The sequence below is a fragment of the Clostridium felsineum DSM 794 genome, from assembly GCF_002006355.2.
In the GTDB taxonomy this organism is placed as follows: Bacteria; Bacillota; Clostridia; order Clostridiales; family Clostridiaceae; genus Clostridium_S; species Clostridium_S felsineum.
The window spans coordinates 3,056,589-3,171,931 of the sequence record NZ_CP096980.1; the positions used below are offsets into that span (position 1 = coordinate 3,056,589).

General features: G+C 33.7%; 135 protein-coding genes, 5 tRNA genes and 3 other annotated features (2 of these 143 cut by a window edge). Of the genes, 19 read left to right on the forward strand and 121 right to left on the reverse strand.

The window, feature by feature from the left end:
- The 24 genes from CLFE_RS14425 to terL all read right to left on the reverse strand — a co-directional run.
- Nucleotides 1–1,268, reverse strand: partial view of a recombinase family protein gene (locus CLFE_RS14425; protein WP_077892890.1) — the 5' portion only. 331 nt of this gene lie to the left of the window's left edge; 1,268 of the gene's 1,599 nt are visible here — the first part of the coding sequence; its start codon is at nucleotides 1,266–1,268; its stop codon lies off the left edge, out of view.
- Complete coding sequence (locus CLFE_RS14430) at nucleotides 1,249–1,419, reverse strand: hypothetical protein (RefSeq protein ID WP_169850908.1); 171 nt, start codon at nucleotides 1,417–1,419, stop codon at nucleotides 1,249–1,251. Before CLFE_RS14430 ends, CLFE_RS14425 begins: the two co-directional genes overlap by 20 nt.
- Before the next feature lie 103 nt (nucleotides 1,420–1,522).
- Nucleotides 1,523–2,293 carry a peptidoglycan recognition protein family protein gene (locus CLFE_RS14435; protein ID WP_077892889.1) on the reverse strand — a complete coding sequence of 257 codons (771 nt, stop codon included), beginning with the start codon at nucleotides 2,291–2,293 and terminating at the stop codon, nucleotides 1,523–1,525.
- An 86-nt stretch (nucleotides 2,294–2,379) separates the two neighbouring features.
- Complete coding sequence (locus tag CLFE_RS14440; protein ID WP_139356109.1) at nucleotides 2,380–3,414, reverse strand: hypothetical protein; 1,035 nt, start codon at nucleotides 3,412–3,414, stop codon at nucleotides 2,380–2,382.
- Between the two features lie 836 nt (nucleotides 3,415–4,250).
- A complete protein-coding gene (locus tag CLFE_RS14445; RefSeq protein WP_077892887.1) occupies nucleotides 4,251–5,144 on the reverse strand; it encodes a BppU family phage baseplate upper protein in 894 nt (297 codons plus the stop codon).
- A 14-nt stretch (nucleotides 5,145–5,158) separates the two neighbouring features.
- Nucleotides 5,159–5,371 carry a hypothetical protein gene (locus CLFE_RS14450; protein ID WP_139356107.1) on the reverse strand — a complete coding sequence of 71 codons (213 nt, stop codon included), beginning with the start codon at nucleotides 5,369–5,371 and terminating at the stop codon, nucleotides 5,159–5,161.
- A complete protein-coding gene (locus CLFE_RS14455) occupies nucleotides 5,340–5,630 on the reverse strand; it encodes a hypothetical protein (protein WP_077892885.1) in 291 nt (96 codons plus the stop codon). Before CLFE_RS14455 ends, CLFE_RS14450 begins: the two co-directional genes overlap by 32 nt.
- Nucleotides 5,631–5,673: 43 nt before the next feature.
- Nucleotides 5,674–5,904: a hypothetical protein gene (locus tag CLFE_RS14460; RefSeq protein WP_077892884.1), complete on the reverse strand. Its 231-nt coding sequence runs from the start codon at nucleotides 5,902–5,904 to the stop codon at nucleotides 5,674–5,676.
- Nucleotides 5,905–5,918: 14 nt separating this feature from the next.
- A complete protein-coding gene (locus CLFE_RS14465) occupies nucleotides 5,919–7,604 on the reverse strand; it encodes a phage tail protein (protein WP_077892883.1) in 1,686 nt (561 codons plus the stop codon).
- Nucleotides 7,605–7,622: 18 nt separating this feature from the next.
- A complete protein-coding gene (locus CLFE_RS14470; protein WP_077892882.1) occupies nucleotides 7,623–8,381 on the reverse strand; it encodes a distal tail protein Dit in 759 nt (252 codons plus the stop codon).
- On the reverse strand, nucleotides 8,381–9,940 hold the full coding sequence (locus CLFE_RS14475) for a phage tail tape measure protein (protein WP_139356106.1): 1,560 nt from the start codon (nucleotides 9,938–9,940) through the stop codon (nucleotides 8,381–8,383). The genes CLFE_RS14470 and CLFE_RS14475 overlap by 1 nt, the downstream gene beginning before the upstream one ends.
- Nucleotides 9,941–10,346: 406 nt before the next feature.
- Nucleotides 10,347–10,520: a hypothetical protein gene (locus tag CLFE_RS14480; protein ID WP_250944636.1), complete on the reverse strand. Its 174-nt coding sequence runs from the start codon at nucleotides 10,518–10,520 to the stop codon at nucleotides 10,347–10,349.
- A gap of 149 nt (nucleotides 10,521–10,669) precedes the next feature.
- Entirely contained in the window at nucleotides 10,670–10,954 is a 285-nt protein-coding gene (locus tag CLFE_RS14485) for a hypothetical protein (RefSeq protein WP_077892879.1), read from the reverse strand.
- A 30-nt stretch (nucleotides 10,955–10,984) separates the two neighbouring features.
- A complete protein-coding gene (locus CLFE_RS14490; protein ID WP_077892878.1) occupies nucleotides 10,985–11,410 on the reverse strand; it encodes a phage major tail protein, TP901-1 family in 426 nt (141 codons plus the stop codon).
- Between the two features lie 13 nt (nucleotides 11,411–11,423).
- Nucleotides 11,424–11,786, reverse strand: a complete 363-nt coding sequence (locus tag CLFE_RS14495; protein WP_077892877.1) for a phage tail terminator protein — start codon at nucleotides 11,784–11,786, stop codon at nucleotides 11,424–11,426.
- Nucleotides 11,787–11,803: 17 nt separating this feature from the next.
- Nucleotides 11,804–12,163, reverse strand: a complete 360-nt coding sequence (locus tag CLFE_RS14500; protein WP_139356102.1) for a hypothetical protein — start codon at nucleotides 12,161–12,163, stop codon at nucleotides 11,804–11,806.
- Nucleotides 12,164–12,233: 70 nt separating this feature from the next.
- Entirely contained in the window at nucleotides 12,234–12,584 is a 351-nt protein-coding gene (locus CLFE_RS14505) for a hypothetical protein (RefSeq protein ID WP_077892875.1), read from the reverse strand.
- Nucleotides 12,585–12,586: 2 nt separating this feature from the next.
- Entirely contained in the window at nucleotides 12,587–12,988 is a 402-nt protein-coding gene (locus tag CLFE_RS14510; RefSeq protein ID WP_077892874.1) for a hypothetical protein, read from the reverse strand.
- On the reverse strand, nucleotides 12,988–13,176 hold the full coding sequence (locus CLFE_RS14515) for a hypothetical protein (RefSeq protein ID WP_077892873.1): 189 nt from the start codon (nucleotides 13,174–13,176) through the stop codon (nucleotides 12,988–12,990). The genes CLFE_RS14510 and CLFE_RS14515 overlap by 1 nt, the downstream gene beginning before the upstream one ends.
- 94 nt (nucleotides 13,177–13,270) lie before the next feature.
- On the reverse strand, nucleotides 13,271–14,146 hold the full coding sequence (locus CLFE_RS14520; RefSeq protein ID WP_077892872.1) for a major capsid protein: 876 nt from the start codon (nucleotides 14,144–14,146) through the stop codon (nucleotides 13,271–13,273).
- Between the two features lie 24 nt (nucleotides 14,147–14,170).
- Nucleotides 14,171–14,755 (reverse strand): hypothetical protein, encoded by a 585-nt coding sequence (locus CLFE_RS14525; RefSeq protein ID WP_077892871.1) that lies wholly within the window; start codon nucleotides 14,753–14,755, stop codon nucleotides 14,171–14,173.
- Nucleotides 14,756–14,953: 198 nt separating this feature from the next.
- Nucleotides 14,954–15,835: a phage minor capsid protein gene (locus tag CLFE_RS14530; protein ID WP_077892870.1), complete on the reverse strand. Its 882-nt coding sequence runs from the start codon at nucleotides 15,833–15,835 to the stop codon at nucleotides 14,954–14,956.
- Between the two features lie 41 nt (nucleotides 15,836–15,876).
- Nucleotides 15,877–17,502 carry a phage portal protein gene (locus CLFE_RS14535; RefSeq protein WP_207651363.1) on the reverse strand — a complete coding sequence of 542 codons (1,626 nt, stop codon included), beginning with the start codon at nucleotides 17,500–17,502 and terminating at the stop codon, nucleotides 15,877–15,879.
- 20 nt (nucleotides 17,503–17,522) lie between these two features.
- A complete protein-coding gene (terL, locus tag CLFE_RS14540; protein ID WP_077892869.1) occupies nucleotides 17,523–19,223 on the reverse strand; it encodes a phage terminase large subunit in 1,701 nt (566 codons plus the stop codon).
- Nucleotides 19,224–19,376: 153 nt separating this feature from the next.
- Between terL and CLFE_RS14545 the strand changes: the two genes are divergently transcribed.
- A complete protein-coding gene (locus tag CLFE_RS14545) occupies nucleotides 19,377–19,940 on the forward strand; it encodes a recombinase family protein (protein ID WP_077892868.1) in 564 nt (187 codons plus the stop codon).
- Nucleotides 19,941–20,017: 77 nt separating this feature from the next.
- Here the strand turns inward: CLFE_RS14545 and CLFE_RS14550 are convergent, their stop codons facing one another.
- Both CLFE_RS14550 and CLFE_RS14555 read right to left on the reverse strand, forming a co-directional pair.
- On the reverse strand, nucleotides 20,018–20,419 hold the full coding sequence (locus CLFE_RS14550; RefSeq protein WP_250944638.1) for a hypothetical protein: 402 nt from the start codon (nucleotides 20,417–20,419) through the stop codon (nucleotides 20,018–20,020).
- A 140-nt stretch (nucleotides 20,420–20,559) separates the two neighbouring features.
- Nucleotides 20,560–21,114: a hypothetical protein gene (locus CLFE_RS14555; protein ID WP_077892866.1), complete on the reverse strand. Its 555-nt coding sequence runs from the start codon at nucleotides 21,112–21,114 to the stop codon at nucleotides 20,560–20,562.
- 79 nt (nucleotides 21,115–21,193) lie between these two features.
- On the opposite strand from CLFE_RS14555, the gene CLFE_RS14560 reads away from it, so the two are divergent.
- Both CLFE_RS14560 and CLFE_RS24280 read left to right on the forward strand, forming a co-directional pair.
- Nucleotides 21,194–22,522, forward strand: coding sequence for a helix-turn-helix domain-containing protein (locus CLFE_RS14560; RefSeq protein WP_077892865.1), 1,329 nt, complete (start codon nucleotides 21,194–21,196; stop codon nucleotides 22,520–22,522).
- Nucleotides 22,501–22,632, forward strand: coding sequence for a hypothetical protein (locus CLFE_RS24280; RefSeq protein WP_284738938.1), 132 nt, complete (start codon nucleotides 22,501–22,503; stop codon nucleotides 22,630–22,632). The genes CLFE_RS14560 and CLFE_RS24280 overlap by 22 nt, the downstream gene beginning before the upstream one ends.
- 747 nt (nucleotides 22,633–23,379) lie before the next feature.
- Here the strand turns inward: CLFE_RS24280 and CLFE_RS14565 are convergent.
- The 7 genes from CLFE_RS14565 to CLFE_RS14595 all read right to left on the reverse strand — a co-directional run bounded on the left by CLFE_RS14565 (nucleotide 23,380) and on the right by CLFE_RS14595 (nucleotide 27,750).
- On the reverse strand, nucleotides 23,380–23,844 hold the full coding sequence (locus tag CLFE_RS14565) for a phBC6A51 family helix-turn-helix protein (protein WP_077892864.1): 465 nt from the start codon (nucleotides 23,842–23,844) through the stop codon (nucleotides 23,380–23,382).
- A 442-nt stretch (nucleotides 23,845–24,286) separates the two neighbouring features.
- The gene (locus CLFE_RS14570) at nucleotides 24,287–25,108 is read right to left on the reverse strand and encodes a hypothetical protein (protein WP_077892863.1); all 822 of its coding nucleotides are present in this window, start codon (nucleotides 25,106–25,108) and stop codon (nucleotides 24,287–24,289) included.
- Nucleotides 25,109–25,269: 161 nt separating this feature from the next.
- Nucleotides 25,270–25,728, reverse strand: a complete 459-nt coding sequence (locus CLFE_RS14575; protein WP_139356099.1) for a hypothetical protein — start codon at nucleotides 25,726–25,728, stop codon at nucleotides 25,270–25,272.
- A 246-nt stretch (nucleotides 25,729–25,974) separates the two neighbouring features.
- Nucleotides 25,975–26,247 carry a hypothetical protein gene (locus tag CLFE_RS14580; RefSeq protein WP_077892861.1) on the reverse strand — a complete coding sequence of 91 codons (273 nt, stop codon included), beginning with the start codon at nucleotides 26,245–26,247 and terminating at the stop codon, nucleotides 25,975–25,977.
- Between the two features lie 168 nt (nucleotides 26,248–26,415).
- Entirely contained in the window at nucleotides 26,416–26,772 is a 357-nt protein-coding gene (locus tag CLFE_RS14585) for a hypothetical protein (RefSeq protein ID WP_139356098.1), read from the reverse strand.
- A 47-nt stretch (nucleotides 26,773–26,819) separates the two neighbouring features.
- The gene (locus CLFE_RS14590; RefSeq protein ID WP_077892859.1) at nucleotides 26,820–27,176 is read right to left on the reverse strand and encodes a hypothetical protein; all 357 of its coding nucleotides are present in this window, start codon (nucleotides 27,174–27,176) and stop codon (nucleotides 26,820–26,822) included.
- The gene (locus CLFE_RS14595) at nucleotides 27,163–27,750 is read right to left on the reverse strand and encodes a deoxynucleotide monophosphate kinase family protein (protein WP_077892858.1); all 588 of its coding nucleotides are present in this window, start codon (nucleotides 27,748–27,750) and stop codon (nucleotides 27,163–27,165) included. Before CLFE_RS14595 ends, CLFE_RS14590 begins: the two co-directional genes overlap by 14 nt.
- 163 nt (nucleotides 27,751–27,913) lie before the next feature.
- Between CLFE_RS14595 and CLFE_RS14600 the strand changes: the two genes are divergently transcribed.
- Nucleotides 27,914–28,315 carry a helix-turn-helix domain-containing protein gene (locus tag CLFE_RS14600; RefSeq protein ID WP_077892857.1) on the forward strand — a complete coding sequence of 134 codons (402 nt, stop codon included), beginning with the start codon at nucleotides 27,914–27,916 and terminating at the stop codon, nucleotides 28,313–28,315.
- 66 nt (nucleotides 28,316–28,381) lie between these two features.
- On the opposite strand, the gene CLFE_RS14605 is transcribed toward CLFE_RS14600, so the two are convergent.
- The 58 genes from CLFE_RS14605 to ytxC form a co-directional block, all read right to left on the reverse strand.
- A complete protein-coding gene (locus tag CLFE_RS14605; protein WP_077892856.1) occupies nucleotides 28,382–28,906 on the reverse strand; it encodes a hypothetical protein in 525 nt (174 codons plus the stop codon).
- Between the two features lie 27 nt (nucleotides 28,907–28,933).
- Nucleotides 28,934–29,353, reverse strand: a complete 420-nt coding sequence (locus tag CLFE_RS14610) for a hypothetical protein (RefSeq protein WP_077892855.1) — start codon at nucleotides 29,351–29,353, stop codon at nucleotides 28,934–28,936.
- A 31-nt stretch (nucleotides 29,354–29,384) separates the two neighbouring features.
- Nucleotides 29,385–29,537: a hypothetical protein gene (locus CLFE_RS14615; RefSeq protein ID WP_169850903.1), complete on the reverse strand. Its 153-nt coding sequence runs from the start codon at nucleotides 29,535–29,537 to the stop codon at nucleotides 29,385–29,387.
- A gap of 2 nt (nucleotides 29,538–29,539) precedes the next feature.
- Nucleotides 29,540–29,713, reverse strand: a complete 174-nt coding sequence (locus CLFE_RS14620; RefSeq protein ID WP_169850902.1) for a hypothetical protein — start codon at nucleotides 29,711–29,713, stop codon at nucleotides 29,540–29,542.
- A 22-nt stretch (nucleotides 29,714–29,735) separates the two neighbouring features.
- The gene (locus tag CLFE_RS14625; protein WP_077892854.1) at nucleotides 29,736–30,629 is read right to left on the reverse strand and encodes an alpha-amylase family protein; all 894 of its coding nucleotides are present in this window, start codon (nucleotides 30,627–30,629) and stop codon (nucleotides 29,736–29,738) included.
- A 147-nt stretch (nucleotides 30,630–30,776) separates the two neighbouring features.
- On the reverse strand, nucleotides 30,777–31,001 hold the full coding sequence (locus CLFE_RS14630) for a hypothetical protein (RefSeq protein WP_077892853.1): 225 nt from the start codon (nucleotides 30,999–31,001) through the stop codon (nucleotides 30,777–30,779).
- Nucleotides 31,002–31,003: 2 nt separating this feature from the next.
- Nucleotides 31,004–31,303 (reverse strand): hypothetical protein, encoded by a 300-nt coding sequence (locus CLFE_RS14635; RefSeq protein WP_207651362.1) that lies wholly within the window; start codon nucleotides 31,301–31,303, stop codon nucleotides 31,004–31,006.
- 2 nt (nucleotides 31,304–31,305) lie between these two features.
- Nucleotides 31,306–31,485: a hypothetical protein gene (locus tag CLFE_RS14640; protein WP_077892852.1), complete on the reverse strand. Its 180-nt coding sequence runs from the start codon at nucleotides 31,483–31,485 to the stop codon at nucleotides 31,306–31,308.
- Nucleotides 31,478–31,666, reverse strand: a complete 189-nt coding sequence (locus CLFE_RS14645) for a hypothetical protein (RefSeq protein ID WP_077892851.1) — start codon at nucleotides 31,664–31,666, stop codon at nucleotides 31,478–31,480. The genes CLFE_RS14640 and CLFE_RS14645 overlap by 8 nt, the downstream gene beginning before the upstream one ends.
- Complete coding sequence (locus CLFE_RS14650; protein ID WP_169850901.1) at nucleotides 31,666–31,842, reverse strand: hypothetical protein; 177 nt, start codon at nucleotides 31,840–31,842, stop codon at nucleotides 31,666–31,668. Before CLFE_RS14650 ends, CLFE_RS14645 begins: the two co-directional genes overlap by 1 nt.
- 145 nt (nucleotides 31,843–31,987) lie before the next feature.
- Nucleotides 31,988–34,366 carry a DNA polymerase gene (locus CLFE_RS14655; RefSeq protein ID WP_169850900.1) on the reverse strand — a complete coding sequence of 793 codons (2,379 nt, stop codon included), beginning with the start codon at nucleotides 34,364–34,366 and terminating at the stop codon, nucleotides 31,988–31,990.
- Between the two features lie 102 nt (nucleotides 34,367–34,468).
- On the reverse strand, nucleotides 34,469–35,242 hold the full coding sequence (locus CLFE_RS14660; RefSeq protein WP_077892849.1) for a hypothetical protein: 774 nt from the start codon (nucleotides 35,240–35,242) through the stop codon (nucleotides 34,469–34,471).
- Between the two features lies 1 nt (nucleotide 35,243).
- On the reverse strand, nucleotides 35,244–35,489 hold the full coding sequence (locus tag CLFE_RS14665) for a hypothetical protein (protein ID WP_077892848.1): 246 nt from the start codon (nucleotides 35,487–35,489) through the stop codon (nucleotides 35,244–35,246).
- 101 nt (nucleotides 35,490–35,590) lie between these two features.
- Entirely contained in the window at nucleotides 35,591–35,809 is a 219-nt protein-coding gene (locus CLFE_RS14670) for a hypothetical protein (RefSeq protein ID WP_077892847.1), read from the reverse strand.
- A 278-nt stretch (nucleotides 35,810–36,087) separates the two neighbouring features.
- Complete coding sequence (locus tag CLFE_RS14675; protein WP_139356096.1) at nucleotides 36,088–36,549, reverse strand: thymidylate synthase ThyX; 462 nt, start codon at nucleotides 36,547–36,549, stop codon at nucleotides 36,088–36,090.
- Between the two features lie 453 nt (nucleotides 36,550–37,002).
- Complete coding sequence (locus CLFE_RS24285; RefSeq protein WP_284738939.1) at nucleotides 37,003–37,131, reverse strand: hypothetical protein; 129 nt, start codon at nucleotides 37,129–37,131, stop codon at nucleotides 37,003–37,005.
- 18 nt (nucleotides 37,132–37,149) lie between these two features.
- Nucleotides 37,150–37,272, reverse strand: a complete 123-nt coding sequence (locus CLFE_RS24290; RefSeq protein ID WP_284738940.1) for a hypothetical protein — start codon at nucleotides 37,270–37,272, stop codon at nucleotides 37,150–37,152.
- Between the two features lie 24 nt (nucleotides 37,273–37,296).
- On the reverse strand, nucleotides 37,297–37,425 hold the full coding sequence (locus tag CLFE_RS24295) for a hypothetical protein (RefSeq protein WP_284738941.1): 129 nt from the start codon (nucleotides 37,423–37,425) through the stop codon (nucleotides 37,297–37,299).
- A 177-nt stretch (nucleotides 37,426–37,602) separates the two neighbouring features.
- Nucleotides 37,603–38,277, reverse strand: coding sequence for a dCTP deaminase/dUTPase family protein (locus CLFE_RS14680; RefSeq protein ID WP_242951576.1), 675 nt, complete (start codon nucleotides 38,275–38,277; stop codon nucleotides 37,603–37,605).
- A 178-nt stretch (nucleotides 38,278–38,455) separates the two neighbouring features.
- Complete coding sequence (gene nrdJ, locus CLFE_RS14685) at nucleotides 38,456–40,513, reverse strand: ribonucleoside-triphosphate reductase, adenosylcobalamin-dependent (RefSeq protein ID WP_077892845.1); 2,058 nt, start codon at nucleotides 40,511–40,513, stop codon at nucleotides 38,456–38,458.
- A 15-nt stretch (nucleotides 40,514–40,528) separates the two neighbouring features.
- Entirely contained in the window at nucleotides 40,529–40,774 is a 246-nt protein-coding gene (locus CLFE_RS14690; protein WP_077892844.1) for a hypothetical protein, read from the reverse strand.
- Nucleotides 40,775–40,939: a hypothetical protein gene (locus CLFE_RS14695; protein ID WP_169850899.1), complete on the reverse strand. Its 165-nt coding sequence runs from the start codon at nucleotides 40,937–40,939 to the stop codon at nucleotides 40,775–40,777.
- A 236-nt stretch (nucleotides 40,940–41,175) separates the two neighbouring features.
- Nucleotides 41,176–41,511, reverse strand: a complete 336-nt coding sequence (locus tag CLFE_RS14700) for a hypothetical protein (protein WP_077892842.1) — start codon at nucleotides 41,509–41,511, stop codon at nucleotides 41,176–41,178.
- Between the two features lie 13 nt (nucleotides 41,512–41,524).
- Nucleotides 41,525–42,259: a Mom family adenine methylcarbamoylation protein gene (locus tag CLFE_RS14705; protein WP_077892841.1), complete on the reverse strand. Its 735-nt coding sequence runs from the start codon at nucleotides 42,257–42,259 to the stop codon at nucleotides 41,525–41,527.
- A 56-nt stretch (nucleotides 42,260–42,315) separates the two neighbouring features.
- Nucleotides 42,316–42,870, reverse strand: a complete 555-nt coding sequence (locus CLFE_RS14710) for a hypothetical protein (protein ID WP_077892840.1) — start codon at nucleotides 42,868–42,870, stop codon at nucleotides 42,316–42,318.
- 134 nt (nucleotides 42,871–43,004) lie between these two features.
- On the reverse strand, nucleotides 43,005–43,541 hold the full coding sequence (locus CLFE_RS14715) for a crossover junction endodeoxyribonuclease RuvC (RefSeq protein ID WP_077892839.1): 537 nt from the start codon (nucleotides 43,539–43,541) through the stop codon (nucleotides 43,005–43,007).
- 1 nt (nucleotide 43,542) lies between these two features.
- Nucleotides 43,543–43,728: a hypothetical protein gene (locus CLFE_RS14720; protein WP_077892838.1), complete on the reverse strand. Its 186-nt coding sequence runs from the start codon at nucleotides 43,726–43,728 to the stop codon at nucleotides 43,543–43,545.
- 2 nt (nucleotides 43,729–43,730) lie between these two features.
- Nucleotides 43,731–44,222 (reverse strand): PD-(D/E)XK nuclease family protein, encoded by a 492-nt coding sequence (locus CLFE_RS14725; protein ID WP_250944639.1) that lies wholly within the window; start codon nucleotides 44,220–44,222, stop codon nucleotides 43,731–43,733.
- A 473-nt stretch (nucleotides 44,223–44,695) separates the two neighbouring features.
- Nucleotides 44,696–45,376 (reverse strand): hypothetical protein, encoded by a 681-nt coding sequence (locus tag CLFE_RS14730; protein WP_077892836.1) that lies wholly within the window; start codon nucleotides 45,374–45,376, stop codon nucleotides 44,696–44,698.
- Between the two features lie 31 nt (nucleotides 45,377–45,407).
- A complete protein-coding gene (locus CLFE_RS14735) occupies nucleotides 45,408–45,731 on the reverse strand; it encodes a hypothetical protein (protein WP_077892835.1) in 324 nt (107 codons plus the stop codon).
- A gap of 83 nt (nucleotides 45,732–45,814) precedes the next feature.
- Nucleotides 45,815–46,453: a hypothetical protein gene (locus CLFE_RS14740; RefSeq protein ID WP_077892834.1), complete on the reverse strand. Its 639-nt coding sequence runs from the start codon at nucleotides 46,451–46,453 to the stop codon at nucleotides 45,815–45,817.
- A gap of 169 nt (nucleotides 46,454–46,622) precedes the next feature.
- Nucleotides 46,623–47,576 carry a toprim domain-containing protein gene (locus CLFE_RS14745; RefSeq protein ID WP_077892833.1) on the reverse strand — a complete coding sequence of 318 codons (954 nt, stop codon included), beginning with the start codon at nucleotides 47,574–47,576 and terminating at the stop codon, nucleotides 46,623–46,625.
- A 12-nt stretch (nucleotides 47,577–47,588) separates the two neighbouring features.
- Nucleotides 47,589–48,860: a DnaB-like helicase C-terminal domain-containing protein gene (locus CLFE_RS14750; protein WP_077892832.1), complete on the reverse strand. Its 1,272-nt coding sequence runs from the start codon at nucleotides 48,858–48,860 to the stop codon at nucleotides 47,589–47,591.
- Nucleotides 48,861–48,880: 20 nt separating this feature from the next.
- Nucleotides 48,881–49,645, reverse strand: a complete 765-nt coding sequence (locus CLFE_RS14755; RefSeq protein ID WP_077892831.1) for a P-loop NTPase family protein — start codon at nucleotides 49,643–49,645, stop codon at nucleotides 48,881–48,883.
- A 113-nt stretch (nucleotides 49,646–49,758) separates the two neighbouring features.
- Entirely contained in the window at nucleotides 49,759–50,439 is a 681-nt protein-coding gene (locus tag CLFE_RS14760; protein WP_077892830.1) for a hypothetical protein, read from the reverse strand.
- A 17-nt stretch (nucleotides 50,440–50,456) separates the two neighbouring features.
- Nucleotides 50,457–51,017 carry a hypothetical protein gene (locus CLFE_RS14765; protein WP_077892829.1) on the reverse strand — a complete coding sequence of 187 codons (561 nt, stop codon included), beginning with the start codon at nucleotides 51,015–51,017 and terminating at the stop codon, nucleotides 50,457–50,459.
- A gap of 16 nt (nucleotides 51,018–51,033) precedes the next feature.
- Nucleotides 51,034–51,711 (reverse strand): Rha family transcriptional regulator, encoded by a 678-nt coding sequence (locus CLFE_RS14770; protein WP_077892828.1) that lies wholly within the window; start codon nucleotides 51,709–51,711, stop codon nucleotides 51,034–51,036.
- Nucleotides 51,712–51,831: 120 nt separating this feature from the next.
- Nucleotides 51,832–52,578: an NUMOD3 domain-containing DNA-binding protein gene (locus CLFE_RS14775; RefSeq protein WP_077892827.1), complete on the reverse strand. Its 747-nt coding sequence runs from the start codon at nucleotides 52,576–52,578 to the stop codon at nucleotides 51,832–51,834.
- Nucleotides 52,579–53,895: 1,317 nt separating this feature from the next.
- Complete coding sequence (locus tag CLFE_RS14780) at nucleotides 53,896–54,501, reverse strand: hypothetical protein (RefSeq protein WP_242951575.1); 606 nt, start codon at nucleotides 54,499–54,501, stop codon at nucleotides 53,896–53,898.
- A 103-nt stretch (nucleotides 54,502–54,604) separates the two neighbouring features.
- Nucleotides 54,605–55,144 (reverse strand): acyltransferase, encoded by a 540-nt coding sequence (locus CLFE_RS14785; protein WP_077833903.1) that lies wholly within the window; start codon nucleotides 55,142–55,144, stop codon nucleotides 54,605–54,607.
- Nucleotides 55,145–55,195: 51 nt separating this feature from the next.
- Nucleotides 55,196–56,083 (reverse strand): glycosyltransferase family 2 protein, encoded by an 888-nt coding sequence (locus CLFE_RS14790; protein WP_250944641.1) that lies wholly within the window; start codon nucleotides 56,081–56,083, stop codon nucleotides 55,196–55,198.
- Nucleotides 56,055–56,774 carry a glycosyltransferase family 2 protein gene (locus tag CLFE_RS14795; RefSeq protein ID WP_077892824.1) on the reverse strand — a complete coding sequence of 240 codons (720 nt, stop codon included), beginning with the start codon at nucleotides 56,772–56,774 and terminating at the stop codon, nucleotides 56,055–56,057. The genes CLFE_RS14790 and CLFE_RS14795 overlap by 29 nt, the downstream gene beginning before the upstream one ends.
- 54 nt (nucleotides 56,775–56,828) lie before the next feature.
- On the reverse strand, nucleotides 56,829–57,629 hold the full coding sequence (locus tag CLFE_RS14800; protein ID WP_077892823.1) for a glycosyltransferase family 2 protein: 801 nt from the start codon (nucleotides 57,627–57,629) through the stop codon (nucleotides 56,829–56,831).
- Between the two features lie 5 nt (nucleotides 57,630–57,634).
- Nucleotides 57,635–58,714, reverse strand: coding sequence for a DegT/DnrJ/EryC1/StrS family aminotransferase (locus tag CLFE_RS14805; RefSeq protein WP_077892822.1), 1,080 nt, complete (start codon nucleotides 58,712–58,714; stop codon nucleotides 57,635–57,637).
- Nucleotides 58,715–58,738: 24 nt separating this feature from the next.
- Nucleotides 58,739–59,497 carry a glycosyltransferase family 2 protein gene (locus tag CLFE_RS14810; RefSeq protein ID WP_077892821.1) on the reverse strand — a complete coding sequence of 253 codons (759 nt, stop codon included), beginning with the start codon at nucleotides 59,495–59,497 and terminating at the stop codon, nucleotides 58,739–58,741.
- Between the two features lie 119 nt (nucleotides 59,498–59,616).
- Entirely contained in the window at nucleotides 59,617–59,895 is a 279-nt protein-coding gene (locus tag CLFE_RS14815) for a putative Se/S carrier protein (protein ID WP_077833909.1), read from the reverse strand.
- A gap of 16 nt (nucleotides 59,896–59,911) precedes the next feature.
- Nucleotides 59,912–60,925, reverse strand: a complete 1,014-nt coding sequence (locus tag CLFE_RS14820) for a hypothetical protein (protein ID WP_077892820.1) — start codon at nucleotides 60,923–60,925, stop codon at nucleotides 59,912–59,914.
- 22 nt (nucleotides 60,926–60,947) lie between these two features.
- Nucleotides 60,948–62,087 carry a cysteine desulfurase family protein gene (locus CLFE_RS14825; RefSeq protein ID WP_077833911.1) on the reverse strand — a complete coding sequence of 380 codons (1,140 nt, stop codon included), beginning with the start codon at nucleotides 62,085–62,087 and terminating at the stop codon, nucleotides 60,948–60,950.
- Nucleotides 62,088–62,186: 99 nt separating this feature from the next.
- Entirely contained in the window at nucleotides 62,187–62,810 is a 624-nt protein-coding gene (locus CLFE_RS14830; protein ID WP_077835831.1) for a cell division protein ZapA, read from the reverse strand.
- A 210-nt stretch (nucleotides 62,811–63,020) separates the two neighbouring features.
- Nucleotides 63,021–65,399 carry a phenylalanine--tRNA ligase subunit beta gene (pheT, locus tag CLFE_RS14835; RefSeq protein ID WP_077892819.1) on the reverse strand — a complete coding sequence of 793 codons (2,379 nt, stop codon included), beginning with the start codon at nucleotides 65,397–65,399 and terminating at the stop codon, nucleotides 63,021–63,023.
- A gap of 21 nt (nucleotides 65,400–65,420) precedes the next feature.
- On the reverse strand, nucleotides 65,421–66,440 hold the full coding sequence (gene pheS / locus CLFE_RS14840) for a phenylalanine--tRNA ligase subunit alpha (RefSeq protein WP_077835829.1): 1,020 nt from the start codon (nucleotides 66,438–66,440) through the stop codon (nucleotides 65,421–65,423).
- Nucleotides 66,441–66,489: 49 nt separating this feature from the next.
- Nucleotides 66,490–66,708, reverse strand: a binding site (T-box leader).
- A 64-nt stretch (nucleotides 66,709–66,772) separates the two neighbouring features.
- Complete coding sequence (locus CLFE_RS14845) at nucleotides 66,773–68,566, reverse strand: glycosyltransferase family protein (RefSeq protein ID WP_077892818.1); 1,794 nt, start codon at nucleotides 68,564–68,566, stop codon at nucleotides 66,773–66,775.
- Between the two features lie 18 nt (nucleotides 68,567–68,584).
- Nucleotides 68,585–69,382 (reverse strand): TrmH family RNA methyltransferase, encoded by a 798-nt coding sequence (locus CLFE_RS14850; RefSeq protein ID WP_176091665.1) that lies wholly within the window; start codon nucleotides 69,380–69,382, stop codon nucleotides 68,585–68,587.
- A gap of 121 nt (nucleotides 69,383–69,503) precedes the next feature.
- On the reverse strand, nucleotides 69,504–69,863 hold the full coding sequence (rplT, locus tag CLFE_RS14855) for a 50S ribosomal protein L20 (RefSeq protein WP_077835827.1): 360 nt from the start codon (nucleotides 69,861–69,863) through the stop codon (nucleotides 69,504–69,506).
- Between the two features lie 29 nt (nucleotides 69,864–69,892).
- Nucleotides 69,893–70,090 (reverse strand): 50S ribosomal protein L35, encoded by a 198-nt coding sequence (rpmI, locus tag CLFE_RS14860; RefSeq protein ID WP_077835826.1) that lies wholly within the window; start codon nucleotides 70,088–70,090, stop codon nucleotides 69,893–69,895.
- A gap of 17 nt (nucleotides 70,091–70,107) precedes the next feature.
- Nucleotides 70,108–70,638 carry a translation initiation factor IF-3 gene (gene infC, locus CLFE_RS14865; RefSeq protein WP_077835825.1) on the reverse strand — a complete coding sequence of 177 codons (531 nt, stop codon included), beginning with the start codon at nucleotides 70,636–70,638 and terminating at the stop codon, nucleotides 70,108–70,110.
- A gap of 30 nt (nucleotides 70,639–70,668) precedes the next feature.
- Nucleotides 70,669–70,789 (reverse strand) — a sequence feature (ribosomal protein L20 leader region).
- A gap of 40 nt (nucleotides 70,790–70,829) precedes the next feature.
- Nucleotides 70,830–72,743 (reverse strand): threonine--tRNA ligase, encoded by a 1,914-nt coding sequence (gene thrS, locus CLFE_RS14870; protein WP_077835824.1) that lies wholly within the window; start codon nucleotides 72,741–72,743, stop codon nucleotides 70,830–70,832.
- Nucleotides 72,744–72,795: 52 nt separating this feature from the next.
- Nucleotides 72,796–73,013 (reverse strand) — a binding site (T-box leader).
- Nucleotides 73,014–73,078: 65 nt separating this feature from the next.
- Nucleotides 73,079–73,954, reverse strand: coding sequence for a putative sporulation protein YtxC (gene ytxC / locus CLFE_RS14875; RefSeq protein WP_077892817.1), 876 nt, complete (start codon nucleotides 73,952–73,954; stop codon nucleotides 73,079–73,081).
- Between the two features lie 223 nt (nucleotides 73,955–74,177).
- Here ytxC and CLFE_RS14880 point away from each other — a divergent pair, with 223 nt between their 5' ends.
- The gene (locus tag CLFE_RS14880; protein ID WP_077892816.1) at nucleotides 74,178–74,876 is read left to right on the forward strand and encodes a DUF6873 family GME fold protein; all 699 of its coding nucleotides are present in this window, start codon (nucleotides 74,178–74,180) and stop codon (nucleotides 74,874–74,876) included.
- Nucleotides 74,877–74,945: 69 nt separating this feature from the next.
- On the opposite strand, the gene CLFE_RS14885 is transcribed toward CLFE_RS14880, so the two are convergent.
- Nucleotides 74,946–75,143, reverse strand: coding sequence for an alpha/beta-type small acid-soluble spore protein (locus CLFE_RS14885; protein ID WP_077836194.1), 198 nt, complete (start codon nucleotides 75,141–75,143; stop codon nucleotides 74,946–74,948).
- Nucleotides 75,144–75,378: 235 nt separating this feature from the next.
- Here CLFE_RS14885 and CLFE_RS14890 point away from each other — a divergent pair, with 235 nt between their 5' ends.
- Together CLFE_RS14890 and CLFE_RS14895 are read left to right on the forward strand one after the other, a co-directional pair.
- A complete protein-coding gene (locus CLFE_RS14890) occupies nucleotides 75,379–75,801 on the forward strand; it encodes a hypothetical protein (protein ID WP_077836195.1) in 423 nt (140 codons plus the stop codon).
- A 233-nt stretch (nucleotides 75,802–76,034) separates the two neighbouring features.
- Nucleotides 76,035–78,299 carry an Ig-like domain-containing protein gene (locus tag CLFE_RS14895; protein ID WP_242951574.1) on the forward strand — a complete coding sequence of 755 codons (2,265 nt, stop codon included), beginning with the start codon at nucleotides 76,035–76,037 and terminating at the stop codon, nucleotides 78,297–78,299.
- Nucleotides 78,300–78,407: 108 nt separating this feature from the next.
- Here the strand turns inward: CLFE_RS14895 and CLFE_RS14900 are convergent.
- From CLFE_RS14900 to CLFE_RS14950, 11 genes are all read right to left on the reverse strand, one after another.
- Nucleotides 78,408–78,481: transfer RNA gene (locus CLFE_RS14900), tRNA-Cys, on the reverse strand.
- Nucleotides 78,482–78,484: 3 nt separating this feature from the next.
- Nucleotides 78,485–78,559 (reverse strand) — tRNA-Gly (locus CLFE_RS14905).
- Nucleotides 78,560–78,572: 13 nt separating this feature from the next.
- Nucleotides 78,573–78,648, reverse strand: a tRNA-Phe gene (locus CLFE_RS14910).
- 4 nt (nucleotides 78,649–78,652) lie between these two features.
- A tRNA-Asp gene (locus CLFE_RS14915) sits at nucleotides 78,653–78,729 on the reverse strand.
- Nucleotides 78,730–78,752: 23 nt separating this feature from the next.
- Nucleotides 78,753–78,828, reverse strand: a tRNA-Val gene (locus tag CLFE_RS14920).
- Nucleotides 78,829–78,890: 62 nt separating this feature from the next.
- Nucleotides 78,891–79,784 carry an Hsp33 family molecular chaperone HslO gene (gene hslO, locus CLFE_RS14925; protein WP_077834736.1) on the reverse strand — a complete coding sequence of 298 codons (894 nt, stop codon included), beginning with the start codon at nucleotides 79,782–79,784 and terminating at the stop codon, nucleotides 78,891–78,893.
- Between the two features lie 6 nt (nucleotides 79,785–79,790).
- Nucleotides 79,791–80,531, reverse strand: a complete 741-nt coding sequence (locus CLFE_RS14930; protein ID WP_077892815.1) for a class I SAM-dependent DNA methyltransferase — start codon at nucleotides 80,529–80,531, stop codon at nucleotides 79,791–79,793.
- Nucleotides 80,532–80,544: 13 nt separating this feature from the next.
- Nucleotides 80,545–80,808 carry an alpha/beta-type small acid-soluble spore protein gene (locus tag CLFE_RS14935; RefSeq protein ID WP_077834734.1) on the reverse strand — a complete coding sequence of 88 codons (264 nt, stop codon included), beginning with the start codon at nucleotides 80,806–80,808 and terminating at the stop codon, nucleotides 80,545–80,547.
- A gap of 116 nt (nucleotides 80,809–80,924) precedes the next feature.
- A complete protein-coding gene (locus CLFE_RS14940; RefSeq protein WP_169850895.1) occupies nucleotides 80,925–81,086 on the reverse strand; it encodes a hypothetical protein in 162 nt (53 codons plus the stop codon).
- 119 nt (nucleotides 81,087–81,205) lie between these two features.
- Nucleotides 81,206–82,159: an ABC transporter permease gene (locus tag CLFE_RS14945; protein ID WP_077892814.1), complete on the reverse strand. Its 954-nt coding sequence runs from the start codon at nucleotides 82,157–82,159 to the stop codon at nucleotides 81,206–81,208.
- Between the two features lie 55 nt (nucleotides 82,160–82,214).
- The gene (locus CLFE_RS14950; protein ID WP_242951573.1) at nucleotides 82,215–83,912 is read right to left on the reverse strand and encodes an ABC transporter substrate-binding protein; all 1,698 of its coding nucleotides are present in this window, start codon (nucleotides 83,910–83,912) and stop codon (nucleotides 82,215–82,217) included.
- Between the two features lie 519 nt (nucleotides 83,913–84,431).
- Between CLFE_RS14950 and dapA the strand changes: the two genes are divergently transcribed.
- The gene (dapA, locus tag CLFE_RS14955) at nucleotides 84,432–85,313 is read left to right on the forward strand and encodes a 4-hydroxy-tetrahydrodipicolinate synthase (protein WP_077892813.1); all 882 of its coding nucleotides are present in this window, start codon (nucleotides 84,432–84,434) and stop codon (nucleotides 85,311–85,313) included.
- A 13-nt stretch (nucleotides 85,314–85,326) separates the two neighbouring features.
- Nucleotides 85,327–86,079 (forward strand): 4-hydroxy-tetrahydrodipicolinate reductase, encoded by a 753-nt coding sequence (dapB, locus tag CLFE_RS14960; RefSeq protein ID WP_077834731.1) that lies wholly within the window; start codon nucleotides 85,327–85,329, stop codon nucleotides 86,077–86,079.
- A 65-nt stretch (nucleotides 86,080–86,144) separates the two neighbouring features.
- Here the strand turns inward: dapB and CLFE_RS14965 are convergent, their stop codons facing one another.
- Nucleotides 86,145–87,302, reverse strand: coding sequence for a pyridoxal phosphate-dependent aminotransferase (locus CLFE_RS14965; protein WP_077851048.1), 1,158 nt, complete (start codon nucleotides 87,300–87,302; stop codon nucleotides 86,145–86,147).
- 203 nt (nucleotides 87,303–87,505) lie between these two features.
- On the opposite strand from CLFE_RS14965, the gene dapD reads away from it, so the two are divergent.
- The gene (gene dapD / locus CLFE_RS14970) at nucleotides 87,506–88,216 is read left to right on the forward strand and encodes a 2,3,4,5-tetrahydropyridine-2,6-dicarboxylate N-acetyltransferase (RefSeq protein WP_077834729.1); all 711 of its coding nucleotides are present in this window, start codon (nucleotides 87,506–87,508) and stop codon (nucleotides 88,214–88,216) included.
- A gap of 42 nt (nucleotides 88,217–88,258) precedes the next feature.
- On the opposite strand, the gene CLFE_RS14975 is transcribed toward dapD, so the two are convergent.
- Both CLFE_RS14975 and pdaB read right to left on the reverse strand, forming a co-directional pair.
- A complete protein-coding gene (locus CLFE_RS14975) occupies nucleotides 88,259–88,948 on the reverse strand; it encodes a single-stranded DNA-binding protein (protein WP_077834728.1) in 690 nt (229 codons plus the stop codon).
- Between the two features lie 112 nt (nucleotides 88,949–89,060).
- Entirely contained in the window at nucleotides 89,061–89,828 is a 768-nt protein-coding gene (pdaB, locus tag CLFE_RS14980) for a polysaccharide deacetylase family sporulation protein PdaB (protein WP_077892812.1), read from the reverse strand.
- A 150-nt stretch (nucleotides 89,829–89,978) separates the two neighbouring features.
- Between pdaB and CLFE_RS14985 the strand changes: the two genes are divergently transcribed.
- On the forward strand, nucleotides 89,979–90,176 hold the full coding sequence (locus CLFE_RS14985; RefSeq protein WP_077834726.1) for a hypothetical protein: 198 nt from the start codon (nucleotides 89,979–89,981) through the stop codon (nucleotides 90,174–90,176).
- Between the two features lie 222 nt (nucleotides 90,177–90,398).
- Nucleotides 90,399–90,926 (forward strand): DUF4364 family protein, encoded by a 528-nt coding sequence (locus CLFE_RS14990; protein ID WP_077834725.1) that lies wholly within the window; start codon nucleotides 90,399–90,401, stop codon nucleotides 90,924–90,926.
- On the opposite strand, the gene CLFE_RS14995 is transcribed toward CLFE_RS14990, so the two are convergent.
- On the reverse strand, nucleotides 90,923–91,804 hold the full coding sequence (locus CLFE_RS14995) for a YncE family protein (RefSeq protein ID WP_077892811.1): 882 nt from the start codon (nucleotides 91,802–91,804) through the stop codon (nucleotides 90,923–90,925). The two genes, CLFE_RS14990 and CLFE_RS14995, sit on opposite strands and share 4 nt — an antisense overlap.
- A 136-nt stretch (nucleotides 91,805–91,940) precedes the next feature.
- On the opposite strand from CLFE_RS14995, the gene CLFE_RS15000 reads away from it, so the two are divergent.
- On the forward strand, nucleotides 91,941–92,189 hold the full coding sequence (locus tag CLFE_RS15000; protein ID WP_077834723.1) for a TIGR03905 family TSCPD domain-containing protein: 249 nt from the start codon (nucleotides 91,941–91,943) through the stop codon (nucleotides 92,187–92,189).
- 58 nt (nucleotides 92,190–92,247) lie between these two features.
- Here CLFE_RS15000 and CLFE_RS15005 read toward each other — a convergent pair whose 3' ends face one another.
- Together CLFE_RS15005 and argB are read right to left on the reverse strand one after the other, a co-directional pair.
- Nucleotides 92,248–93,408 (reverse strand): aspartate aminotransferase family protein, encoded by a 1,161-nt coding sequence (locus CLFE_RS15005; RefSeq protein WP_077892810.1) that lies wholly within the window; start codon nucleotides 93,406–93,408, stop codon nucleotides 92,248–92,250.
- Nucleotides 93,390–94,307: an acetylglutamate kinase gene (gene argB, locus CLFE_RS15010; protein ID WP_307875816.1), complete on the reverse strand. Its 918-nt coding sequence runs from the start codon at nucleotides 94,305–94,307 to the stop codon at nucleotides 93,390–93,392. Before argB ends, CLFE_RS15005 begins: the two co-directional genes overlap by 19 nt.
- Nucleotides 94,308–94,422: 115 nt before the next feature.
- Here argB and argC point away from each other — a divergent pair, with 115 nt between their 5' ends.
- Nucleotides 94,423–95,460: an N-acetyl-gamma-glutamyl-phosphate reductase gene (gene argC / locus CLFE_RS15015; protein WP_077851041.1), complete on the forward strand. Its 1,038-nt coding sequence runs from the start codon at nucleotides 94,423–94,425 to the stop codon at nucleotides 95,458–95,460.
- Between the two features lie 24 nt (nucleotides 95,461–95,484).
- The gene (gene argJ, locus CLFE_RS15020) at nucleotides 95,485–96,708 is read left to right on the forward strand and encodes a bifunctional glutamate N-acetyltransferase/amino-acid acetyltransferase ArgJ (RefSeq protein ID WP_077892809.1); all 1,224 of its coding nucleotides are present in this window, start codon (nucleotides 95,485–95,487) and stop codon (nucleotides 96,706–96,708) included.
- A gap of 81 nt (nucleotides 96,709–96,789) precedes the next feature.
- Here the strand turns inward: argJ and CLFE_RS15025 are convergent, their stop codons facing one another.
- The 8 genes from CLFE_RS15025 to CLFE_RS15060 form a co-directional block, all read right to left on the reverse strand.
- Nucleotides 96,790–97,215, reverse strand: a complete 426-nt coding sequence (locus tag CLFE_RS15025; RefSeq protein WP_077892808.1) for a hypothetical protein — start codon at nucleotides 97,213–97,215, stop codon at nucleotides 96,790–96,792.
- Entirely contained in the window at nucleotides 97,202–98,074 is an 873-nt protein-coding gene (locus CLFE_RS15030) for a CPBP family intramembrane glutamic endopeptidase (protein WP_077892807.1), read from the reverse strand. The genes CLFE_RS15025 and CLFE_RS15030 overlap by 14 nt, the downstream gene beginning before the upstream one ends.
- A gap of 11 nt (nucleotides 98,075–98,085) precedes the next feature.
- Nucleotides 98,086–98,748, reverse strand: a complete 663-nt coding sequence (locus tag CLFE_RS15035; RefSeq protein WP_077834715.1) for an ABC transporter permease — start codon at nucleotides 98,746–98,748, stop codon at nucleotides 98,086–98,088.
- A complete protein-coding gene (locus CLFE_RS15040; protein ID WP_077892806.1) occupies nucleotides 98,741–99,664 on the reverse strand; it encodes an ABC transporter ATP-binding protein in 924 nt (307 codons plus the stop codon). The genes CLFE_RS15035 and CLFE_RS15040 overlap by 8 nt, the downstream gene beginning before the upstream one ends.
- A gap of 86 nt (nucleotides 99,665–99,750) precedes the next feature.
- Entirely contained in the window at nucleotides 99,751–100,644 is an 894-nt protein-coding gene (locus tag CLFE_RS15045) for a sensor histidine kinase (protein ID WP_077892976.1), read from the reverse strand.
- A 26-nt stretch (nucleotides 100,645–100,670) separates the two neighbouring features.
- On the reverse strand, nucleotides 100,671–101,369 hold the full coding sequence (locus CLFE_RS15050; protein ID WP_077892805.1) for a response regulator transcription factor: 699 nt from the start codon (nucleotides 101,367–101,369) through the stop codon (nucleotides 100,671–100,673).
- Nucleotides 101,370–101,459: 90 nt separating this feature from the next.
- Nucleotides 101,460–103,202 (reverse strand): ABC transporter ATP-binding protein, encoded by a 1,743-nt coding sequence (locus CLFE_RS15055; protein ID WP_077834712.1) that lies wholly within the window; start codon nucleotides 103,200–103,202, stop codon nucleotides 101,460–101,462.
- Nucleotides 103,203–104,933 carry an ABC transporter ATP-binding protein gene (locus tag CLFE_RS15060; protein ID WP_077892804.1) on the reverse strand — a complete coding sequence of 577 codons (1,731 nt, stop codon included), beginning with the start codon at nucleotides 104,931–104,933 and terminating at the stop codon, nucleotides 103,203–103,205.
- Between the two features lie 146 nt (nucleotides 104,934–105,079).
- On the opposite strand from CLFE_RS15060, the gene CLFE_RS15065 reads away from it, so the two are divergent.
- The 4 genes from CLFE_RS15065 to CLFE_RS15080 all read left to right on the forward strand — a co-directional run bounded on the left by CLFE_RS15065 (nucleotide 105,080) and on the right by CLFE_RS15080 (nucleotide 109,728).
- Nucleotides 105,080–105,940: a LysR family transcriptional regulator gene (locus CLFE_RS15065; RefSeq protein WP_077892803.1), complete on the forward strand. Its 861-nt coding sequence runs from the start codon at nucleotides 105,080–105,082 to the stop codon at nucleotides 105,938–105,940.
- 202 nt (nucleotides 105,941–106,142) lie between these two features.
- Nucleotides 106,143–108,044, forward strand: a complete 1,902-nt coding sequence (locus tag CLFE_RS15070; protein WP_077892802.1) for an LTA synthase family protein — start codon at nucleotides 106,143–106,145, stop codon at nucleotides 108,042–108,044.
- A 4-nt stretch (nucleotides 108,045–108,048) separates the two neighbouring features.
- Nucleotides 108,049–109,155 (forward strand): YibE/F family protein, encoded by a 1,107-nt coding sequence (locus CLFE_RS15075; RefSeq protein ID WP_139356094.1) that lies wholly within the window; start codon nucleotides 108,049–108,051, stop codon nucleotides 109,153–109,155.
- Nucleotides 109,156–109,203: 48 nt separating this feature from the next.
- A complete protein-coding gene (locus CLFE_RS15080; protein ID WP_077892801.1) occupies nucleotides 109,204–109,728 on the forward strand; it encodes a phosphatase PAP2 family protein in 525 nt (174 codons plus the stop codon).
- A gap of 43 nt (nucleotides 109,729–109,771) precedes the next feature.
- On the opposite strand, the gene CLFE_RS15085 is transcribed toward CLFE_RS15080, so the two are convergent.
- From CLFE_RS15085 to CLFE_RS15100, 4 genes are all read right to left on the reverse strand, one after another.
- Entirely contained in the window at nucleotides 109,772–110,614 is an 843-nt protein-coding gene (locus tag CLFE_RS15085) for a polysaccharide deacetylase family protein (protein ID WP_077836115.1), read from the reverse strand.
- A 118-nt stretch (nucleotides 110,615–110,732) separates the two neighbouring features.
- Nucleotides 110,733–111,443, reverse strand: a complete 711-nt coding sequence (locus CLFE_RS15090; RefSeq protein ID WP_077836114.1) for a S1 domain-containing protein — start codon at nucleotides 111,441–111,443, stop codon at nucleotides 110,733–110,735.
- Nucleotides 111,444–111,484: 41 nt separating this feature from the next.
- Nucleotides 111,485–112,786 (reverse strand): bifunctional folylpolyglutamate synthase/dihydrofolate synthase, encoded by a 1,302-nt coding sequence (locus CLFE_RS15095; RefSeq protein ID WP_077892800.1) that lies wholly within the window; start codon nucleotides 112,784–112,786, stop codon nucleotides 111,485–111,487.
- 83 nt (nucleotides 112,787–112,869) lie between these two features.
- On the reverse strand, nucleotides 112,870–115,343 hold the 3' portion of the coding sequence (locus tag CLFE_RS15100) for a valine--tRNA ligase (protein WP_077851242.1). Its footprint extends 172 nt past the window's final position; only the last 2,474 of its 2,646 coding nucleotides appear in the window; its start codon lies beyond the right edge, outside the window; the stop codon is at nucleotides 112,870–112,872.

Sequence of the window (115,343 nt, forward strand, 5' to 3'; positions counted from 1 at the left end):
CCCTCACTGTAGGAAGTTAGAAGGGTGTTAGATAGGCGTAATAGGCTGTCTATTTTCGCTTGTATTGCCTTTAATTCTTCTTTTGGTGTCATGGCATGGCTATCTATTGAACGTGCCTTTATCGCGTCCATAATAGCCTTAAAATTGGTTTCGATAAGTACCCCTATTTCCTGCCTTAAAATCTGGACTAAATCCCCCTCATAAACAGCCACCCTACCGTGACCACATTTTGCTTTTCCGAATTGCTCATAGTTTAGACAGATGTAGTAGGGTTCATATTCCCTTTTAGACTTTTTCCTTTTAACAGTAAAACTTGCCCCGCAATCTGCACACACCACTAGATTAGAAAACAGGGACTTACTGGAATGACGGGTAGGTCTGCCATTTGCTTTTATTGCAGTTTGCCTTTTCGCCACTTCTTCCTGTACACGTTGGAATACGCTATCTCTTATTATAGGCGGGAACACCCCCTTATGAACTGCCCAATCACTTCTAGGTATCTTCCTCCTTTTGTTCATGGTAACGTCAATAGTTTCTGTTTGGTGCTGTACTAAATAGCCAATATACGCCCTATTCTGTAACATCCTTCCTATCATACTAGCGTGCCAACCATTAGTTCCCCCTTGCGTGAGTACCCCCTCTTCTTTTAGTAAATTAGAAATGTTACGGAAACCCATACCGCTTAAATATAGTTCAAATACCCTGTTTACTACTTTCGCCTGTTCTGCCACAATCTTTATCCCCTTTTTACCTTTTACATATTGGTAACCATAGGGCATATTCGGTATATACATTTGACCCCGCTTTTCCATTCCGCGCCATGTTTCTTTTATACGCTTTGACGTTGTCTGTGATTCCTGTTCAGCTAACCAAGCAAAAAGTCCGAACCTCATTGTGTCCACTGCACTATCTAGCCCATCTTCACGAAATATTACACGTATCCCTACAGCGCGTAAATCTGCTATTGCTTGCAGGGCTTCACGTTGATTACGGGCGAATCTGCTTAACGACTTGGCTAACAGTATATTGTACTTGCCATTTTTACCATCTTCCAGTAACTGTTGGAACGCTAACCTTTTTACTGACTTTGTGCCGGAAATCCCTTCATCTGTGTATACCTTGTAGATTTCCCACCCTTTTTCTTCTATTAGGCGGGTATAACTGTCGTGTTGGTTGTGAATCGAGGTTTCCTGTTCATCTGTAGAAACACGGGTATATAGTGCTACTTTTGGTGCGTCTGCTATTTCTTTATTTAATCTGTTTTCCATCTTTTGTATTTCCCTCCGCTTCTTTTGGCTTACTCTGCTCTTGTAGACCCTTCTGTGAGGTATTATACAGTATAGCCAATTTTTTAGCAATGGTTTGAGGTAACCCTTGTCCGTAAATTATTTCTACTTTATACATTTCCTTTTTACCCATATTCCCCACCCCCAAATTATAATATGATTATTGCCTATATAAATATGTAGGAAAAAAATTAAGCCTGTGACATTTACGCCACAAGCTTTAGTGTTTTATCTATTTACTTTCTTTGTTCCAATGCAGTTATTCTTTGCTCTATTTCTGCTAGTCTTTGTTCAATTGTTTTTTGGGGTACATTATTAACTTGTTGTGCTTGCTGTGCCTTCTGTGCGTATAATTGGTTCATTTTATTAGCTGATTGTGCGCCCCACACGCCGTCCACAGATAGTCCATATTTAGCTTGAAAGTTCTTTATAGCCTGTAATGTTCCCGCGCCCATTATGCCATCTTCCGCTAACCTAGCACCTTCCATAGCGTTAAGCTGTCTTTGTATAGTTAATACTGTATTATCCATTTGAACCCCTCCATAATTTACTGAAATATTCGCACCATTTACCCTGTTTTTAATTTCTGCCAAAGGGTATTTATCCCCCGGACATGATGTTGAATAGTATTGTTTGTGACCGCCTATTTCTAGTTTTCCATACTTTTGACACATCTCTTGGCATAACGCAACAATTGCTTGCTTCTGTACTTCTGGCATTGTTTCCCCCATATATTCACCCTCTGCACATATACCAATACTGTCTGAATTTCTGCTAGGACAGTGCGCTCCGATAGCATTTTCGGGTCTTCCACGATAAACAGTTCCGTCCTTTCTGACTAAAAAATGGTAGCCACAGCCTGCCCATCCATTTTGTAAATGCCAACTGTGAATATCTTGTATAGAACAATGACTAGCCTCTGCGTGATGAAGCACACAAAATTTAGGGGTGTTACCATAAGATAACGGTTTGAACTTTAAACCAACGTCAATAATGTTTAATCCCATCTTTTTAAATACCTCCTTCTTCTAACTAGAAAGAAAATCCCCTCTAGCCTTCACTTATATGTGTAGCCAAAGGGGTAATTGTGACACTATAAGGTTAAGTCTTTTACTGTTGCACTAACAGCTGTACCATACGTAAATGTTTGTGAGTTTATTACCCTATTGCTTCCTGCGGTAGGTAACGCACCTAACACCGCTCCACTATCGGGATTGACGGTTAGCGTGCCCCCATTTTGGATATACCAGTAAGGAACTGAATATAAGAATTGAGCGTAGTCTTTACATTCTGCCCACAGCTCCACACACACACCACCGGATACAGCAATTGGAATGGCTGAAAATATAGTATTACCACTAGCGCTGTCTATTTCAACAAAATATCTAGTCTTGCCCGAAGCGTCTACCGCTGTTGCTGACGTATTGTTAGTATACTTCATGACTACGTAACCCGCTGTAGGGTAAGAACCTGTTGTATGGATATTTAGCTTAACAACGGAATGGGTGTACTGCTGTGGTAAATAGATACGACAAACACATAAAAACTTTGAGCCTGTACCTGTGTTATTGTACAATGAGTGACCTTTAGTTCTGGACATTCCTCTAGTTTCAAAGTCAGCTGTTACTGCTGTTGAACCTGAAAGTGTGTTAGTTCCTGCCAATGTAACAGCACCATTAAGTGTTACCGCGTCACTTTGGTTATTAGCCAGTACTTTATTTGTGTTTAAGTAAACTGTCCCGTCTGGTTTAAAGATTATAGCCTTTGTAGTGTCCCATGTTTCGCCGTTATTTCCGCCACTTCCCGGTGTATAATAGTCTGACGAAGGTATAAATGCTAACTCTGGGGCTAAATGGGAGGATGATGTAGAAGTGCTTAATCTTCCTATCTTCCAAGAATAGTTATTCTCCTGTTTTGAATAGAACATATTTGGTGTTATAAGTCTAGTCAAGCCCTCTAGTGTACCGTTTTGTAGTGGTAAATACTGCCCTATATGGTTGTGTAATTTCTGCGCTTTTCCACGTAAATCTGTAAGACCTTTCGGTAATGTTTCCGGATAGACTAAACAGTCATTTAACGTCCAATTCACAGAATCCACGAAATCCAAATCAACCGCAGTAGTAGCCAAAGATAGGGAAGTACCGTGTCTATTTCTGTCGGAGCTGTATTGACACATTAAATAAGTTGTATACCCGCCAAAAGTAGTAAAGTTGTATGCAGGGTAAGCAGTCGCAGGAACACCGTTGTAATCTTCGTCCGGCATATTTACAGCTAACCATAATTTAGGAACTTGGTTTGCTATTGGGTCACCACCGCTTGATTGGATTGTGTGTGTAGTAGTAGATTCGTCTACAAAGTAATAAGCAGTATACAGAATTATTCCGCCCCTACTTGCTAACTGTGGGAAACGTACAACCATTCTATCCTTAAACGCCTTTATCCACGTATAGGCTTGATGTGCTGTCATTGTATAAGGTGTGTCCCATCTGTTATCTTCATAGTCTAGTACGGGTAGTAAGTCACCGCATTGTCCAGTACCAAAAACAGATTCTAGTATATCAGCGTAATTGTTTGCTTCTTTTGTTGCTTCCGCCTGCAAGTTTGCGTCAGTATACCCACCCGGATAAGTGCTTGATAAGGTTAACACGTTAAAAGGTCTAGCGTAGAAGTAAGTTCCAACCTTTAGTCCCCTTTTTCTATACGCTAGTACGTTTCCCGCTGTGAATCTTGAATCTGTAGTCTTGCTTTCGTCTGCGGTGTTTTGCTGTCCCGCCTTTAGTATCACGAAGTCACAACCCATATTTTTCGGTGCGTCAAAACCAAGTGTGCTATCCCCAAGTGGGTATTGGTAGGAACTATAGTCAACACCCCTAACTAGATTCAGTCTTTCAGCAAAGTTATAATACGGAAAATATCCCGCTGTTTGTTGGCTCATTTATTAGTCCTCCTTATATACCTATTTACTTATTTCATATTCCTATAACATCTAACTAGCACTTCATCATTATATTGCAGTGTATAGCCAGTAAAAGTTATGTTGCCCGAAGCGTCTACGGTATAATGCGTGCCTAGCAGAAAAGCAACACCGTTTACAGAAACCACCAACAGGTCTAATGTGCTATCATACCCAGTAATACCCGAAGCTATTGTTGCGGTATTTGGTGTTGTATTTGTGATTAGGTTATGCGTTACAAGATTAGGTCTTGCAAAAGCCAAAGAGCCGTCCGCTTTTTTAGTTAGGTATTGGTTTGTAGTAGCTGTAGCCTTGTCCGGAATTGCGTCTAATGTGCTTTTATTTGTGTGAGTGTGGGTATTAGTATAAAGAGTGCCGTCCCAAGATATACTGCCATCTGCATTGGTTTTCAAAGTGTTATTAGCACCTATTGCGGTGTTATCTGGAATATCGTCTAGTACGGGTTTATTATCGTGCCAATGTGAATGTGCGACTAATTCTGTCATTGCCGGAAATTCACCGCTTGACTCTATGGCATTAGTCGGGTCAATGTTGGCTTTTATAAGGAAACTGAATTCGAAAAACGTTAAACGATTCCCGCTATTATCATATACAGAAACTTCCGCATTTGCTGTTCCGCTTACTGCCAAAGTTTGTGCAGTTAATACAACCTTTATTTGACCAGTTGTAGCGTCAGTTACTGTAGGTGTCTGAAATATTATATTGCCGTCTGGTTTCTTTACTGTAAACTTAAGAATAAGCCCCGTAAGGTTTACAGGGCTATAGTCTTTGATTAACTGTATGTTAAAAATGTTTGAACCGCTATCACTTTGCTTAACAAGGAAAGGCGGTTGTAGGAATTCAGTAGTAGCATTTAGCATAAAAGTATATTCTCTAGTTATCACTATTTAACGCCCCCTTACTGCCCATTTGACTTGCTTTGGTCTAAAGTTGCCTTGTTAGCAAAGTAGTATGTGATAACCATTGTAACGATAGTCTTCAAGAATTCCCCGTCTAATCTTCCCAAAAATGCTAGTACAAGTACAACAACAGTCATAGCAATAGCAATCAAACTTCTAACCTCTAAAAGTTCCTCTAATTTATTTAACATTTCGCTTCTCCTCCAATTCATATATTTTAGCCTTTAACCCAAGTATTTCAGCCACTAGCTTTTTATTTTCTTCGGTTAACTCATGAACTTCAGCACGTAAAGCTGAAATTTCTTGTTTATACCCCTCTAAAATGTTTTGTAAATGTTGGTCGATAAGTTCCTCACGTTTTATTGATAGTTCCACTTGGTTTTTACTTCTAGTTGTTACATATGTTATAACACCAGTCAGTACAGAAGTTAGCAACCCAACGATAGCAGTATTTGACAGAAAATCGAACACCTTTTTCACCCCCTAATATAAACCCATATTCCTTGCTTATAAGCTACAATTTTATACGTAAAACTGGGGGTGACACTGTTGTATCTACATAGTACTTTTTATAGTTTAGATAGAACTCAAAGCCTACGGAAACAAGTATACTTCCTAGGGTGTCGCGAAATTCCTGTGTACTTTCTGCAAAGTAACTTTCTATCGGCTGAATACCTGTGCAAAATGCTATAATCTCCCCTGTTTCATTTGTATAGAATACTGTTGTAATATCTGCCCAATTCAAAAATAACCCCTCCTTTATGCTGTAACCGTCCACGAATACTGAAAGTCAATATCCATTCTGTTAGTTGGGTCGGATACTTGAAAAACATTAACATATCCCTGTACTTGGAACTTGGCATTTGCATAATCATAAGCGACAACGAAAACATTAAAGGTCTGCAAACCGTAACCACTTGTCAAATTCTGTATAGAACCCATTGCTACACTAGCTGTAAAAGGTTTGTTTTGGTATTCGGAGGGTAACTGAACCCATTGTGAAGCTGAACCGGCAGTTAATAGCCCAACACCAGTTAAAGATAGGTAATGGTATGGTCTGGTAGTAGCCCCGCTAATGTGCAAAAGTCCGCTAGCAGAAAGGGTTGTTTTATCGCCATTACTGGTATTTACGGTTATTCCATCTACAGACATTACTATAGCGTTGGAAATTTCGTTAAACCCTATTTTTATATCGGTCGGTGACTGTTGGATAATGGTTTTTACGTCCCCTTCTTCCACCTTAAGTTGTAGCTGTCCATCTAAATTGGTAATAGAGGCTTTAGCATTGTTTAAGTCCCTTTCAAGATTAACGGTTTTGTCTGCTTGGTTGTTCTGTACGTCTGTTAAAGTTTCCCTTACATCACCCAATTTAATGGTGCTTTCTGTTGGTGCTAAAAGGTTTATTGTCTGCTCATTTACCACAGCCTTAAGTGTTAATGGTGGGTTAAATTCGTGGTCTATTACTGCCACTAAATCACCAAGCTGTATCTTTTCATGGGTAAACGTGCTGTCCCCTGTAAGCCTGTACAAGTCGACAACATCTAATTCATAAGTAACTTTAGGGCTAGTATACTTTTGTAGTTCTATATAGGCGTTATTAATCAGCTCCGTTGCGTCCTTCGCCCCTGTATCCTTATACTTTAAGTAACGTGGTCTTTTTCCTGTAGTGCCTTTATACCCGTAAATACTTGTTGCTGTTGGGTCTTCCAAGTACTTCTGTCCTGCCGGTTTATTCAATGGGTTTGTTGGCGTTGTCCATGTAATAGTCCCGATATCAAAAGGCTCTTCATCACTACCACCTACAGGAATTACAGCAGTCTTTATGCCGGTTGTGTCTACGGTTCTTTGGACAGAATTTATGTCTTTGCTATATTCAAACCTTTTCCCTGTGTCGCGACTACTAACTGCTTTCATATCAACATATCTGTGCGCTCCATCTAAACGGAATATAACAGCCAGTCCGTAGTCGTCTGCCAAGTTGTATACAGCTTCAAGAACAGTTTTGTCTAGTGATACACCAGTACATGGGTGGGTTGTCACTGTATCTACTTCCCCTACTTCCCACCTAGTACCTGCCAGTATCTGCCCTAACATAACAGAAGGTTGAAGGGTTATTCCGTAAATGCTATATAGGCAAACCTCGTCCAATAATTCCTGCCTTCCATGCTCACACTCAATTGAAATTATATGGTCGCTGCTATGTTTTCCTACCACCTTTTTAATGGTATATAACTGTGGTTGCTGTTCTAGGTCTAAAAAATAAATGTAGTTTTCCTCTATAAGATATTCAGCTCCTACGCAATCCCCGAACAATTCCATCTTTAAAGTGGAAAGGTCGTTCAATTTACTGTTTATTTCAGCTTTTAATACTGAATAATCAATCACGTTTTCGCTGTCAAAGGCTGTGACTGCTTCTTCATCCCTATTTAATACATAAAAAATCACTGGAATAACACCCCCAACTTAAAACCAATTTTCGGTATAAGACAATGTGTATAACCCCGCATGGGAAACGGTGACGCTATAATTATCTGCCTTGGGAAACTTTAGCCATTCGCTAGTTAAGGGAACTTTTGAAAGACCAGAATTACCGGCAATAGTCACATTTCTTTTACCCATATCAACAACTACTTTTTCCCCCGCATTAAACGCACTGTATAAAGTGAATATTATGTCTGTACCTACACGGAAAAACACTGTAGTTAGTGCAATATTACTGCTTGGTGTCCATTCAATAATAGGGTAAGACGGAGCTGTTCCTTGGTAGTCTATTAGCATTGACGCTCCCGCAGATAAATTGACCGTGCCAGTAACAGTTTTTCCTACACCGAAACCACTAGGAACTATAAAACGTATAACCCCTTGCCCCGCGACAATTAGGTCGGATACCTTAACCGCACTGTCAACAAAGGCGTTGTACCTAACTTCCATATCTTCGCTTATTAACAGTTCCCCACCGCGGAAACTATCACCAGACAGCCAACCTGCTAAATCCCTAATCGTTTCTGAAAGTGTCTTATCTGTTGGTGGTATAATTGTTACAGCCATTTCAATAGTCTTTTCACCAATCTCAATACCAGTTCTTACAGCACCATACGCCCCCGGAACCGTAGTTAGCTTATTAGAAATAGAAGGAAGGGCGGTAGTTTCTACTGTCTGAACTACAACATAGCTAGGAATTTCCTTACCATTAAACCATACTCTAAATTGTGTGCTTGCCATCAGTTTTTACCCCTTCCTCTTTTTTCTTTGTCTGCTAATTCTTTTAACTTTTCCGCTATCTTTTCAATATCTGTGTTGTCACGAACCGCCATATTTTGAACCATTATATATATAGGGCTTTCTGTATTACCACTAGTTTCTGTACTTATGTTGTTATTATCCGGCATATACCTTGCAATATTAGCACCTAATAGGGACATAGTACTTTTATTAGTTAAAGGGACAACAGCTTCCTGTCCTCTTTCTCCTACACCAATTACGGAAGGCTCATTGAATAGACCGCCTTTTGCATACCAATTTACACCTATAGAAGGAAATTTACCTTCCAATGGGCTAAAGCTACCTGTTATCGAAAAGTGTGGTAATGGTATACGTGGAATTTTAAAATTGAACATGTTTTCGAAAAAGTGTTTTATACCGTCTGTCTTATCTTTTATCCAAGACCATACACCGCCTACTATACGGAAAATTGTGTCTTTCATCTCGTTTAAACGTCCACTAGTAGCAACGTTAACCGCTGTCCACGCCACATTGAAAAGGTTACCAAGCATAGATAACCAGATACGCAAGTTGTTAAGAATTCCGGACAATATACTCATTAATACTTGACCAAGTGAAGACCAGAACGTACTCCAGTCACCTTTTAAAAGTGCAGTGAACGCGTTGAATAACCCCTTTATAATTCCTAATACAGTACTTATTATGTTCATGATGTATTCAAAGGCAAGACGTACTACATTCGTTATATTATCACCGAATAAAGCCCATATGACACGTGCGTATTCTGCAAAGGTGTTAAATATGTCTTGAAGGTCAATTATTATAACAGAGATAAAGTCTTTGATTCCCTGCCATAAAGTTATTACCGTATCATGGAAGGCTTGGTTAGTTGTGAATAGTTTTTGAAATGCTACCACCAGAACAGTTATAGTCGCTATTATTCCAGCAACCGCCAAAACCACAGGAGCACTTATTCCGGCAAATACAGTCCCTATCGTACCTATTGCGGTTATTAACGCCCCTATAACAATCAATATAGGCGGAATTATGATAGCCAAACCCCCAATTATCAGAATAGCATTTTGAACTGGTTGCGGTAGATTTCCGAACTTTTCAGCTAATTCAGCTATTTTACTCATAATACTAGCTACCGAAGGAAGTAAAACTGCAAATACCTTGGCTGTCGCGTCTGTTATACTTGCCCATGCTATACGTGAACTATTTGCCATTCCTGTACTGGTTCGTGCAAAGTCACCTTGTGCCTGTCCTGTCTTCGCTAATACATACTGATAACGTAGTTGTACCTGTTCAGCCTGTGACATTTGGTCAATAGTCTTTGAAATACCTTGTTGTCTGGCGAATTCTTGAAGGTTTGTTTGTGTCATAACTATTCCGAATTGCTTAAGACTTTCTGTTTCCCCTGTAAATACAGAAGATAGTGCTAGGCTAGTTACATCACTTCCAACGTTATAGAAAGAGCTCATATCTGCGGATAGTTGCGTAAGTGTCTTACTCATTTCATACGACTGGGCGTTAGACGAACCCATACCCTGCGCCATTGAACCGAAAGTAGCTGTCATGTCTAACGCGCTTTGCTTTGACATTCCTAACGCTTTGGCTGATGTATTGGCGAATTCTTGCATACTTCCCGACAATTCCTTGAATACTACTTGATTTTTACTTAAACTTTCGTTTAGGTCACTAGCGTTTTTTATTCCTTTTACTGCAAAACCCGCTAAAGGTACAGAAACAAAGGCTGTTAGTTTTTCACCCACACCCCTCATTGTTTCACCTATACTGGTAAAAGATTTTGTTAAACCCGCAAAACCGCTTGAGCCTGTTTTATCCAACCCACCAAGTGCCTTATCTACTTTCTTTATCTCATTCTGGGCTTGGGAGGTATCCGCGCTTACGGTGATTTTTACATTTTCAGACAAATTATCTCACTTCCTTTTTGCCTATAAGTTATAAGTTAAATGTTTCTCTTAATTCCTTTCTTAACTGCTCTATGTCTGGTTGCTTTTTCTTTGTAGTAGTTTCTGATAACTTCGGTTTGTATAGGTCTTCGGGTTTAATTTGTGTTTTATAGTTTCCTGTAGCGTTCATAAGTAGCGAAGTTTGCCACGCTATCAACTGCATTGACTTGTCTAATTCGTTATTTTGACGGTCAGCCTCCGCTCTTAATATCAGACCTAAAACGTTTATATCCATTGAATACATTTCGTCCACATCAAGAGCGCAATAAGCCAAACCATACATATTAATCTGTTCCCAAGTTAAACCCGTAATTACTTTAAACCTTCAACCGCCTGCATTAAACAGTTAGCCACGTAGTCAAGGTTATCCATGTCCACCAATTCACCCACAGCGTCCATAGTCAACTCTTTGTCTTCATGCATAAGACCAACGTATAATAATTGTGTGATAAGTTCTGCACTCATTTCTTGCATAAGTTCAGACATTTGTGTAATTTTATAACCTGTCAACGCTTCTAACTTTCTAAAAGAATTAAGATTGAACTTTAAGTGTCTTTCCTTATCTAGGTTTATAACAGTTGCTTTTGTAATTGCCATTTATAAAACCCCTTCCCTTATCTTATTGTTTTAGCTAACTACGCCTACAGTTCTAACTAATGGACTTGCTCCTTCTAATGTAAGCTTGTATGTTACAGCGTCATCTTGTGAATATTCCTCTGGAAATTCTGTTAATACCGCAGTACCTGTGTAAGTGTAACCCGCAGTATCTGCATTAGCCCCAATTCTAATTTCAACTTCTATAGCTGTTCTGCTGTCAAATGCTGTGTGTAAAGCAGTCAAGGCAGTATCCCCCAACATTACAAAACCATCACACTCGATAGACCAACTTTTAACGCCCGGAATACTTTTAGCCCAAGCATTACTGTTTTTATCAGTTACATCAATTGTCTTTGCTGACCTTTTAAGTGAAGCGCCCTTTTGTCCCCCTACTGCTGTCATTGTTCCGGATACATCAACTTTTAGTATAACGTCCACACCTGCTACATTTGCCATGTTAAAAATCCCCCTATTTTCTTATTTTTATTGTGTAATCAACTGTGTAAATATAATAGGCGTCTATATCTTGCCCATTAAAAAAAGCCACCGGGTCGGAGCATTGTACAAGTATAATCTCTATCCCGTTGACACTTTTCTGTGTTAAATTGTGTAGTTTGTCCATGTCTAAATTAGCTCTTTCCTCTGCTGTTGATGGGTGGTTGCTCCTATACATTATCTGGAAGTTTACGGTTTGGATAGAGCTAGTGAAAGACCCGTTCTTCATATCCACTACTACAGCAGTTTCGTCCGTTATGTCCGTTGGAAATTGTAACGGATAAACAGGTGTATTAAGTTCAGCTTTCAAGAATTCAACAAGGTCAATTAATTTCACAGCATACCAACCCCCTTTTAACCTTTTAATTTAGTTACCATACTTTTTCTTAAGTTTGTCCTAATGAAGTTACCCCAATTTATCTCTGCACTTTCAGCCACGTTATAAAGATAGTTGTTACCCACGTATAGTCCTTCTGCAAATCTGCTTTTTGGGGGTTGTTTTTGTCTGGATATTCTGCCCAATCTATAAGTCTTAAAGTGTGTCCAATCTGCATAATCGAAACCCTTATTTAGTGCTGAAAACCTAACAGAAAATTGACACTGTTTAAGGTCTATATTGTTTTGGGTCACAAAGTAAGAGCGCTCTAGTTTTCCAGTACGTCTCGGTGCTGAACCACTAGCGGATTTTACAGTATCTTTACGAATCTTATCCATACTATCCTTTACCGATTCGTACATTACCTTATCCATATCCTTAAAGCAGTTAGCGCCTTTTACCTTAACCCTAAATGAGTTTCCCACTATCAGCCACCACCTTTGTACCTATTATGTTTCCGCCTAAATCTCGTATAACCTTATAGTCCTTAACGCGGTGTTGTTTGGTCGTGCCCAATTCATCCTTAAACTTTAAAAAGTCCCCTGTCCTAACATCAACTAACCCATTCATAAACACATTTATGTTTTCTGCTGTAATATACCCATCTTCACCAAGTACTTTTTCCAACTGATTAGTATAGGTTACACGGCATTTTACAGTAGCATAATCGTATAGGACAGGTTTACCCCAATTGTCAATACCGGATTTCTTTAGGATTGTTACACTGTCATTAAGGGGTATAAACCCCATCATAACCATAATTAGTCTTCCTCCCTGTAAATACTGTAAGGTGTTCCTATTTCACGTGAAGTATAGCGTCCAACTCTGCGTCTTGGTTTTCCTAGCAAATCATACACATATGGAGCAATCGTATTATTTTGTTGGTTAATATTGATTCCTACACCGTCAATCTGAATGTAAGTTACACCTAGTTCAGAGCGCATAATAGAATCGTCAACACGTAAGAACCACAGTATTTGTGTGGCTAGGATATTTACAGGCACGTCATTAGCTGAACTATACAAGTCGGGAAATGTAGTAGTCAGTATATTTAAACAGTTATTAACCACCTTATTTCTTTTAGTCAGGTCAAGTGATTCCCATAACTCGCTGTGAAATATATTTTGTTCAATGTAGGAATTAACGTCATTAACTGTAGCCATTATTCCACCTTCTTTTTACGTGTAGAAGGTTTCTTTTTTGGCTCTGGTTCTATAACTTCATATTGCAGATAATACATATTGGCGAATCGTACTCCCTCTTCTTTGTCTTCAAATTCAGCGTATCCGTCATAAAACATTACCCCACCTAGAAAGGCGTTCATTGTTTGTCCGTAATAAACCTTTACCATTTCCGCACCTCCCACATAATAAATACACATAATAAAAAAGGGAACAGAATGTCCACCCTGTCCCCCTTTAAATACTGTCTATTTCTTTACTTCCTTATTTCTTTATTCCTTTAAGTCTAGCTGTAGATTTTGTGTTCATAACTGCAAGACCTGCGTACCATTCAATTCTAGTTCTGAAAACTGGTTTTGTTTCTAATTCGCCAAGATCTCTAACGGATATTCCACCGTTTTGTATTCCGCAAACGTCAGTACCAACACCGAACTTAACCGCGAATATCTCACCCGCTCCCGATTGGTCTGGAAGTACAGTATCTTCACATACTCTTATTGGAATTCCTGCATACATTGGTACAGGTTTACCAAATGCGTCAACACCGTTCTCTATATAGTGTGTAGAAGCTTGGAGAAGGTTCATAACTACTCTTCTTGTTTTTCTGTTCATGAAAAGAGCGTCTGCACCACCCGGAACAGCGTCAATAAGTATGTTTAAGTCCGGAAGTGTTAAAGCACCATTTGTAGTATCTATTACAGATATATCTTGTCCACTTGCTAAAAGTTTAGCTATACCGTCAAATGCCTTCGCGTTTGTAGCAGTATCCCCATAGAAGAACATATTTGTAAATGTTTCTGCCATAGCTTTAGCTTTTAAAGTAGTTTGAATTTGTCTTTGGTCGTTTATGTTTCCTTTTGTCTGAATTATGAAGTTGTCCACGTCAGCGTCTCCGCCTAAAATCTTTAATGTTGCTGTCTTTTGTACAAAGCTTGCTGTACCTTCTGTGTAAGCTTCGTTTACGTTTCTGAATTCTACAGTAGGTAAAGTAGTTACTTGGTTGTACATGTAGCTGTTACCTTGTACCTCCATAAATGGAATCATTTCTAAAACTGCCGAAGTTTCAACAACTGTAAGAATAACGCCCTTTTGTAACATGTCTGTGGACAGTTTGGCAGCCTCTGTAAGTGTTATAGCCATAATAAAATCCCCCTAATTAATATTTTATTTTTTTGTATTTGAATATCCCATTGCTATTATGGTTGACGCAGACAAGCCGTTTACTTCCTTGCCCTGTGTACCGGTAGCTGGGTTTAGTGCTTTACCAATTTGAATGTTTGGGTTAGGTTCTGTTTGTGTACCTTTGAATAGCCCTAATTCATGCGCCTTGTTTATCCAGTCAATTTTTTCAGAAGGCGTCATATTTTCTGGAATCAATGCCCTCATATTTTCTGGAATATCTTTTACTTGCGCTTCCAACATCTTATTCATAACAGCCTCATACTCTTTAACACTGTTATTACTGTTAGTTTTCAAGGCTTCTAGGTCTTTTTGTAAATTGCCAATAGTTTGTTCAAGATTGGACTTTTCCGCTTCAATCTGTTTTAGTCTTTCGATTTCAGCCTTTAGAGCTTCTAGGTCATTATTATTTGTGGTGTCTGGTTTAGTTGGTTCTGTAGGTTCAACAGTAGGCTCTTTTACAGGCTCTACTTTCCCCGGTTCAGCTTTAGGCGTTACTACCGGTTCAGTTACTGGCGGTGTTGCTGTTGGTTCATTAGTTGCAACTGGCTCATTTATTGGTTCTGGCATATACAAATCCTCCCTTAAATTAGCGGTATAGACCGCTTTATATTTGTGGAACGCATACCCTTACAGAAAAGTTAGCAAGGGGGTGTTAGCCCCAAGCAAAAGTAAGGGAAGGAAAAAGGGACAATTAAGCCCCTTTAGAAAACATCTCATACTACAACCCTAATTCTTTTTACAAATGCAACAATAAATGTAATTTAATTAATTATTTTTCCTTATATGTTCCGGTATATCTTCGTAGGTGTAATATGGAATAGGTGCATGTCTACAGCGCGGGTGAAAAATCAACCCACTTGCCTTTAACTCTGCATAGGTAGGATAGTTAGGAGTTGCTCCTGTCATACTTATTATCTTTCCTTGAAAACCCTTACAAGTATCTACAGTTAACGGGTTTGTCGGAATAACTGCTAGGTCGCCTTTTCCGTTATTCTGAATTACAAACTGCTTTACGCCTTCAACATGTGCTTCAAGTATTTTTGTGTTTATTGCCATATCAACATATACACGGGTGTTCCAACGTCTGCCCGCCTTGTCAACTATTGCGATAGTGTCCTTATATATTAGTTGCTTTAGTTTGTTGCCTTTTAATTCCTTCATTATCATATTGGCAAGTTCATCTCTACTTTTGGAATTAAGGTTTGATACTGTTAAGTGCTTGTTAAATGCTTTTTGAATAAGTTTTTTAGTTGTATACCTAGTGTTCTTCGTAGCTTGTAGAAGGTCTTTAGTTGACGCCATATAGTACTTATAGGTGTCCCCATCATTTAAGGATTCTTGTGCAAAAAGTAACGCTCTTTTTAACGTAAATAGCTTCTTATTTCTTTTTTGATTCTGCCACATGGAAACTACAGCATAAGCAAAAGCCAGTTCCAAAACTTGGCGTATAAGTTCCGGGAATATAGCTGTTATTTCTGCGTCTAACTGGTCAAGGGTACTATCAATAAAAGCGTAAAGTTCAGCAACTGTCACAACCGTAAAAGTGGGGTTTTTTTCATAGTCCAAACTTTCGTATAACTTGTAAAAGATAGCTTTATATGCACGGTCAAATGCCTGTTGTATTAGTCGCTCTTCCTTTATATTCAAATTCCTTCCCTCCTATAAAAAAGGAATAGTAGGTTTTCCCACTATTCCAAATTTGTATTATCTGTATTATTTGCATATCCTGTTTTTGTTGGGTCATTGTTCACATTGTCTGTTACTGTATTTCCCTCTGCATTGGCTGTTGTATCTGTCGCATTAAAATAGTTTAGGTCGGTAATTGGTTCTTGTCCCACCGCCTGTTGCTCTTCTTCCTTAATCTGTTCAATCTCGCGCTCCGCCTGTTCAGCAGTCATTCCCTCCATACGCATAATAGCGGTTTTCTGACTGATTGTTTTAGCTCCACCAGTTCTGATATTCATTACGGTAGCTTCTTCCGCGTCATCTTTCGGCAATCCATCTTGGAAGGTTAAAAGCGGTAGTGTCAATGCATAGTCAGCTTTTCCAACTGCAAGTTCTAATAATTGTGCTATAGTAAAGACTTGCTTCAATCCCCTAGTGTAATACTGTCTTTTTCTGTTTATCTTCGCCAACAATGAATTCATACGCCACTTTATAGCTAAACCAGAAGTTCCCGAAGTTCCGCCACCGTCATTCATACCTAAAGCCACGCCCGGAATTTCTGCCATAGTTAAAAGTAAGTTTATTAGTTTTTCTAGTTCAGTAAATGCTTGCTGTAATTGACCGTCCCATGTGATATATTCTGGCTTAACATCATTCTTACTTTGTGCTTCAAAAACCTTATCTCGAGCAACAACAAAATACGGATTTCCTTCTATATCTGTCCCCAAAGTGCCGGCGGGAACAACCATAGCGGGGTCAGCGTGTTTATCTAGTATGTCCGCAATTTGTGTAAGACGGTTGTTTATTTCGTCTATAATAGGAAGGTGCTCGGTTATATCGTCTAATCCTTGCCAAGTATCGTCAGTCCCAAAGTTGGGAACATGAACAATTAAGGGCATTGGTACACCAGTTAGTACAATTTGTTGTGCTTCTTGAATTTCGTTGTCTATTTTCCAAGTTTTGATCTCGTATTCTATGCCGTTGGCTTCTGCTTCTACGGGTGACATATTAAATACCCTATACTCAATTCTGCCCGCGTAATGACTTTCAATAAATAGTTGCCAACCTTCTACACCATCAATTACAACCTCAACCGGTACTGCTATGTGGTATGCTACTATCTTATTTTTGTTGTATAGTGACGCTTCTGGAAAAACATATTCTGGTGTTTGCGATTCAATGATTACGCGTGGCTTGTCAAATACTTCCGGAACTTCCCCGCCCATTTCCTGTCCATATCTTACTTTGAAAAAACTGTCACCCCTGTATGCGTTGGCTAAAGCTGACTCATAGTTAAGTATGTTTAGGTCATTCTCTTGTACAAAACGGTCAAAGGCTTGTTGTTCTATTGATTCGTCACCATTACCCGCTTTAACTTGTACACTTTCACCAAAAAGAAAATCAGCGGATTTCTTACATATAATACCTGCTATGTTAACGGATATATACAGTAAATCCCTGTATCGTTTGCTACCGTTGTATTCCTTGAAAACCTCGAAATGTTCACCTTTAAAGACCTTTTTATTTTTCTTGTAGCGGTCTATTCTTTCCCTATGAGCTGTCGGCGGATAATAAGCCCCTTCCCTAAAATAAGGAATATCCGTCATTTGTACCTCTATTTGTTCAGTTTGGTTGTTATTGTTCTCCACTATTAAACCCCCTTCTATTCTTAAAACCCTTTTGGCTTACGTGCATGTGTTCGCATGTTATAACTTCCCGCTAAATTAACAACTGACGCCAACGCGTCTACACCGTCATCATTATCATGATTAGGAAACTGTAAGACCTGTTCAAGTAATCTTCTTTGTGAGCGCTTAAATCTAATTATTCCCGCTTCTATAAGTGGCTCAAGTGACTCGATTCTTTCCTCTTTTTTTGTGCGTGGGTTAACTGCAATTACTTTGGTACGGTAAACACCTTCCTTAAAAAGCCTACTTTGTAACTGCCTGTACATTTCATATTGGGCTTGTATGGTTTCCACACCAAAAGACTTATAAGGAATTTCCTTTATTTTTAAGATAGCCATTTCAAGGGCTTTATGCATTGGTACCTTTTCAATCCAAGCGTCTAATACGTAAAGAACACCTGTCCTCCTATCCCTTCCAACGGTCAGTATCGCGTTATAATCTGCCCTACTATTCTTTCCTATTGAGATATCCCAAAAACCAAATATATCAAGTACTATTCTTTTTCCATCACTATTGAAAAGGTCTTTATCGTCATAGTACTGTATATAACTTTCTTTAAATATGGCGCTGTCTTCATCTGTTGGTATGTTAAGGTACTCACTTCCAAAAGCCCTAGAGCCAACGTCCACCTTTATTTTAATAAGTTCAAAGTAAGAGAAACGGTCATTCCATAGGGTTTTAACGCCTTTGTCCATTTCTTCCTGGTGTGTATAATAAAAAGTTTCTGCTTCTTCTGCCCTATTCGGGTTGTCTTGGTCACGAAGAATAGACTCAAGTTGCTCCCAAAGTTGTAAGTTATCTGGCTCTTTTACAATTGCCGAATATATCTTCCCTTTGAAGTCTGAACGGGATAATACAGAAGGCAGAAGACCGTTTCCATGTACTAATGTTCCCATGTATATATAGGCTGTTCTTGTAATATCACCAATCGGCATAACAACGGAATTGAACCAATGTAAATTCTTTTCGCGCAACTCTTTCGTGTTGGTGTTCTTTGAACTTTCCAAATCATCAAGTATAACAAGGTCTGGTCTGAAAGCCCCGTGTCTAGCACCTCTCAACTGCTTACCGATACCGGCAGACTGTACCTTTACGTTGGTGCTAGTGATAAATTCTTCTGTATTGTCCCTAATATTAGACATTTTATTGTCCTGTAGAAGTTCCCCGTAATCTTCACGTAGCTTGCTATTAAATTTTAATTGGTTAGCTATCCACTCAACAAACTTTTGCGCCATATCATTAGTTTCTGAAATGATTAAGATGTAGTGACGCTTTTTAAATACTATTTGGTGTGTCGGAAATATGTTTGAAAGGTAGGCAGATTTCGCATGTCCACGGGGTACTGACCAACATATACGCTGTCTTACATTATCCCCGAAGCTATCCAGTAACCCGCACAATTCATGGTGGAAGTCCGGAGCCATTGCATAGGTGGTACTTGCCGGTATTAAATTATCCTTGTTATCTGGGTTCGCATAGTCCCCAAAGTACTCATAAGCAAAGTAAAGAACGTCATACTCGCTTCGTAATATGCGGTATTTCTGCTTAAGTTCATCTATATATGAAATGTACATGTCTAGTTCTGATGGTGTTTTAGCGACTTTCGCTTTTTCAACTAGCTTCTTAATACTGCCCTTTATCTTTAGTAGGTTAAGTTCAACTTCTTGTGGCAGTTTTCCCATTTATTACCCCTCCCTTAAATCTAACAGCCTAATATTCACCCATATTCAACAAGGTTTTGCAACATGGCACAAATTACCACTTGACTCCTTAATCGGTATACCCTAAAATATAAATATAAAGATTATTAGAGCGGAATAGAAAGGGGAATAATTATGGCGATATACGGTTATGCGAGAGTATCAACTAAAGAGCAGAATTTAGACAGGCAAATAACAGCACTTGAAGAAGCCGGGTGTGTTCATATATATCAAGAAAAAATTACAGGAAAAACTATGGAACGCGCACAGCTAAAAAGATTACTAGCTGACCTAAAGCCGGGAGATGTTGTAATTGTAAAGGAATTAACTAGAATTAGCCGAAGCACTGTTGACCTACTTGGCTTGGTGCAACAAATATCGGAAAAAGGGGCATTTATTAAAAGTATTGCTGAAAAATGGTTAGATACGTCTAGTCCTTCCGGAAAACTTATGCTTACTGTAATGGCGGGAATTAGTGAGTTTGAAACTGCCTTAAGGGCTGAACGTTGTAAAGAAGGGATAGTACAAGCCCATAAAAGAGGTGTAAAGTTTGGCAGACCTAAAAGTGATGATGAACAACTTAAATTTGCGATTGAGCTTTATGGTCAACGCGAAATGTCAGTTAAACAGATATGCGAAAAGACAGGTGTTTCTAAAAGCACGTTAATGCGTAGAGTGCGTGAACTACACGCGGTGTAAAAGGGTTAAATACGAGCAATAAGAGCCTATACTGGTAAGTTCCGGTACAGGCTCTTTTGTTTACTTGTTTATTTAGTTTATCCTACTATTTCTATAACATTCAAGAGCCAGTTTGCCCATACGACACTCGTAGCTGATACATTTGTAAGCTTGAACACATAATCTGTATTAGGTTTCAGTACAAATTCCTGCTCGTCTATTCTGTGAAAAGTTCCCAATCTTGTCGAAGTTCCCGAACCATAAACCTTATTTAATATTGTGGTTCCACCCGTTACGCCGGTAGTTCCAGTATATAACAAGGATAAAGGTGTGGCACTGCTAACTCTGTTTGCATTTACTAAAGGTACAGCAGTTCCCGCGGTGGTTATTGTTGGTGCTTCAATTAACTGCGTATCCACTGTTTGGTCAGTATCTAATAATAACGGTCTAATCATTGTTGTAACAGTACTTCCGCCAGTTCTTAACAGGATATACAGCACTGCACTAGCATTGATAGCAGCCAAAGACTGTGAAGCTACAAAGGAAACCCCGTCAAGTCTGAATTTTCTGTCCTCCTGCATAGCTACCTTATGTTGTGTTAGGAAATCTATGTCACCTCTTACTATTTTACCCATTTATACTAACCCCTTTCTATTTCAAATATTTGTCCGTTAACACATAGTACGTTTGTGGCTTGACTGCCAACATTAGTTAGCTTTAATACATAAATAGTAGCGCTTTTTAACTGCCACCCCAAGTCGTTATAATCACCAGAAAGTCCAACAGGTTTGGCATTTGTACCAGTTCCCTCGAATCTAGTACGTAACAGTGTTCCCCCGCTTATGTTGGTTGGGTTACTGTATATAGCAGTTTGTGCGGTTTGTGTGCTAAATCTGTTTTGGTTTACTATTGGTACTGATGTGGTTCCGTTTGTAACTGTTGGCGCTTCAAAGAACTCCACTTTTACCAACTGGTCAGAAGCTACTTGAACAGGTTTCAACGCTACCTCCTTATTTCCTAGTGTAAAATTAGGTAATATAAACTGTAAGTAGACAGACCCGTTTACAGCTAGGGCACTACCATATGCATAACTAAATACAAAAGAGCCTCCTAACTGTCTAATGTGGTGCTCTGGGGTCATTGCGATAAGATACTGACTTTCATAGTCTATATATGGGAATGTTAATTTTGGCATAAGGGCACTCTCCTTTACAATATATTGAAAAACTGATATACTATAGAAAACAATTATTAATACGGTGGTGATACAGCTTATGACAAACATTTTAACTATTGGCGAAAAAGTAAAGAAATTAAGAAGTAGATATAATTTGAATCAAGATGATATTGTAGGTACTGCACTAACACGTAATTTAATATCCCAAATTGAACACGGTAAGGCGAACCTAACCAGAAGTACCGCGGAACTAATAATAAGAAATACAAAAAGTAAACTAGAAAAAAGGGGGATTCCCCTTGATACTGAAATTAACGTGGAGTACCTACTTGAAGACGAAACAGCACAGGCAAAGAAGCTTATTGAAAAACATATAGATGACCTTAAAGACGCAAGTTTTTTTAAAGATAACAGATTTACTACCCTGCTAAAGTCCGTTGAGGATATGGTGATTCAATGGGACTTCCCCGAACTTAAGATTAAAATATGTGAAGTTGCCGGGGAATACTATACGAATAATAACGAATTTTACAGAGCTTCTATATACTATGAGAATATACGCTACTTGGTAAACAGCAAAGAAACCCTACCGAAATTAATCCCCGCATTACGTAAATTATCCCTTGTGTACTACTATATGGGCAGATTTAATGAAGGAATATACGTGTGTAAATATGCCTTGGATAGATTTCCGAATATGGAAGAAAAATATAAACAGATATTTACCTTTAATATGGCTTTGTATTATAATGAGTTAGGGCAGTATACAGAGGCTTTGGCTGTCTTGGATACGATAAAGGTAACTGACAAACAAAAACAGGACGAAGTACAACTACTAAAAGCTTCATGCTTACACGCTACTGGACGTTACGCAATGGCTGTTGATATTAATAGGCAGTTATTAAGGACAGTACGTGCAGATGATATAAGCAATAAGTGCCTATATTACGGTAACTTGGCAGAAGGTTATATTATGCTTGGTCAAAAGGGCATGGCGGTTGACTGTATAGAACAGATAAAGCAGTTAATAGCCAAAGTTTCTAGCGACTGCGTTTTCTTACCTTCAATTTACTTTGAATTAGGCGTACTATGCAGACTGTTAGGCGAGGATCCGGTCAATATTATACACTACCTGCTAAAGGCACTGGAAACAGCCAAAACGTTCAAGTATCCGAATACAGTCAGTGACACATTGGTGGAATTTACAAAGGTTAAGGTGGAAGATAAGGGACTACCCGTTAACTTAAGAGATGAGTTGTTTCTGTTAAGCTACTGTTTGGGTAAAGTACCACAGACGGTCACAACTGCTATTATCGGGTGGTACGCTAGTCGTCACCAAGACAGCATTATACTAGAAATATGTCAGTTTATTAGTACAGGGGCGTCAGACAAGGGGGTGGAACAATGCATAAACACAGTAGGTTAAAGAAAGTATTATTTGCGGGGTTAGCAGTTATGGCGGTTATTTGTGTAGTAATTAGTGTCAAAAGTGGTCACTACACTACATTGGCTTTTTATCCCGGCAGACCTTGGTAGGTTAACTAACGCTAGTACAAAAGGAGTACTGACAGTAAAACTGTTGGTGCTCTTTTGTTTTTGTCAATTTACGTTTTTAACTACCCCGTAAATGCAAGAGTAAACCCTGTGTACTGTTAGAGGGTCTGTTGGCTTCGTGTAAAATATGTTAGTTACTGTAAAATATTGTATACCCCACTTTATTACAATTTGCTGTTTACTTACCTTTTTAACAGTAATATAATAGGCTATGTCAAGTGTGTGGTACCGCTAACCCTCCGCAAACTGTCCCTAGCTGACCTTGTCCTCGGAAAACTTGTCCTTTGGAAAACTTTTTTGGTGACGGAAATATTAGGGGCATAAGTCGGCAGGTATTTACACCCCCTTCCACCGTTGGTAGGGTCTGACAATTTATATACTTTTTTTCTGTTCAGTTAAAAACCAATTTAACTGTTAACAAAAGTGTGTTGTTTCTGTAATACTTTTGACACTGACTTTTGGCACAGTCTTAACCGGCTTGTATTGGTAGGACAAACAGTGGTTCAATAGTACTACTTTATGACACACTTAACCAACACTTTTATACACAATCTACCCCACGTACAACGCCCTTAAGGTCTGCTATATCCACAGTAGCAGTTGTTAGGTCTACGAAGTTGGTTACTGCCGTATAGCGTAAGTGCGGTAAGTACCTAGTACATTTAGCAAGGGGCGCGTACATTTAACAGAAAAGGGACGGGCATTTATTTAGCCCCTCCCCTATTTTTTTTACAGGTCGTCCACTTCTTTTAAAATGTCTTCCAAGCTCTTTTTACTGCTAACGTTTATATTCTGGTCTACGCTATCTTTGAATAACCCTAACTGCCTTGATAACAGTTCTATAGCCTTTAGTATAGTCTTTTCATTTTCACTGGTTAAACACTTATCTAACGCCCTAAATATGTCTAATTGTTTAGACTTCTGTATTTCTAGTGCAACGGTATTTATTTCTGCATTGAACTGTGGTAGTCCTTTCCAACGCCAAACAGTAGTTCTTGCGATATTATATTCGTCTGCAATCTGCCCTTCGGTCTTTCCTGTAAACTGTGCATACGCCAATTCATATGCAACCATCTTTTGTAAATTTGTTAGCTGTTTGACCTTGAGTTCCTTGCTTCGTTCATCTATCTCCTTTTCACCGAATCTACCGTTAAAGTCCGTTCCTTCTAGCCTTTGCGTTCCTCTTTTAGGCACATTTAACGCCCCCTTTCTGTGTGTTTTCCCTACCCAAGTTGACAGTGTAAGAACTGCTTACTGTCTGCCCTTCCCTACTTACTGCCACTAACTACCCTTTTTTACGCCCAATTTGCAACAAGGAACTTTTCAGTTAGCAACATAGCACCCGTAATTAGGTTTAGAACTGCGTTAGCAACCAACTACTTTTAGGCACATTGGCAGGCAACTACTGCCCCCAAACTCTATCCCCCTATTACTCCTATTCTCTACTATTCTACCCTCTTTACTCTGCACTTTACTCTAACAGTATGAGCCGTATGGGCAGGTAACAGTGATACCGTCTATTTCTCTATTCACTTCCTTCGTTGTTCATATATAGTACGAGTTTTTTTTGGGGTAATCGACATGTTAAAAGCAACTTTTTTAACTTTTTTGAGTTAGCCTTTAGTACTGCGTTAGCCTATAGCACCCCATATTCTTCTAGCAATCCACCCATTTTCTGCAAGTAACGTCTTAACCTTTTATTAACTGTATTGTAAGAGCCTTCCCACCCTTTTATATCGGGAATATCCTTACAAGTTATCTGACCTTTCGCCAATCCTGCAAGCACCGCATAGTCTACCGGACTTATTACGCCCTTAACCAATAATTGCTCTAATGCTACAAATAACTCTACTGCTATATAGGGGTGTTGGCTTTTTTCATCTGCCACCCTTATTAGCTTACGCATTTCAATTAAAGTCCTATCGTACTTACGCTTATCCCTAGCATAATAACGGTATTTGTCTATAGCCTTACTTCTACAGTGTATATATAGGTTGTCTACCAGTAATCGACCTTTTGCCATTGCCTTGTCCGCCAAGTTAGGTTTCTCCAATACATAAAACAGGTACAAAGTGAAGTCGCTGTACAATTCCTCATAATCTAGGTTGTACTGCTTGGCAAACTTTACCGCCCACCTGCTTAAAACCGGTAACATTAGCGGGTAAATCTGGTCTGCAATTCCCCTATCATAGAAGGTCTGAATCTGGCTTTTCATGTTCTTTAACTGTCTTGCATATGCTACAGCCACCTCGGTATAATCAGTAATATCTAGTGTCTTATAGTTGCCTATGTTGTTGTATACTTTCAGAAATTCCTTTGTACTATCGAATATAAACACAGTAGTTCCACTTTTTCCCTTAACCTGTCTTATGGGTACTATTTCGGGTACAAACCCTTTTGACATAAGCAGTCCGGCTTTTCTGTAATCAGTTATAGCGGTATTACCTAGCTTTTCCATTGCGTGCCACCTCCTTCCCTTCCCTTCCTTCTATATACTCACTTACAATGTGTTAAAAGGAGCAACAGTGTGACCATCCCAAAGAGCGACAAAAAGCGGATAGACAAGCACCATTTGCAAGCCTAACCGCCTTATTTTTCTGTTCCCCCTATTTACTATCCCTATTTTGTGCTGCTGTTGCCACTTTTTACTGCGTCAGCCATTTCTGCCAATCTTCCTAATTGCTGTTGTGAAACTGTGCCTTTTTGGATTGCCTTCGCTATTGCCTGTACTTCGTAATTATCTGCTGATACTTCCGCTCTTTGAGATTCACTGACTTTAAGGTCTACCAATTCCCATTTCAACGCGTCACAGTGTTCAAGTATATTTTGTATAGTTCCCTGTCCGCTTGTCACATAGTTATAAAGGTTAATAGTATTCTGTCCTACCCTTGCCTTTATACCGCTTAATTTAGCCAGTTCAGCCGTGTTATCTGTGCTATTTGTGCTATTTGTGTCCCCTGCCTTCTGGGGTACTGCTGTCGGTTGGGATATCTGTTGTGTCTGCTGTACTTCTGCTTTAGGTGGTGTCTTATCTGTATCAGCAAAGAAGCTCCAAACCAGAAACACTATAAATAGCACTAACAACCCGCCAACTACCTTTAACCCTAACTTGCATATCTTGCCTATTTTCTTTATCCCTCTTTTTCCCATATTAACCCCTCCATTATTTACTTTTTTGTAGTTACGTCCACTTTTACACTTCTACACTACTTTTAACATATTTTCCGTCATTAACCTCTATTGTCTTACCGTAATTATCGTGTATATAAACCGCGTCCTCAATTGTTAAAATATGTGCTATTTCCATTCTTTTTCCCTCCTAAACTATACCGCTTGCTTACTAACAAATTCCCAAAGTCCAGTCGGAAAATCATATAAGTAGTGAATAACCATGCCTTCCTCTTCTACCATTATTAACCTACTAACTGCTGTGTTATCTTCTGTAGTGAATTCGATAGTCGCCTTGTATAACCCTTCTGTCATTCTGCAAGTCACCTTATTTACCTTTTCGCCTACTACTTTACTGATATACTTTTTAGTTTCTTTAACATCACTGTGTGCTACTTTATTTACTACTGTTATATATTTGTTTTCCATATTTAACCTCTCCTTTAGTTTTAGTTTTTGGTGTTTATTCTCTGTTCCCTATGAGAAGAGTATACTAAAATTAACGTATAAGAGCAACCCTCATTTGCTAATTTCTTTTTGGTAATTTAGACCGCTTTTACCATGCAGAAAAGCGGGGGATTTCACGTCCCCCGCTATCTATTCTTCAAAGTCAGCCCTCTTTTTACGGTTCAAGCTGTCCATATGCAAGTTGTATTTTAGGTTTAAGAATTCTAGGTTGTTGTCTTTGACAGAGATTTCCTTTGACCTACGATAGTCTAGTTGTTTTTGCGTCAAATAACTGTATTCTACCCCCTTATTTTTGTTTTTTTCCTTTTTCTTTTCCTGTTCATATAGTAACCATGCTGTTAATATTCCCAAAAAGTATGGTGGTAAGGTTTGTCCGGTCTTTTCCAAATAATCGTCATTAAGTAGGTCTATAGTCTGTTTTCTTTCTTCAATAGTTGGTACTGGTCTTTTGCCTGTAATTTCCTTTATACGCCCCTCAAACGCCATAAGTACCTCATTACTATTATTGTTGTTATTGTTGAAAAATTGCCCCATTAATTACACGCTCCTTTTGGGTTATTCCCCTTTTTATTTTGGTGTTTTGCTAATACTCTTTCAATTTCCGCTTCTATATTAAATACCTTTCGTTCTATAGCTTGTCTAGTCACTTTTAGCATTGAAGCCACTTGCTTACGTGTATATCCTTGTACAAACAGCTTCTCCAATATAAAAAGTTCTGTATCAGTAAAGTTACAAGCACTTATAATATTTTCCATATCCAAAACTAGGTCAAACATATTAGTGTCGCCCCATCTTTCATAATAGGTTACAAGTTCGTCCTTCCTTTTTAATATGTCCAATATCTCTTTAGCCCTATATCCATTGTATGATACACCCCTATTCTTCCCCATATCCATTACGCCCCCTTGTCTCCGCCCCTAAAATATGGGACATCAAATCGGATACCTTTCTGTCCAAATCCGACAAAGTTCCGTCATTTACTATAATGTAATCACTTGGTAGGTGAGCTACTGCTGTTTCTGTTTCATGGTTCAACTGTTCTTCAATAACTACCCCGCCACCCGCTATTATTCTTTGCCTTTGGATTTCTGGACTAGTCACTATCTTTACCACTTCAAACCCGTTTTCTTCTAGATACTTATACTCATTAGCTTGTCTACAATCTGTTATTATAATGTTAGTGGTTGGACTAATCGCCTTTACCCTTCTATCCGCATATTTAACCCATACATTAGGGTCAAGTAAACGGAATTGTTGCCCTATAAACTGTAAGTGGTGTCGTGGCTTCTTCCCGTCCTTCATAGCTTCTGGGAAGTACTCCCTAACTATTTGCTTAAGACCATCAGCAAAAGCAATCTCTTTGGTGTCCCCATACCCATACTCAAGTAAGTACTGTTCCATTAGGTTTGCAACTGTATTTTTTCCACTTCTTAATTGACCCACTAAACCTATTTTTATTCCCATAAAGCACCTCTCCTTCTTTATATTTTCATTACTTCTTAACCACTCATATTACATGTGTTAGCGGTGGTTAGCTTGTGACATTCGACAAAAAATTTCATTGACTTTATACCGTAGCTAATGTAGAATTAAATTAATAAAATTAACGAATAAGGAGGAACTCTAATTGGTTAGAAATGGGTCAGAAACCATTATGTACGAAAGAGTTAATACACAGGTGCAGGGCGTTATTGAAACTGAAAAAGAGGTTCGGTTAGTATCCAAGTTAGACCAGTTAATAAAGGAACGTGGACTAACGCAAAACAAACTTTCGCTTATTACAGGCATTAAACCGTCAATAATAACCAGACTAGCCCACGGGCGTACTACTTCAATAAATAAAGCTCACGTCTTATCAATAATGATAGCGTTGAGAATTACAGATATACGCGAATTATTTGACATTGAATTTACAGAAGAAACTAAAATACAATATGAAAAAGAGCGCACTGAATGGATAGAAACAAAGAAGCTACCGTTATCTATAAAAGCTATTTTCGCCAAGCTTGCAGGTTCTAGATTAGATTAAGGTATGTTGTTTTGCTATATACATAAAGAGCAGTAAAGGGCGGGAAAGTAAATTCCCACCCTCTTTTTATTGTTGTTGTTTATACCTTTCCTCAAATACCAATACCCCGTCATGGAAATATTGCCTTAAGTAGTCGTTGCTTTCTGCTATTTTAAATACTGATACCTTTAGTTCCTTTTCAGTATCGGACATTTGGTCTACTAGTGTCAATTGGTCTTCCACGTAATCACTTTCTATAGCTGTGTATTTGTGTTCAACGCCTGCCATTAGTTCAAGTTCTGTAAGACTGTGGAAACTATCTTCTTCATTATTCACACTGTCTTTTATGTCGCCATTTTCGTCTAATTCTGCCCTAATACACAGCACCTCATAACACTGTTTACCCTCTATCTCCCTAGGTACGCTTATATATTGGGGATTTCCACCGTCCTCACTAAAAACCACATTAAACTGTACATTTTCTAAAGCAAACGTACCTTCTGTAAAGGCGCCGTCTAAATCTGCATTGTCAAGCACCCCATATATAACCTGTTCAATTGCCTTAATTAACTTCTCACCATTCGGAAACATTCCTTTAAATTCTATACGCATACTATAAACCCTCCCTTATTTTTTTCACTATAAACTTATTCCGTATTGTGCTAATGTCTTTGAGATCTCATCAAAATCTTTCTTTAAAGATAGCTTTATTAATAGGCGCTCTTTATCCTTCTTTAATACCGCTATTTCCGTGTCCCTTATATCCATAAGTTCCTGTGTTTCTGGTGGTTCTAACCCGTCAAAAACCTGCGTCATTTCTGCATAATCTTTAATAAAATACTTATTATAATAGCTGTATTGTAAGCCATATTCCTCCCTAAAAATATCTAGCATTGTTAGCGCTATAGAAAGTTCTTTAAACGGGTACTCTTTCTTAAGCCCTTCTATATAACGTGAATTAGCTTGTTGCAACTTCTCGCTATATTCGGCTCTTACAGCCTTAATTTTAAGGTCATATTCCTTTTCAATAAACTGTTTCAATTCTTTTGATACTGCCATATTAACCCCTCCATTATTAGTTTTATTTACTTTATTTTTGTATTTGGGCGAATAACCTTTCAATTTCAGCGTCAGTCATTTTCGCAAGTTCTACAGCCAATGTATAACGTTCCATTTCTGTATATTGCTTCTTTACCACATAGTAGGTCAGAATCCTATCTGCCATAATCTTTCTATTACCCATAGCTAATTGCCCCCTTTGTTTTCTTTAATTTCTGCTATATACTTTATTAGTTCTTCCAAATCCATACAGTACGCCTTATCCAGAATACCTTCCCTTGTAATAGCGTCTACACCTTGTACTACTAAATACATTGCCAATCCTTCTATTAAAAGTTGCTTTTCTACAGAATTACCCATATTTATTACCCCCTAGTTATATTTAGTATTTAGTGTTTATATTTTTTATTGTTTCAGATTCCCACAGTTTCTCAAATGGTTTCGGGAAGTACAGTAAGTTGTTGTTAGGGAAATCACGGCATAAACGTTCCCAATTGTGGATACGTTCCCCGTCAGACATATTTACAGAGCAACGCCACGTGTGGTGCATATCGTGACTATCAAAGTATAAAACCCTGTCTTCCTGTCTTTTCACATTAGCTGACCAAGACAGTATTTTACAGCTTTCTGTAATTTCGTCTAGCACTTTTGAGTCAGTGTCTAAAGTTTCCCCATATGAAAGTTCTGGGTCAAATCGGTTAAATAATTTAAGAAAGAAGCCCCCACCACCTTCTGACGGTAATAGGAAATGTTTTGCCATATCGAGTCTTATAGCGTCTACCTCTATACAATACAGCGAATACAGGAACGCACGTATCTTTACTTGAATATACGGGTGAAGATAGTCCAACATTGGCGTACCCGTTCTATATGTTGTTAGCTGTAGTCTGCTGTTTTCGTCTGTAAGTTCCGGGGAATTGATGTAATACTCTGGATTTTGTAAATCTTTAGCTACTTTACTATGTGGTATTGTGGTGTCACTATCTGCACTAGCTACGTGTCGCAGTACTACATCTTGTACTACTTTTAATCCTACAGCATGGCAAGCTTTTATAGCTGTTTTATACTCTTTTAAGTTACCTAGCTGTGTGGACGGAACAAATCCGATATCAAGAGGTTGGTAAAGTTTCCAGAACTCATAACCACCATCTTTAACGCCTTGACAAGGACTGAATTGCACCGCGTCAAATCCCTGTTCTTTTATTTTCTGTGCATTTTCTGCAATAGCGTTAAATGACCATTGAAAAGCGTGCAGTATCTTATACCTTTTACCCATAGTTTGTCCCCCTTATCGGCTTTTGCCGTCTTTCTTATTTTGGTTGCTAATAACTATAAAGATACCTTTAACTTTTCTTTTCTTAACTTTATATTCTGGCTGTATGAAAATACCTTTCTCCCCTCTTCTCAAGGGCATTAACCCCCTTTACCCAACCTTATAGTGTAGTTTTGTAGTGACTACTGGATTTCCTTTACTATCTTCATGTATAGCAATATCAACACCGCTAATAGTTTGGTCAAAGTTTGATAGTAACTGAATTGTGTCGTTTATTAAGTGTACCAACCCCTCATGTAAATCGACCGCCTGTTTTTCAACTGCCTTTTCTGGTGTTAGCTCCTCATTAAGGTATCCAATTGTTGTTTTAGCCATAGTTATTCTTCCCCCTCTTCTTCTACATTCACGACTACGTACTTTTTAACAGTAACCTCTACCTCTTTCATCTCAACAACTTCAACTAACTCCCCCTCATCATCAAAAGGGTGTTCGTCTTGAAGTTCTGTTGCTCCCACGCTATACTGAACAGCATACGTTTTTCCATCATAAGCAAATATCATCTCATGAAAAATACTCCATCTGCTTGTGCCTGTAACTTCATCTGATATATAATCATCGTCCCAAAAAATATCTAACAAGTCTTCTTTTGGTATCAGTCTAGTTTTACATTTTCCCATGCCTATTCCCCCTTTTCTTCTTTTCCATATTTTTCGTTAATATACGCCTCTATGATTTCTGCTTCTTCCATTTCGTGCAGGTCAATTAGTGTATAACCACAATATCTGTTCAAGTAAGTAAACGCCCCCAATGTAGTTGTCTGGTAAACATACGCTTTCTTCTCCTTCTTACTTTTACTCATTTCCACATTCCTCCCCCTCCTTAAAATAATCAGCCGAATCTGCTCCTACACCGAAATATTCTGATAACAAATGAGTACAGCATATACAAGGATACTGCCCAGACGGTATTCCTAAATACTCACAATTACGGCATACCTTTTCTCTTCTTTCTTTACTATTACTGCTACTATCCCCTTCCACTATATCAACTCCTCTAATATTTTCTTTAACCTAGCAACTTCTTGTGGGAAATTACTGTCATTTGTATAAGCTAGTACCGTTGTAACTCTAACTAAAACATCTAAACCAAGGTCATTTTCTACTATCAAATGTCCCAATATCTCAACACCGCGCACCCTATCTACTGTCTTACCCACATTCTTGACCCCTTTCTTTATCTGTATTTTTGTTGTTGTGTTTGCCTTACAATAGAGATGTGTATAGCTAAAAGGAGTTGTGACAGTTAAAAAGGGAAAAAGAGCAGAAGAGCAAGAAAAAAGAGCAGTTAGTTACACCGCTCTTTTAAAGTCCCCTTTTCTTATTATAGTTGTCCCTATCTGCAAGCCAGTTTTCAAGTGGGATATCCTCATACCACCTATACATAACAACCTTATCTGTTTTCATAGGGAATTTAAACCATTCAACGCTAGTCATTATTCTGTCTATTTCTTGGAAAACTTCCACAGGTGTATTATCTGGTAATTCAAATATAAGTTCGTCATATATGGTTAAGAGAAGTTTGTAGTCCTCCCCTAGGGTGTTTAAGTACTGGTAAAGGTTACGCATAATTGTTTTTGTATAGTCCGCGGAACTTCCTTGTACTACCGCATTAACTGCCTGCCTAGCAACTCTATTGTACTTCGAGGCTACTTCCCAAAACTGTTTGTTAACGGTACGATACTTATTTAGCAAGGGTTTTGGTATACGCTTATCCTTCCACCATTCTTTAGGAAATTCACCGTCACATATTTCTGTTATTTCTTCGCGCAGCTCCTTATAACTTGGGGCTACTTTGTGGTACTGCTTGGCTACTTCTGTATGACCTAAAAACCTTCTTTTCCTTCCGCACATAGTTTCAACATAACCTAAAGTATCTGCCTGTTTAACTAGACCGTCCATAAAGGTTTTTGCTACAGGGTAAGCACGGTCAAAATCACTCATAAACTGCAAAGCTTCTTCTACAGTAATACCCAATTGTTGGGACATTGAATAAGGAGAAACCCCGTAAAGCTTCGCCAACAATCCTACTTTCGCCATTTTACGGTACTTACTTCCGTCCCCACATTCCTCTACGGGTTTATGGAAGATACGTGAAGCCAAGTTGGAATACAAATCCACGCCATTTAAATAAGGTGCTTGGAAGTCTGTGTCCCCGGAAAGTAACGCCAAACAACGGGGCTCTTGCTGTGAGAGGTCTGCGCCATACAGTATCTTTCCTTCTGGTGCTATAAACATTGGTCTGGCTTTTGGTGGAATATTAGCCATATTCGGCTCATTACTGGAATATCTCCCTGTATGCGTTCCTAGCTGATTAAATTTTCCGTGTAACCTTTTATCACTTTGCCATATTTTACTTGGCAGTGGTTTAAAGTATGTGGATAATAATTTTTTTAAGTCCCTGTAGGTAAGTAGTTCTTTTAGTATTGGGTATTTGCTAGACAGGGATTTTAATGTGTCAGCGTCAACGGACTGGTTACCTTTTTTATCTTCCGCACCCCAAGCCCCATATATTACGTTAGCTAATTGTCTAGGACTGTCTATCTTTTCAACACCTATTTCCTGTTGTAACCTTTCCCCCATTTTAGTCACTTCTTTATCTAATTCAATTGCATATTTACCCGCAAAATCCAAGTCAACTAAAATACCGTTATGCTCCATGCTAAAAGAGATTTCTGTATTAGGCAGTTCCACTTCATAATATAGTTGTTTTAGTTTAGGAAGACGGTCAAACTGCACCCCAAGCCACTTACTAAACTTATAGCATAAATGGGTATCCTTACAAGCGTAAACAGTGGCTATATCAAGTGGTGTAGCTTCAAATCCACCCTTACCGAACAATTCCTCGTATGTCATAGACTTATCTTCAAACCCAAAGTATTTACCATATTTAGTGGCTAGGTTTTTCAAGGCATAAGATGGCTCATTTTCGTTCAGCACTTTCATAGCGTGCAAGGTGTCCATTTTCAGACCCCTAATACTTACACCCTCCCTTTTAACCATGTGGGCGTCAAACAGAAAGTTGTGTAGTATTTTACCTTTTGTCGGGTCTTCCAGATAATTACGGATTCCCTTGAATACAAATGCGGGTGATAACTGCCCTTGTACATGTTGCCTTGTTTCCGCGTCTACGTGTCTAATCGGTATATAGTAATGTTTATCCACTGTAGGTAATGTAAAGGACATTCCAACTATATGGTCTTTATCGTAATCTAGTCCAGTAGTTTCTGTATCAAACCCGATCTCTGTTTCCTTGTACAAAAGGCTAATAAATTCCGTGTACAGTTCCGTATCCTTTTCCATAAGTAAATAGTAATTTTCCGGTTTATTTGCGACCATATCGGCTATTATTTGTGTCTTTCGTTGTTCCAACAGAAGCTTATATAGCCCCAACGCATGGGACTTACTGAATTTATTAAGGGATTCCACACCAGTGCCTATCTCGCCAATTTCTACAGCATTTTTCACATCTAATAGTCGCTTCTTATCTAGTTCAGATATTTTAGTTTGTAGTATGCCTTTTTTACTACCATATCCAGTAACCCAAACCTCCTCCCAAGTTGGTATATATCGTGCTTTAACTTTCTTTTCTGTGACCTGCTTTGCCCTTGCTTCTGCTTCTTCCGTGCCTTTTCCTTCCCCTAACTTTAAACTGCTTAAATTTAACTGCAAATCTTCTCCCATAGCCCTACCACCTTTCCAAATTAGATAAATGGGTAAACTGTGTAGCCTAGGTAAACAGACAAATAGCCCATGTAAATATAGCAACACGGGCATACTGTGGTACTATTTACTTAAGGTTAAGAATATAAGGAAATGTTCGATAACGCCTTCTTCCTCCCCATCTTCCTCAATTTCAATCTGCATAAGGTTTAGGGAAATATCTGTAATCCTATCAAGTATTAGTGTGTCTAAAGCTTTTATGTGGTCAACAATAGTATCTGCGTCAAAGTCTTCGTATACTGTGGCAAATTCCTCAATGGTAAGACCTTTACTTGTGTGTGCGGTAAATTCGGTTATTGTGTACCTTTCTGTAAAATCTGCTTTTATTTCTTTAGCTGTCTGCTCTAGTGCGTAAAGTACCCTTTCTTTCGCGAATTCTGCCGGAAAACTGCCTAAAGGTCTTACCTCTATTTCTTCCCCAACGAATACATCAAGGTAAATTATTTCAACTTCTTTTTCAGCGGGTGTTGGGGGTGTTACTGGGCTATCGCTAGTCCCTATTAGGTCTGTGGGATTTTCTGTCTTTTTCTGCTCTGTATTTTGGAACGTTATTGCGATTGGGAAGTTATCCACCTCTATAACAAGTTCTAGTAATTCAGTTAACAGCTCCATAGCTTCAATACTAACGGGTTCAAGTCTGTAATCTACTAGTAAAATATCCTCTATTTCTTCCCTGTTAACAGCCCCCGCCCTAAAGGTAAACCCATCATTAACCATAACAGCATATATGTCGTTGCTAACTGCCAAGAACTCGTTTACTAGGTTTATATCATAGCCACCACTTAAGTCAAACAACTGCTCATATTGGCTAAAAAGTTTTCCCATTTTCTTCTCCATTCTAAACGCCCTCCCCTATTGTATTTTTCCCGCTTACTTTAACGAAATATTTCGGATTTAAACCAGTGAACCTATCACCTATACGGTGCCTTGATGTTGTGTGGTTCAGTACCTCTATGTCTATTTCGCCGGTCTGACTAACGTATATCACTTCCCCAACTACCATATCTGGTGTAGTGTAACGGTATATAGCGTAAGCACTAGGTAATCCTGTAACTAAATCCCCAACTTTAAATTCATCTCCCATAACTATTCCCTCCCGGTATTCTTTTAGTTTTTGTTTGCTCAATTTAAATGTGTTATTCCAGATACCGTTGTGACACTGTTTTTACCCTTTTTGTTTCTGCCTTATTTTTTCCACGTTCCCACCTTTTGGTCATTGAAGTGCCTGTTCCTTTTTTTCGCTTTATTCTGTGCCTTTAGTCGCTCATACATTTTTACATCAATATTCAAATCCTTTAGCATATCCGAAATGCCTTTTAATCTGTATAATACATAAAGGGAAACGGCACATAAAAGCACCGTTACCCCACAAAGTATCCCTAACAGTATTAGCCAATTTTCCATATCTTTAACCCCTCCTAATTCCTGTATTCCTGTATTTTGGCTTGTCCTTTGGTATCTTAAGTGAGCGGAATTCCTCTTCGGTACATATCCTTTTCATACTGACTACAAAATAACTATTCCTAGGCATAAGCTTTTCATGGAAGAACTTCATAATTAGAAAACAACCATCTTTCCGCCTAGTATGGGAGTGGAAACTGTGTGGAAAACCTTTCCTAACAAGTATATAATCTTTACAGTGCAGTATCTTAAACTCATGGTCTTCGTATACAACTTCCCCCTTACTCATGTCCGTTATGCCCGTTATATCCGTTTATACCATTACGGTAGGCTGTTAGTTCCTTCTGAAATTGTGGCGTCTTATGGTAGTTACAGCTTATAAATTCCGGACAAAATCCCCTGTAAGTACACTCTTTAACCATACAACTTGCTAATTCCGGCTCAACCTTCTGTACTTCCTTCTTTACAGCTTCCCAAGCTAAACGGGTTTCTGGGCTAGCCAAATAGCACAGTCTTTTCCTACTAATATTTATCATGGCTTGAGCGTTGGCTTCTGCTTCATGAACTACGGGTGCGTCCTGCTCTTTACTGTTTCTTTCTTCTCCTGTTCTGTCAGTTCTCTGTGTGCCTACAAAATGTACTATACCTAACCAGTGCCTTACAAAGTGGGTGCTTACCCAATAATACAAGTCTTCCCACTTCCACTCAACGGTTAACTTTCTGATTGGGCTGTGCTCTGCCATCAACATTCTACGTTTCCATTCGCTAGTAGGCTCTTTTCCCATGCCTTCCATATTCACGGTATTTCGTGCAGCCCTTTTAACTTTTCCCCACGCCTTATTGCTGTTTAAGAATTGTATTTTCACTTTTTACCCCACCTTTCCCAAAAGATAGACTAATCCAACACCCACCATAAAAATAAAAATAACAGGTAGTACCATAACAAGAAAAAACTCTATAACGATACACATACAGTCAAAGGATAAACATAAGCTATTCCAAACAAACCTTAATATCCCCATTACACACTCCACCCTTCTTTTAACTACTGAATCCCACAATACAAACGTAGGTTATAGCGGAAGTCAATATCTCAAGAATCAGTATCCCGTAACCCACGTCTTCACCCTCTGTCTTAAATATTAAGTAGTTCACTATCCCCATAAGTAAAACCAACGCTATACATAACATTCTAATTAACATTTTTGCTTGTCCTCCTTTTCTTTTTCTTCATTCTTTACACTTTCACACATTTTTTCCACACCATGCACTACCCTAGCCACCATCAACCACGTAAACAGAACCAATAAAACTGCTTTAAACATTGGATTCTCCACCTTTCCCTAATGAATAAAGAATAAAGCACATACAGGAGCACCTATCATTGCTACAACGTATACTATGTCACACAGTAATCTCTCCCCCTTACTAGAAGCCCTTTCCCCGGCGAAATGCGCCACCCACATAACTTAATCCCCCTCGTTAGATAATCACTTCTTGAATAAATAAGTAACTGCTTTTATAGCCAGTGTGAAAAAAAAGGTAATTCCCATAGCAACCACCATTAAGGAAATAGCAGTAAAAGCAAGTGTTAATAAGAAGCATATAAAAGCCCCCATTAGTAAACCTCCCCTCGGTAAATAAATGTTGGTTTAACGTCCCCAAGTTGTATTAACATCTTGAAGTTCTCTTCTGAAACATAGACCAATTTGTTAATTTTGCGGTCGTACAAGTAGTAAACCATTTCCCGACTATTATGCAACCTTCGTATCAGCTTAAACCTGTACTTATACCCTTTATTTCCCACTACTTCCTATACCCCCTGTTCTTTCCGTATTGCTACTTATTCCGTCAGCTTCAAGATACTTAACAAATATTCCCTGTGCTATTCTGTCCCCCTTTTTTAGGACTACCGCATTTTCTTCCTTTAGGTTTTTTAATAACGGCATTGCATACCTGTATCCGTGAATGTCCAAAACTGTTGTTTCGCCGACCACTTCAATTGCGGGTCTGTAGTTAAATAGTCCTATACCAATGTTCCCATCATTTTCAGCGTTACCGTAGAAATCACTATCTATTACGCCGGTACCATTAAGTAACATTAGGTTATGTTTAAAGCCTGTAGAACTTCTTGGGACAATAAGCAGTACCTCATCTTTTTGCATATATGCCTTTACGTCAGTTTTAAAGATAGCCTTCTGTTGTGGGTAGATTATCAAGTCCTCGGCAACAAAGAAGTCATAACCGGCGGAGGTTTTAGTCCCCCTTAAAGGTACTTGCGAAATGTCTGTCGGGTATGCCTTCATATCTGCCTTGACTGGCTCAAATCCCCTGTTCCTTTCCCTCTTAAAACATTCGCCACCCCTATTGCAAGCTAAACATAATCCCCCGGGGTTATTATCCTTATACCTGTAAAAACAGTCCTTACATACTTTCCATACTCCCGTGCCTCTAGCTAGTTCCCTTTCCATACATAAGCCCTCCTTTAATTTTGGTTGGTTGTTGCTGTTACCTTACACTTATATGTGTTAACTGCTACGGAGCTGTGACAACTTCGTAGAAAAGCGTCAGCCTAAAAAGTATAGAAAAGTGCAAAAAAATAGAGCGGGTTTTATGTAGCTTATCCCGCTCTTTGTGAGTTTTATCTATTTATCTGATTGGGCATAAACCGCCTTCACACCCTTCATTACCAATATCGAAATCGGCGCCATTTTCAAAGTACTTTAACAATTCACTGTCTATAGGCAACATATCTTTCGCTCTTTTTTCGTATTCTTCCTTTGTTATGGCTTCGTATGGCAGTAGTTGGTAGTAGCTGTCGTCCAATGAAAGGAAACTGATACCCACACAACTATCCCAATTATCATAAACCCACTGTTCCACTTCTGCCCATTCATTTTCCCTAACAGAAACAGTTATACTTGCGTTGTGGTCAACATAGTTTTCCATGAATAGCTTATATGTTTCTAGTTGTTCAATAGCTGACACATTAAATTTAGTTCTGCCTTGCGGTGCTTTTACAGGGAATTCTATTACTAACGTGTTGGCTGTTTCCATTTCCTGTCCCACTTCTGGATAAATAGGGTAGCCTAACAATTTACAAACCTTAACAAGTGCGTCATCTGCGTTTATTCTTATCCTTCTAATGTAATACCCGCTGTGGCTAAAGTGCAGACCGCTTGAAACTGTAGGTAGTAAAGATAGGGTTCCTTCTGGCTTTACTGTGGTGACCAGTTCAGAACGATTAAGCCCCAACCCATCTGATAAAAAGTCCGCTGATTCCCTAGCCTTGCTACGTAACAGCCTTAATATTGACGCTTGCATGTTCTTGTCTAACCCTACAGCGTTAACCATGTCTTGCCACCCTGTTAGTGATACGCCTAGCAGTCTATCACGGTGCAACATCTTGTCCCATTCAGATAGTTCTAATTCAATACAAGTAAGTCTGTATGAGGCTCTAGTAAGTAAAGCGTGGGTACGTTCTAGGTCTGTCACGTCTAATACACCATCTTTTACATGAGCCATTACATTCGTAGTTACAAGATTACATGTCTGTCTATCATCTAGTAAAACTTCGGCGCAAGGGTTGGTTACTTTGAAGTTAGGCTTACGTTTTCGGGCATGTTCACCATTATAGAATCCCGGCTCACCAGAATAACGCATTTGTTCCAACTGCCAGTGCCAAAAGTTCTTACTTGGTTTTTCCCAATGGATAATCGTGTTATTACTGTTCCTTCTGTGTGAGATCTCGTTATTTATCCCCCAATTACCGCTTTTATCCTGTGTGTACAATTGACTTTTTGCTTCTATACATGCCTTATCATCTGCACCTATAAGACCGATTTCCGCTGACCTTCTCACGCCACCTACAACAACATTTTCAGCAATTATAGTGGCAAAATCCAACATATCTAAAGTAGTGACTGCCCTTGAACCCGTATTGTCACGGTTAATTATTTCCGTCATTTTCTTATACATGTTTAGTAGGCTACCGTGTCCAGAAGCTGTTCCACCGAAAGCATGTAGGCGCTCGCCCTTTGGTCTTACGCTGTCATAGTTAAATAGTATTTCGTTGATGTAGCTGTATTCCTTCCTAGTTATTATGTTAAAAAAGAAGCGTAGGGACTGAATCCAACCCTCTTTACTATCCCCAATGCGAATTATAGCCATGTCTTTATAGAATTCCAAACTAGTGCTTTCAAGTCTATTTTCTTTACTTCTAGCAATATACGGCATATGTTCCACATTTCTTAATTTACGCATTTTAGGCAGATACTCAACGTCTTCCTGCATAGCCCTAAACCCTACACCAGTTCCACACATCAAGGCGTAAAATAATTCGGACAGTTTTTCAAAGCTATCCAGTACTACAGCACTACAATTAAAGTTTGCAAGAGCGTGCTTTTCGACTGCTTCTGTTCCGCCTATCCACAGTGTACGACCAGATAAGAAACCCTTTAAGTTAAACACAACATCAAATAGTGCTTCTGCTTCTTCTGTATCTGCCCCACCTTCCACAGTATTACAGTTATATTGTACCGCCCTTGCTACAGTTTCCTTCCAAGTTTCGCGCCTTTTCTCCCCTTCTAACCAACGGGAATAAGTGCGAAGATATGTGAATCTGCCAATATCCGACATAGCTTCTGGGTAATCTGGATACTGTTTTAGGAACTCGTTACTTAACTTTACGTTGTTACTTTTATCCATACTGTTATTCCCCCTTTAGTTTAATCCTGTTATGATTATCTTTTCGCCGGACACTACCCTTTTTATTTTTATCTCGTCCCTTACGTCAGCTAAACAGTCCCATTCGCCGATACTTTCCATATTTTCTACGTTTATCAGTTCATAGTTAACTTGGGCGTTTTCTATTAAAAGATATACACGGTCATTTATATCAATTATCACGTCACCCACATCTAATCTTCCTATTTCTTTATTCTCTATAATATAATCAGTTTTTGCCATTTATTTGTCCTCCCCTATCTTTTTATAGTTACTTCTTATAGTACTTCGGCTACAGTTTTCATCACAAGAACAGCAGGGACAGTACCCAACTACGCTACAAAAATCCTCTTCACAGCAGTACTCACAGTTTTTACATTGATAGTGTGCACACTTTCTATAGTCCATAATACAGCCCCTCCCTTAATCTACTAGCGAGACATGTCCGGCTTTTAACGCACATTCCACAGAACAGTATATCTCGCCAGTATCTTCACTTATATAATAGCTGTAGTAGTCTGTAAGTATCTTTTCACCACAGACAGTACAACGCTTTACTTCTGTATAGTGACTACCGTTTGTACATTGGTCGCATTTGCTGTTGTATTCCGGGTCATTTGACGCGCAAGTCCTGTTTATACACCTCATACTAATTCCCCCTTATAGGTTAAATAACCCCTTATATTGCGTATCTTATTGGCGTCTATTCCGGTAATTTCTGCTACATGTCTGTAAGCCAGTCCCTTTTTTAAGAAGAACGCTCCGACAGTCAATTCCTCTTCTGTTATATGTGGATTTAACAAGCCTGTAACATGGCTGAAACTATTTGCCCTTAACACATTTATCACGTCCATCATTTTATAGTTAAACCTTTCAGCAATTAGTGACTTGCTAACCCCTGTACTTGCTAGTATTTGGATATACATTGCTTCTCTTTCGTTTACTTTGCAGAACTGCTTATTTTGTACCATATTAACCATATATTTAACCCTCCTATATATATTTTCTGACTTGCTTTTTAGGTAGTATGACGCCATTTTCTTTATAGATGATTTCCTGTACAATTCGTGGTTCATTTTCCTTTTTTGGGTACGGGTGAAGCTCTAACCTGTATGGTAAATGCCCTTTAGTTAGGTTAAATACGTAAATGTGCTGTCTTGACTTTATCTTTTTAACGTTATTAAAGTGCTTATACAGTTCTTGCATGGTGTTGACTTCTGGCTTACCTTCCTTGAACCTGTGCCATATCTGTACATTGTGCAAAAGTTGGTCGTCTAGTTGGAAGAAGCTGTCACTTATCTTGTAGCCTAGATAGTCCCAATTAGTAGCTTGGTATATTGTTCCGACATTCCCTTCTTTCCCATCACTGAAGGATAGCAGCCACTTTATTTCTGGTTGGTAGCGCTTTAGCCATTTCACAGCTAGTCCAATCGCTTGACTTTCTGAAAACTTCGGGGCAATATCAGTCATTGCCATTCTGTTTAATTCGTACATTTCATTGTGGGTCGAACCCTTTACTATTTTCTGTGGTGTTGACTTTGGGTTCATTGGATAACCAAAAGATAGAACACCCATTAGCGCTGTTGTATTCTTACTGAACACCCCTAGATGTAGTTTGCTGTTGGACACTACCTTGTGGCTGTAATGGTACTGCTTGACTAGTGTGTTGGCTGTTTTACTGTCTATTTTCTGCATGTAGTAGGTCTTATTTTCTGTAGTCTTCTCCATAACTAGCACCTCACCCCGCTTTAGTTTTTGTTTGCTCAATCTAAATGTGTTAACTGTTATACTGTTGTGACACCTATATTAAAAAGTTCTTCAACGGTATTTATTGGCAGTAGTTCGGCTTGACTTATTTCGTAATTACCTTGTTTACCCCTAACTTTGAACTCTTTGTCTTTGCCCATTTTGCGAACTGTTCCTTCTTTATAAAATTGGGCTTTCTTAAGGAAATCAGCTTTGGCAATGTAACCACAAACAGTCAATACATTAGTGGTCTTGTTATAACTGGAAAACAGTAATAAGTCAGTGTTAAAATGTGCTTGTCCACCGTATAAGTTATGTACAAAATCATCACGCATTGGCACGTGCCTAGTCATAGATTTTAGGTCAATAGTCTGTCCGTTTAAGATGAAGTCAACACCACCGTCAGATTTTCCGTTGTCCACCGGTCTTGCTACCTTTAATAAGTCAGCTACTACAGTTTGGGACAGAATTCCCACTAATTGCATGTCATGTGTACCGTTAAAATCCCCGTTAGGTCTTCTACCAAAATTAGCAGTTTTTAAAAGTTCCTTTACATACAGTATCTGTTCCTCATTTACCCTTATATCCAACATTTTTAACCCCTCCGTTTTTGTGGTATTTACTTACTTGTCTATATGAGTAAATAATTGGGGGTGCTGTGACACTATGTAGGTAAAAAAGAGCAAGAAAAAAGAGCAGTAGTTTATACCGCTCTTTCTAACTTAATCTAGTCTATATACCCATGTTTTAGAAACCACGCAATACCAACCGCTACAGCGTCTGACACATCATCACTGTAGAAGGTATAGTCTTTTTGCATAGGTGTTAAATGCTCCCTTACGCCTACTTCCACGTCCTTTTTATCTGCCCTACCATCACCCGCTACTATTCTTTTTACGGTAGTTGGTGGCAGTTCATCAATAGTAGTAACACCGGTATGTTGATAGACTAAAAGGTCAGACACACCGACAACCCTAAATAGTACTTGTGTTATTCCTGCGAATCTATAAAACCCCTTTTCCCTAACTACAGCGTCAATGTCTGGATAATCTGTGAATATTCTAGCCATTTCCATTGCAATACGGTTTAGTTTTTCCGCATAAGACAATTTGACCTTATCGCCTGTTTTATTGTCTACGTAGCTAGTTTCCCTTATTACGACCTTTCCGTTGGCTATATCTAATACGGCAAAACCCGGCAAGTTCATTGACAAGTCCATAGCTAAAATCCGTTTTATTTGCTTCTTTTTCCCTTTACCTGCCATCTTATTTCTTGTCCCCCTTACCAAAACCGTCAATCACGTAACCATATAAACCAAGCAAAACAAGTACAATAACCGCCTGTAATGGGGTAAAGGATATTCCCGCAAGTATAAACACTAACATAACTACACCTAAATTAAACAGAAAACCCACAATGATTCCTAACAGTAATAACAGCACATCACCCATATCTATTCCCCCGCCTTTCTGCATATATCTTTATAACCACACATCAAACATTTATCTATCTGCATTTGTGGAAGTGCCTTGCTTTCGATTGCCTTAACAACATTAGCCAGTTTGTCCAGTAAGGCTGTTTGGTCTTCCTTTGTAACCTTATGGTAAAACACTTTAAAGTCTGCTCTAGCTTCTGCTCCTTTTGTCCAACCGTCTTTGGCAATAGCTTCATACATTAGCATAAACTCGTCCATACCGAATAGTAGTGAATATGCGGTACACTGCTCTTTGTGGTAAGACATAGGCTCTTTTAGTTTGTAATTACCAACCTGTGCCACGCTGTTACTTTTGGTCTTGTATTCAAAGCCTATTGTTGAACCGTCTTTATACTGTAAAATACCGTCCATCATTCCCAAGATAGCGAATTCAACGCCATTGTGATTAAACAGCTTATGTGACTTTACTGTTTCTTCCCACATAGGTAGACCATCATTGTTAAACTGCACAGTAAAAGCGGGTTTTTCCGGCATTAATGACATAGTTAATAGGTCACGTTGGGTAGCTTCATGTATTGCGGTACTATTTCGTGTCCAACGTCTGTGGTAAGGTTGTCGGTCTTCTACTGGTTTTTCACCTGTTGCCTTATACCATAACTCCCTAGAGCATTTACTAACACCCGAAGGGCTAAAGATATATTTGTGTGGTCTTACACGCCTTCCCTGTTCCATGCCTCTAATTTCGGCTTGCTTCTGTCTTAACAGTATCTTTTCAACGCCTATAACTGCCCATCTATCTTTACTGTGGAAATCGTTAAATTGTTTGGTTAAAGCCTTGCTTAATTCCCTAGCTCTTTTACTATCTGATTCGGTTAATTCTGCTGACAAATCCGTTCTTTTAACTAGTCCCATACCTTTCACGCTCCCTATATAAAAATAAGGTGGGCAAAACGTTAACCCACCAGTTAGTCTTACTTATATCCTTACATTATTATTAGGTCGTCCCCACCGTCTGTAGCTTGTCCGCCTTGTGCTGGCGTAGGTTCAGACCTTCTATACGTTGGGAAATAGTCTTGCATAGGGAATCCCGCGTCATCTAGTACCTCCAACATAATCTGCTCTGGTCTTGGCTGTAAAACACTTTCAAAGAAACTATCAGAAACCTCAACGCCATCAAACTTACTAAACTTTTCCTTATCTTCACCCTTTAACTTAAGAATCGGGTTTAACGTGTAGCTAGTTTCGGTCTTATTTCCTGTTCTTTTGAAGTTGAAAGCTGTTTCGCCTATATCGTCCGCATAGTCCTTTATCTGTGCTATAAGTGACTTTGCTTGTGATTTACTGCAATCCCACACCCTAATCTCGCCAGTTTCAAGGTCGCCCAATGCAAAAAGATAGCGTTTTTTCACATAAAGTCCGTCAAACCCTTCAACACCAGACTTGGACGCAACACATAGTGGACATTCTTTATCTAGTGGCTCAATGCATGGCTGTGTATAAACTTTGTTACCGAAATCACTGTGAGCCTTATATTCAACGTAATCGGTAAGACCCAATACCCTTACTTTTATTGCTTGGTTTTCCTTTAGTCTGATGAATACTTTCTTTAAATCCACTTTACCCTCAAAATTGATCTCGTTACCTTTAGCGTTAATTAATCCCATATAATTATTCCTCCTTAAGTTAGTTATTTGGTTAGTTATTGTAATCTATTAAATTTAAATCATCAGCTATTATGAAAGTTGAGATTATGTTGGCTACCGCGTTTAGTGTACTATTATTGTACATATCACCAAATAAGTCAGTTAAAATATCTTCCACATCTTTATGTCCTGTAATTTCTGTAGTTAAGTGACCCATGTTTAGCAGGGCTTTAACTGCGGGTAGTGCGTCCTCTAAAGTTAAGGTTGTCGTATCACTGTTCACATAATCTGTCTCAACTATCTTGTTAATAAAGTCCAATATGTCCGTAATACCGTTAATCGTTATATCCAAAGCTAGGTTTTCATTAATCCCCATTTGTAACTCCTCCTTGTTTTTAGTTTTTACTAATTTCCCTTACATATATATGAGTAAGAAATTTACGGATTGTGACACAGTTTTTATAAGTCATATCCTTTATCAAGTAAAAATTCTGCAAATCTTTCTCTGGTTCTTTGTACAATCTTTCTTTCTCTAGCTTCAAATTTGCCGAAATATTCAGAGAATTCAGAATTTTTTTCTGCTTGTCCTTCACAGTTAAGTAATATTTCAACAACTTGTCCATATTTATCAGTTTGTACGAATTCTTTAATGTGTGAATCAAGTGTGTTTTGGTGTAGCCCTTGGTCTATTTCTGCTCCTTCGTCCACCACATCAAAGTTTGTAGTTTCTATTAGTAGGTTTACGCTACTAGCCTTGCAATTACCGCTGTTCTTCTGTGCAAAATCCTTTCTAAACTGGTTGGAAATTCTGCCTCCTACTAGGTACTTATACCTTGCCACAAAGTCCCCTTTAGTGCTGTCATATCCTTCTAACGCGTCATTTATCCCCTCATATAAGGCAATAGATAAGTAGTCGTTAAAGTCCACGTTGTAACCGTATAACCCCTTTGTGTTGAACGCATACTGTACCCTATTTACTGCTACTTGGTGCATTTCTTCTACTAGTTGCCTGTACGTTTCCGCATAGTCCTTATCTGTTAATCCCCCATTTGCTAAACTTGAAGCTAATTCGTTCACCTTATTAATCATTTTTGCCATTTTACATTCCTCCATTAGTTTTTTATTTTATTTAGGTGCTCCGTTCTCCGGTATACCCTAATTCGTTAATTTGTTTATGCTCCGAGTATAATTTATATTTAAGGGTATGTAAACGATAACATTATGGTAACTTAAGGCTCGCCTACCTGTCTTGGTAATGAGTCTTACGCTATAAAAAGCTTGGCGTAATTGGTATAGATTTCACAGAATATTCTTGCAATTGTTCCGGGGACAGCTCGTTAATATCCTTCTTATCTTCCGGGAACTGGAAACGCATTACTTGACTAAACGGTAAAAGGGCTTGATGAATGGTGCTGGCGAATCTTCTTCCAACTTGGTCATTATCTGTAGCAACTATAAATGTTTCCACGCCCAATGCGATTAACTGCCTGTGCTGTTCTTTAGTTAAGTTACTTCCCCCTGTAGCTACTGCGGGAATTCCATGTGTCCACAAGTAAAGAGCGTCTATTTCCGACTCACAGATATATACACATTTAGCACCCTTTAGCTTGCATTGGTAAAGACCGTATACGTAGTCCTTTACCGGTTGCCCCTGCTTCTGGTAAAAGAAGGATTTACGTTCTATACTTCTATACTTTACATTCACAATCTGCCCCCTGCTGTTATACCACGGCATAGCTATTGCTTTATTCACAGGGTCATATCCAATACCAAATAACTCCTGAACTTCGTCAGAAATTCCACGTCCTATTAAGTATCCGCACTTATCTGTATATAAATGTGATAGTTGCTGTTTCGTAAATACTGTAGGTGCTTCTTTTTCACCGTGTAAGTCTAGGTGTAGTTGTAGGGCTTCTGTATCAGCTAAAATAAGGGCGTATTTCTCTACCAAATAGCTTTCTGTATCTTCGTACCCTTCCTGTCTTAAAAAGGCTAATAGGATTACTAGGTTGCCTTTTAAGTATGTAGGGTCAACTGCCCCACTATCTTTAAAAGTCCCATTTTCTAAATTAACAGCAAAGGAGGGACGGCGCTCTTCACGAAAAGGAGAACAGGCTATAAACTTATTCCCCTTTACTTCTGCATGTGTCCAATTAAACTGCTCTAATTCTTCCATTACATCTATATCTAAAAAGTGGTTATTTACGGTTAATTCAGCCATGCTGTTTCCTCCTTAAAAGTAATCAACGGTTGTAGTTTCTGTAATATAGCCCGCATTAAAGTCCGTATGAAGCTCTAGTTGACTGCCTACATAAGGTGTTCTACTTTTAACTAACTTAAGACCGCCAACACCGTCTACAGCGTCAAAAGTCAGTATCACACTTGGGTCTTGAATCAAGGCTACAGTTTCTGAATACTGGTGAAGTTCTGGACATTTAACCATTCTTTGCCCTTCATCATCTGCCACTTTATTCTCTTTTTCAGCACTGGTTGGTGTCTGTGCCACTACTAGTCCCACTACCTTATGCCTAGCGAATAACTGTCTTAATTTTCTTGAAGTGTTTCCCATGCTATCGCGGTTTGACTGTCCTTTAGCTGTTCCGTGGGAAATAAGGTTAAACCCATCTATAACAACAAATTTTACTGTAGGATTTCGTAGTAAGTCCCCTTCTATAACAGACAAATCTAGTCCCTTCGGCAGTTCTCCCATAGTCTTAACTAATAGGGGGGTTTCGTTTGTAGTGCTGTTAAATCCATCCAAGTACTGTAGATAACGGGCTTCATTGTTCCCCGAAAGGCTTCCACTTTTTAGTTCCTTATTAGTGAAGTGTCCGTTTAACGTGTCGAATCGGTCTTGTTGCTGTTTAAGGGTTAATTCTGGTGAATAGTACAGAACACCATTTCCATTCTTCCATGCTGTTAGACCAAACTGTGAAGCTATCCAAGACTTACCTCTGTTAGTGTAGGCGTGTAACAGAATATAGTCCCCAAGTTCAGCTCCACCACCTAACCAGTTATTCAAGGTACTAAAGGGTGTTGGAATAAATATGCTGTCTTTATTTTCTTTATAATTTAGGTACTGGCTGGCTCTTTCTTGTCCATTGGTTGCGTAATTTACTGCGTTAGCTTCAACGGTGCTAAAGGCTTCTTTTAGGGTATTAGCCTGTTCAGACAGCCATTCTACGAAATCCCTTCCCTTTAGTTTGCTGAATTGCACACCCGCTTGCTGTTGGAGCAGTTCGTAGGCTTTTCTTTTCGCTGTTGCGTTCTTAACTTCTGATATAAGATAGTCCAATTTGTCCGGCACACTAGGAACATAATTAAAAGTAGTACATTCCCTTGCCACTGTTTCTGCTTCTGGGGTTTCACCATAAGTCTGTATATATTCCTTGATAAATAGGTAAGCTTCCTGTTGTGAATAGAAGTCTGACGGGCTTAAACTACCTCCGCGTATGCTTTGTATGTCTTCGGTGTCTATGATTTTGCTTAACAATCTATCTTCCATATCTGACGCTCCTTTCCCCTTTAACTAAATAACCCGGATTCGCGGTAGTCATTTCCCTTGAACACTATAGGTTTTCCGGCAAGTCCTTTTATTCTGGACACTATTCTTTCACCTAGAAATTCGACCATTTCGTTATACATCACATTTGCTGTAAATATAGTGGTTAAGCGGTTTATGACGCGGTGGTCAATTATTTCGTACAATTCATTTTGAAAGCCCTCTGTAAGTCCACGCATTGCCACATCATCTATTACTAGCAATTCAGTCTTGGTTAGCACGTCTTTATATGCATAATAACGGTCGGAGTTGGTTATCTGTTGGTCTTGGCTGCCTCGAAATTGGCTGTTATATAAGTTTTGAAATTCTGCCATTCTAGCGAAAAATACAGGGTTCGTAGTCACCTTATAGTCACTAGTCAAATGCTGTTTAACCCGTGCCACCAAGTACTCGTTTAGTATGGTTATGGCGGTGGTAGTCTTGCCTGTCCCTGTGTCCCCAACAAAGAAAATTCCCCTTCCGGATTCCTGTACCTTCTGCAATACATTTCCGATATACAACACTACCGCCTTATATATTTGAGGGTTACTGTCCTTTATTGGTAAGTTATCCACTAGACAATCCCTGTAAGCTACTGGCACATTCGATAAACCCCAAAACCCACCCTTACCGTTTAACCCATGCATAAGTGTGTAAGGATAACAGTATTGGTCACATTTCCCACTTTTAAACCTTTTACAATCACGTTTAAATTTACAGTCTTGTCTGACGCTAATTGCTTCTCCCATTGGCTAACGCCCCCTTCCAATCCTTCTTACTTATATGGGTAAACAAAAAAGTAATTGTGACAGCTTCGTAGACAAAAGGGCAAAAAAAAATAAAGAGCGGTTATTTTCCGCTCCTATAAGGTAAAGTCTTCCGGTAAAGTAAAGTCCTCAAACTTCCTTCTTCTAGCTGTTAACGCTTCTTCTTTGGTTGCTAATTCGATAGCTTGTTTGTAAATCCATGAACACATAGCCCCGATAGTAGGTGTTGGGTACTGTGGTGAAGCCCACCTTTTACGGTATTGTTGTACGCTTACCGTGATTATATTGCGTAGCTGTTCTTCTGTACAAATCGTAAATAACCTTTTCACCATGCGGGTGTCCCTAGCCCAATTTATCTTGTAGTCAACACCGAATTCCTTTTTATATTCTTCTGCAAACAACAGCAAGGCGTCTTTAGGGGTTAGTGTTGGTTCGGCAGGTATAAAGGCAGTGCAAGTATATAGGCTTTGTTGTCCACCGTTAATGTGGGTTTTAGTACGGTATATGATGGGGCGTCCGTTAACTTCCATTTCTAACAATTCATTTACAAATAATGACGTTCTACTTTCCGAATATCCTATGTGTTTTCCAAGTGTAGCTAAAGAAATAATAGACTGCCCTTCGGCGTTCATGCTGTTTAGTATCAGCGTTAAAAGCTGTGAATGGATTGGCTTAAGCTTTGCAAATACCTCACGGTGAATTATAAAGTGACCCTCCTTGTACTGGATATTGCTGTATTTTTCTGGATTAGCGTTTATATTCTTTTTTGCGCTCATTGGCTATCGCTCCTTTATTAATTAGATTGGTTGTACTGTTTAAAATCCTGTAACATAATGGTTGACGTTTCCAAGAAATCCTTAACCTTGTTATCCATAAAGGCGTTCATTTCTTGCTGAATTTTTCTTTCATTATCTAATTGAACCTTACGAATTTCTGATAAAAACTGTTTAGTAACCTGCACAACATCACGAACACTTTCATTTTCCTGCCAGTTTATATCACTTTCCTTGTAACCGTCTATTATCGTTAGCATACAATTGACCCGGTTACTGGCTAATTCTGTGTATCCGTCTTCCCCGCATATGTCATTATACTTGTAGTAAATAGAAGCTAAACTATCTTTAAAGTACTGCTGACTATACTGGCACTCCCCACGTACATTATCTAGTTTTATTAGTAGTTCTAGAACCCGCTCTTTCTGTAATTCTTTTTGTTTCTTTTGTTTCCGCTGTAGTCGCTTTTGCCTTCCTTTAGCTGTAAATATTTCGTCAAGGTCAAACAAATCATACACAAAACTGACCACCATAAACAGAAAAAAGAAACTACCACAAACTATAAATAACTTGGCTAACATATGTGACCCCTCCCGCTTAATTGTATTTCTTTTCTAACATCTTTCTTATTTCTTTGAAGCTATAACCAAACTCTATAAAAACAGCTACTTCCTTCTCAACTTTCTTTAACTGTTCTAACTGCTCTTTCTGTAAGTGGTTTCGCAGATTATCCCTTTTTATAAGTCCTAATTCTACTTTCATATGTGTAGTAGTCTTGCCAAACAGCACCTTATAGACCATATCAGTATAATTTGCGTACAGATACTTATTTTTGGCAGTATCTAAATGTTCTTGTATAGCGTCTGTCATGTCATTTCTAATATCAATACCCTCACGTCTTGCAATTCTAATTGCTGATAATTCCGCCCTCATTCTATTAAATTCGTAGATAAATATTGACTTAATTTCCATAGCTTTTTGTGTAGTGTATGACATTGTTACTAACATAAAAGCTTCAAAGTTTAGTTCATACATTGGGAGTTTCTTGCCCTGCTTGCTAACATAATAGGAGGGTACAAATTTGTACTGTCCTCGTAACTCACTGTTTTCAATGCTTTCAACCTTTTCTATTAGATTCTTAACATCTCTTAAGACTGTCTTATGCTCTTTATTAAACTCTTCTGTTATAATCTTTGTATTACATATAATGTCAGTTTTCATGAAGTCCTTGTCGCTGAAATATACTAATGTACTCTTTTCTTTATTTACGCTCATTTTTATTTTCCCCCTAGTATTTTTGTGTTACGCTCTATATTTGTAAATAACTTTTAACTTGTGACAAATGGTTTTTGCCCCTTCTTAAATAAGTAACTGTAGGGTGTATATAAAAATGAGTTATTCTTCTTGTCCTTCGGCTTCTTTGTACTGCCAACAGTAGCCACCTGCTGACTTTTGTTTTCCCCTGCACACCTTGACTATATTACCATTGTATATTCCTGTCTGCCTTTCTGCGTCCATCATGCTTGGAAATTCTGCTATTACTGCCCCTGTCTTTTTGTCTAGCTGTAGGACGGGTTTACATAGTTTCTGCTTTGTAGCTTCGCTGTGGGACTTACCATAAAAGGGGTGCTTTTCGCCAGTCCTCCCATAACTAGGGCACTTATCACCAGTCCTACCATACATAGGGTTCTTTTCCCCTTTCTGTGCTTCTGAAATCTTCTGCTTTGTAGCTTCACAAACTTCCATTCCTGTATCTCCTCCACTGGTGCTGTTATACCCATTTGTAAAACTACCATAACGGTAGATATAGAAGCACTCCTTGTAATTCAGTAGTAACAATGGAATCTGGTCTTCTAATATCTGCCATGTAAAGCCTTCCCAACCATATTTGCGAATTGCACGATAGAACTTATAGTCAAGTTTCTGTACGGTAGCGTCATATCGATGTTTCTTTTGCCTTTCGTGAAACCCCTTTCTAGTTTGTCCAACGTAACACTTCCCATTTACTTTGTTTACAGCCATATAGATAAGTCCAGTTTCTAGTTCTAGTTCTTCCCTTTTGCTCTGTTCTTCTGCCTCTTGTACCCCTTGAATATCACCGCTCGCCAAATTTGCGCTGTGGACATCTGTACCTTTTCCCATCTCTGTTCCCCCTTTAGTTTTGCGTATATACAGAAATGAGTTAAACAGCTATGCAGTTGTGACGTTATATTTTTGTGGATTATTTTGTTAGTTACAAGAGATAGGGCGTAAGCCAGTGGGCGGTCTTTTCACGCACACTATGTATTTGGTCTTTTAACGGTATAACTGCATATATAAATAGAGCAAAAGATGGTTAGGGGTAAAATTACAGAAGAAGTTGAAAGCCTTTATAACAATTACTTATAACGGTGTAAATAGGTGAGCCACAGAAATAAAGAATTCACGTAAAACTACACTTTGAGTGGTCTGGCGAAAGATGGTTTTACAAGATGGTTTTTAACGCTACAAGTACTGATATAACAGCAAATAGGCGAGCATTTTCTGTTAAACAGTGAAACAGAGTGTAACTAACTCTCTATATCTCTTATTCTTCTCTCTCTTTTCTCTCTTTAAATACTGTAATAACGTAACCTTTACTGTATACCCCTCGCTACTGCTGTATAACCGTTATCCCACAGTACTTTACGCATATTCTGCAATAGGTGTTCGGGTACCCATTTACCCGCAATTTCACCAATTACCGGTTTAATAGAGATAGCACTACCAAGCCTTTGACCATCTTCTATGAACAAACTGTTAACAGGCATACCCCTCCATGTTATACCCTTTTTAGGTGTTTATATCTGGTGTGTAAATATGCAATGAGTGTCCAACCCCCTTTAGCTATTTTAGCCCACTTATTAGCCCCGTATAGACGTTTTTTCTGTTCACTAGACCCATAGGACTTTTATTCAGTTTTAAGGGTGTGTATGGGCGTTATAAAAAGAAATAAGTTTTCGGGCTGACCCTTGTCACAGCTCCCTAGCAGTTAACACATATACAGCGAAGGGCAGTAAAACAGCCGAAGGGCAAATACAGGATAAAGGAGCGTTAGACATGGTAGAGAAAAGGGTTAGCACAACAAAGGTGGACACTATATATTTATGGCAATTACTGTATAGTGGGCATGGCAGTAAAGACTGTTATACTGTTAGTGCAAGGGAACTGTATAATACGTTAGGGTATACAAACCCAATCTATTTTTATAACTGGATAAATAACGCAATTCGTGGGTACGTATGGCGTAAAGATATAGAATACAAGGAAGTGGAACGCGATTACCTTTTAACTTTTGAAAGTGCGTTGACCTTGGCGTTGGTAGATAGAAGGGCAGAAGTTAAGGCGGTGGCAAATTATGCCTATGACCAACTCTGTAAGTAAGTGGGCAAAAGGATATAAAGAGCAGAAAAAAAGAGCGACTTTGGCGGGTTCGCTCTTTTAGGTGTGTAGCCTATATGTAAAAAGATAAATGGTATGTTTGGTGTGCTTTATATGTACCTTTTTTGTACCTACAGCGACTGCATTTGCTACAGGTGCTGCATCTCCGCTACTTACAACTGGAATAGTATAACTTAAATTAGCATCTAGAGGATACCCATTTGCTTCTGATAAAACAAAAGGAGCTGCTTGAAGATTGCTAAAATTACTGTTAACTAAATCTGTAAATACGTTAACGGTTGCTCCTATGGAGCCAAATAATGTAACTTTTTTATTGAATATGCTGCTTGCTGGTACAGTTGAAATAACAGTTCCAACACTATTCCTAAACTGTAATGTATACAAAAACGTAAATTTAAGTTCAATATCGTAATATCCCCTTCTAAAAGGATTTTCCGATTTATTTACCAGTAATATACTTCCTATTGAAAAACTATTTGCAACTATAACTACTGCTGCTGCATCACTTGGTGGATTAATTGGCTGGCCAGTTACACTGTCATATGCTAATTTTTCTATACAATCTTGCTGCCTGCATTGATCATAAACTTTATTAGCTATAATACATTCTTGCTTAGCCTTTCCACTAGTATCACTAATAGCCATTGTAATACCTCCCTGTATTCAATTACAAACATGCTCACAACATGACAAATATTTATATTACATTATCTATAATATGAAGATAGCAAAAAATTGTGATTACTTTTTACCTATATTCTTTTAAATATTTTTTCTCAAGATTAAATATCTTTTCTGAATTTAGGTCTTTTATTTTTTTTATAGGCGACCCTACATAAAGTGAAAATGGTTCTGTTATGGCATTACACTTTATTAAACTATTTGCACCTATATATGTGCCCTCACTTAAAGTAGCTCCTGGTAATATTACAGTATTTGCACCTACTGTGGAAAATTTTTTTAAGATAATTGGTGCTGAGTATACATTTTTAAATTCATCTGGTACTGTTGGATTAGTAAGATATGAATTGGCATAATCATCTGTACTTGTAATTATCTTGGTTCCCGTTGCTAGTGATGTAAAATCCTCCATTATAAAATTTTCATTTCCTGTTATACTTACAAAACTAGCTATATGAACATTGTTTCCTATTTTTATACTCTTTTTAGAATTTATAAAAACAAAATCATCTATTATAACATTATTTCCTATTTCAACATTTTCGGGAAAAGTTATTTTAGTCTTTCCATATATAATTACATTTTTACCTATACTTTTAAAATTCATAATTTAGCCTCTTTCTTAATTCTTACATATAATATCTTCAGCTTTTTACGTTTATGCCTTAATATTACTATGCTCCCCCTTCCATTGAATAAGAAATTGCTTATATTCATTGGTATTAATTATCCCAATTTTATAAGCATAATAATTTAGTTCTTTCCATTCTATAGAAAACATCCTCGTTATACTACTTTTGTTTGTATTTTGCTTATCGTGAATTCTAAAATAACTTAACGTATCCGATAAGTAAATAAATCTCCCTTTGGATAATAGTTGAAGCCATGCTGCTATATCTACAAGCGCACAAAACTGCTTACCCCAGAGCCTCCCAAATTTCTTGATATGCTCCTTTTTAAACAATACTGTCGTGGGTTCCCCAATAAAATTACCACGACTAAAAATAGTTCTTGCAACTTCCCTCCCACTTATTGGTCTATTAACATATTTTATTCTTTTAGTTGCATTTATATCTCTAAGTACTTTATCATTTTTATCAATAATACCTCTATGAGATGTAACAAGCGATATATTTTTATAGCTTTGAATACACTCTACCATTTTCATTATTTTATTTTCATGAAACTTATCATCATCATTTAAAAAATTAATATATTTTCCCTTTGAAAGTTTATAACATCTATTCATATTATTTAATCCGAATTTTCCAAGCGGACCATTATTAAAATAATATCTTATATTCTTATACCTTTTCATATACTTACTTACAACTTGTTTACTCTCATAATTTGTACTATCATCACATATTACAATTTCAATATTTTTATAACTTTGCATAACTGCACTCATTAAAGATTTATTTAAAAACTTTGGTCTATTAAAAGTAGGTATAAGTATACTTACTTTGGGTTCATCCTTCACTTCACACCACCCTTTTATATTCGCTAAAAAATACTTACATTCTCTTTCCCCACTTTTTTTCAAATTTTATTTTATTAGTTCTAATTAATTTCCCATATCCATAGTTTCCGAAAGATACACATCCATAATGATGGATAAAGGTATCTCTGCAAATAAAAAGCCTATATCCTTTTCTACTTATTCTAAGACAATAATCGTCATCTTCAAAATTTCCTGGTGTAAATCTTTCATCAAACAATCCCACTTTCTCCATTACAACTCTTTTTATAAGTATACAAAATCCAACTAATTTATCTGTTTTAATCCACTTTCTACTGTTTGATATATTATATTTTTTCGAAAACTCATGCATTTCAACTAATGAATTATATTTTACATTTATTTGTTGTATACCTGAACACCTATTGGTAACTGGACCTACTGCTCCTATTTCACTGTTACTATACAAACATTTTTTTAAATTTGAAAGCCAATTCTCTGCTACTACAACATCATTATTTAAGAAAAGCATTTCACTACCAGATGCAGCTTTAATTCCAAGATTACAACCTTTAGGGAATCCCAAATTAGTACTATTATATATTTTTTTTATATCCTTTTGTCTGCTTAACCAATTCTTTGTTTCATCCTTAGAATTATTATCAACAACAATTATTTCGTAAGCCGATCTTTTTGTGTACTTTCTTATACTTTCTATACACTTTTTAGAATATAAAAAATTATTATATGTGAGTATTATTATACTTGTTTTCACTTTGGTATCCCCCTAAAAATTTGTGTAAATGTTGAAAATACTGCATTAATATATTCAAGACTTTATAAGTTCATTATATATAACCTTTTTTACTATTTTAAAATTATTATCATATTTAAATCCTAAAAATTTATTATATTTATCTATAAGCTTTAAAGTCATTAAAATTTTACTTCTTTCACTTTTACCTGACCATTTTCCCTTTGAATGTACCCTATAAACTGAACATATTTGAGGAAGATATGCTATTGGTCCTTTTTCTGATATTGCTATATTAAACATCCAATCATACACAACCATATCGTAAAGACTTTCCTTAAGCTTATTTACACATACTTTTCTATACATACATGCTGAAAAATTACCTATTACATTACCTAACGTGAGTTTTTTGGTTGTTATAGTTTCATAAGAAAAACTGTTATTCCAAGCTTGAGTTTGTTTTGTATTATAAATCGTATTATATACAACAAATCTATTGAAGACAGCAGAATATCCTGTATGTCTATCTAAAAAATCGCTTTCCAGCTGAAGTTTTCTTTTACTTATCCAATAATCATCTCCCTCAAGAATTGCTATATACTCACCTGTACATTTTTTAAAACCTTCTTTATAATTTTTAGTTATCCCTAAGTTATTAATATTAGAAAATACTTTTATTTGATCTGGATACTTCTCTCTATACTTATTAGCTATATTTAAAGTACCATCTTTAGATGAGTCATCCATTACTATAATTTCATATTTAAATGTAGTTTTTTGAAGCAGTGCACTTTTAATTGCTTTTTCTATAAACCTAGATTGATTATATGTTATAATTAAGACACTTACTTTAATCTTTATATCACTATTCACACTTATCACCCTAATTTTATAACCTTATTTATTGTATCTATTATTTTAATCTGCTCAGCACTTTTTAAAGAATCATACAGTGGTAAACACAAAATTCTTTTACTTATATCTTCTGCTATACACATTCTACTTGTTTCTACATAATCCAGATTAGCTAGGCATGGATAAAAATATCTCCTAGGCTTTACCCCTTCGTTTAATAGAGCTTTTAGAACCTTTTTAAGTAATTTTTCGCTTTCAAATACAATAGGCATATAGCTATAATTTAATGTACTATTTCTATTATGCAGTTGAAATTTAACATTACCTTTTATATAATTAACGTAATTTTCATATACTCTTTTTCTACTCTTAATTATCTCATCTATATCATCTAAAACGCATAATCCCATAGCAGCTTCAAATTCGTTCATTTTTGCGTTTATTCCTATGCCTTTTATAATTTCTTCACTCTTTATTCCAAAATTTCTAGCAAGAACTGCTCTTTCGTATAATTTATCATCATTTATTGCAAGAGCTCCACCTTCTATTGTATGAAATACTTTGGTTGCATGAAAACTTAATATTGATACATCTCCATAAGACAATATACTCTTATCCTTATATTTAATACCAAAGGCATGAGCTGCATCATAAATCACTTTTAGATGTTTTCTTTTCGCTAATTTATATATGCTATCAATATCACAACTATTTCCAAAAACATGTACTGGTACTATAGCAGAGGTTCTTTCTGTAATGTTTTTTTCAATTAAATTTATATCTATATTAAAACTATCTTTATCTATATCAACAAATATAGGGATAAGCCCTTCCCATAATAAACTGCTTGTTGTTGCAACAAATGAAAATGGCGTTGTTATTATTTCTTCTTTTATATTTAAAATTTTATATGCAATTTGAAGTGCTAAGGTTCCACTTTGAACAAGAACAATATTTTTTACTCCCAAATACTTCTGAAGTCTTTTTTCTAATCTTGTTACCATCTCACCATTGTTCGTTACAATACCCGTGTTAAATATTTTTTTTATATAATCAGCATATTTATCAAATGGAGGAAGGTAAGTTTTAGTTACATTTATCATATTATCCTCCTTAAATAATTTAGATTAAATTGTTACAATTGAAATATAATTCTTAAAGCTTCCTATATTTTTCGTTACTTTCATTAAATCTTCAGCGCTTATTTTCCATGTATGATCACCTGTACTCTTGTGTTTAAAATATATATAATTAAATCTATTGCCTGAATATATTTTAATCCCATTTTTAAAACAGTCTTCTACAAACATTGCATCCTCTGCTAGACTAACATTTCTAAATTTCACCTTGCTAAAAACATTTTTTTTAATAAGTAATGTAGACCCTGCTATATTAGGTATATATTTTTCATTTCCTTCAGGATACATTAATTGAAGTTTATTATATCCTTCATAATATACAAAAAAAGATGCCTTTCCAACAACACTAGCCTTAGAATAAATAAGTGATATAATTTCATCTAAGATATAGTTCTCTCCGTAATAATCATCATCGTCCATCTTCAATATATAATTATATTTAGAAATTTTCACTCCATAATTCAAACATTCCCCAAGAGTAATCTTTTCTGATTTTTTAACTATTTTCACATCAGAAAATAATTTTGCCTTCTTTTTATACTCATTAATACTTAAATTCATTTTGTTTAATATTATTATCATTTCTTTTTTGTTATAACTCAATCTAGAATAATTATCAAATATGTTTTCAAGGTACTTTATCTTATTTGTACAGACTATTATAGATACTCCAGGTTTATAAACTTTTTCATAATTAATTCTATTTTTTATAATTATCTTTTTTTCCCTATCTATATTAAATTTCATAGTACCTCTTCTACTTTATTACTTACTTAATTATTATATGTACATTGAAAACTACAGGTTACATATAATAATTTCAATTAAAATAAGAGATTTCACTAAAAAGTGAAATCTCTTATACATTAGAATTCAATTCTTCTATAGGTTTTTTTTGTACCATTTCTTTCTATTTTATATAATCCCTTTACTGCTATACTATTACTTTTTATTTCATTTATTACTGCTTCCTTAATTTCATCGGTAAACTTCACACTATGTGTACATGAAGTTGATATTGAGCATGGTGTTTGTATTATCTTAGTCTTAATTTTCTTATCATTTAATTTACCATAAATATACACAGCATGATTTTGAGATTTAAAAACTACCAAGTATTCATTTTGTAGATCTTTTGTTTTCATTCTCCTCACCTCTTAATTAGAGGAGTTTTCGAATCCAAACCCACTCTTTTATTTTACGGGCGCTGTCTATACTCCCTACTACATTAATATGCCTTTGATCCATTAATGTATATAGATTTTTTACATTTGCTTTATTAAAATACTTTATCAATGTGTAATATACACTTTTAGTATATTCTACTTTACCCAGTTTGCTTCTATCAAAATATAATTTAGCTGAAGCATTGCTATCTTTTATAGATATTTGAGCATAAAATCTTCCTTTTTCTGTTGTAAATCTATATAGTCTGTTCATTGCATTTTGTATTTGAAATCTGTCAGGACACATTTTAAAAATAGGTACATATTTACTACCCACACTATGCCTTGACACTTTTTCATATTCACCTAAATTATAATTTCTTTTATCTGTTTTTATTCTTAAATAATAATTTTTATACACTTCATTGTATCCAAGATTTTTAAAGCTATTAATTGCTTCACTACTTATTACTCTATCAATTCTATGTGCTCCAAACTTTTCAGCCACACTTTCTATTTTCTTTTCTATCATAGGATATATTTTTCTGTAATCTCCACTGGATATTCTTATATAATGTACAAATACATACTTAGCTCCACTTTCAGCTAAATTCTCAAAACTAATTACTCCTGATGCAACAACTTTATCGCTATCATAAATTTTTAGTATTACTGTATTTTCACTTAATATTATGTTTATAAGATTTGAACTTATATTATCAATACTTTTTAAATACCTCTCTTTTTTATCAACATCTTCTAAAACCTCAGTTTGAAGTAATCCTTTTTCTTTATTTCTCTCTATACTAATTGTTGAAGTTTCTTTTTTAAAAAGAGTATTTTGATTTTCTTTAATAAATTCATTTAATTTTTTTCCTAAATCATAGTATTCTGATTTTCCTTCTTCCACAAATTTTTTGTAAAATTTCAATGCCTTAAATATAGTCTCTTGATATTTCAATCCATTTTTTTCAGAATAATCTTTTACCCACTTTTCAAGATCATCCATAACGTCACCTCTTAAAACTTTCTTATATCTTTCCTTTATTTATTTCAATTAAAGCCTCAATTAACTTGTCAATATCTTCTATTGTATTAAAATATCCTGGACTTACTCTTACGGTGCCCTTATTCTTTGTACCAATAATTTCATGAACTAGTGGTGCACAATGGTACCCATTCCTGACACAAATGCCTTTTACGTTTAAAATAGCTGCTACATCCGAACTGTCAATTCCATCTATATTAAAAGAAACCACAGCTCCTCTATTATTTAGTTCTGGTCCATAAAGTTTAACATAATCTTTATTTTTTAAGTTTGATATAAGATATCTAGTTAGTTCCATTTCATGTTTTGCAATGTTTCTTATTCCAATACTATTTATAAAATTTATTCCCGCATTCATTCCTACAATACCTGGAGTATTTAATGTACCACTTTCAAATCTATCTGGTAAGAATTCAGGCTGCTCAACAGAAAATGAATTACTCCCAGTTCCTCCACTTTTAAATTCCGTAAGCTTTATCCCCTCTCTTATATAAAGTGCACCTGTGCCTTGAGGTCCAAAAAGTCCTTTATGCCCCGCAAAAGCCAACATATCTATATTACTTTTTTCAACATCGATATTTAAAACCCCTGCACTTTGCGCTGCATCTACCATAAAACTTATTCCATTTTTATGTGCTATCTCTCCTATTTCATCTATATTTTGTATTGTTCCTGTAACATTAGATACATGATTTATTACAATTAATTTTGTATTATCTTTAATCATTCCTTCGATAGTTTGAGGATTTACAAAGCCATATTGATCAGCCTTTACAATACTTACCTCGATCCCCCTTTTCTTCAAATAACTTATAGGTCTTAATACAGAATTATGTTCCATATATGTGGTTATTACATGATCTCTTCTTTTTAAAAAGCCTTTTATACCTATATTTAAAGCTTCCGTCGCACTAGATGTAAATATAACATTAAACAAATCTGAAATATTAAATAGTTTAGCTATTGCTTCTCTGGTCTCTGTAACCTTATGAGCCGCCTTTATAGCCATATCATAAGATCCTCTTCCTGGATTAGCTGCATAGTTCTTCATACAATCCATAACATCATCATAAACATTCTTTGGCTTAGGAAAAGTTGTTGCTGAATTATCAAGATATATCATAAATTAAATCTCCTAAAATAATTACTTATAATATTTTATGATAGCTTATGTAATTATATTATAATAAAGTAAAAATCCCATTCATTACTGAACGGGATTTTATTTAACATTCTTTGATTTTGGATTATTATTTAATACCTCAACAACTTCTTTTTTGGCCTTAGCTAAACTAATTTGATTTTCTAGAAACTTATTTTCAAGATCTATTATTTTATATTTTAAAGTATGTATATTAAACCTTAATGCCTTATTTTCTTTTTTATATTTTTCTTCACTATCAATGTGACTTTTACTTTCATCTTTTATCTTAATATTTTCAAGCTTAAGAACATTTATTTGTTCTACTAAATGAGATACTTCTTCGCTTGAAACATTATTTTTTGCTTCTTCTATGTTCTTTAAAAGTTCTTCATTCCTACTATTTACATTTTCCATTTCAGATTCGAGTTTTCTTTGAATCTCTTCAAGTGCTGCAATTTTCTTTTCCATAAGTTCCATGCTATCAGCTAATCTTTCATTTTCATTGCTAAGCTTGAACATATCATCTGTAACATTAAGCGCTGTTAATATCGCCGCATCCGATGTACTTAATCTTTCATTATTACCTAAAATATTTTTAATTTTTTTATCCACATAATTTCCAACAGTTCTAAGGTATTCTTCTTTTTCTTCACCTTTTAAATTATATTCCATTCCGTTTATTGTTATGGTAATTATATTCATATAAACACCCTCTTAGTTTTATATGTACATTGTCTATTTGTTTTTTATATGATATTTGACCAATATACTTTAAATATATTTTAACACATATGGGGTTTCCAACTCAACCTCAAAGTTAAACATATATAACAATTATATATTATACTTTTGTAAAAAGATATTTTAACTTTCTATTGGAAACCCCATATAAGGACTGGAAACTATATTTTCTTATCTAAGTTCTGCTCCCAAAAGATGTTCAAGGGTTTTTACAATTTTATTTTGAATTTTTTCTACATCCTTATCTGTTAAAGTCTTATTTTCATCTCTATAAGTAAGTGCATAGGATACACTTTTTTTGCCTTCAGGAACTTGTTTTCCTTTATATACATCAAATAGCTTGAAGCTCTCTAGTATACTTCCGCCTTGCCTTTTTATGATATTTTCGATCTCTTGAACAAGTATATCTTCATCGACTAAAATTGAAGTATCTCTTGTTACAGCAGGGAATTTAGGTAACGGCTTATATTTCTTCTTTAATACTACATTTTCTACTAGTAAATCTAAATCTATCTCTGCTATATAGCATCTCTCATCAATACTATAATTTTCGCTTACATTAGGGTGAATTTCTCCAAGAGTACCCAAAACAACATTTTTAATTTTTATAACTGCTGTTTTTCCAGGATGGAAAGTAGGATTTTCACTTTCACGAGCATAAGAAATTTTATTTATCCCTAATATCTCCACTAAGTTCTCTACAACACCTTTTAAATCGAAATAATCAGCTTCACCGTACATACCAATTGTTACTACATTCTTTTCTTTAGGAATCTCATCTTCATTTTTAGATGGTACGTATACTTTTCCAACTTCAAATAACCTTGATATCTCATTATTGTGCGAATAATTTCTAGCAAGAGATTCCATCATAGAATGAATAGTTGTAGTTCGCATAACGCTAAAATCTTCACCTAAAGGATTTCTTATTTTTACAACGTTTCTAAGTTCACTATCTTCTGGAATTAGTATTTTGTCAAATACCTTTGGACTTATGAATGAATAATTTATAGATTCATTAAGACCACTAGAAATCAATATATCTGTGATAAAATCCTTTATCTGCTGAATTTTACTTTTACCAGTTCTTACACTTTGAGCTTTTACTATAGTTGAAGGAACATTATTGTAACCATAAATACGAGCAATTTCCTCAGCTACATCTTCTTTTATATTTATATCACATCTAAAGGTTGGTGAAAAAACCTTTAATTTATCTTCCTCTATTTCTGTTGTTAATTCCAATCTATCAAGATATTCTTTCATTTCTTCCTTAGGTATATTAATTCCAAGGAAATTATTTACCCAATTATAATCAACCTCAACTATATTAGGTTCATTCTTAACAGGATATATATCAATTACACCTTCTACGATTTCTCCAGCTTTTAACTCCTGAATCAATGTACATGCTCTATTAAGTGCTGTCTCAGCAAGATTTGGATCTAAATCTTTTTCATATCTTCCTGATGCCTCTGTTCTAAGACCTAATTTTTGAGAAGATATTCTTATATTAGTTCCATCGAAATTAGCTGATTCAAATATTATTTCATGTGTATCTTCTGTAACCTCAGAATTGAGTCCACCCATTATTCCTGCTATAGCACAATTCTCCGCTCCATCTTTTATCATTAATACATTTGAATCTAAGTTTCTTTCCTCTGAATCAAGAGTAACAAATTTTTCTCCGTCTTTTGCTCTTTCTATAACAATTTTATTTGAGGTTATCATTTTTTTATCAAAAGCATGCATTGGTTGACCGAGCTCTAGCATAACAAAATTTGTTATATCGACTATGTTATTTATTGGTCTTACACCAGCAAGCATCAATCTCTCTTGCATCCATGCAGGTGAATCCTCTATTTTCACATTCTTGATTACTCTTGCCATATATCTTCTACATAATTCGTCTTTAACCTCAACACTTATTTCATCATTAACGTTTGTTCCTTTTGTTTCTAAAAAATCTATTTTAACATTTCTGTACTTTGTATTAATTGTGGCAGCTGTTTCTCTAGCTATTCCAATTACACTTAAACAATCCGGTCTATTTGAAGTTATTTCAAAATCTATAACAGGATTATCCAATCCTAAAACTTCTTTAATATCCTTTCCGATAGGTGCATCCTTATCCAATATCATAAGACCGTGAACATGCTCTTCATCGGCAATTCCAAGTTCTTCTTTTGAACACATCATACCATTAGATGGTACTCCTCTAAGCTTACCTTTTTTAATTTTTACGCCTCCTGGAAGTGTTGATCCATGAAGTGCAACTGGAACAATATCATTTTCCTTCATATTTTGTGCACCAGTTACAATTTGAACTGGTTCTTCTTTTCCAACCTCTACACTACATATAACAAGTTTTTCTGCGTCAGGATGAGGTTCTATTTTTAATATTTTGCCTGTAACCACATTTGTTATTTCATCCCCACTTGTTATTACTTCTTCAACCTTAGAGCCTGAAAGAGTTAATGCATCTCCAAGTTCCTTAGCATTTATATCAAAATCAACATAATCTTTTAACCATTTAACAGGTACTTTCATTTTTATCCTCCTAACAAAATACTAGAATTGTTTTAAAAATCTCATATCACTTTCGTATAGCTGTCTTATATCATCTATTCCATAGTTAAGCATAACTATTCTATCAAGACCCATACCAAAAGCAAATCCACTATATACTTCTGGATCTATACCGCAGCTTCTTAAAACATTAGGATGCACCATGCCACAACCCCAAAGCTCTATCCAGCCTTCTCCCTTACATACCTTGCAACCTTCTCCTCCACACGCAAAACATGTTACGTCAGACTCTGCTGATGGCTCTGTGAAAGGGAAATGATGAGGTCTAAATTTCATCTTAACATCTTCTCCAAACATTTTTTTAGCAAAAGTCTCAAGAGTTCCTTTTAAATCTGCAAAGGTTATCCCTTTATCTACAACAAGACCTTCTACTTGATAAAATATAGGTGAATGCGTTGCATCAACAGCATCTGATCTATACACTTTACCAGGCGAGATCATTTTTATAGGTGGTTTTTGGTCTAGCATTGTTCTAACTTGAACTGGAGATGTTTGAGTTCTAAGTACTACATTATCATTTATGTAAAAAGTATCTTGTTCTCCTCTAGCCGGATGATTTTTAGGTATGTTAAGCATCTCAAAATTGTACTTATCATACTCTACTTCTGGTCCTTCTTCAATTACAAAGCCCATATCTCTAAATATGTTCTCAACTTTCTCTAACGTTAAGAAGGTTGGGTGTCTATGACCGACTGTTTGTTTTTTTCCTGGCATAGAAATATCTATAATTTCACTTTGAAGTCTATTACTCTTCTCTTCATTTTTTATCTTTTCACTTGCCTCAACAATAAGATTTTCAAGCTTAGCTCTAACCTCATTTGCAAGCTTTCCTATTATAGGCCTTTCTTCCTTTGTCAAGCCTCCCATACCTCTTAGTATTTGAGTAAGTTCTCCTTTTTTACCAAGATACTTTACTCTTATGTCTTCAATATTTTTCTTGTCTACTGCACTTTTTAATTCGTTTAATGCTTTTTCTTTTATGGCCTCAAGCTTCTCTTTCATTGAATTATAAGCTCCTTTCTTTTATATAAAAATAAAAACCGCCCCTATAAAAAGGGACGGATAATCTCCGCGGTACCACCCAAATTGGATAACCCACTCAATATTTTAACGATATTTAACCGCCATTTGCTAATTTGTACAAAGCTACATTTCACAAATGGAACTCCAGAGTGAACTTCAATACAACTAGACTTAAAAAGGCTTTCAGCTAATAACCTTTTCTCTCTTAAAATCCTATTATATTTACTCTCTCTTTCAATGCTTCTATTATTAAGATTGATTCCTATTATATCACATAAAAATCTTTTTTCAATAGTTTATGGAAATTTGTACTAGCTTTTTTTTATTATAGCAAGTACTTTCTCTTTACATAAATTATATCCATACACCGATGTAATAATAAAAATACCAATATTATTATATAGATACCTAGACCTTCCCTCAAAGAAAAGCAAGAAAATAAACACACCCAAAATAGTTATTCGCAAAATAGATAGTTCTTCTTTATCCTTATACTTTTCTTTTAAAAATAATGGAAATACAATAAAAAATATTAGAACAATCCATGCTCCCTCTAGGAAATGTGCAAAGTATATATATTTATCTGAATTAGGATACATAACGTTTTGAATATTTTTACTAATTCTATCCTTATGCACTAACTTAGATTCCTTGTAATCACCCTCACCATAAGCATAAAATGTTCCATCTCCAAAAATCCAGCTTGCTTTATTGGATAAAAACTTTAAATATTCTTTAAAACCAAACTCTCTAAGACGTTTTTTTATTTCAGGAATATTTTGCTTTATTCTATTTTCCTTAGTTTGACTCTTATTATTTAATCTTGCATCCGCAGCATCCACTGCACCATACAGTGCTCCTCTATCTTTTATATACTGCTTTTGCATACCTATCATAAGAAAGTAAGTTGGTGGTGTACTGTGTTCATATACATATTTTAATTTATGATTTAGTATCCCTGAATTATCCAAACTATAATTAAATACATTTAGGCTAAAGATTAATCCTAATAGCATAAGAGCACACTTTAATGCAAATTTTTTAGGATGTTTTATATTTGTTATTATTAGCACCATAATAATTGCTATCATTACAAATAGACTTGTTGGCTTCATCTTATAAGCAAACATAGCTACAATACCTATTAATATATACACCGGTAGCTTAACTTTATTTCTTTTGATTTCTTTTGACTTCAAATACAAATATAATATAAGCAGCGGATAAATCATTCCTAATATATCCGTATACGGAGTAGTAACCCAACAAGACAATATTACAAAAATAAACGAAAAGAATAGAGATGTAATTGCACCTTCAATACCAATTACCTTTTCACAAATTAAATATATTAAAAGTACTGATATATTCATTACAACAACATTTAATATTGATGCTGCATACAAAGAATGTACTACACCAAAAACCTTCAAAAATTTAAAGTATAAAATCAAAACACTAAGTAAACCTAAATTATTAGGATATAATACATAGTACTGTGAATTGACAATTTTACCTTTGTCCATAAAGGCGATAACATCACTAAACACCACACCAGAATCCCAATTAGGAGAAGTGGTCTGGAGTCCATAAGCAATAATTAATTGTGTTATTGAAAAAGTAGCTATAACTAAAGCTAACATAATATACATTTTATCTCTGTGTTTGATAAAATACTCACAAATATTTTTAATTATGCCTGTCATGGAAAAAAGTAAAAAGAGAATAAAGATTGAAAAAAGAAAAGCCAAATCTATATTATAATGTATAATATCAACTCTATTAAGAATGATAATATTTAAAAATACCCAAAATAAGCAGGCCAAAGTAATCTTATGTATAATAATTATTATTGGATTTTCTCCAATTAATAAGTTTTTGCTTACTTGTATCTTAAAAAAGCAAAAAAATAATGAAAATCCTCGTAATGCTAGAAAGTAAATTAAAATTAATACTAAATTTACAACAAAGATTTTCAAACTGTATCCTCTTTGCCTATTATTAAAAAATATAAAATAATTAGTAATAATAGAGAATACTAAGCTTAAAAAAAAGTAAATAATACTCTTTTTTCTAATTGGCAAACAATATTTAATTTTTTTCATTAATACCCCCGAAGAAATTTATACATGATGTTTTCTAACATATTCAAACATCATAACAGCGGCAGCTATACCAGCATTAAGAGATTCTACATCTCCTGGCATAGGAATTTTAGCTTTAATATCGCTGATATTTATAACCTCATCACTCAATCCATTTCCTTCATTACCGACTGCAATAATAATTTTTTCATTTAACTCTACATTGTAAAAATTATTATTTGTATTAGGAGTACTTGCTATAAGCTTAAATCCATTTTCTTTTAATCTTGCTATTTGTGATAGTTTTTCATCTTCAAATATTACAGGCAATTTAAAAATTGATCCCATGGTAGCTCTAAGAGTCTTATTATTATATATATCCACAGTACCTTTAGTTATTATAATTCCTAAGGCTCCTGCGGCATTTGCAGTTCTTATTATAGTGCCCATATTTCCAGGATCCTGAATTTTATCTACAAGCATATAGAATCCTTTTGTAATCTTACTTAAAACTTTACTGTACTTCACAACCGCAGCTATTCCTTGAGGTGTTTCCGTACTACAAATTTGATTTAAAATACTTTCTGAAACTTTTATAACTTCCACGTTTTTCTTTATATCTTCACCTATATCATTTAAAATAAACTTATCATAGCTTTTTTCAGAAACAAACAAATATTCTACGTCAAAATCAGATTCTAAAGCTTCTTTAACGAATCTTAATCCCTCCACAATAAATTTTTTGTTCAAATCTCTATACTTTTTTTCTTTTAATCTTTTAACTTCTTTTATAATAGAGTTTCCCTTACTTGTTATTGTTGTATTCAATTCGTTCATTCCTTTTTTATTATATAATACAATTGCAGCCATATATGATTTTATGTAAGCAAATCCAATATATGCATATTTATATATGCATATATTGAAAGAATTCATATAGACTGCAATTTAATAATTACTATGCGTTAATTTGTTTTTTAGCTACTTCAACTAATTCAGAAAATGCTTTAGGATCATTTATAGCGATTTCTGAAAGCATCTTTCTATTCATATCAATTCCTGCTAATTTTATTCCATTGATAAATTTAGAATATGAAAGACCATTTATTCTTGATGCAGCATTTATTCTTGCTATCCAAAGTTTTCTAAAATCTCTTTTTCTTAATCTTCTTCCAACATAAGCATTTCTAAGTGCTCTTATTACTGATTCATTTGCTGTTTTAAATAACTTACTTTTTCCACCATAATAACCTTTAGCAAGTTTTAAAACCTTTCTATGATTTTTACGTGCATTTACTGCTCTTTTTACTCTAGCCATACTAAATTAACCTCCTTAAACCTTTCCTATTATAGGTATGGTAACAATGTTTTCATTGTTTTTTCTTGTGTCTCTGAAACGTATCCACCTTTTCTAAGGTTTCTTTTAGTCTTTGTACTCTTCTTAGTAAGTATATGGCTTCTAAAAGCTTTACCTCTTTTTAACTTTCCAGTTCCAGTAGCTTTAAATCTTTTAGCAGCTGATTTCTTTGTTTTCATTTTTGGCATGTGTACTTCCTCCTATACTATTGAGCTTTTTTAGGTGCCAATATCATTATCATATTTTTACCCTCTAATTTCGCTGTCTTTTCAACAACGGCAACATCATTTATTTTCTCAACAAAATTGTCAAGTATCTTTCTACCTTTAAATGCGTAGTCTGCTTGCCTTCCCCTAAATCTTACTGTAACCTTAACTTTATCTCCGGCTGTTAAAAATTTACGTGCATTATTTGATTTAATTTGTATATCATGTTCTTCTATAGATGCACTTAATCTTACTTCTTTGATATTTACAATCTTTTGATTTTTCTTATTTTCTTTTTCTTTCTTAGTTTGCTCATAGACAAACTTACCAAAGTCCATTATCCTACAAACCGGTGGAACAGCATTAGGTGACATAACAACCAAATCAAGTTCCTTTTCTTCTGCTAGTCTAAGTGCCTCGCTTGTAGCAATAACTCCAAGCTGAGAACCATCATCACCTATTACTCTGACTTCTTTTTGCCTTATTTCCCCATTTACAATAAAATTTTTATTCTTACTTATGATTTTCACCTCCGAAAACTTAATGAATATACATATATTTATAATAAAAAAAGACGGTTATTCACCGTCTCAAATATACATAGCAAAATAAGCTGCATATCTTAAACCTTACTAGCTTCGTGGCTGTAAGGTGAGAAACGGTAGGTTTCTACTTCCAATACCTTGTAAATTATAGCACCACTTAGTGTTCTTGTCAAGAACTAAAGTGAATTTATTTTCTGCTTAACTTCAGCATTTATTCTAAATATGAAGTCCTCAACATTCATTGAGCCTAAATCTCCTTCTTTTCTGCTTCTTACAGAAATCACGCCCTCTTTTATTTCCTTATCTCCTATTACTATCATATAAGGAATCTTTTTAAGCTGAGCTTCCCTTATCTTATATCCTATTTTTTCATTTCTAACATCTTTTTCAACTCTTATTCCTGCATCTCTTAATTTTTGGCTTATAACATCAACATATTCTACTTGACTATCTGTTATGTTCATAACTTTAACTTGCACCGGTGCAAGCCAAGTTGGAAAAGCACCTGCATAATGCTCTATTAAAATTCCTATAAATCTTTCTATACTTCCAAAAACAACTCTATGAACCATAACTGGTCTATGTTTTTCTCCATCTGCACCAACATAGTTAATATCAAATCTTTCAGGCATTTGAAAATCAAGTTGTATTGTTCCACACTGCCATGTTCTGCCTATACAATCCTTAAGATGAAAATCTATTTTAGGTCCGTAGAAGGCTCCATCACCTTCATTAACTATATACTTTAAATTTGCAGCATTAAGTGCATTTATAAGTCCATTTGTAGCTGCTTCCCAATCTTCGTCACTTCCCATGGAATCTTCTGGTCTTGTAGATAATTCAACATAATAGTCAAATCCGAATACTTTATAAAACGAATCTATAAGTTTTATTACTTTTAGTATTTCTTCAGTTATTTGATCTTTAGTCATAAATATATGTGCATCATCTTGGTTAAAACATCTTACTCTCATAAGTCCATGAAGAGCTCCAGATTTTTCATGTCTGTGAACAAGTCCTATCTCCCCAAGCTTTATAGGAAGTTCTCTATAAGAATGTATGTTATCTTTATATACCAAAATTGATCCTGGACAGTTCATAGGTTTTATAGCATAATCCTGCTCATCAATTTTAGTAAAATACATATTTTCTTTATAGTGATCCCAATGTCCTGATTGATGCCATAATTGTTCATTTAATATTACTGGTGTACTTATTTCATCATATCCTGCTTTATTATGAACCTGTCTCCAATAATTTAATAAAATATTTTTTATTACCATTCCCTTTGGGTGAAAAAATGGAAATCCTGGTCCTTCTTCATGCATAGTAAATAGATCGAGTTCTTTTCCAATTTTTCTATGATCTCTCTTCTTAGCTTCTTCAAGCATATGGATATACTCCTCAAGATCTGCTTTTTTTGTAAATGCAGTTCCATATATTCTTTGAAGCATTTTATTCTTTTCATTTCCTCTCCAATATGCACCTGCAACTGACATAAGTTTTACAACTTTTACCTTAGCAGTAGATTCAACATGGGGTCCTGCACATAAATCAACGAAGTCCCCTTGTTTGTAAAATGAAATTACTGCATCTTCTGGTAGATCTTTTATAAGTTCTACCTTGTAAGGCTCTTTTTTTTCTTCCATATATTCTATAGCTTTTTCCCTTGGAAGTTCAAATTTTTCAAGCTTCAAGTTTTCTTTTATTATTTTATCCATTTCCTTCTCTATTTTAGGAAACATTTCTTCTGTAAATGAGAAATCTGCATCAATATCATAATAAAATCCTTCATCTATTGCAGGTCCTATAGCTAATTTTGCTTCAGGATAAAGTCTTTTAATTGCTTGTGCTAATATATGTGAAGCTGTATGCCTTAATGTCCATTTTCCATCCTCATCATCAAATGTAAGTATTTCAAGAGTACAATCTTTATCAATATTAGTCATTAATTCTGCTCTTTCTCCATTGATTTTAGCGGAAATTGCTTTCTTATAAAGTCCTGGACTTATTGATTTTGCAATATCACCTGGAGTTGTTGTACTGTTAAACTCCATAACTTTTCCATCTTTAAGTGTTACTTTAATCATATTAATTCCTCCTACAAAAATTATTTATCAAAAAAATAAAACTCCTCCCATACAAAGGGACGAGTTACCGTGCTTCCACCCAAATTAAAAGAAGTTATATTATCTTCTTTTCACTCAAATCAATAACGCAGATATACGGAGATGCTTACTAAACAGTTCAGCACTCAGCTCAAAGGTGGTTTTCAATAATACACATTTAAGAAACTTTCAGCTAAAATTTCTCTCTCTTTAAAATAGTAATTACTTACTCTTCCTTTTCAAAGCCTTTATTTAACTTAAATTATATTCCAATAAAATTCATAAGTCAATATATAAAAATTTTAACTTTATATTATTTAAGTTCTTCCCATAGTAATTTCACTACAAAATATCACTTTATTTTCAAAAACATTCTCTATAGTATTTAAAATTTCTTTATTTTGAAATTTATCAGCATCATAAATAATTATTTTTTGAGGACATGCTGTTATAAGCCCACTTATAAGTATATCATCTTCATTTATTCCTTTTTTAGATTTAGCCCCTGAAAATTCATTCATAACCTTATCTGTTATATCTTCTCCCTTGACATCTGTAAGTTTATATTCACCAGTTTCTAATACATAAATATTTACAATTTCAATTTTACTTTCTTGCATATCCACAAAATATTTCAATAACTTTACAAATTCATCATATTCTTTTTCAATCATATACCTTTCTATAACTTTGTCTATTATTATTTTTAAATTTGCTTCTATAAATTTCATTCTAAACCTAACAAAACCAGTTATATTTACTTCATCATATTCCTCAAGACATTCATTTATCTTTTCCAAAATTTTATTCTTCTTATTTATATAAAATATCTCTTCATCATTTATATTATTATCTTTTAAAATCTCACCAACACACACTTCCCGTATCTCACTCATTTCATCTATATCTAAAAAGAAATAAGACTCTTCTAATATATCGTTAAGACTCATCATACAAAAATCTATAGCCATTATATCATATAGTACTTTAGCAAAATACCTATTAAATTTGATTTTAACACTATGATCATATTCGTAATTGTTACACATAACTTTTATAAAATGAGTGTCTTCTTCCATACTTTCACATATTCCAATATTTATATTGTCTTTGTGTAAACTTTCCTTTATTTCTTCAATACTACTTATAACATAATTAATCTTATCCTTAACAACTATAGTTTTAATAAGCATTTTACCAATCCTTTCTAATTGGATACAATACAAATGCAAATTTATCTTAATGACATAAATCCAATCCTATTTAGTATGTATCTAAAATTTTAACTATATGCATTTATTTTAATAAAAATATATAATATACATGTAAGGAAACAGTTGAATTTTTAATTTTTAATATAAAAAATTAATTTCAATATATTTTACCTTATAGAAATTAAAATTGTGAGGTGTTTTTTTGAAAGCTGTTATTGTGGACAATAGAATAAGCGAACTAGAAAAATATAATTTAAAAAAGTTAGATTTAAATATAATTTTAACTCCTATATGTAAAGATATTTCCTCTCCTATTTCTGGTCACCCTGATGAAGTTATTTGTAAAGTATCCGATAAACTCATGATTATATATAAAAGTTCTACTTCTGAATTTATTGCTTCTATTAAAAATTTGGGCATAAACATAATAAAATCATCTAATACTTTAGGAAATGAATATCCTAATGATGTAGCTTTAAATGGTGTAGTTCTTAAGGATTTTTTTATACATAATATTAAGTATACAGATCCATCCCTTTATAATAACATTCTAGATAAAACTATTATAAATGTTAAACAGGGTTATACTAAATGTTCAACTGCAGTAATAAACGACTATGCCTTAATGACAAGCGATATAGGAATTGCAAATTCCGCCTCAAAATTCAATTTAGACGTACTACTCCTACCTCCCGGCGATATTGTTCTTCCCGGCTTTGAATATGGTTTTATAGGTGGCAGCTGTGGTTTAATTAATAAAAACACATTAGCTTTTTACGGAAACTTAGAAAAATATAAATTTAAAAATAAAGTTTTAAATTTTTTAAATAAACATAATATAAAGCCTATATACCTTAGTGATAGTAAGCTTATTGATCGAGGAAGTATTATCACTATCTAGAAATAAGTTTAAAAAAGGCTATCTCAATTAAAATTGAGATAGCCCCTTTAACCTTATTCTAGTTTTTAACTATTTAAGACTGCTTTCATATTCTTGGATCATTTTTTTAACCATTTGTCCGCCTACAGATCCATTCTCTCTTGAAGTAAGATCTCCGTTGTAGCCTTCTTTTAAGTTTACTCCTACTTCTTTAGCAGCTTCCATCTTAAACTTATCTAATGCTCCTCTTGCTTCTGGTACTAATGTTTGGTTATTTCTTCTTGACATAATGTGTTACCTCCTTTTTAATTGACTCGTATTGAATTTACACTATAAGTTTGTGCTTTTTTAAGATATTTAATCTATTAAATTAAATGAAATATGTCCAATACTTGTATAGTAGCTTACCTTTTTAGTTTTTAGTAATTTTATATAAGAATATACAAATACTTCATTATAAATATTGATAAAGCTTGTTATGTTTGTTATAATACTTGTATAATTATATTTAGGAGGTAACATAATGGAAAGCGAAAATGAACAAAATTTAAAAGTAGGTGCAGGAATAATAACAATATCAATTCTTCATTTTATAGGTGCATTCTTTACCTTTATTGGATATGTATTTATGTATGCATATAAAGATAAAATAATGAATATTCTAGCTCAAAGTGGTCAGTCAACAGCAATGCCTAGCACATCTTCTATAGCTATAAATTTAATTTTAGAAATAATTCTTGTTGTAGGTCTTATTCTAATACTTAATAAAAAAAATTTAGGAGCATACCTATATTTTTTATCTGAAATTGTATTTATTATTTACTATATTATAACTTCAGGTTTTTCATTAAGTTTACTATTATACTTTATTCTTCCAATTATTATGGCTATATTTATATATAAGAAGAAAAATGTGTTTTGGCCTAATTCAAAATCTAATGCATAATAATTACAATATTTCATAAAATTTAATATTGTATAACTAATCTTAATACTATATAATAAAAATCCTTTATAATATTAATTTTTAACTTTAAATTATGAAGGATTTTTTTCTTTTTTGTAGAATAAATATACTTGGTTTTGTCTAAAATTATTTGCTGACTTAAAACGACATAATTAATTATTTAGGGGGAGATTAAAACGAAAAAAATTTTTAGTTTTACATTTATTGTCGGTTTGTTTTGTATTTTCTTAGGATTTAATACAAACATTTTTGCCGACACTACAACTACAGTTCCTGATGTTACATATCAATCACAGATTCAGAACATAGGGTGGCAGGATGTTAAGAGTTCAGGTGATACCTCAGGGACAATTGGACAAAGCCTACGAGTAGAGACATTTAGAATCAATCTTATTAATGCCCCAGCTGGAGCAAAAATCAAATATAGTGCTCATGTTCAAAACATCGGTTGGATGGATTTTGTTTATAGTCCTAATATGGCTGGAACAGTTAATCAAAGTCTAAGACTTGAAGCTTTTAAAATTTCATTAGAAAACATGCCTGGATATTCCGTTGAATATAAAGCTCATGTTCAAAACATCGGTTGGCAGGACTGGGTTAAGGACGGTGCAGTTGCCGGAACTACTGGTCAAGATTTAAGAGTTGAAGCTATACAAATAAAGCTTGTGAAGTTATCAAACGTTAGCTCTGTATCTCTTAATAAATCTAATGATACTTTAACCGCAGGAAATACTGATACGCTAAAGGCAGCTGTAAATCCAACAGATGCATATGTAACATCTACAAATTGGACATCTTCAAACACTTCTGTTGCCACAGTAGATAATACTGGAAAAGTAACCGCAGTAAATGCTGGAACTGCTACTATAACTACTACAGTTAACGGAAGTGTAACCGCTTCATGTAACGTTACAGTTACAAGTCCAGTTAATGTTACAAGCGTAAGCCTAAACAAAACCACTGATTCTCTAAATGTAGGAGCTTCAGATACTTTAACAGCAAATATATTACCTGACACTGCAAGTAAAAAAGATGTTTCTTGGACATCTTCTAATACTTCAATAGCAACAGTAGACACTACTGGGAAAATAACTGGTATAAGTGCTGGAACTGCCACTATAACTGCCACTACAGCTGATGGAAATAAAACAGCAACTTGTAATGTAACAGTTAAAAGCACTCAAGCTGATGGAATATCCGTTTCTTATCAAGCTAATGTTAAAGGTCAAGGTTGGCAAAACCCTGTAAGCGATTCTGAAATTGCTGGTACTATAGATAAAGCGTTACCAACAAACGGTTTTAAAATCCAATTGCTTAATGCTCCATCAGGAGCTAGGATAAAGTATCAGACTCAAGTTCAATACTTAGGCTGGCAGCCTCTTGTATATGATGGAACTGAATCTGGGTCTGGTGGACAAGATTTAAATGTTGAAGCAATAAAAATTTATCTTGAAAACATGCCTGGCTACACTGTGGAATACCAAGCTCAAGTTCAAAATATTGGTTGGCAAAATTGGGTTAGTAATGGTGCTATTGCCGGTACTGTTGGTCCAGGTCTAAGACTTGAGGCTTTAAGAATTAGAATTGTAAAGGATATTCACGTTCAATACCAAGCACATATTGAAAATATAGGTTGGAAAGATGCTGTTACAGATGGAACTATAGTGAGTACAAATGCAAAACCTCTTGCATTTCAAGCATTAAAGGTAAATCTTGAAAATGCACCTGCTGGTGCTAAGGTTCAATGTACAGCACATGTTCAAAATATAGGTTGGATGAATCCTGTTTATGATGGTGATGTTGTTGGTACTACAGGACAATCACTTAGACTAGAAGCATTAAAACTTAAACTTATTAATGCTCCTGGATACAGAATAAAATACCAAGTAGATGTACAAGGTATTGGATGGATGAACTGGGTTAGTGATGATCAGATTGCCGGTACTGTTGGTTTAAATCTTAGAATACAAGGAATACGAATAAAAGTATATGCTGATGATGGAGTTCAAACTGTTCCATCTGTTCAGCCTTCTTCTACAAGTTTAAACACAATAAACTACAAGGCTTCTGAATACTTACGTTATTCTTCTAATATACAAAGTACGAACCAAACTGCTATACAATTGCATGGAGGAATTAACGAGAATAACTGTGTTTACTTCTCAAGTACAGCTCTTAGAGCCGTAGGATATAGTGTTCCTCTTTCAATGTGTAATACAGGTCAGTACACTAACTTCTTACTTTCAAAAGGATGGACAAAACAAACAAACAAAGATTTGTTAACTCCTGGAAGTGTATGCTTCACTGTAAATGATGGTCTAGATTATCCAACTCATACTTATATGTTTTTAGATTGGGTTAATCCTGATGATCACACTATGGCATACATTGCTGATAATCAAGGAAATGATGTTCATATAAGGAGCTTACTTGATGCTCCTGGTGTAGACGCTTTTGCGTACTTCCTTCATCAGTAATAATTAAAAAACTGCTCCAAAAATTTGGAGCAGTTTTATTTTATATAAAAATTGTATTTTATTCAAAAGAAAAAAACTCTTGAAAATTATTATTTTCAAGAGTTTTTTTGGAGGCGCCACCCAGATTTGAACTGGGGATAAAGGTTTTGCAGACCTCTGCCTTACCACTTGGCTATAGCGCCATATGGAGCGGAAGACGAGATTCGAACTCGCGACGTTCACCTTGGCAAGGTGACGCTCTACCACTGAGCCACTCCCGCATTACAACTAACATGGTGGCCAGACCAGGAATCGAACCAGGGACACGAGGATTTTCAGTCCTCTGCTCTACCGACTGAGCTATCTGGCCAAAATGGCGACTTGGAAGGGGATCGAACCCTCGACCTCTGGCGTGACAGGCCAGCACTCTAACCAGCTGAGCTACCAAGCCATAAACCATGTTAGACATATAAGTGGTGGGCACTACAGGGCTCGAACCTGTGACCCTCTGCTTGTAAGGCAGATGCTCTCCCAGCTGAGCTAAGCGCCCACACATACGTCTTAATCAAGACAAGGAAAATTATACAACAAAACAAACTATATGTCAATACTTTATTTGTTATTTTCCAGCTTTTCTATTAAACTTCCAATCTCCTTGTTAGAGAATATATATTTTTTATTACAAAAATTACACACTATTTCTTCTTGTTTTCCTTCATCATATATCTCTTTCAAATCCTTCATTCCAATACTTATAAGTGCTTTTTCGACTCTATCTCTTGAACAATCACATCTATATTTAGGGACTATACCCTCATCAAGTATTTTTAAATCCATATCTTCAAAAATAAATTCTAATATATCTTCTATTGACATACCTTTTACTATAAGATCAGTTATTGAAGGTATTTCTTCTAATCTATATGTTATAAGATCAGCTACTAAATCGTCTGCTCCTGGCATCATCTGTATTATAAAACCGCCTGATGCTTTTATCGATAAATCCTTATCTACAAGAACACCAAGTCCAACTGCAGATGGCGTTTGCTCAGAATTAACATAATAGTAGGCAATATCATCACCTATCTCACCAGTATATATAGGAACTTGACCTACATATGGTTCTTTTAATCCCATATCCCTTATTACAAGCAAACTACCATTCTTTCCGATAATACCTCCAACATCCAGCTTACCTTTGCTATTAACAGGTAAATCAGCATTAGGATTTGCTATATATCCTTTTACATGTGCATCACTATATGATGTTACTGTAACACTTTTAGCTATTCCCCCGCCATTTATTTTAAGCGTGATACTATCCTTATCTGATTTAAGTTGAGCACCCATAAGAGCTCCTGCTGTAAGCATCCTACCAAGTGCAGCCGCCGCTGTAGGTGCACATTTATGAGTTTTGACCCCCTCATTAACCATATCTGTTGTTATAGCTGCAATTATTCTAACATCTCCATTTTTAGCAGTTGCTTTCACTAATTTATCCATAATTACCTTTTACCTCCTAGAAACTACATATGTTATTCTTTCTGTCTTTTCATTAATTTCTTTGTCACTGTAACAATCAATCCTATTTACTACATTAAGTTGTCCTTCTTTAAGATAGTAATCTATAGCTTCATTTCTATATGCTTTTTCTTCATGTTCTTCATTGAATCTTCTGTACATACTACCATCCTTAACAAAAAAGCTTATATACATTGACACTATATCATCCTCAAAGCTATTCTCCCAGTAATAAAATACATCATCATCATCATAACTAAAATCATTATTACCTAGAACCTCTGAAAGCTTATAATATGAATTTACATCAAATATAAAAATTCCATTCTCTTTTAGAAGATTGCCTACAGATTTAAAGTATCTTTTTAATGCCCTTTCATCTATTATATAATTTGTAGAGTCAAGGCAACAAGTTATAAGATCAAACTTTTTATTAATATCTAATTCTGATATATCTTGGCATATAAAATTTGCCTTTAAACCTTTTTTTCTAAATTTATTGTCGGCTTCCGAAAGCATTTCTTCAGAAAGATCAACTGCCCAGGTATTTTTAAACTTGGGGCATAAATTTTCCGTAAGATTCCCTGTTCCACATGCCAAATCAAGATAATCATCAAATTCAATATTATTTTCTATACATTTACTTACTATAAACTCACTCCAATTTTTATAATCAACATCAACTCTTATAAGCTTATCATAAATATGTGCAAACTTATTATAACAATCCATTTATGTCCCTTCTTCAATCATACTTCTTTGAATTCTTCAAGATTTCTTCATTTTTAGGTATTTTCAAGTTTTTTTTCACTCTAGTCATTATACCACCAATTCTTCCCGTTTCTTCTGCCGTTAAGTATCCCCAGCCAAACTTATCCACCTTATCTTTTAATCCTAATTCTTCAGCTATTTCATACTTTAATTTTTCCCTTTGCTTTTCTAACTCAGTAAGTTCCTTATGTGATTTTAACTTTGATTTAATCACCTTTTTAAGTGGCGTTTTCCCCATATAAATCCCTCCACAAAATAATATAAATAATTTAACATTTTATATTATTTTGCTCAGAATAATGTTTTTTATTCTAGTTTTTAAAAGTTCAAATTCTTAATTGGCTAGTTTTACATTTATAAAAAAAACTTTAAGAAAAGTAAAACCACAAAAAAAACACCTAATATAACTATTAAAAAAACTGGTAAAAAAACTTCAAAGGCGGCCACTATAAATGCCAACTTATCTTTTAGTTCAATATCATTTTGATCTTTGGACTCATTTTCAAAAGTTTTCATGAGAGCACTTCCTTCGTTATTATCCCACACACTATATTAAATTACATAATTAAAAATGTCTACCTTAAATTTGATTTTTCAAATTATATATAAGAAAAGTACCTTTACATAGTGCACTCTTACTTATATTTTATTCTAGGATCAACAACCGCATATAAAACATCTGCAACTAAATTCCCTAGAAAAGTCAAGACCACAATGATCATATTTATACCCATAAGTAGTGGATAATCTCGTTGAAAAACTGCATCTAAGGATAATTTGCCAATTCCCGGCCAGGAAAATACCTCTTCAGTAATTATTGCCCCTGTAAATAAATTAGCGATTGACATACCAAATATAGTTACTAAAGGAATCATGGCATTTTTCAAAGCATGTCTATATATAATTATTTTTTCTTTTAATCCTTTTGCCCTTGCTGTCATCATATAATCTTGCTTTATAACTTCAAGCATGCTACTTCTTACATATCTTATTAACGTAGCAGCATTTACAAAAGTTAAAACTATACAAGGAAGCGCCATATGATAAAATATATCCAATATCTTATTCATTCCATGTAACGTTTCTCCTGTAGTTGTCATACCTTCAACAGGAAAAACATTTAAATCCGCTGCAAAAATCTTTATTAATATAAGACCAAGAAAAAAAGTTGGTACAGAAACACCTATAAGAGATAGAATCGTAAAACCAGAATCAATAATTGAATGTTTCCTAGTTGCCGATATAACTCCTATAGGTATGGCTATTAATACAGCTAAAATAAACGAAATAAACTGCAGATAAAATGAATTCCATATGTATTTATTAATAACTCTTTTAACAGGTTGATTCAATTTATAAGATTCACCCAGATCACCCTTAACTGCACCCTTAAGCCATCTAAAATATTGTATTACTTTAGGCTCATCAAGATGATATTTATGCCTCATTTCAACTTTTTCTTTTGAATTCACCTTCATTGAAGTTACTATATCCCCAGGTGCAAAACTAAATATCATATATATTATAAACGAAGTCACTATTATTATAGGTATCATCAAAAGTAATCTTTTTACTATGTATTTAATCATAATTACCTCCTAATATAAAAATTGTGTCTGATTAGATATACCAGACACATAAAAATTATTTGAGTTTTGCTTTCCACAAGGATACAGTAAAATCTTTATAAGGTGTAACATTAATGCCTTTAACTCTTGAACTTATTGCCCACATATCATTTCTTTGATACATAAAAATTGTTGGCATATCATCATTTATCATTTCCCATACTTTTTTATAATCCTTTTTTCTAGTATCAAAGTTCTGTTCCTTTAAAGAGTCACTCATTTCTTTATCAAGCTCTTTATTTGAGTATCCAAAAAAATTCTGAGTTCCTTCAGTTTTAAAGACTACAGATTGATCTGGATTTGCACTAAGACTCCCTGCCATAAAGAACATATCAAAATCTTTATTTTCAACCTTGTTATTGACACTAGTAAAATCCATAGAATCAACTAAAACTTCAATTCCAAGTTTTTTATAATTTTCTTTCATTATTGGAATAAGAACATCATTAACTGGATTATCAGAACTAGCTAAATAATGAATTTGAAATTTTTGTCCATTCTTTTTTCTAATTCCATCTGAATCTTTTTTCCAGCCCGCTTCATCTAATAACTTACTTGCCTTATCTGTATTAAATTTATATTTGTTTACATCTTCATTATAATTCCAAGAAGCTACTGATTGAGGTTCATTACATACAGTGCCATAGCTTCCAAAAACATTTTTAACAATGTTTTCTCTGTCTAGTCCATATGTTAATGCTTGTCTTACTTTTTTATCTTTAAATATATCCCTATTTAAATTTATTCCAATGTATCCATATACATTTGCCGGAAATGTTGTAATATCAACATATTTAAAACTCTTAATTTCTTCTATAGCTTCATTATTAGGTTTAATTTGATTTAAATCAATTTCTCCATCTTTGAGCATCTGCATTGCATTATTTTGGTTAGTAACTTTTAATATCACTTTTTCTATTTTAGGCTTTCCTCTCCAATAATTAGGATTTGCCTCAAAATCATATTCTTCACCTGGCTTACTTTCTTTAAAAATGTATTGTCCCGAACCTATTGGTGTATTTTCCATAGTTTCTATTGACGATGCATTTCCTTGCTTGTAGTTTTTTCCTAATAACTTTTTAGATACAATAAGCGTTCTTGCTAGTGCATATATAGCTGATGTATTTTCTTTTTCAAGCTCAAAACTTATTGTGTGTGAATCTTTAACCTTTATTCCTTCTACCTTATTAGTCTTTCCATCAGAATAATCCTTCCAGCCTTTTATGTTAACTGTAGAAGGATCAAAAGTATTGCTATTTGTTAACTTATCGCATAAATAGGTAAATGTAAATTCCACATCCTCTGCGGTTAATGGAGTACCATCACTAAATTTAACATTATCCTTAATGTGAAAGGTGTAAACAAGACCATCCTTTGATATATCCCATTTTGCAATTCCAGGTATAGGTTCTCCTTTTTCGTCTACATCTCCAAGACAATCATACACCATTTCCCACATATACTGATTATAAATCGAACTTGAGTTTAAAGGTATCATTTTACCATCATCAGGCTTCTCTATACCAACTACCAAAACATTACCTCTTTTTTCTGCTAGCTTTGGAACCTCATATGGTTGTGATGCCTTTACCGTCTCTATTGAATTTTTAGAAAAATTGCTTGTACTTTTGTTTATAGCTGTTTGTCCACATGCAGTTAGAAATATCATGACATTCGCTAAAGCAATTAATGACATCATATGCCATTTTTTCATCTTTATCCCCCTTATTTTTCTTTAAATTTAACTTTTATACACAATAATAAAATAAAACAATGCACACTTATAAAAAACAATTTACCTACTTAAAGTTTAATTGCCTTTTATGTAAAAATTTTTCATAAATTACCAAGTGAATGCGATAGACGCCAACTCATATATATTTTTTTTAATATGATTTATGTTACCACTTTTCTTATATAGTGTCAATTACTAAAACTTTATAAATTTATTAGGTTATTTACATTATTTATTGCGATTTATATGATATTTTCAAAAAATATTATGTGTTTTAATTTACATTATATTTCATGTATTTATATCTTATTACATATAAAAACAATAATATTTATTATTCTCTATATTTTTTTAATGATACATTATATAATTAGTATAACACTTGCAGTCATTTCATTTGTATCATTTATACTTCTTAAGTGATATAATATATAAATCTTTTGATTTTAACAGTCATAATTTTAAACTAACAATATGTAATTAAGGAGAGTGATTTGATTGAGTATTTTCAAAGGATCAGCTGTTGCACTTATTACACCTTTTACAGAAACAGGAGTTAATTTTGATGAACTAAAAAAGTTATTAGAATGGCATATAGAAAATAATACTGATGCCATTGTTATATGTGGAACCACTGGTGAAGCTTCTACAATGTCACTAAATGAAAGAAAAGATGTAATAAAATATACTGTAGAAATTGTAAACAAAAGAATTCCTGTAATTGCAGGAACAGGAAGTAATAACACAAAATCTGCTACAGAAATGAGTTCATGGGCAGAATCTATTGGCGTTGATGGTGTTTTAGTTATAACTCCTTATTACAATAAAACAACTCAAAAAGGTCTTATTGAACACTTTAAAGCTATAAATAATAGTATAAATATCCCTATGATATTATATAATGTACCTGGAAGAACAGGAGTAAATATACTTCCTGAAACTTTATATGCAATGAAAGACCTTAAAAATATATTAGCTATAAAAGAAGCCAGTTCTGATATAAGTCAAATAGCAAAAATAAAAGCTCTTTGCAAAGATAGATTTGATATTTATTCAGGAAATGACGATCAAATAATACCTATACTTTCCCTTGGTGGTTCTGGTGTTATATCAGTTCTTGCTAATATAATTCCAAAAAAAGTTCACGATATGTGCAAACTTTATTTTGAGGGAAAAACTATTGATGCCTTAAATCTTCAATTAGATTCTCTTCTCCTCACAAACAGCTTATTTATAGAAACAAATCCTATACCTATAAAGACAGCTATGAACCTATTAAATTTTAATGCTGGCTCTCTTAGACTGCCTTTATGTAATATGGATGAGAAAAACTTAAATAAATTAAAGACAGAACTTAAAAATTATGGTCTTCTAAAATAATGGAGGTAACAAAATGGTTAAAATTTTACTCAATGGTTGCGGTGGCAAAATGGGAACTGCAATAACAAATCTTTCAAAAAACTATGATAATATTTCAATTGTAGCTGGTGTAGATAAATCTCCAAAGGATAGTTCTAGTTATCCTGTATTTAAATCAATATCAGAAGTTAATGTTGATTGTGATGTAATATTAGATTTTTCACGTCCTGATTCTTTGGACGAGATATTAAACTATTCTAATACAAACAGTTTACCTATAGTCCTTTGTACAACTGGATATACAAACGAGCAAATTGACAAAATAAATGAATTCAGCAAAAATCACACTGTTTTTCGTTCAGCTAACATGTCAATTGGTGTAAATATAGTTAACAACATTCTAAAAAGCGTAAGTACTATTTTATATGAAAATTATGATATTGAATTGATTGAAAAACACCACAATCAAAAGGTAGATGCTCCAAGTGGAACAGCACTTTTACTAGCTGATACTATAAAAAATACTATATCAGAAAAAATTGATTACATTTATGGTAGAGAAGGTGTAAGTAAAAAAAAGCATAACGAGATAGGCATCCATGCTATACGCGGCGGAAGCATTGTAGGGGAACATGATTTAATATTTGCTGGCGAAGGTGAAACAATAGAAATAAAGCACACCGCTCAATCAAGAGATGTCTTCGCTGCTGGTTCCTTAAAGGCATGTGCATTTATATACAAAAAAGCTGCTGGTCTTTATGATATGAATGATGTATTAGGTATGTAAAATTTAAAATATTCAGCATTTTACTAATTATAAAAGGCCACCCTTCATGGATGGCCTTTTATAATTTATCTATTTTTCAATATCCACTTTTCCATTCTATTCATGCACTCTTCTAATTCAACTTCACTATATGCATATGAAATTCTAGCAAAGTTTTCACCCTTTTCTCCAAAAGCTGAACCTGGTACTATTGCAACTTTTGCTTCATTAAGCAGCTTCTCACAAAACTCTTCGCTTGTCATGCCAAATCCGTCTACACTTGGAAATATATAAAACGCACCTTTAGGCAAACTCACCTCAAATCCCATATCTTTAAGTCTCTTATAAACATAGTCTCTTCTTTTTTTGAATTCATTTTTCATATACTGAACATCAGCATCACAATTTCTAAGTCCTTCTAAAGCACCATATTGTGATATTGACGGTGCACAGGTTGTAGTATATTGATGTACCTTTAAAATACTGTCCATAAAAGTGCTACTAGCACAAACATAACCTATTCTTAATCCAGTCATTGAAAAAGTTTTTGAAAATCCACTAACAATAATAACTTTTTCTTTTATATCTTCATACTGTGATATTGAATAATATTCTTCTTCGTAGCATAAAGCACTATACATCTCATCTGTTACTGCTATAATATCATTATCCTGTATAAGTTGATGCAATCTTTCATTATCTTCTTTACTTAAAACTGCACCTGTTGGATTAGATGGATATGATAAGACCATAAATTTAGGTTTTTCGTTTTTAATTTTATCCTCTAACTCATTAAAATCTATAGAAAACTCACTTCCATAAAGTCCATATGTTATAACCTCACCACCTAAAAGTCTTGTACAACTATCATAAGCAGGAAAAGCTGGATCAGGCACCAAAACTTTATCACCTTTATTCAAAAGAGTACCAAATATATCCATTATTCCTTCTGTTCCACCTGCTGTAATACATATCTCATCCTTTTCATAGTTTATATTGAATTTCCTCAAATATTTACTAATCTCTTCTCTCAATTCCTCTATTCCTGCATTAGACGTATATACTGTTTTATCATCATCTATTGCTCTAATCATAGCTTCTTTAACTTTACCTGGTACTGGAAAATCTGGTTGACCCAATGTAAGTGATATAGCCCCTTCAACTTTTGCAACCTTATTATAAAATTTTCTTATACCTGATATTTGTATACTACTAGCTCCTGAAGATATTTTACTATTTTCCATTTTTCATGCCCCCTAAAATATGTACAAGCCTAATATAAGAGTAAGTAACTTACATTTTATAAAATTAAAATATTAAAGTTATACAATAATTTATTTTATGGTATAATTCTAATATAAATGTGACTTTAACTATTATTTAATAATAATACAACTCACATTTATTAGTGTCAAATCTTATTTTAATAATACAGGAGGCTATTTAAATGAACTACGATTTAACAAATCCATATGAAATTGCAAAGTACATAAAAGAAGCAAAAAAAACTACACCACTTAAAGTATATGTAAACGGTAATCTTGCTGACTGCATAGCAAATGATATTGACTGTTTCGGAACTGATAATTTTTATATTTTATTTGGTGAAAGTGATAAAATATCAAACTTCTTAGAAGCAAATGGGGATAAAATCCAAAAGTTTAAAATAGAACAAGATAGAAGGAATTCAGCTATTCCTCTAATTGATATGACTAAAATAGATGCAAGAATTGAACCTGGTGCTATCATAAGAGATAAAGTATCAATAGGGAAAAATGCAGTTATAATGATGGGCGCAGTTATAAATATAGGATCTGAAATAGGCGAAGGTGCTATGGTAGATATGAATGCTGTCGTTGGTGCAAGAGGTAAAATAGGTAAAAGAGCTCACGTTGGTGCTGGAGCAGTAATTGCTGGAGTTTTAGAGCCACCTAGTAAATCACCTTGCGAAATTGGTGACGATGTTTTAATAGGTGCTAATTCTGTTATTTTAGAAGGAGTAAAAATTGGTGCAGGTTCTGTTATAGCAGCAGGCTCTGTTGTAGTTGACGATGTGCCTTCTGGCGTTGTTGTAGCAGGAACTCCTGCAAAAATAATAAAAGAAGTTGATGATAAAACTAAAGACAAAACTCAGATAATGGATGATTTAAGAAAATAATTAATATATAGTCTCACTCTTAAAAGAGTGAGACTATATATTTTAGATTACTTTTTTATCTTGAGCATTATCAATCCCTATATTGACAATGTTAACTTCATCAGAGCTTTCTGTCTCACCAACTCTTTCCATCTTGGATATAGACACTTCATATGCTGTCTTCTTTACAGAATCTTTTTCATTTAATTTCTTTTGATATTCTCTACTTTGAAGCCTTCCCCATATTCTTATATTGTCCCCTACTTTTAAAGTCTCGCAAAATCTGGAATTTCTACCCCAAGCTATTGTGGGTATGTAGTCTGACTTATTATAGGATCTATTAACAGCTAAAAGCATATCAGATATTTCTCTTCCAAAAGGAGTTGTTCTATATACTGGTCTTTTGCATATAAACCCATCTAGGAATATCTGATTTGGGTTTTTACTCCTTTCGCTACAATCTTGTATACTACGTGTAAACACAGTTAGTATAAGCCTATTAGCCCCATCAACAAATTTATTATAAGATCGAAGCTGCCCTTCTACAATGACTTCTCTACCTACATCTAAATCCATCCCTGTAATTAATCTTTCTGAAACTGTTACAAATAATCTATCCTTTGCATCACTTAATCTCTGAACATCAAGATAAAAATTATAAAAACCTTCTCCATACATTTCATGACTAAATTCAAGTTTTGATGCAATTACTCCTTCAAGATAAAGTTTATTATTTAACATTAAGTTATCCATTATAACCCTTCTTTCCCTTAGTTATTTAATTATTACTTTAAATATAAAATATTTAATTTTTTGCTTAACTTTATTTCCATTATAATACAATTTTACACCTAATTTCAATAGGCTATTTTTTTATTTGTTTACCCATATAATCAATATAGTAGTTATTATCATAAATTAAGTCAGATATTCTCACGAATTTGTACCCATCACTTTTTAATTTTTTTAATATCCTGTCTAAATTCTCTGGAGTGTATTTTGCATTGTTATGAAAAAGTATTATAGAACCCGGCTTGACATTTTTAACAACTCTCTCATATTCTACATTCTTCCCTTGCTCCTTCCAATCTATACTGTCCACATCCCATTGTATACATTTATGCCCTGTACCCTCTGCTGCTTCAATAGCAGAATTATTATACGAACCTGATGGACATCTAAAAACCTTTGTTTTAGCTCCTGTAATCGAATAGATTTTTTCATCTGCATTTTTTATATCTTCTTTTATATTCACTTTAGACATCTTTGTCATATCTAAATGTTTATCAGAATGATTCCCTATTTCATTTCCTCTCTTATATATTTCTTTTGTTTCATTTGGATAATCTTCTACCCATCTTCCTATAAGAAAAAAAGTTGCCTTTGCGTTATAGTTGTCGAGTACATCAAGAATTTTTGTAGTATTATCATTGCCCCAGCTTGAATCAAAAGTTATAGCTATTTTTTTGTCTCCAGTTTCGACAGAATATATAGGTAATTTTTTATCTTTATTGACAAAAACCCCCATACTGCTTTTATGAATACAAAAGAAGATAGTTATACAAAAAATCAAAAGTATAATATAAAAAAAAATCTTACTTAGGTATATTCTCTTAGCATATATTAAATGCAAATCTTCCCCTCCTTTTGCTTGCATCTATACAAATTTATTCCGCAAAAAAAAATATATGAATGAATATAAAAAAAACACAAAAACTATGTAATGAAACTAAGACAAAATGCCTGATTTTATTTCACCAAATATAATTAAGGAGGTTACAACATGCCTAATAGAAAAACAACATTTACTAATGTACGAGGTCATAAGGAGGAGTTCTCCTCAAAAGACTTAAATATACAAAATAGATATATGGCAAGAGAAGTTGACCTGCAAAAATCAAAACTTAAAGAATATAAAAAAGATAATGTTGTTGGAGATAGAAAAGATGTTAAGATTCCTATAAAACATAAATTAACATAATAAATTATTATTTATAAAAAAAAGCACCTATATATGGTGCTTTTTATGTTATAATGATTAAGGTGATAATTATAGCTTTCTGTATTAAATTTTACTTAAATCTGTTTAAATACTACAATTTTCAAAGTATTATGGTATATATTTAAGTTATTAGTTAAGTTAGAAAGTTTATAAAAAAGCTAAAAATTCATTTTTTTACAATGTGCTTAAGGAGGAAAAAAGATGTTTGAAGACACTTTAGAATTAGCTGAAAACAAACTTCTTTTGCTTTATATATTACATAAATTACAGTTTCCAATTTCTAAAAATCAATTTACAGAAATAATACTCGAAAATAATTTTATGAATTATTTTATACTTCAACAGTATATTTCTGAACTCATATCTTCTGATTTTGTCAAGTTACAGCAAAATGATAATAAACACAATGTATCTATAACAAACAAAGGTACAAAAGTTTTAAACTTGTTTATAAATAGACTTAGTCAGGATAAAAAAGCTTTAATAGATAAATATATATCATCGAATTTGCATAATATAAAAAATGCTATAAGTGTTACAGCCGATTACACAATAGCTAATAAAAATAGCTTTATTGTTGATTTAAGAGCTATCGAAAATGATATAACACTTATAGATATAAAATTAAATGTTGTTTCTAATAAACAAGCTAGAGATCTTTGCAACAAGTGGAAAAGTTCCTCTTCGGAAATATACAACAAAATAATAAATCTTCTCACCAGTGATTAAATGCAGATAATACCTGTAGGCTCATTTCCTATTGGTATTATTTTTTTTGTATCCGAGTGTATATCTATACAAATAAGATTATTATTATAACTGTCTCCAACATATAGTAAATTATTTCTTTTTATTATCCCTCTTGGCATACCTCCAACATATATCTTTCTTATTTCCTTCATTTTTTCCAAATCAATTATACTAACAGTGCCATCTCCAAAATTTGAAACAAAACAAATTTTATTGTCGCAAAAAATATCCACAGGCCATTTACCAACTTTAACGCTTCTCTTTTTTTCTATATTATTTAATGGTATTATACTTAAAGTTCCATTATAATCTGTTCCCATATTACTTTCACAAACTATAACTTTTTCTCCATCCTCTGTAAATATAGCCTTAGTAGGATATTCTCCAACTTTTATACTATTTATATATCCGAGGCTACTTTTTTTAAATACTGTAATACTTGAACTTCCCATATCTGCTGTAACAAACATGTTATTCTTAGCATTAAAATCTATACTGTGTGGCATATATCCACAGGATATCATTTCGTCTATAACTTCATCTTGAAAATTATATTTAATAACACTATTAGAATCACCACATATGACATATGCACTTTCTTTAACTATTCTAAGATCATTACAGTGCATACCTATAAAACAACTTTTATAAATTTCTTTTTTCTCTAAATTTACAAAGGACAAAGTATTGCTAAAGGTATTAGCTGTTACTATGTTATCCTTATACTTAAAAATACCATGAGGTCCAATTCTGCTGGTTTGGATTCTCAAATCAATTCTAAAATTTTCTTTTAAATTATCCAAATCTATAACAGATAAATCATCTGAACCAGAATTACACACACAAATAAAACTCACAATTTTCCCACTTCCTTTCCATATTAAATATAATATGAAACTTCCATGGTTATTGTTATAGTAATATTGACATATATGATATTTTTAATGTATATTTAGCTTGTACTATTAACTATAAAGAAAGGACTGATTATTAATGCACATATATAAAACAAAAGGTGTTTGCTCCTCAGAAATCCACTTTGATGTTGAGGATAATATAATAAAAAAAGTTGATTTTTTAGGAGGTTGTCCTGGAAACACTTTAGGAGTAAGTAAATTAATAGAAGGCATGTCTGTTGATGATGCTATAACAAGATTAAAAGGAATAGACTGCCGCGGCAAGGGAACTTCTTGTCCTGACCAACTTTCAAAAGCGCTAGAAGAATTAAAACATAATGCATAATAAAATAAATGGAGAATATAAACAAAAGTCTATATTCTCCATTTATTTTATTATGCTATTACAATGCTTTTTCAAATATGCTTAATGCTTTATCTATTTCTTCAAAACTTACATTTAGTGGTGGTAAAAATCTTATTACATTCGCCCCTGCTGTAATTAGTAAAAGCTTATTTTCAAAACATGTATTTATTATTTTTTTAATATCTGACTTTATTTCTACTCCAACTAAAAGTCCCATACCTCTAACATCACTTATAATGTGATATTTTTCTTTCAATTTTTTTAATTTATCGAATAAGTATCCACTTTTTTCATTAACATTCACTTCAATAATTTTTTTATCTATAAGCTCACCTAACACAGAAGTGGCAACTGCACACGCAAGCGGATTTCCTCCATATGTATTTCCGTGATCTCCTGGTACAAAAGAAGCTGCCACATTTTCTTTTGCAACCATTGCTCCTATTGGAAAACCTCCACCTAAAGCTTTTGCTATACACACTATATCTGGTACTACTCCAAATTTTTCATAAGCAAACAGCTTTCCTGTTCTTCCCATACCACATTGTACTTCATCAAATATTAAAACAGCACCGTTTTCATCACACAATTCTCTAAGAAGCTTTAAATATTCTTTTTTAGCTGGAATTATGCCACCCTCACCTTGAATAGGTTCAACTATAACAGCTGCTGTATTTTTGCTTATTTTGATTTTTATATCTTGTTCGTCATTAAATTTAACACTTTTTACATCACCAATTAAAGGTCTAAAACTTTCTTGATATTTAGGTTGACCTGTAACCGAAAGAGCCCCCATTGTTCTTCCGTGAAAAGAATTTTCCATATAGATAATTTCCTTCTTTTCTTCCCCCCCATGTATACTTCCATACTTTCTTGCAAGTTTAAGTCCTGCTTCAATTGCTTCTGTACCACTATTACACATAAAAACTTTATCAAAATCACTATTTTTACATAAAATTTCAGTTAATTTCATAGCATTTTCGTTCCAATAATAATTTGATATATGCATTAATTTGCTGCTTTGTTCTTTAATTGTGTTCACAATAACTGGATTACAATGTCCTAAACAATTTACAGCTACACCAGATACAAAATCTAGGTATTCATTTCCCTCTTTATCATATAGCTTTGTGCCTTCTCCTTTCTCAAATGTAACATCGAATCTTCCATAGGTATTCATTAAATAGCTTTTTGACATTTTATACCACTCCCATAAGAAATTATTGTACCACTATAATTCAAAATATCATTTATAAGACAATGATTATTTCTTCCATCTATAAGATGTACATTTTTAGTACCATTTTTTATTGCACTAGCACAACACTCAATTTTAGGTATCATTCCACCTTTAATTATTTGTTCCTTAATATAATAATTAATATCATCAATATTCATTCTATGAATTATACTTTGTGGATCATTTATATTTTTGTAAACACCCTCAACATCTGTTAATATTATAAGTTTTTCTGCATCTAAAGCTGAACTTACAAATGCTGCTGCATAATCTGCATTTATATTATATATATTCCCCTCAACATCACACCCTATTGGCGATATTACAGGTACTTGATTATTTTTCAAAAGTGCCTCTATGAATTCTGAATTTATATTAGTTACATTTCCAACATATCCTATATCTATTTTTTCACTATTTTTATATACATACTTTTTTTCAGCTTCTATAAGCTTATTATCAACACCGCTTAATCCAACAGCATTAACTCCATTTAAATTAAATTTAAGTGACAATCTTTTATTTATTTTTCCTGAAAGCACCATCTCTACTATCTCTATTACTTTTTCATCTGTAACTCTAAGCCCATTAACAAAACTAGTTTCTATACCAGAAATATCTAGCCACTTTGAAATTTCTGGACCTCCTCCATGAACTATAACTATATTAATCCCCACTTTTCTAAGGTACTTTATATCCTTTATAAAAGCATCTTCAGCTTTTTTATTTTTCATAATGCTTCCACCATACTTTATCACAAACGTTTTTCCTTTATATTTTTTTAATTCCGATAAAGTTTCTTCCATAGGTTCTTCTAAATTTTCCACTTTGAACACCAACCTTATTTTTATTGACATGAATAATTATACACATTTTTTTACGCTTATTCAAGGTTTTTATGAATATTTGTTGAATATTTATGCTTTTTTATGTATAATTAAAATAACTAATAAATAAATTGGAGTGATCATAATGATAAGAGTCGGTATAATAGGTGCTACAGGGTACGCTGGAGAGGTTTTAACATGGTTACTAAATAATCATCCAAATGTAAATCTAGTTTTTTTAGCCTCCCATAGTTATGGTAACTCACCATTTAGCTCAACCTATGGTAATTTTACAAATATAATTGAAGATTTATGCATAGATACTGTCAAGGTTTACGATAATTTGGATAACATAGATATTCTTTTTACTGCACTTCCTTCTGGAAAAACTTTTTCTATTGTAAAAAAAGCTCTAGAAAATGGCGTTAAGGTTATAGATTTAGGTGCTGACTATAGACTCAAATCCTATGAAACCTATGAAGAGTGGTACAATATTACTCATCAAGGTAAAGAACTTTTGAAAAATGCAGTATATGGTCTCTCTGAAATCTATAGAGAAAAAATTAAAACCTCAAACTTAATTGCAAATCCTGGCTGTTATCCTACAGCTTCTTCACTTGCACTTATTCCTCTTTTAAAGCATAAACTTATAGATACAAATTCTATAATAATTGATGCAAAATCTGGAGTCTCCGGTGCAGGTAGAAAAGCTTCCACTAATAATTTATTCATTGAGTGTAATGATAGTATTAAAGCTTATGGAGATGCACACCATAGACATACACCTGAAATAGAACAAACCCTTAGCTGTGAAGCTAACGAAAATATACTTTTAACCTTTACTCCTCATTTAGTACCTATGAACAGGGGAATACTTTGTGCATGTTATAGTAATTTAAAGAAAAAAATAAAATTAGAAGAAATTTATAGTATTTATAAAGAGTTTTATAACAATGAACTTTTTATAAGAATAATTGATAAACTTCCAGAAACAAGGTGGGTAAAAAACTCTAATTATTGTGATATAGGAATTAGAATAGACCAAAGAACTAATAAAATAATAGTTTTTTCTGCTATTGATAATTTAATGAAGGGTGCTGCCAGCCAAGCTGTTCAAAATATGAATATAATGTATGGTCTACCTGAACAAACTGGAATAAATTTAACCCCTATGTTTCCTTAATATCTTATGAAAGAAGGCTATGTTATGAACACAATAAATGTATTAAAAAATAAAAGTATTGAAAGTATACCTTACTTTAAAGTAGTAGGGATTTCCTCAGGCGTTAAGAAAAATAACAAAGAAGATTTATGCTTAATTTATAGTGAAAAACCTTGCATCGCTGCTGGAACCTTTACTACAAATAAAGTTAAGGCTGCACCTGTTCTTTTGGATTTAAAACATATAAAATCAGAAAATATATATGCTATAGTTGCAAATAGTGGAAATGCAAATGCTTGTACTGGAGATGATGGCTATGAAAAAGCCTATATGATGGCAGAATGTACTGCAAAACACTTAAACATAAAGCCAGAAGAGGTTTTAGTTGCTTCTACCGGTGTAATAGGTGTTCCTCTTCCTATTGATAAAGTTATCTTTGGAATAGATAAAGCTTTTTCCAAAAAAGAAAGCAATGCTGAAGCTGCTATTAAGGCTATAATGACCACTGATACAGTACAAAAAACAATATGTATTGAGTTAATGCTTAACGGGAAAAGTGTTAAAATCGCAGCTATTGCAAAGGGTTCAGGAATGATTCATCCAAACATGGCAACAATGCTAAGCTTTATATTAACAGATGCAAATATTACAAAGGATATGTTAAATAAAGCTTTAAAAGATAGTGTTAAGGATTCTTATAACATGATTTCTGTAGATAGAGATACCAGCACTAACGATATGGCTTTAGTTCTTGCAAACGGATCTGCCAATAACACACTTATCTCTGAAGAAAATTCCGATTATGAAATATTTAAAAAGGCTCTACACTATGTAAATGTAGAAATCTCAAAAATGATGGCAAGTGATGGGGAAGGTGCCACAAAATTAGTTGAAGCAAAAGTTTTTAATGCTCCTTCCTCAAAAACTGCTAAGATAGCTGCAAAATCAGTAATAACTTCAAGCCTTGTAAAAGCTGCGATGTTTGGCAGTGATGCTAACTGGGGTCGAATTATTTGTGCTCTAGGCTACAGCGGGGCTGATATTGATCCTTCTAAAGTAGATATTTCCTTCTCCAATGCTGATTCAAAGGTTGAAACCTGTTTAAAGGGTGCAGGGTTAAATTTTGACGAAGAGGCTGCTAAAAAAATATTAGATGGTGAGCATGTAGTAATAGAGGTTGATTTAAATGATGGTGAGTTTAATGCCACTGCTTGGGGCTGTGATTTAACATACGATTATGTAAAAATTAACGGAAGTTATAGATCTTAGTTTTAGATAAAAATTAAAAGGAGTAGTTAATTTGTAAACTACTTCTTTTAAAATATTCATACTATTTAAAATAAATTAATATTATTTAATCCCTTCATATTGTATTATCCTATGTGTATTTGGTAAATAGTAAAATTTAAATTTTCTATAATACTCCATATCTTTGTAATCCACAACACCTTCTAACTCAAAATTGTTAATATATATAATATCATAACATCTTTCCTCGATTCTATCAGATATACTACCCACCTCAACTTTATAATTTTTCATTATAAACGCAGGTATATCTTTGCAATAACTAACTGCATCAGGAATTATAAACATCTCAATTACCAACAAAATAACAGTTGCAATTACATTAATTATTATATTTACCTTTTTAGAAAATCTATTCTTAACTATATTGAAATCTCTCCATCCGATAAATATTGCATATAATATCACAACTATAAATAGCACTTCAAAAATTAAGATCATCCAATATCCAACTTTATTGATCAGCATATTTCTCTCCACAATTATCTTCCTTCTTTTTAAATACTCTAATAAATACGAATATTAAAATTATACCTAATACAACTCCTATTATCCCCTCTCCATTAATAAGTAACAACTTACCACTCATAATTCCATGCTCATTCTTATATATGTCACCTAAGACCATAACATTTATAGAATTCCATACTGCATGAAGGATTACTGGCAGAAGTACATTACCTGATAAATAAAAAGAATAAGCTTCTGGAAAACTAAAGGCAAATGCTGCTAACCCCTGCACTAAACAAAGTAAAAATGGATTTGATATTCCTGAATATTTTGCTAGTAAAAATACTATTGGTACATGATAAAGCGCCCATACAACTCCAACTATTATAACTGATTTTGTCGTTCCAAATTCAAATGTTGATTCTTTTAAAAGATACCCTCTCCAACCATATTCTTCTCCTAATGCATCAGGTATTGTCATTATACTAGCCACTATGAGGACTATTATATCTCTTCTAAAGAGTATTTTCCCATTAGCAACCAATTTCCCTAAGCTTTCAGTGTTTACCCTACTTTGAATTACACCTATCCCTAACATATATACAATAAAAGAGCATAGGAATACAACTGCTATTGGATAAAATATACTAAATAGCACTGCCTTTTTATTTATTTTTTTAGTAAAAACCTCACAAGTCTTTTTTATATTTTTATACTCTATAATATTAAAAATGAAAGCTAAAATACCTGGAATATACATTATACTAAAGAAAAACTTCTGTCCCACCTTATAATTTATAAACAAAGCTAAAGTTACACACCATGTAATTAATAATACAAATAATATATACAGTCCTATATATTTTTTTCTCTTCACTCAATTCACCTCTAACTCACAAAATCTTCATTTTCAAATACCCTTATAGCAAGTACTATAAATAATAAGCTAATTAGAGTTAACATAATAGAAATAATTTTAATTGATGCTAAATTAAAACCTTGTATATCACTATTAAGAAGACTTGTAAGAATAATTCCTGATACAATGGTAAGTTGAGTTTTCTTATATTTTACTCCTATATATACCGGAAACAAGCTTAAAATTGTAAATACAAGAGAATCCAAAACAATCCAAAATAGACCACTCAAACTTATCATAGGTAAACTTACTTTTGTAACCATATGAAATATATAATAATTAAGGTACAATGAAATATTTCCTATAATCATAGCTATAAATATGAATAAACTTATTAAAAAAAGCTTTGATAATATTATATTTTTTCTTTTAATAGGATACATGAACATCAAATTTATAGTTTTACTATTATACTCGCCCACAATAATATTTGATATAAGAACCGAAGAAAATATCATAAAAACTCCTTGGACAAGTGTTTCTCCTAAAACATAGGTATTTAACGTAGATTTATTTCCTTCAGCTATTACTTGAAGCATTACTAAATTTATTATTATAATTGCTATTAACAGTGCCTTTAAATAACTTTTCATTTTATATTTTTTTACTTCTAGCTTTATAAGTTTAAACATTATAATCCTCCTTTCTAAGAGTTTTAAGAAAATAATCTTCAAGGTTGCTTTTTTTTCTTATAATAGATTCTATATTTATATCATTTAAAATAAGTGTTTTTGAAATAACATTTTGAGGTATATTAAGATCATAAATTTTTATTGAATTATTATCTAAAATCTTAAAATTAGATATCTTCAAATCGTTTGTTAATATATACGCAGCTTTTCTAATGTCCTTCGTTACTAACTCAATATATTCTAAGTTCTTCTCTCGTATAGACTCAATGGTAACCTCTTTATGAAGCCTCCCTTTTTCCATTATACCTACTTTATCAGCCAATCTTTCTATTTCACCTAAAATATGACTAGAAATTAAAATGGTCATACCGTATTCTTTTGAAATCTTCTTAAGTAATTCCCTTATTTCCTTAACCCCCACTGGATCAAGTCCATTAATTGGTTCATCTAAAATCAAAATTTCTGGTCTTGTGGAAATAGCTCTAGCAATTCCAAGTCTTTGTTTCATACCTAAAGAAAATTCTCTAACTTTTTTATCTTTATTCTCTTCAAGATGAACTAGCTTAAATATTTCATCAATAGTTCTTTCATCATAGTATCCCATATATTCTAAGTGAAGCTCTATATTTTCTTTAGCTGTCAGTTTGTTGTAAAATACAGGATATTCTATTATTTGTCCCATTCTTTTTAAAATTTCAAAGGATTTCACACTTAATTTTTCTCCGAATATTTCAATTTCACCTATTGAAGGTCTTATTAAATTTGTTATCATTTTCATAAGCGTAGTTTTACCTGCACCGTTTTCGCCTAAAAGAGCATATATTTCACCTTTTTTTATATTCATGCTAACATCCTCTACAGCATTTCTTTCTTTAAAGCTCTTAGTTACATTAACTGTTCTTATAACGTAATTCATGAATCCTCACTCCCTTTCCTTTATAGTTTTATTGTATTATATTATGTTTTCTTTTTTATTACTTAAATCTTACATAATCCTTAAGTTTATTTAGGCAAACTGAAAATGAAACTAGTTTTTTCATAAGGCTTACTATAGAGTTCAATGTTTCCACCTAGCTTCTCTATTAACCTTTTAGTTATTGTGAGTCCTAGTCCACTTCCTTTATAATATTTATTTCTAGAATCCTCCAAAGTGTACATCCTCTCGAAAACTCTCCCTTTATTAATTTCATCAATTCCACATCCCTTATCAAAAACTTCAGTATATACATACTTTTCATCAAAATATAATTTTAAACCTAATATTTTTCCCTCTCTCCCATATTTAACTGCGTTGGATATAAGATTGTTTAAAATTCTATTTATTGCCTCTTCATTACCATGAGCGTAAATATCTGTTTCAGGAATACTTATATTTACTTCTATTTCATCCTTCATCAAAATATCATAATAATTTAATATATTTTTTCTGCAAATCTCAGACATATTAACTCTACTTATAGGAAGCTTTTTGTCACCGGCTTCAAGTTTAGCTAAATCAAAGAACTTATTAATAAGTACTGTCAGTTCCTCGGTTTTTCTATGTGCCTTTGATAACATAACTTCTCTTTTCTCTGTATCAATGTCCTTATTAAGTTTCATTGTCTCCAAATATCCCAATATGACTGTAAGGGGTGTCTTTAAATCATGTGAAATATTTGAAAGCATTTTTTTCATTGATATTTCTATTTTTCTATGTCTTGCAGAAATTTCTCTAGAGTGAATAAGTATTTTATTTATTTCATTAAGAAGCCCTTTTATCTGCTTGTCATCAGAAAATAAAAGTATCTTTTCTTCTGTTTTTTCTAGATCAATTTTATTTAGTTTATCCCTAATATATATCAAATCATTTTTTATTTTTCTAAGAGATTTATATTGAAGCACTATAATAAAAATCATACAGAAAATAATAGCACATAAAATAATCACTTTAAATCACCCATTTTGTACCCTATTCCCCACAGCGTTTTGATATATTTAGGTTTTGAGGGATCATCCTCAATCTTTTCTCTTAACCTTCTAATATAGACATTTATAACATTATCGTCTCCATAATACTCATCCTCCCATACCTCACTATATACTTGAGCTTTGGTGAAAACTCTCTTAGGATTTTTGCAAAATAGCTTTAAAATTTCAAATTCCTTTGAAGTAAGCTGAACCTTTTGTCCTCTTTTATTTACCGAAAAATCATTTATATTTATAATTAAATCTCCAATTTCTATGGTACACTGTTCTTTTATTGTGTCCTTAGAATATCTAGTAGCCCTTCTTATAGCTGCTTTGATCCTTGCTAAAATTTCTATCATAGAAAACGGCTTGGCTATATAATCATCAGCTCCAAAACCTAATCCTAAAGCTTTGTCCACATCTGTATCCTTTGCAGACATTATTAAAACTGGAACTGTACTTTTCTTTCGTATTACATTTAAAACCTCCATACCATCTAGCTTAGGAAGCATTATATCTAAAATAATTAAGTCAAACTCTTTTTTTAAGAATTTCAAAATTCCTTCTTCTCCGTCAAAAGCTGTGCAAATTACAAAGCCTTCATTTACTAAGTAACTTTTAAGCATTTCACTTATTTCTTTATCATCCTCTATAATTAAAATTTTATTATTCATAAAAAATACTCTCCTTTTAATTTCTATAATACATTATAATACAAAAGAGGGCCTCTAAGTTAAACTTAACCTAGAAACCCTATCTTTTAATTACATAGCATTTTTAAATTGACTTTCATAAATTTCTCTATATAATCCATTCTTATTTAAAAGAAGCTCTTCATGTTTACCTCTTTCTACTATATGGCCATTTTTCATAACCAAAATCAAATCCGCATCTCTAATAGTCGAAAGCCTATGTGCAATTACAAAGCTTGTACGTCCTTCCATCATTTTAAGGAATGCATTTTGTATTTTTATTTCAGTTCTTGTATCAACACTACTAGTTGCCTCATCTAGTATAAGCATTGGTGGATTTATAAGCATTACACGTGCTATAGTTAAAAGCTGTTTTTGCCCCTCTGAAAGATTACCACCTGATTCCGTTATTCTTGTTTCATATCCATCAGAAAGTCTTTTAATAAAGCTGTGTATATATGCTCCTTTTGCTGCCTCTTCAACCTCTTTAAGTGATGCATTTTCTTTTCCATAAGCTATATTTTCTTTTATAGTTCCTTCAAAAAGCCAAGTATCTTGAAGAACCATGCCAAATAAACTTCTAACATCTTTTCTTTTCATTTCATTTATATCTATACCATCTATGGTTATCTTGCCGCCATCTATATCATAAAACCTCATTAAAAGATTAACCATAGTTGTTTTTCCAGCACCTGTTGGTCCCACAATTGCTATAGTACTTCCCTTCTTTATGTCTACACTAAAATTTTCAACAAGAGGCTGTTTTTTATTATAAGAAAAAGATACATTATTAAACTGAACATTTCCCTCACACTTTTTAAGAACTTCAGTTTTTTCACTATCACTTTTTTCCGGAATTTCATCTAAAATTGAAAATACTCTTTCAGCCGATGCAATTGCTGCTTGAAGTTGAGTTGCAACACCTGTTACATTATTTATGGGCTGTGAAAACTGTGTGGAGTAAGTTAAGAAACTTGAAATTGTTCCAATGCTTAAACCACTTAAAACCGCTAAAAGTCCTCCTACAACACCTACTAGTACATATGTCATATTATTTACATATCTTGTTGAGGGGTTTGTAAGTGATGAATAAAATTGTGCAAGTCTACCACAATTATATAATCTTGAATTTATTTCAGAAAAATTTTCTTCTGCTCTTTTTTCATAACCAAATAATCTAACTACCTTTTGATTACCTATAATTTCTTCTATATATCCATTTAACTCACCCACTGTATTTTGCTGTTGTTTAAACATCTTATTTGATCTCTTTGTAATAAATGTAGCTATAAAAAAACATAATGGCGTCATTAATATTATTACTAGTGTAAGCTTTATGCTTAAAACTAACATAAGAATAATAGAACTTACTATTGTTATTATAGCTGGATAAAATTGAGTTATTCCTTGAAAAAGTCCATCAGAAATAGCATCCATATCATTTGTAAGCCTACTCATTATATCTCCATGTGGATTTCTATCAAAATATTTTAGTGGCAAAGTACTTATTTTACCTAAAGCTTCATTTCTCAAATCACGTACAGTATTATATGCTAACAAATTAGCAACAACCGTAAAAAGCCATGTAAATATTGAGCTAACTACATATACTACAGCTAAAATTAAAATTATTCTAAGTAGGTTATTAAAATCAACTTTCCCTTTGGAAATTATATTATCAATTCCCTTTCCAACAATTAGCGGCATAAATGCAATAAGAACGTTACTTATAAACGCAAATATAAGTGATACAATCATGTACATTTTATATTTTCCTACATAACGTGCTAATCTAAATAAAGTACCTTTTTTCATCTACATAGCCTCCTTTGAAAGTTGAGAATTACATATTTCCTTATATACCTCTGACACCTTTAAAAGCTCTTCATGATTTCCAACTCCTGCTACCCTACCGTCATCCAAAACAATAATCAAATCAGCATTTTTTATGGTACTTATTCTTTGTGTAACCATAATAAGTGTCATTTCCTTAGAATTTTTCTTTAATTCTTCTCTTAAAGCAGCATCTGTTGCGTAATCAAGTGCACTTAAACTATCATCTAATATAAGTATTTCAGGTTTCTTTATTAATGCTCTTGATATAGTAAGTCTTTGTTTTTGTCCTCCTGAAAAATTAGCTCCTCCTTGAGAAATATTAGTATCATATTTATTAGGCAATTTTTCTATAAATTCTGATGCCATACCCTTTCTAGCAGCTTCTCTAATTTCCTCTATTGAAGCACCCTCTTTTCCCCAACTTATATTTTCCTTTATACTTCCAGAAAATAAAATTGCCTTTTGAGGTACAACTCCTATTTTCTTTTCAAGTAAAGTTTTAGGATAATTTTTAACATCAACTCCATTTATAAAAACTTTTCCCTTGCTTGCATCGTATAATCTGGGAATAAGGTTTATAAGTGTAGTTTTTCCAGCTCCTGTTCCTCCAATTATGCCAACAGTTTGTCCTCTTTTTATATCAAAAGAAATATCGCTTATTGCAAATTCCTTAGAGTTTTTATAAGAAAATGAAACATTATCAAATTTCAAAATTGAATCTCCATTTTTCTCTTGTTTAAAATCTTTTTCATCTTTATAAGTAATACTTGAATCTGTATTAAAAACCTCTCCTACCCTAGATGCACTTGCTGCTGCTTTTGTAAATGTAACAATTAAATTAGCCACGATTATAAGTGCTGAAAGTACAAGATTAGTATAATTTATATAAGCTATTATTTTTCCTCTTGTAACTGCCCCCGAATATACTCTTTTTCCTCCGAACCAAAGTATTGCTAAAACAGCGAAATTCATTATTATACTTGTAAGAGGGTTCATAAGTGCTGAAATTTTTCCAACTCCAATTACTTCATCTGTAAGCTCTTCATTTGACTTTTTAAATCTAACTTTTTCATTTTCCATCTTAGAAAAAGCTCTTATTACTCTTATGCCTGACAAATTTTCTCTTAAAATAAGTGATAAATTATCAAGTTTCTTTTGAACCACTTTATATAGTGGAAGTGATTTACTCATTATAAGGTATACTACAAATGCAAATATTGGAATAGACAAATACATTATACTAGAGAGCTTTATATCTAAAAACATTGCCATTATAACTCCGCCTATGCATAAAAAAGGAACCCTTATAGCAAGTCTAATAAACATTGCTAGTGCAAGCTGAAGCTGATTTACGTCATTGGTTACACGATTTATAAGTGAAGGTGTACCAAATTCATCAATTTCATTATAAGAAAAAGTACCTATTTTTTTAAATAATTCATTTCTTAAAATGGTACCAAAGCCCTGTGATGCAATAGATGCAAAATACTGACATGTAAAAGAGGCTGCGACTCCAAGTGTTGCCATTAAAAGCATTATAAGTCCTACTCTAACTATGTACCCTGTATCCTTCATTCCTATTCCCTTGTCTGTTATTAATACCATCATTGTAGGTATTGATATTTCAAGTATTGCTTCAATTAATTTAAAAATTGGGCCTAATACTACTTGTTTTCTATATGGTTTTAAAAGTTTCAATAATCTTACCAAATCCTAACCTCCTAAAATGTCTAATACAAACTTTGTATTGAATATTTGTAAACTTTCCTTTATTATTATATCAAATAGAAATATATATTAAAAATACATAATACATATTGTCTATATACTTTTTTTATATGGAAGGAAGAAATCTTGTGGATATTAAACAACTAAGATATTTTTATACTATTGCAGAAGAAGGTAAGATAACAACTGCTGCTAAAAAGCTTCATATTGCTCAACCACCTCTAAGTTATCAACTTAAAAACTTAGAAAATGAATTGGGCGTGAAATTGGTAGAGCGGGGAAGTCGAAGTATTAAATTAACTGATGCAGGCCTTATGCTATATAATCGAGCAAAGCAAATACTAAATTTAACACAAACTACCATAGACGAATTAAATGATTTTAAAAATGGTACTCATGGTACTTTATCCATAGGAACTGTTTCCTCTTCTGGTCCATCACTTGTAAACAACATACTTTTAAAGTTTCATGAGAAGTATCCTTTAATAAACTTTGAAATTCATGAAGGTAATACCTATGAACTGCTTGAAATACTAAAAAGAGGTATAATTGAATTTGCCATTGTTAGAACACCCTTTAATGCCTACGGGTTTAACTGTATTTATTTACCTAGTGAACCAATGGCCGCTATAATGCATCCGGATTTCAATTATAGTTCTAAGAGCACTACAAAAATCAATGAACTTTATGATAAACCACTTATTTTTTATAGACGCTTTGAAAAACTTATATATGAAGCTTGTGAAAATTCTGGCTTTCACCCAAAGGTATTTTGTAAAAATGATGATGCAAGAACCTCATTACTATGGGCAAGCGCAGGATTAGGAATAGCTATTACACCAAAATCCGTTGTTTCTTTAGGAAATTCTAATTTGGTATGCAAAGAAATAGAAGATTTATCACTATCAACACAATTGGCTGTTATATGGCCTAAAAATAGCTACATTTCCTCTACTGCAGAGAATTTTTTTGAAATGTTTAAACTTTAAATAATCTTTATAAAATTGATTAATATGTGTTATATACATTTTTTATATATAACACATATTTTTTTAATATTTTATATATATCTTGTATGTTGCTATAATTAGAACAATAAATATTGCAAAACCTTGATTAGCATTATTACCGGTAAAAATAGTTTAATACAAGTTAATTTTGCCTATTTAAACCATCATAGGAGGCAAAGTAATGAATAATAAACTAGTTAATTTAAAAAATAATATTAAAGAATTCTTGCTTAGACACTTATATATTTTGTATACTATTATAGCTGTTACTATTAAAACTATTAATTATGAAAAGTTAATATCCCCTACTTTTTTTAGTATTAAATTTATACTGCCACCAGTTCTTTCATCAATAATTGTAATATGCAGTATTTCACTTTTATTTAAAAATAAAGGACGAACCCGATTTCTTTATTTTTTTAATTTAATAATTAGTATACTATTAATAGCTGATTCTGCTTATTATAGATATTTTAAAGATTGTATATCACTTTCTGTTATAAGGAATGGTATTCTTTTAAGTGGTGTATCTTCTAGTTTAAGAGATTTATTATATCCTTCAGATTTTATTTATCTTATTGATTGTATAATATTAATACCTTTAATTCGAATTTTTAAAGGTTACTTTAATAAAACCGCAATTTTTAAAATACGCTTTGCAGAATTTCTAATACTTTTGTGTATTGCCTTACCTATAAATATACTTAAAATTTATAGTTTAACTATTGAGCAACCAACTTTAATCTCTACAATGGTTAACAAAATGTATATAGCAAAGGTTATTGGTATTGTTAACTTCCAAGTTATTGATGCCTATAATGTTATATCTACAAAAGTAAAGGATTTAAAAACCTTACCCCCTGCAAGGCAAAAGGAAATAAAAAATTACTTAAAAAAGAAGGATTCTTATACAACTTCTAATTTTACAGGAGCTGCAAAAGGTAAAAATTTAATTATGATTCAAGTAGAAGCTCTCCAGCAATTTGTAATTGGTGCAAAAATGAATGGACAAGAAATTACTCCAAACTTAAATAGATGGATGGGAAAAAGCTTATATTTTAATAATTATTTTTATCAAGTAGCCTCTGGAGTTACTTCTGATGCTGAATTTTTATCAAACAATTCCTTATATCCAGCAGATTCTGGTGCTGCTTACTATATGTATTGTAATGACACCTATGATTCTTTAGCTAGACAAATGAATAACAATGGTTATTACACAACTGCAATAAACGGATACAAGGAAGGCTTTTGGAACAGAAATGTAATGTACAAGGCAGAGGATTTTCATGATTATTTTGCTGAGCGTAATTATAATATCAATGAAACTGTTGGACTTGGTTTAAGCGATAAATCTTGGCTTAATCAGACATTACCAATGATGAAAAATTTCAAACAACCCTACTTCTCTTTTTTAATTACCTTAAGCAGTCATTATCCTTATGATGATCAAAAAGGTTATGGTAATTTTGATGTAGGAAAATATAAAGGAACTTTACTTGGAAATTATTTAAATGGAATACATTATACTGATGCTCAACTTGGAATGTTTTTAGATAACCTTGAAAAACAAGGTATGCTTGATAATTCTATAGTTGTGCTTTATGGAGATCATTTTGCAATACCTAAAAACTCAATAGAGGATCTTTATAATTTTGAAAACATCAAAAATCCAACAAATTTAGATTGGTACGAACTTCAAAAGGTCCCTATGTTTATTCATTTTCCTCATGATGAAAATAAAGGAGTAAACTCTATGTATAGTAGCCAAATAGATCTTTATCCTACTATAGCAAATTTGTTTGGGCTTGATAAAAAATATATGTTTGGTTCAGATTTATTGAATACTCAAAATAATGTTGTTACCTTTAGAAATGGTTCATTTACTGACGGAAAGTATTTTTATGTTTCTTTTGAGGATAGTTATTATGACATTGATGATAAGAAAACCATAAAACCAACCTCAAAATTAAAAGCTATGAAAGAAGATTCGTTAACCCAATTACAATACTCTGATGATATTTTAAATCATAACCTAATGAAAACTTTTCTAAAAGATGATAGTAAGGATAAAAAGAGGTAGTCATATGAAAATTAAAAAGAATACAGTTATTATACTTTTTTTCTTATCTTTACTAATAGCATATGTTACTTATGATTTTGCAGCTAATAAACCAATCTCAGGGAAGGTAATTGGGACAACTATAGGCAATTCAAAAAAAGGTGTAAGCAAACTTAATCAGCATCAATTAAATGTAAAGATCACTTCTGGTGATCATAAAGGTGAAGTAGTAACGGTTGATAACATAGTAAATGATAAAACCTTTGATGAATACATGGTTGAGAAGAATTCAAACGTTCTTCTTAATATCGAAGAAAACGAAAATGGTACTATAAAGCGAGTTTATATATACGAAATTGTACGATATAAAGCTTTATATATTTTAATATTTTCCTTTATCTTTTTATTGGGGGTTTTAGCTGGTGAAAAGGGGTTAAAATCTATTTTAGCTCTTTTAGTAACTGGTTTTGTTATTTTAAAGGTATTAATACCTCTTATAGTTAAAGGTTATAATCCTATAATTGTATCTATTATATTATGTATAGCTATAAGCACTATAAGTTTAATTGTAATAAGTGGAAAAAACAAAAAAACTTTATCAGCAATAATCGGCACCTGTAGTGGTTTATTAATTGCAGCTATAATCGCACTGGTATTGAGTTCTAAACTAAAATTAACTGGTTTCACAGACGAACAACTTCAAATGCTAGTATATATCTCTCAAGATAAAAACTTTAATTTCAGAGGTTTATTATTCAGTGGAATACTAATGGGAGCTTTAGGTGCTGTAATGGATATTAGCATGTCCATAGCTTCTTCTGTAAGCGAAATAAAAGAAAAAAAACCTGACATCAGTACTTCAGCTTTAATAAAATCCGCTATGAAAATAGGACAAGATATTATGGGTACTATGGCAAATACCCTAATATTAGCTTATGTAGGCGGTAATTTATACAATTTAATTTTAGTTTTTTCATATAACCTTCCACTGTATAGAATTTTAGATCAAGATATTATTGCTACAGAAATCTTAAATTCTTTAGCTGGAAGTTTAGGCTTACTCTTTACTGTACCTATAACTGCTGTAACTGCTGCTCTATTACTAAATATGAATAAGGAAAATGAACTTTAATCATTTTCTTTATTTAACTAAAGAAAACTTTTTAACGGAGGCTACTAAATGACAAAATTAAATTTAAGTTTATTTCATTACATAAACAATTTATCTACGAAAAACCACATTATTGATACATTTATGATTTTCATGTCAAAATACGTTATATACCTTTTCATAGGAATACTTTTTACAAGCTTTATTTTAGGTATAGTCTTAAAAAATACTTACATAAAAAAAATCACTATTTGCTCTGCACTTATAATTATACTTGATATGATTTTAGTATTTATATTAGGTAAATTTTACTTTGTTAACAGACCTTTTGTATTAAATAAAGTACACTTACTTTATTTTCATAAAACCACTTCTTCTTTTCCCAGCGATCATGCTATAATTACTTTAGCTATAGCTCTTAGTATTCTAAAGCTTAACAAGCCTCTTGGAAAAATAATGATTCTTTTTTCAATTATTGTTGGATTTTCGAGGGTGTATGTTGGACATCACTATCCTTTAGATGTAATTTGTGGCTTTATTTTAGCTATACTTTCCACTTGCCTATTAAATTATATACCTAGAAAAAAACATTAAATAAAAGACATAAATCTTTACATAAAGATTTATGTCTTTTATTTTATACTAATTTTCCGAAAGAAAAGCCTTGTGATTTTAAATACTGTATTATTTCTGGAAGAGCTTGTACTGTTGTTGTCTTTGCTCCTGCATCATGCATTAATATTACAACTACCTTTTTACCCGCCACAGTCTTCTTCACGTTATCTATTAATTGGTTAACCGGAACATTGGGATGTTCGGCATCTCCATTAAGAGCATTCCAATCTAAGTATCTATATCCTGAATTAGTAACTGCTACCCTAAAAGGTTGAAGTCTGTTACCATATGATCCTCCTGGAAATCTAACAAATTTAGGTATATACTTATCCCCAAGTATAGATTTAAGAACTACATCACATCTATTTATGTCTTGTATAAATTGTTCCGGTGCTTCTCTATAATTTATTACATGACTATATGTATGATTAGCAACTGATTCTCCATTTGCTACTTCTAGTTTAACTAAATTAGGATATGCCTGTGCATTTTTTCCTATTAAAAAAAACGTAGCTTGTATATTATTTTGCTTTAGTATGTCCAAAATTTTAGTTGTATTAACCGATGGGCCATCATCAAATGTCAAATATGCTATTTTTTTATTACTATCCTTCTCCATATTCCAGGGATAAACTGGACCTTGACCTAAATTATCTATGTTACAGTCATTAGGATTAGGTTTTTCCTTACTGACAACTTTTTTTATTTTCTTCTTTTTAATACTTCTATCAACTTTAGTAGCCGTTACAATATTCTTCTTACTATATTTTCTTTGGATAATACAAAACCCCAAAATAACTACAAGTGCTAATACACAAACAAGCACTGCTCTTTTTTTTATTAGTTTACTTTTGTTTTTAACCAATATTTTCACCCTCTACAATCGTTATCTGTTTCATTATAGCAAACTAAGGATATTATTAAAAATACATAATAAATATGGAATTCATATATTCTGAGTATAGTTTATTACACTATACTTTTTACAGCTTTAACTGAATTATATCTAATAACTCTGTATACTCTTCACTTTCTTGTTCATTTAACGTACATGCTTTTACAAATTCAATTAAAAGAGTTTTATATTCTTTTTTATTATAATTAATATTAGAATTAACTTTTCTTGAATTTTCACCAATATATTCTATATAGCTTTTAAATAAATTAATTGCCTTCTTTATTATTATTCCGTTACTACATTTATTTATTTTAGCCCAATATAATATAAGCATAGCTCTTATAAATTCATTTTCTTCATTTATTTTTTCAATAAGTTTAAACTCCTTGTTTTCTAAGCATAGTCTATATAAAAATAACACTTTCAAATCTTCCGAATAAGTACCCCAAAAATCTAAAACTTCTTTTTCATCTATATTCAGCAGCACTTCACTTTTATCATTTAATTCAATCTCAGAAAATATACTGCTATAGAAAAAATCATAAAAAATCTCTCTGTCGTCTTCATCCTTTAAAAGTTTAATCCTAATAGCCTGCTCCCTATCATTTTTAAAGTTTACTCCCCTTTGAAAAGTAACGGCTCTTCCTGTTATAAGTTCTTTAAGTTTACACTGTACATGCCCTTTGTTAAAGTATAAATCATTATTTTTATCATCTCTTATAAATCCAAAATCATTCATTTTTTTATTTCTTAAATTATATCCACCAAACCATCTTATTAATCCTATTTCCCTCATACTAATTCTCCTATTCTTCAAAGCTTTTGTACTATAATAATTTAGTGTTTCTTCTTTATAATCTTAATCATATCTCCTATCATATAAAGCGAACCACATACAAGGATCATATCTCCTTCTTTATAGCAAGAAACAGCTTTTTCATAAGCCCTATTATAATCTCTTTCCGCTTCACATTGATTATTGTACCTTTTTACCATATTGCATAACTCTTCTTCATCCTCTGCTCTATCACTATGTGGTGATACTGTTATAACTTTACTTGCATCTCTAACTATTAATTCTACCATTTTTTTCACTTCTTTATCAGCCAATATTCCTAAAATAAGAATTAATTTATTATATTTAAAATGAATTTGTATACTTTCTTTAAGCTTTAAAATTCCATCTGCATTGTGTGCCCCATCCAACACAACTAGTGGATTATTCTCTATGACATCAAGCCTACCTCTCCATCTTACTTTATAGAGCCCATTTATGATATTATTTTTACTTATGTGAACACCCTGATTTTTTAATGCTTCAATAGCCATAACCGCAGTTTTTGCATTATTAATCTGATGCTTTCCAAGAAGGGCTAGCTTTATATCATACTGATCTTGTAGAATTTCCATATGTATATGTTGAAAATATCTATCTTTTTCAACCAAGTTATCTATAAATTCCGCTTTGCCTTCTCCCACATTAATTATATTTGCCTTTCTTTCTTCAGCTATACTCTTTATAACCACTTCTGCTTCTTTTTTTTGAGGATATAAAACAAGTGGAACCTTATCTTTAATGATTCCTGCCTTTTCATAAGCTATCTTTCCTAATGTGTCTCCAAGTATTTTCATATGGTCATAACTAACTGAAGTTATAACGGTTAAAATAGGCATAATTACATTGGTTGCATCAAATCTTCCTCCAAGTCCAACTTCAATTACTGCATAATCAACCTTCTTTACTGAAAAATACAAAAATGCTGCTGCGGTTATTATTTCAAATTCAGTAGGATCCTCTATACCTTCATCTTTTAGCTTTTTTACAGCTAAACTTACCTTTTCTATTATGCTGCATAAGTCCTCTTTTGGTATATTGCAATTATTTACTTGAATTCTCTCTTCAAACTCCTCTATATAAGGGGAGGTATACATTCCAACTTTATATCCTGCCTCAATTAAAATTTGACTTATCATTGCTGTTGTAGAACCTTTTCCATTAGTACCTGCAATGTGAATACATTTTATTTTTTCATGAGGATTTCCCAAAATTTCAAGAAGCCTTGCTACTCTATTAAGTCCAAGATTTATACCAAACTTCAAAGAACCGTGTATATAACTAATAGCTTCTTCATAATTCAAAAAAAACGCCCCCTAAATTATATTTTTCTAAAATTGCAAGTGATAGTTTTTCTCCTACCACCTGCATTTTAATAATTAAATCTTTATTTAAGTGCTTTTATTCTTTCTTCAACAGCCTCAAGCATTTTTTTATACTTTTCGCCTTTAACCCTTTCAGCTTCAACCACACTTTCAGGTGCTTTAGCTGTAAAACCCTTATTAGAAAGTTTTTTATTCACCCTATCAATTTCACTTTGAAGTTTATCCTTCTCCTTACTTAATCTTTCGATTTCCTTAGTTACATCTATCAAATCAAGAAGAGGCATATATATTTCTGCACCTTTTGTTACACAAGATACACCATTTTCCGGAGCCTCATCTTTAGATTTTAGGAAGCTTACAGACGAAGCGTATGCTAATTTTTCAAAATACTTATCTCCAAGCTCAAATGCAGCTTTATTTTCATCTTCAGTAAAAATCATAACTTTAGCTTTCTTTGAAGGTGGCACATTCATTTCAGCTCTTACATTTCTAATTGACTTTATTGCTTCTATAATGTAATTCATAGCATTCTCAGAAGCTTCATCATGTAAGTGATCTGTATATTTAGGCCATAGAGATACAGCTATAGCTTCATACTCTCCTCCAACATGCTTATAAATTTCTTCAGTTATATAAGGCATTACAGGATGAAGTAATTGAAGTCCTACTGTTAAAACCTTGTGAAGAACATTATATGAAATTCCCTTTGCCTTTTCATCATCACTATACATAACAGGCTTTATAAGCTCAATATACCAATCACAGAATTCATTCCACATAAAATCATAAACTTTCTGAGAGGCTATTCCTAGTTCAAATTTTTCTATGTTGTCTGTTACTTCATTTACAAGAGAATTACATCTTGATAGTATCCACTTATCGGCAAGACTATAATCTTTTGCATCTTTATATTTATTCATAATATCTTTATCAAGATTCATAAGAACAAATCTAGATGCATTCCAAATCTTATTTGCAAAGTTTCTTGCAGCTTCTACCTTTTCAGTTTTATATCTTATATCATTTCCTGGTGCATTTCCTGTTATAAGCATAAATCTAAGTGCATCTGCACCAAATGTATCTATTACATCTAATGGATCTACACCATTGCCAAGGGATTTTGACATTTTTCTTCCTTCTGCATCTCTTACAAGTCCATGTATATAAACATGCTTAAATGGAGTTTCTCCCATATTGTAAATTCCAGAGAACACCATTCTTGCTACCCAAAAGAATATTATATCATATCCGGTAACAAGTGTATTTGTAGGATAAAAGTATTCTAAATCCTCATTTTTATCTGGCCATCCAAGTGTTGAAAAAGGCCAAAGAGCTGAACTAAACCATGTATCCAAAACATCTTTATCCTGCTCTAAATTTTCACTTCCACATTTTCCACAAGCTGTTGGTTCTTTCTCTGAAACTATTATTTCTCCGCAATCCTTGCAATACCATACTGGAATTCTATGTCCCCACCATAATTGTCTTGATATACACCAATCTTGAATGTTTTCCATCCAGTTGAAATAAATTTTATCAAATCTTTCAGGTACAAATTTAGTTTCTCCTTCTTTTACTGCTTTTATAGCTGGCTCTGCTAAAGATTTCATCTTAACATACCATTGTTTTGATATCATAGGTTCAATTATGCTTCCACATCTATCATGTGTTCCAACATTATGAACATGTTCTTTTATTTTTACAAGGTATCCCTCTTCTTTTAAATCATTAACTATTGCTTTTCTTGCTTCGTATCTATCCATTCCTGAATATTTTCCAAAACCTTCTTTTATAGTTCCATCATTATTAAGCATAACTATTTCTTTTAAATTATGTCTCTTTCCTACTTCATAATCGTTAGGATCATGAGCTGGAGTTATTTTAACAGCTCCTGTACCAAACTCCATATCAACATAATCATCTGCTACAACTTCTATTTTTCTATTTAAAAGAGGGAGAATTAACATTTTGCCTATAAACCTCTTATATCTTTCATCCTTAGGATTAACAGCAACTGCCGTATCACCTAACATTGTTTCTGGCCTTGTTGTTGCAATTTCAATGAAATCATTTTCTCCTTCTACTGGATATTTAATATGCCAGAAAAAACCTTGATCCTCTTTATACTCTATTTCAGCATCAGACAAAGCTGTTTGGCATTTTGGACACCAGTTAGTTATCCTATTTCCTTGGTATATTAAGCCGTCCTCATAAAGCTTTACAAAAACCGTTCTAACAGCTTTATTGAGTTTTTCATCCATAGTAAAACTTTCTCTTGTAAAATCAGCTGAAACACCAAGCTTCTTCTGTTGATTCTTTATTCTTTCTCTATATTCCTTAGTCCAATCCCATACTCTTTCAAGAAATTTTTCTCTTCCCATTTCTTTTTTATTTAAGCCTTCTTTTAAGAGTTCCTTTTCCACTCTTACTTCTGTAGCAATACTTGCATGGTCCTGTCCTGGAAGCCATAGTGCTTCATATCCCTGCATTCTTTTTGCTCTTATCATAAAATCCTGAAGAGCACAATCAAGTGCAT

Bases quoted from the DNA above. Each gene is read 5' to 3' on its own strand.
- CLFE_RS14430 (WP_169850908.1), bottom strand. From the start codon at position 1,419: ATGGGTAAAAAGGAAATGTATAAAGTAGAAATAATTTACGGACAAGGG.
- CLFE_RS14435 (WP_077892889.1), bottom strand. From the start codon at position 2,293: ATGGGATTAAACATTATTGACGTTGGTTTAAAGTTCAAACCGTTATCT.
- CLFE_RS14450 (WP_139356107.1), bottom strand. From the start codon at position 5,371: ATGAATTGGAGGAGAAGCGAAATGTTAAATAAATTAGAGGAACTTTTA.
- CLFE_RS14470 (WP_077892882.1), bottom strand. From the start codon at position 8,381: ATGGCAAGCACACAATTTAGAGTATGGTTTAATGGTAAGGAAATTCCT.
- CLFE_RS14475 (WP_139356106.1), bottom strand. From the start codon at position 9,940: ATGGCGCAGGGTATGGGTTCGTCTAACGCCCAGTCGTATGAAATGAGT.
- CLFE_RS14480 (WP_250944636.1), bottom strand. From the start codon at position 10,520: ATGCAGTTGATAGCGTGGCAAACTTCGCTACTTATGAACGCTACAGGA.
- CLFE_RS14485 (WP_077892879.1), bottom strand. From the start codon at position 10,954: ATGGCAATTACAAAAGCAACTGTTATAAACCTAGATAAGGAAAGACAC.
- CLFE_RS14490 (WP_077892878.1), bottom strand. From the start codon at position 11,410: ATGGCAAATGTAGCAGGTGTGGACGTTATACTAAAAGTTGATGTATCC.
- CLFE_RS14500 (WP_139356102.1), bottom strand. From the start codon at position 12,163: ATGGATAAGATTCGTAAAGATACTGTAAAATCCGCTAGTGGTTCAGCA.
- CLFE_RS14505 (WP_077892875.1), bottom strand. From the start codon at position 12,584: ATGGTTATGATGGGGTTTATACCCCTTAATGACAGTGTAACAATCCTA.
- CLFE_RS14510 (WP_077892874.1), bottom strand. From the start codon at position 12,988: ATGGCTACAGTTAATGACGTTAATTCCTACATTGAACAAAATATATTT.
- CLFE_RS14515 (WP_077892873.1), bottom strand. From the start codon at position 13,176: ATGGTAAAGGTTTATTACGGACAAACAATGAACGCCTTTCTAGGTGGG.
- CLFE_RS14520 (WP_077892872.1), bottom strand. From the start codon at position 14,146: ATGGCTATAACACTTACAGAGGCTGCCAAACTGTCCACAGACATGTTA.
- CLFE_RS14525 (WP_077892871.1), bottom strand. From the start codon at position 14,755: ATGCCAGAACCAATAAATGAGCCAGTTGCAACTAATGAACCAACAGCA.
- terL (WP_077892869.1), bottom strand. From the start codon at position 19,223: ATGGGAAAACTGCCACAAGAAGTTGAACTTAACCTACTAAAGATAAAG.
- CLFE_RS14545 (WP_077892868.1), top strand. From the start codon at position 19,377: ATGGCGATATACGGTTATGCGAGAGTATCAACTAAAGAGCAGAATTTA.
- CLFE_RS14555 (WP_077892866.1), bottom strand. From the start codon at position 21,114: ATGCCAAAATTAACATTCCCATATATAGACTATGAAAGTCAGTATCTT.
- CLFE_RS14560 (WP_077892865.1), top strand. From the start codon at position 21,194: ATGACAAACATTTTAACTATTGGCGAAAAAGTAAAGAAATTAAGAAGT.
- CLFE_RS24280 (WP_284738938.1), top strand. From the start codon at position 22,501: ATGCATAAACACAGTAGGTTAAAGAAAGTATTATTTGCGGGGTTAGCA.
- CLFE_RS14570 (WP_077892863.1), bottom strand. From the start codon at position 25,108: ATGGAAAAGCTAGGTAATACCGCTATAACTGATTACAGAAAAGCCGGA.
- CLFE_RS14580 (WP_077892861.1), bottom strand. From the start codon at position 26,247: ATGGAAAACAAATATATAACAGTAGTAAATAAAGTAGCACACAGTGAT.
- CLFE_RS14585 (WP_139356098.1), bottom strand. From the start codon at position 26,772: ATGGCGTTTGAGGGGCGTATAAAGGAAATTACAGGCAAAAGACCAGTA.
- CLFE_RS14590 (WP_077892859.1), bottom strand. From the start codon at position 27,176: ATGGGGAAGAATAGGGGTGTATCATACAATGGATATAGGGCTAAAGAG.
- CLFE_RS14595 (WP_077892858.1), bottom strand. From the start codon at position 27,750: ATGGGAATAAAAATAGGTTTAGTGGGTCAATTAAGAAGTGGAAAAAAT.
- CLFE_RS14605 (WP_077892856.1), bottom strand. From the start codon at position 28,906: ATGCGTATAGAATTTAAAGGAATGTTTCCGAATGGTGAGAAGTTAATT.
- CLFE_RS14610 (WP_077892855.1), bottom strand. From the start codon at position 29,353: ATGGCAGTATCAAAAGAATTGAAACAGTTTATTGAAAAGGAATATGAC.
- CLFE_RS14615 (WP_169850903.1), bottom strand. From the start codon at position 29,537: ATGGGTAATAGAAAGATTATGGCAGATAGGATTCTGACCTACTATGTG.
- CLFE_RS14620 (WP_169850902.1), bottom strand. From the start codon at position 29,713: ATGGGTAATTCTGTAGAAAAGCAACTTTTAATAGAAGGATTGGCAATG.
- CLFE_RS14625 (WP_077892854.1), bottom strand. From the start codon at position 30,629: ATGGGTAAAAGGTATAAGATACTGCACGCTTTTCAATGGTCATTTAAC.
- CLFE_RS14630 (WP_077892853.1), bottom strand. From the start codon at position 31,001: ATGGCTAAAACAACAATTGGATACCTTAATGAGGAGCTAACACCAGAA.
- CLFE_RS14635 (WP_207651362.1), bottom strand. From the start codon at position 31,303: ATGGGAAAATGTAAAACTAGACTGATACCAAAAGAAGACTTGTTAGAT.
- CLFE_RS14640 (WP_077892852.1), bottom strand. From the start codon at position 31,485: ATGAGTAAAAGTAAGAAGGAGAAGAAAGCGTATGTTTACCAGACAACT.
- CLFE_RS14655 (WP_169850900.1), bottom strand. From the start codon at position 34,366: ATGGGAGAAGATTTGCAGTTAAATTTAAGCAGTTTAAAGTTAGGGGAA.
- CLFE_RS14660 (WP_077892849.1), bottom strand. From the start codon at position 35,242: ATGGAGAAGAAAATGGGAAAACTTTTTAGCCAATATGAGCAGTTGTTT.
- CLFE_RS14665 (WP_077892848.1), bottom strand. From the start codon at position 35,489: ATGGGAGATGAATTTAAAGTTGGGGATTTAGTTACAGGATTACCTAGT.
- CLFE_RS14670 (WP_077892847.1), bottom strand. From the start codon at position 35,809: ATGGAAAATTGGCTAATACTGTTAGGGATACTTTGTGGGGTAACGGTG.
- CLFE_RS14675 (WP_139356096.1), bottom strand. From the start codon at position 36,549: ATGGCAGAGCACAGCCCAATCAGAAAGTTAACCGTTGAGTGGAAGTGG.
- CLFE_RS24285 (WP_284738939.1), bottom strand. From the start codon at position 37,131: ATGTTTAAAGCAGTTTTATTGGTTCTGTTTACGTGGTTGATGGTGGCT.
- CLFE_RS24290 (WP_284738940.1), bottom strand. From the start codon at position 37,272: ATGTGGGTGGCGCATTTCGCCGGGGAAAGGGCTTCTAGTAAGGGGGAG.
- CLFE_RS24295 (WP_284738941.1), bottom strand. From the start codon at position 37,425: ATGGGGGCTTTTATATGCTTCTTATTAACACTTGCTTTTACTGCTATT.
- CLFE_RS14680 (WP_242951576.1), bottom strand. From the start codon at position 38,277: ATGGAAAGGGAACTAGCTAGAGGCACGGGAGTATGGAAAGTATGTAAG.
- nrdJ (WP_077892845.1), bottom strand. From the start codon at position 40,513: ATGGATAAAAGTAACAACGTAAAGTTAAGTAACGAGTTCCTAAAACAG.
- CLFE_RS14690 (WP_077892844.1), bottom strand. From the start codon at position 40,774: ATGGCAAAAACTGATTATATTATAGAGAATAAAGAAATAGGAAGATTA.
- CLFE_RS14695 (WP_169850899.1), bottom strand. From the start codon at position 40,939: ATGGACTATAGAAAGTGTGCACACTATCAATGTAAAAACTGTGAGTAC.
- CLFE_RS14700 (WP_077892842.1), bottom strand. From the start codon at position 41,511: ATGGTTAATATGGTACAAAATAAGCAGTTCTGCAAAGTAAACGAAAGA.
- CLFE_RS14705 (WP_077892841.1), bottom strand. From the start codon at position 42,259: ATGGAGAAGACTACAGAAAATAAGACCTACTACATGCAGAAAATAGAC.
- CLFE_RS14710 (WP_077892840.1), bottom strand. From the start codon at position 42,870: ATGTTGGATATAAGGGTAAATGAGGAACAGATACTGTATGTAAAGGAA.
- CLFE_RS14715 (WP_077892839.1), bottom strand. From the start codon at position 43,541: ATGGCAGGTAAAGGGAAAAAGAAGCAAATAAAACGGATTTTAGCTATG.
- CLFE_RS14720 (WP_077892838.1), bottom strand. From the start codon at position 43,728: ATGGGTGATGTGCTGTTATTACTGTTAGGAATCATTGTGGGTTTTCTG.
- CLFE_RS14730 (WP_077892836.1), bottom strand. From the start codon at position 45,376: ATGGGATTAATTAACGCTAAAGGTAACGAGATCAATTTTGAGGGTAAA.
- CLFE_RS14735 (WP_077892835.1), bottom strand. From the start codon at position 45,731: ATGGGGATTAATGAAAACCTAGCTTTGGATATAACGATTAACGGTATT.
- CLFE_RS14740 (WP_077892834.1), bottom strand. From the start codon at position 46,453: ATGGCAAAAATGATTAATAAGGTGAACGAATTAGCTTCAAGTTTAGCA.
- CLFE_RS14745 (WP_077892833.1), bottom strand. From the start codon at position 47,576: ATGGCTGAATTAACCGTAAATAACCACTTTTTAGATATAGATGTAATG.
- CLFE_RS14750 (WP_077892832.1), bottom strand. From the start codon at position 48,860: ATGGAAGATAGATTGTTAAGCAAAATCATAGACACCGAAGACATACAA.
- CLFE_RS14755 (WP_077892831.1), bottom strand. From the start codon at position 49,645: ATGGGAGAAGCAATTAGCGTCAGACAAGACTGTAAATTTAAACGTGAT.
- CLFE_RS14760 (WP_077892830.1), bottom strand. From the start codon at position 50,439: ATGAGCGCAAAAAAGAATATAAACGCTAATCCAGAAAAATACAGCAAT.
- CLFE_RS14765 (WP_077892829.1), bottom strand. From the start codon at position 51,017: ATGTTAGCCAAGTTATTTATAGTTTGTGGTAGTTTCTTTTTTCTGTTT.
- CLFE_RS14770 (WP_077892828.1), bottom strand. From the start codon at position 51,711: ATGAGCGTAAATAAAGAAAAGAGTACATTAGTATATTTCAGCGACAAG.
- CLFE_RS14775 (WP_077892827.1), bottom strand. From the start codon at position 52,578: ATGGGAAAAGGTACAGATGTCCACAGCGCAAATTTGGCGAGCGGTGAT.
- CLFE_RS14780 (WP_242951575.1), bottom strand. From the start codon at position 54,501: ATGGCTATTAGTGATACTAGTGGAAAGGCTAAGCAAGAATGTATTATA.
- CLFE_RS14785 (WP_077833903.1), bottom strand. From the start codon at position 55,144: ATGAATTTTAAAAGTATAGGTAAAAATGTAATTATATATGGAAAGACT.
- CLFE_RS14805 (WP_077892822.1), bottom strand. From the start codon at position 58,714: ATGATAAATGTAACTAAAACTTACCTTCCTCCATTTGATAAATATGCT.
- CLFE_RS14810 (WP_077892821.1), bottom strand. From the start codon at position 59,497: ATGAAATTTAATATAGATAGGGAAAAAAAGATAATTATAAAAAATAGA.
- CLFE_RS14815 (WP_077833909.1), bottom strand. From the start codon at position 59,895: ATGAAAACAAAAGATCTACAAAATGAATACTTGGTAGTTTTTAAATCT.
- CLFE_RS14820 (WP_077892820.1), bottom strand. From the start codon at position 60,925: ATGGATGATCTTGAAAAGTGGGTAAAAGATTATTCTGAAAAAAATGGA.
- CLFE_RS14825 (WP_077833911.1), bottom strand. From the start codon at position 62,087: ATGATATATCTTGATAATTCAGCAACAACTTTTCCTAAGCCAAAGAAT.
- CLFE_RS14830 (WP_077835831.1), bottom strand. From the start codon at position 62,810: ATGAATATAATTACCATAACAATAAACGGAATGGAATATAATTTAAAA.
- pheT (WP_077892819.1), bottom strand. From the start codon at position 65,399: ATGAAAGTACCTGTTAAATGGTTAAAAGATTATGTTGATTTTGATATA.
- pheS (WP_077835829.1), bottom strand. From the start codon at position 66,440: ATGAAAGAGAAGCTTGAGGCCATAAAAGAAAAAGCATTAAACGAATTA.
- CLFE_RS14845 (WP_077892818.1), bottom strand. From the start codon at position 68,566: ATGAAAAAAATTAAATATTGTTTGCCAATTAGAAAAAAGAGTATTATT.
- CLFE_RS14850 (WP_176091665.1), bottom strand. From the start codon at position 69,382: ATGAACGAATTGAATACAACAATAACAAGTAAGGGAAACTCTATTATA.
- rplT (WP_077835827.1), bottom strand. From the start codon at position 69,863: ATGGCTAGAGTAAAAAGAGCAGTAAATGCACGTAAAAATCATAGAAAG.
- rpmI (WP_077835826.1), bottom strand. From the start codon at position 70,090: ATGCCAAAAATGAAAACAAAGAAATCAGCTGCTAAAAGATTTAAAGCT.
- thrS (WP_077835824.1), bottom strand. From the start codon at position 72,743: ATGATTAAAGTAACACTTAAAGATGGAAAAGTTATGGAGTTTAACAGT.
- ytxC (WP_077892817.1), bottom strand. From the start codon at position 73,954: ATGCTTATTAAAACTATAGTTGTTAAGGATAAGATTAATTATGTTATA.
- CLFE_RS14885 (WP_077836194.1), bottom strand. From the start codon at position 75,143: ATGTCAAGAAGAAATAACCAAACATTAGTACCAGAAGCAAGAGGAGCA.
- CLFE_RS14890 (WP_077836195.1), top strand. From the start codon at position 75,379: ATGGAAAGCGAAAATGAACAAAATTTAAAAGTAGGTGCAGGAATAATA.
- CLFE_RS14930 (WP_077892815.1), bottom strand. From the start codon at position 80,531: ATGGATTGTTATAATAAGTTTGCACATATTTATGATAAGCTTATAAGA.
- CLFE_RS14935 (WP_077834734.1), bottom strand. From the start codon at position 80,808: ATGGGGAAAACGCCACTTAAAAAGGTGATTAAATCAAAGTTAAAATCA.
- CLFE_RS14940 (WP_169850895.1), bottom strand. From the start codon at position 81,086: ATGAAAACTTTTGAAAATGAGTCCAAAGATCAAAATGATATTGAACTA.
- CLFE_RS14945 (WP_077892814.1), bottom strand. From the start codon at position 82,159: ATGATTAAATACATAGTAAAAAGATTACTTTTGATGATACCTATAATA.
- CLFE_RS14950 (WP_242951573.1), bottom strand. From the start codon at position 83,912: ATGAAAAAATGGCATATGATGTCATTAATTGCTTTAGCGAATGTCATG.
- dapB (WP_077834731.1), top strand. From the start codon at position 85,327: ATGGTTAAAATTTTACTCAATGGTTGCGGTGGCAAAATGGGAACTGCA.
- CLFE_RS14965 (WP_077851048.1), bottom strand. From the start codon at position 87,302: ATGGAAAATAGTAAAATATCTTCAGGAGCTAGTAGTATACAAATATCA.
- dapD (WP_077834729.1), top strand. From the start codon at position 87,506: ATGAACTACGATTTAACAAATCCATATGAAATTGCAAAGTACATAAAA.
- CLFE_RS14975 (WP_077834728.1), bottom strand. From the start codon at position 88,948: ATGGATAACTTAATGTTAAATAATAAACTTTATCTTGAAGGAGTAATT.
- CLFE_RS14985 (WP_077834726.1), top strand. From the start codon at position 89,979: ATGCCTAATAGAAAAACAACATTTACTAATGTACGAGGTCATAAGGAG.
- CLFE_RS14990 (WP_077834725.1), top strand. From the start codon at position 90,399: ATGTTTGAAGACACTTTAGAATTAGCTGAAAACAAACTTCTTTTGCTT.
- CLFE_RS15000 (WP_077834723.1), top strand. From the start codon at position 91,941: ATGCACATATATAAAACAAAAGGTGTTTGCTCCTCAGAAATCCACTTT.
- CLFE_RS15005 (WP_077892810.1), bottom strand. From the start codon at position 93,408: ATGTCAAAAAGCTATTTAATGAATACCTATGGAAGATTCGATGTTACA.
- argB (WP_307875816.1), bottom strand. From the start codon at position 94,307: ATGTCAATAAAAATAAGGTTGGTGTTCAAAGTGGAAAATTTAGAAGAA.
- argC (WP_077851041.1), top strand. From the start codon at position 94,423: ATGATAAGAGTCGGTATAATAGGTGCTACAGGGTACGCTGGAGAGGTT.
- argJ (WP_077892809.1), top strand. From the start codon at position 95,485: ATGAACACAATAAATGTATTAAAAAATAAAAGTATTGAAAGTATACCT.
- CLFE_RS15025 (WP_077892808.1), bottom strand. From the start codon at position 97,215: ATGCTGATCAATAAAGTTGGATATTGGATGATCTTAATTTTTGAAGTG.
- CLFE_RS15035 (WP_077834715.1), bottom strand. From the start codon at position 98,748: ATGTTTAAACTTATAAAGCTAGAAGTAAAAAAATATAAAATGAAAAGT.
- CLFE_RS15040 (WP_077892806.1), bottom strand. From the start codon at position 99,664: ATGAATTACGTTATAAGAACAGTTAATGTAACTAAGAGCTTTAAAGAA.
- CLFE_RS15045 (WP_077892976.1), bottom strand. From the start codon at position 100,644: ATGATTTTTATTATAGTGCTTCAATATAAATCTCTTAGAAAAATAAAA.
- CLFE_RS15050 (WP_077892805.1), bottom strand. From the start codon at position 101,369: ATGAATAATAAAATTTTAATTATAGAGGATGATAAAGAAATAAGTGAA.
- CLFE_RS15055 (WP_077834712.1), bottom strand. From the start codon at position 103,202: ATGAAAAAAGGTACTTTATTTAGATTAGCACGTTATGTAGGAAAATAT.
- CLFE_RS15070 (WP_077892802.1), top strand. From the start codon at position 106,143: ATGAATAATAAACTAGTTAATTTAAAAAATAATATTAAAGAATTCTTG.
- CLFE_RS15075 (WP_139356094.1), top strand. From the start codon at position 108,049: ATGAAAATTAAAAAGAATACAGTTATTATACTTTTTTTCTTATCTTTA.
- CLFE_RS15080 (WP_077892801.1), top strand. From the start codon at position 109,204: ATGACAAAATTAAATTTAAGTTTATTTCATTACATAAACAATTTATCT.
- CLFE_RS15090 (WP_077836114.1), bottom strand. From the start codon at position 111,443: ATGAGGGAAATAGGATTAATAAGATGGTTTGGTGGATATAATTTAAGA.